A 115,343-nucleotide genomic window follows, 5' to 3' on the forward strand; every position below is an offset into this window, starting at 1 on the left:
CGCGTGATGGTGCGCGAAGTGCGTCCGGTGCAGCGTAAATGGACCGACGCCCTGAACGCGCTGGCAGCCCAGGAAGAAAAACAGAACGCCCAGACCAAGGCCGATGCCGAAGCGGCGTTCGACAATGCCCGTAACTTCATGCTGGTCCTGCTGGCCCTGGCCGTGGTGATGGGCGTGGCCGCCGCCGTCGTGATCACCCGCAGCCTGCTCAAGCAGCTCGGCGGCGAACCTGGCTACACCGCCAAGATCGCCGGCAGCATCGCCCACGGCGATCTGTCGATCGCGATCGACACCAAGGAATCGGACCGCGGCAGCCTGCTCGTCGAAATGAAGGAAATGCGCAACAGCCTGGTCGACATCGTGGCCCAAGTGCGCCGCGGCACCGAGACCATCGGCACCGCCTCGCGTGAAATCGCCGCCGGCAATATCGACCTGTCCTCGCGTACCGAACTGCAGGCCAGCTCGCTGGAAAAAACCGCCTCGGCCATGGAACAGCTGACCTCGACCGTCAAGCAGAACGCCGACAATGCCCGTGAAGCCAACGCCCTGGCCGCCGCCGCGTCGGACGTGGCCCGCAAGGGTGGCGACGTGGTGTCGCAAGTGGTCGGCACCATGGGTGAGATCAATGGTTCCGCCAGCAAGATCGCCGACATCATCGGCGTGATCGACGGCATCGCCTTCCAGACCAATATCCTGGCCCTCAACGCGGCCGTCGAAGCGGCCCGTGCCGGTGAACAGGGCCGCGGCTTCGCGGTCGTGGCCTCCGAAGTGCGCAACCTGGCCCAGCGCTCGGCTGCGGCGGCAAAAGAAATCAAGACCCTGATCGACGACTCGGTCGCCAAGGTCGAGCGCGGCAGCAAACTGGTCGGCCAGGCCGGCGTGACGATGGACGAAGTGGTGTCCAGCGTCAAGCGCGTGACCGACATCATGAGCGAGATCGCCAACGCCAGCGCCGAACAGAGCGCCGGCATCGCCCAGGTCAATACCTCGATCATCGAAATGGATGGCATGACCCAGCAAAACGCCGCACTGGTCGAAGAGGCCGCCGCGGCCGCCCAGAGCCTGCAAGACCAGGCCGGCGAACTGGCCCGCGTGGTCAGCATCTTCAAGCTGGAAGAGAGCGAACAGTTCCAGTTCGAGGCGCATGCGCCAGTCGCGACCACCACCGCGGTGGTGGTCCGTCCGGCCGCGAAGCGTTCCGTACCGCCGGCGCCGAAACGCCCGGCCGCCGCCGGCGCCGCGGTGAATCCGGAGGCGGCGGAAGTTGCGCCGAAGCCGAAAAAGGCAGCCGCCACCGTCGGCAACGACGAGTGGGAAGAATTCTAAGCACGCATTATCAGCAATCCTGCGCCGGCTGGCATAGCGGCGTCTAGCGAAGCATTACGACATCAACTTTAAAAACCTTATCTGGGGAAATCATGAAAAACCTGTCCGCCAAGCTGTTCGTTGCACTGACCCTCACCGGCGCCGCCTGCGCCAGCTTCGCTGCCGAAACCTCGGCATCGTTCGATCCGAAGAAGTGCACCATCGAATATCCGAAATCGTCGCTGATGAACGAAGAGCAGGGCACGACCTCGGCCTCGTTCCTGGTGAACGCGGACGGCACCGTGGCGGAATCGAAGATCGACAAGTCGAGCGGCTTCAAGAACCTGGACCGCGCGCTGGTCAAGGGCCTGACCTCGTGCAAGTTCAAGCCGGGCACCAAGGACGGCGCACCGGCCCAGACCTGGACCAAGGTCGACTACGCCTTCAAGCTGGACTGATCGCCCCCCCTTTGCACAGCCGGCTTCCATCGCCGGCTGTGTTTTTGCAGCGCCCGCGTTTTCTCCCATCCTTCCGCATTTCCGCTCCGCTGTTACAAGTTTGTAGCAGCATGTATCGGCTGTAAAGACTTCCTTCAGTTCATCTTTTTGGCGCCCCGGCTCGCTATAGTGGTCTCACACCAACCGAAACGGAGAGCACCATGAAAACCATCCTTGCCACCGCCGCCGCCATCCTGATCGGCAGCGCAGCATTCGCGCCAGTGCAGGCCCAGGCCGCTCATCCGCGCGCCGAGGTCATCATCATCAAGAAGGCGCCGCCGGCGCCACGCCGCGAAGCCGTGCCGGCCGCGCGCCGCGGCTACGAATGGGTGTCGGGCTACTGGGACTGGAATGGCCGCCGCCACGACTGGGTCGCCGGTCACTGGGAGAAAGTGCGTCCGGGCTATGCCTACCAGCGTGCGCAATGGCGCCAGGACCGTAACGGCTGGCACCTGGACCGCGGCGGCTGGCAGCAGTCGCGCCAGGTCGCCCACCGTAATCGCGACCGCGACCGCGACCGCGACGGTGTCCCGAACCGCCACGACGACCGCCCGAACAACCCTTATCGTTATTGATGATCGCGGGCCGGCCGCGGCGCGGGCGGCGGCTCAGGATACGGCGAGATCGCCGCCGCACACCTGGTTGCGGCCCGACTGCTTGGCTTGATAGAGCAGGGCGTCGGCCCGCTGCACCAGCGCGGTGGGACTGCCGGCCGCCATGCCCGCCTCCGCACTGCTGGTGTACACGCCGGCGCTGATCGTCACGACCCCGGCGCCGTTGCCGGCATGCGGGATCGCGAGCGCCATTACCGCCTGGCGGATGCGCTCGGCCACCATTCGGGCGCCGGCCGGATCGGTATCCGGCAGCAGCGCCACGAATTCCTCGCCACCATAGCGCGCCGCCAGGTCGGCTGGACGCACAAGCGTGTCCTGCAGGGTTTGCGCCACCTGGCGCAGGCAGGCATCACCCGCCACGTGGCCATAGGTGTCGTTGTAGCGCTTGAAGTAATCGACATCGAACATCAGCAGCGACAGTGGCGCGCCGCTCCTGGCCGTGCGCGCGAATTCGTTGCCCAGGGCTTCCTCGAAGCGGCGCCGGTTGGCGATGCCGGTCAGGCTGTCGTGGTCGGCAAGGGCGGCCAGCGCGCGGTTATGTTCCTGCAGCTTTTGGCGCGCCAGCACCAGCTCGCCCTCGAGCTGGTCGCGGATCTCGATCTGGCGCACCAGGCGCCGGCCGAAATACAGCAGCAAGCCGATGGCGGCCACCGTGATCGCGGCCTGGCCCATCATCGACTTCAGCCATTTTTCCAGGATCTCCTGCTTCGACTGCGCGGTCGCAACGATCAGCGGATACGTCTCGAGGTGGCGGTAGCTGTACAGGCGCTCGACACCGTCGATCCTCGAGCGCAGCATGGCCGTGCCCGCCGGTCCCGAACTGCGGTACATCTGGTGCACCGGGCCACTGCCGGTATCGGCGCCGATCATTTTTTCATCGTGCGGCAGACGGTAGATCAGGGTGCCGTCGTCGAGCGCCAGCATGATCACGCCGGCACTGCCGACGTTGAACGTTTCGTACAGCGTCGAGAAATACGCAATGCGGATCGTGCCGAGCGCGACGCCGCCGAACGTTCCGTCCGGATTATTGAGGCGGCGCGAAATGGGCAGCACCCATTCGCCATTGGAGCGGCTGCGCACCGGCTTGCCCAGGTGGACGAAGCGATCGGGATTTTTCAGGTGATATTGAAAGTATTCCCGATCTTCAACCGTGTACAGGGGAAGGCGGTCCTGCGAGGTCATCAGCCAATGGCCATCGGGACCAAATACGAACAGGCCATGCAGTTCGTCGACCTCGGTCGCCATATTCTTCAGGTGCAGCTGCAGGCGCTGACGGCCGGGGCCGGTCATGCCATCGTTCTCGATGCGTTCGATCACGCCGGCCAGCACCGTATCGACTACCCGCACTGCGCTCTCGGCCTGCGCCGCCAGCGCGTGCGACATATTGGTGGTGGTTACGGCCACTTCCGCCAGGCGCTCCCGGCGGGCGCGCCAGACGTCCGACACCTGGATGGTGAACAGCAGCAGGCACAAGGCGACGACGAACAGTACGGCATTGCGTACTGCCGGGCGCTTTTCTGCGGTCAGGCGTGATATCTCGGGAGCGGTACTCTTGTCTGGCATAAATCAAGGAGTCGCCATTACACGCTGTCCGCGGGGGGCAGCGACATAGTGACTGGACTTTCTTCTGGAAAACTCACCGATTGTCGCATATCGCGTGTTGCCCAGACGCCAAGCTATTGTTTTTTCTACCTCTGTCCCGCGATTGACGCGGAATATAATGCAATTAGGCAACCCGCAGACCGAGTTCGCTCACCAGTTCGGCGGCTTGGCGCGGCGTGATCCATGCGCCCGGGAACAGCTTGACGTCGGCCAGCGTGAGACCGCCAAGGTCGGCCTCGCGCAGGTCGGCATTGTCGAAGCGGGCCTGTTTCAGGTTGGCGCCGCGCAGGCTTCCGCCGTCGAATACGGCATCGCGAAAGTCGCAGGCGGCCAGGTCGGCATCGCCGAAGTCGAGCTGGACGAGTGTCGCCTTCCTGAACGACATGCGGCGCAGGTCGGCGCCGATGAGCAGGCATTCCTCGAACTGCAGGCCGAGATGGGCCACTTCCTCGAAGCTGGCCCCGGTCAGCTTGCAGCTCTTGAAGGAAAGCGAGGCCAGGTGTGCGCGGCGCCAGCTGCTGTTGTTCAGGTCGCAGCTCTGGAAGTGGGCGTCGGTCAGGTCGGCCGCTTCGAAATCGGCTTGCCGGCCGCGGCAGCGTTGCCAGGTGGTTTGGCCCAGCTTGGCGGCGTAGAACGAGGTTTCGGCGAGGCTGCAGCCCGTGAACGTGCAATTGCGCAGGTCGAGGCGCGACAGGTCGGCGCCGTCGAATTCGCAGTCCTGGAAGGCGAGCGGGGCGTGGGCAAGCAGGGCTTGCACGTCGGATCGGGAAAGGGTTTGTGCAACGATCTGCATATCAGGTGGTGTTGTCGGGCGGACTGCCCGAGCCGAATTCAGTCTGGCGGATGATAACAGTTGAGGAACATCTTGCCTTGCGATAGCGGGCGACAGGCCGTCAGCGGTGATGCCTACACCCCAGCGCACGCTCAGTGAAGCTCTCGCGTCCCGGCGATCGAACCTGCGGCGCCGCGCATAAACCGCAGCAGCAATTTTGATAAAAATCGCCGCAGCAGTTTAATAAAGAACCCGCGAAGTTCAAGGTCAGATATGTCAATCACATATTACCCGGAATGCATAGAAAATCCGCTGTGCATAACCCGATTAATCCACCTTGCATAATATTCGGACGTGATTGTGGAATATGCCGGTGATTTTTTTACATTCTCTGCGAAAGGCGAAATTGGAGCGACATATCGAGCCATGTCAACGCACAAAATAATACGGTTTCCAGGTGTTGCGCCTTTGTCGGTATCAGTAAACCGACATTTCCTGTTGGACAAAAAGCAGGTAATATATATATGCCCCTTTGTTTTTTGATAAGAACTTCTTTATGAATAAGCTTATCAAACAAAGTTGAAGGGTAATTGACCTGAAGAGTTTGGAACAACAAGATGGATCATACGAAATCGGCTGACTGGCCCCTCGCTTCCGGCAGTTGGACGGTTATAGCCGATAAGGGCGAGGTTCGCCTGGATCGCACCGCCACGGGTAATCCCATCGCGTCGTCGCTTGATTCCGCCGATATTGCCCAGGTAATGAAGATGCGCCGCGCACCCGGATCGCCGACGCTGTTTCCACCAGAATTCAATTATTCACCGTTCGACGGCGTCGAATTAACGCCCAACGGCGCCGCCGGTGCGGCCTGGGTGGCGCCGAGCGGCGCACGCCCGATCAACGCTGGCGGGATGCCCGAAGCGGTCGGGCTCAAGCGCACACATCGCGCCTTGCCAGCCGAGCGCTTGCGCAGGCATGCAGCCGACAGCGACGCCGACGTCGACATGAAGCTGCCGCCGCCAGGCCACTACGAATTTTTCTCGGGTACCTTCGGCACGGTTGAATCGGTGCTGCTGGCACTCGATACCGGCAAAGGTGCGCTATTCGGCTGGCTGCCGGCATCGAAAGAGTGGCAACCGCTGAACGGCCTGGGGAGCCGTTTGCTCTCCGAATCGACCTTGCCCGTCCACGCGTGGCGCGCCGAAATGGCGGCGGCCTTCCAAAGCCGCATCTTCATCCCCACCGATCACGGCCTGGCCATGCTGGTGCCCGAACTGCCGTCGCTGCAATTCAGGATCGATTACCTGGGCAATGCGCCCGTGGTCGGGGCGCCGATCGCCTTCGATGGGCAGGTGTGGGCGCCGATCCGCCACGAGGATGGCGTGGTGCAGTTTGTATTTGCCAACGCCGACGGCGTGGCCGGCCCGCCGCTGCGCGTCGATGGCCGCTGGGACCTGGGCGAGGTGGGTTCACCCAGCGCCTATGGCAGGATGGCGGTATGGCCTTGCGCCAAGGGGCAATTGCGCCTGCAGAAAACAATGGATGGCAGCGTCAGCGCCTCTTTCCTGCCATGGCCAGCCGGCCTGGCGCCGCATTTCGAGTTCGGCTGCACCCACCGCTCGCGTTCGGGCGCCTTGTGGCAGCTCTGCTTCGACAGCAACCTCGACAGTTATGTCTATGCGCGCCTGGGCGTGGACGTGCACGAACAGGTGCCGGCGCTCAGCCCGCGCATCTGCTCGGGCACGATCAACTACCGCTTCGCCGTCAAGCACAAGTCCGATCCCTGGGTCGAGCCGGAACATGGCGACGATGGCGCGGCCAATACGGTGGTGGTGCCGCTGCTCGAGGTCGGGGAGCGCAGCGCCGTGGTGGCACTACGCATCGACAGCAAGTCTGGCCTGAGCAACCTGCTCAATTCATCCGAGCGCCTGCGCGCGCTGCTGGTGTTCGATGACGAGAACAGTGAAATCGTGTTTCACACGATCGTCGTGCACAAGCCCTGGGAGTTGCGCCTCTTCCTGCACAACGGTTTCTTGTGGGCTTACCACCCGGAGATGTCGCGTATCCTCGGCTGGGATGTGCAGGCATGAGGCCGGCATCGTGGTGCGCGACGTTCGCGAGCGTCGTCCTGTTGCTGTGCGCGGCGCCCGCCAAGGCCGTGCAACATGCCTTCCTGGTACAGAACTCGGGCTGGATGGAGCCTTTCTACGCCGATCCAGCCTCGCAGTTCAAGCCGCTGGTCGCTGCGGTCGCGAGCGCCGCGGCGAAGCCGGGCGACCAGGTCCACGTGCTTGCCTTCAGCCAGACCAGCGGCGCCAATGTGTCGCCGCGCCTGCTGGGCACGAGCACCGGTCCCCAGGCGGTGGCGGGCGCGCTGCAGTCGCTGGCGCTGGCCCGCAAGGCGGGCAATGTTTTGGCCGATACCGATTTCCGCGAGGCGGTGACCAAGGTGATCGGCGAGACGTTCCAGTCGCGGCCGGGCATCATCTGGATCTTCACCAATAACAAGAACAGTCCCGGAAACGATCCCGCGACCGCGGCGCGCAACCGCGACTTCTACCAGCTGCTGCACCTGGAACCATCGATCACCCGGACGGTCGTGTTCCCGCTACGCATGCCCGTGCAGGGAAAACTGTTCGCCGCCAAGGGCTTGATGGTGTATGGCCTGGCCTATGGCAAGGAAGCGGGCGATGCGCTGAACCGCATGGTGGCCGAGGGCCGCCTGTCGAGCATCCTGACCCGGCCACCGGCCCGCCTGAAGCCGGTCGACCAGGAGGGCGTCCGGATCGTGCCCGAAGCCGTGCTGAACACGCCGAACGTGGCCGCTTCGCTGGGCAGCGACAAGCGCACCCTGGTGCTCGACGTGGCGGCCGACAAGCTGGTGCCGGAAGTGCGGCTCAAGGCCTCGCTGCAAAACCTGTTCTATCCCTACCTGATCGCCAACGCCGAGGTCGAGGGCCAGTTGCGCACCACGGCCGGCACGACCGCGCTGACGGTAACCCCGGCGACGGTCGCCGACCTGGCGCCCGGCGCCAGCCAGGCGATCGAAGTACGTTTCATGCTGCCGCTGGCCGAGGTGCCTTCCGCATGGTCGAGCCAGGCGATCGCGGCGATGGGCAAGCAAGTCCTCATGCCCATGTCGGTCAGCCTGGGGCTGCGCGACCAGCGCCTGGCGCTGCCGGACAGCTTCAAGGCCGAGATGGACGAACTGTTCCCCGGCGACCCGCTGTCGGAAGTGTTCGTGCCGCCTGCCAGCGTCCGTTCGTCGAGCGCCAATGTGCCGCTGCTCGTACGCGTGCAATATCCATTGACGCCGGTGCTGGTGATCGTCGGCGCGGTGCTGGCCCTGCTGGCTGCGCTGGTGGCCTTCGGCCTGCTGGCGGCAAAGAGCACGCGCTACCCGATCATGGTCAATGGCGTGCGGCGTCATGTCGTGCTCAAACCGTTCAAGTCGCTCTCGATCCAGGCTGACGACGGCGAGGCGGTCGGCGAAATCAGGCGCGGTATCGGCCGTCCACAGGTGGCCAGCGTCCAGCCGGGCCATACCTTGTCGGTCACCCAGTAACCATTTTTTGACATTCACTAAAAAGCTCAGGAGAACGCGGCATGACGCAACAAGCACAAGACAACGCAGGATTCACCTTGCCGCCACCGGTCGAAGGGGCGCAGGCGCAGGCAGCGTCCCCGGCCGCGACGAGCGCCAGTCTCGGCGCTCCGGAAACGCTGGAGTCGCTGACTGTCGCGCCGGGTAATGGCGTCGATACCTCATCGCGCGATACCCTGATCGGGGGCGGCATCCTGCTGGTGCTGTTCATCGCCTTCTTCTTTGCCAAGAATGCCTACGCCAACACGCTCGTCGGCAAGCGCGTGCAGCCAGGCAAGGCCAACGCCGCCGGCTGGTGGCTGTTCATCTTCCTTGGCAGCCTGTCGACCGGGGTCGTCCTGGCCGCGGTCAATTCCGCCAAGTTCATGGCGCCGCTGATCATCGGACCGCTGGCGCTGGTGGGCCTGATCGCACTGGTCTTGATGCTGCTCTCCGGCCGCAAATAATCCCGCGCGCGACATCACTGAGGACGAAGCACTATGGCAGATAATCTGAACCAGGTCATTGGCGCGGGCGAACGCAAGGTCGAGCAGAGCATCGACCTGCGCCCGACGCTGTTCATCGGCATCGGCGGCACCGGCATGGAAGTGCTGATGCGCGTGCGCCGGCGCATCATGAACACGCTGTGGGCCGGCAACGGCACGCGGACCCGCGTCGACAGCCTGGCCGACTTTCCGGTCGCCCAGTTCATCCAGTTCGACCTGGACACGGGCGCCGTCATCGACAGCGGCCGCGCCCAGGCGGAAGACCTGCAGTACGACCTGGTCAAGTTTACCGACGACGAAAAAATCGTCGAGTCGTTCGACATGGACAAGTACAGCCGTGACGATGACGCACTTGAGAAATATCCTCACATCAAGGAATGGCTGGCGCTGACGCCCAAGAAAATCCGCGAACTGGGCATCGATCCGTCCAAGGGCGCGGGCCAGATCCGCTCGGTGTCGCGCCTGTACCTGTTCGACAAGTACACCAAGGTGCGCGACAAGATCCGCCTCAAGCTCAAGACGCTCAAGGCCGGCCTGTCGCACGAACAGCAACTGCAGCGCCTCGGCCTGCGCATGGAAACCAGCAAGTTCCGCATCGTCGTGGTCGGCTCGGTCGCCGGCGGTACCGGCTCCGGGGCTTTCCTCGACATGGGGCTGCTGGCGCGCTGGCTGGCCAAGGCCGAGGTCGGCGCTGCCGACGTCGAGTTGATGCTGTTCCTGCCGACCGGCTACGCCGGCGCCAACAAGGAACGCACCGAGGCAAACGGCTACGCTGCCCTGATGGAACTCGAATCGGCCATGCTGGGCAACAAGGGCTACGTGGGCCGCTGGGATTCCTACGACCAGCCCGAGTTGCCGCGCGAGCCGTACAGCGAGGTCTACCTGATCGACTCAGGCAACCTGGCGCAGCAGCACACCAACGACGTCAAGGATGTCTACCACATGGTGGCGGACGCGCTGTTCGAAGATTTCGCCTCGGGCGACTTCGCCCGCCGCAAGCGCTCGGTGGCGGTGAACCAGGCGCAGCACAAGAACTTCCTGCACGACGCGCTCGTGCCCAAGAACCGCTTCGCCGACATGCGGCTGTCTTACTCGAAGCGCTTCTCGTCGTTCGGCCAGGCCGTGCTCGACACGCGCCAGGAAGCGCGGCGCGACGAGCGTGCGCACCGCTGGGCGGCCGAGATGCTCAAGGCGTTCTTTGGCGTGGGCGGCAGTGATGCCGGCGCCAACCGCGCCACCGACAAGCAGCGCGACGAATTCATGGCGGCCCAGATGGCGCTGCGCCCGGTGCCTTTCAGCGACTTCCCGACCTTCTCCGACCGCAACGTCGAACTCAAGCGATCGAGCGGCGAGTTCTTCGATTACGCCGTCGTGGAAGACCTGCTGCAGGACAAGCAGGGCCTGTTGCTGGCCGGCGTGGAACAGCGCGTCAACCTGCGCATCGACGGCATTCGCAGCGGCTTTGACCGCGCCGAATGGCCGACCCAGGTGCGCGAGGCGGTCCTGCAGCTCGAACGCGATTCGGTGCGCGACCAGGATTCGACCGCCGACACCACCGAGGACCGGGTCTCGAAACGCCGCCGCGAAGTGCTGGAGCGGATCAAGCAAGCGATCCGCGACCAGCTGTACGCCTACCTCGACAACAAGGACTTCGGCGGCCTCGAATACGTGCTGTCGCTGGTCGAGCAGATCAAGGACCGGCTCGAGGCGCAAGGCCCCGGCCTGATCAGTGCGTTGCGCCTGAATGGCGAACGCTACCGCGAAATCAAGGAGGCCGTGCGCACCCGCGAATACGAGCGCCTGCTGGCCAACCTCGAACAGGCGCGGGGCGGTTTCTTCAGCGGAAATAGCGAAAAGCAGGCGGTCATCGTCATGGACCACCTGCGCACCGAAATTGCCAATGCGCTCAAGTTCCACCTGCGCGCCAAGGCCGCCGACGAAGCCGCGATCCTGATGACCGACCTGTCGGCCTGGCTCGGCAAGAAAACCGGCGTCGATGCGCAGGGGCGCGCCGTCTGGAACGGCCTGGTGGGCGAATTCCAGGCTGGCCGCGAGGCCGTGCTGGCGATGCTGGGCCAGCTGCAGCACGCGAATGCCATCCTCCAGCAGGATTTGCGCAAGGACCATGCGACCCTGATCACCGTGCCGGTGCCCGAACGCAATGTGCCGCTGCCGAGCAACCTGCAACTGCGCGACTGGGCCGACGAAGCCTTCAAGGACCTGGGCGGTTCCAAGGTGCTGTTCGCGATGCTCGCCGAAAACGGCCAGCGCGGCGAGATCCTGGGCAAGGTCAAGCGCATGGCCGAGCGCCAGCTGGCGCTGGCCGGCGCGGTCGACGCCGACGCCGTGGAAAACGATCCCCTGGTCGAGGCGCTGGAGCAGATGACGCCGTCCGAGCGCATGGACCGGTTCCGCAAGCTGCTGGCCTGCGCCATGCCGTGGATCGACGGCAATCTGTCGGGCGACTTCACGGTCAAGGCCGATCAGTTCAAATGCTTCGTCGGTGTCGCCGGCGCGGACCGCTTCACGCGCCTGTTCGGCGCCGAACTCAATGCCAGTATTCCTACCCACGCCAGTATCACCGCGGCCCAGTTGTCAGTGGTCGAGACCGGCGTGGCGGGGCGCATGGTGTGCTATTGCGAACTGTCCGGCATTCCGATGACCATGCTGCGCGGCATGGATGGCTGGCGTACCAGCTATCGCAAGGAAGCCGAGAAGAACCCGACCCATACGCATATCGATTCGACCCAGTTCAGTCACCCGATGGCGCCCAGCACCGATGAAATCAACCGCCTGGCCGAGGACTTCAAGCAGTACCTGCTGGCGATCATGCTGGGTCTGCTGACGCGCTCGACGCTGCGGGTGATTCCGCGCGGGCAGTACCAGTTCGCGGTTGCGCGTGGCGACGTGCGCCGCATCGGCAACGAACGGGCCGTGCGCCAGAACGGCTTGCCATCCACCTACCGCGACGCGATCGTGGAGCGGGTGCAGGAGCGCCTGGCCGAACTCGACGCCAGCCAGACCGCCGCACTGATGGCGCTGGCCAGCTACTACGAGACGGCCGTGTACACCCCCAAGCTGATCGAAGATGCTACCGGGGCGCAAGAAGAGCGCAAGGGCTTCGCCAGCGCGATCGCGGGTGAAGCCAGGCGCGACCTGGCCGACAGGGCGCGGCGCAAGGGCATGACCCAGCGCGACCTCGACCGGGCGGAAGAAAAGCTGCTCGCGCAGCTCGCCGAATGGACCAGCGTCGTGCCCGATTCCGACGAGGACGCCTACGACTGGGAAGTGCGCGAACCGGGCGAAGACGGTCACCTGCGCCTGAAATACGTCATCAAGCCCGACGCCTTCCAGGCCGAGAAACTCGACGCCATCCTGGCGCCGGCGGCCAGTGCCGGCGCCGCTGTCAACGCGGGCGCGATTCCCGCACCGGGCATCATGCCATCGGCGCCCGGCGCCACGCCGCCGCCCCTTGGCGCGATGCCTCCGCCGCTGGTCGAGCACCAGTATCACCTGGGGATCGGTGGGCAGCAATTCGGTCCGTACACGGCGCAGCAGATCGTGCAGATGGTGCAAGTCGGGCAAGTCGTCGTCGCGGGCACCAAAGCGTGGCGCGCGGGACTTGCGGGCTGGAGCGAACTGAACCAGCTTCCCGAATTCGCGCTACTGCTGGCGGCGCCGTCAGCGCCGCCGGCGCTGACCAGTCCACCGTCTTTGCTTTGAGGACTAAGTCTTGAATCAGTGTTCTAAATGCAGCTCCGTCCTCCATGGGAAGGTCAGCTTCTGTCCTTTCTGCGGAGAGGGCACGGGCGCCGGGGGCGGCCGCGCACGGCCGCCCGCCGCCGCCGCGGCGATCCCGCCCGAGCCTGCCGTAGTGCCGGCCGCGGCGCCGGCGCCAGCGCCGACGCCGGTACCTGCCGCACCGGTCGCTGCGCCTGCGCCTGCTTCTGCTTCTGCGCAGGCAGCGCCGGCGGGCACGCAGGACCAGGCCAAGGCAGTGAAGGCGACGGAGGCGGCGTCGCCGGTCCGGCAGGCCACGACCGGAACGCCAGCCTCCCGTGGGGCCGCGGCGGAACCTGCGGCGACGCCTGTCGTCCCTGTGAAGAAAGGCGGGAAGGGCAAGTGGATCCTGGCCGGGATCGTGCTGGCCCTGGTCGTCCTGTACAACATCGGCAAGAACGAGGAGCAGGTCGGCGCACAGGTGGATTGCGACACGGCGTTCGACCTGGGTTCCAAAGCCGTGGCCGCAGGCGAGCTGCCAGAAGCGCGTACTCACGCGCTGCGCGCCGTGGCGGCGTGCGTTGACGGCCAACGTGGCAAGGCCGATGCGCTGCAAGGCGCGATCGCGGCGGCGGAAAAGACCAACGACGCCTGCCTGCGCAGTTTCCGCACGATCGAAGGCCAGGTGCAGGACGGACGCCTCGGTCGCGCACGTACCGGCCTCGACGGGTTGACGGCAACCTGCGCGGCAAAGCCGGCCGCAGCAGACTTGCGCAAGCAGTTGAGCGTGGCGCAGGCGGCCGGGCGCACGGCGCAGGCCGAAGTACGTACTGCGCTCGACGCGCGCGATGCGGCGCAGGCCAAGGCCGCGCTGGCGAAACTGACGGGCGTGAACCGCGAGGACGTCGACCTCGCGCGGCTGAAAGGCGAAGTCGAAGCGCTGTCGGCAGCGATCGCGGCCGAACAGGCGGCCAGTGCGGCGGCGGCCGCGGCAACGGCGGCGGCGAGCGCGCCACCTGTCGAGACCCGGCAGACGGTCGCGCCGCGCCCGCCCGATCGGCCTGTCTCGCCGGCGTCTTCGCGCAATGCGGACGCGGCCGACTCGAGGACATCGATGGTGTCGATCTTCCTGCGCGATGCAGAGCAGGCTTTGACGCAGCGCAAGTTCGATGCGGCGAGAACCTATGTCGACAGTGCGCGCAGGATCGATCCAAACGATCCAAGGCTCGACAGTTTGATGCAGCAGATTCGCGACCGGGAACGGCAGATGCTACAACAAGAAACCACGATCAGATAATTACCGTTCGCTAGGGAGAAAACATGAAAGAACACATGAACAAGGTGGTCGCAGTGACGCTGGTGGCAGCGTTGGCGTCGGGCTGCGTCACGACCGGCACCAGCGGCACCTCGCAAGGCGTTGGTCAGTATGGCAATCAAGCGTCGGCGCAGGCGGAAGACCCATGCGGCGTCGGTAGCTCGGCGTTGGCGGGCGCCGCTGCCGGTGCATTGCTGGGACTGCTGGTCGACGGGCGCCGCGGGGCCCTGCGTGGCGCCGCGGCCGGCGGCCTGGTCGGTGCGATCGGCTGCGTGGTCGTCAATTCGCAGTCGCGCCAGACCCGCACCGCGGCCCAGGTGGACGGCGACTTCGTGCGCAGCCGCGGGCGCCTGCCGGCCGAACCGCAAGTGGTGTCCTACCACCCGCGCCTGAACGAAACCACCGTACAGCGCGGCAAGCCGGTGAAGGTAACCTCGGTCGTCGAGCTGGTCAACGGTTCGACGACGCCGGTGCGGGAAGTGCGCGAAGAGCTGGTCGTGTTCGCCCAGGATGGGAAGCAGTTCGCGAATGGATCGAAACCGCTGGTGAACAACTCGGGTGGCCGCTTCGAGAATACCTTCGAACTGAACATGCCGAAAGACGCGTCGCAAGGCAGGTACACGATGAAAACCAATCTGTACGTTAACGGCCAGCTGTCGGCATCGCGCGACCTGAGCACCCAGCTGGTGTGGGACGGGATGTCTGGCGTAATGGTGGCGGCGCGCTGAGCACCGTTCGGCGGTAGCGGCGCGTTGGCTGTCCAGGCCGATTGCAGGTCTTCATGAAGACCCGCAATCGGCCTGTTGCTTTTGACGTTCAGTGCATCTTCTGGAAGGACAGGTAGAACGCGACCTGCGCCGCATCGCGTGCATGCACCAGTTGCGTGTTTTCGACGAAGCGCAAGGTGTAGCGGCACTCAGGTTTCAACCGGCTCAATGGCCGGAAGGTCGCCGCGAATTGCGCCAGCGTCAGCTCCGCGACCGACTCGGACGTGCGGCCAAGCAGCTTGAGGACGTGGTCGAATTCGGGTTCGGCGCTCTCGATCCGGATCGTGGTATCGCTGGCAGTGACGGTCGCCACCGGCCTGGCGCGCTTGCGTGTTCCCTGCATCGTGAACAGGCATGGCGCGGCGCCTTGTCCTTCTTCCAGCTTCCTGAGTTTTTCCAGGCGCTGCTGGATGTCGCCGAGAGTATGCGAACCCTGGGCCACCGTCGCGGCCAGCTTCCTGCCCGCTTCCAATTCGGCGATCAGGGCCGCCGCGCCGCCGGCCTGCTGGCTCATGTCGGCAATTTTCTGTGCATTCTCGACCGAGCCGAGCTTTTGCAGGTAGTCGGATGTGCCCTTCAATTCGCTGATCGGGGCAAGCTTGGTCAGCTCATCGGTCAACTCGGTGAGGTTGGACACGCCGGCGGCCTTGACCAACTGCCTGATCCGTTCGTCGTCCGAGGCTTTCTCGCTTTTCTGCTTGTGCGCCAGCGCACTCATCAGGGCGAAGATCACCAGGCCAAAAAACAGCACTTGCAGCAGGAAGTCGATCAGTGTGAGGAAGAACACATCGTTGTTCTTCTTCACGGCAGCGTCTCTTCGGGCCGGCCGAGTTGCAGGCTTGTGCTACGCGGCAGCACGCTTGCCGACGAGATCGGGTGTTGCTGCCTGTAGTGCACGGCATACGAGCGCAACTCATCCGATGTTTCCTGGATCGCGCCATTGACCGAGCCAATCGCATCGAGCAGGCCGGACAGGCGCTGCAGGATCGCGGCGACCGTATCGTCCAGGCGCGCCGCGCCGGATTGCAATGCATCGGCGCCGTTGGCGGCGGCGCCGTTCTCACGTGCCTGGCTTGCATGGTGCGTGGCATTCCTGAGGTCTTCCGTCACCTGGTCGAATACTGCCGTCATGCTTTGCTGGAGGGCGCGCACGGCCTCGAGCCCATGCGGCAGCGCCGCGATTTTTTCGCCGAAACCTAGCGTGCTGTGTCCGGCCGTATCGAATGCCGAACCCAGCTTCTGGCCGCTGGCGCTGAGTGCCGGCAAGATGTCGCGCATCCGGGACAGCTCGCCATTCAGGGCCGCGCTCGCATCCGATGCGAACGCGACGTTTTCGCCTGCTGTGCGCAAGTGGTCGGTCGCCTCGGCGAGCGATTCGAGCTGCTCGGTCGCTTTCCTGGTGAGCGTTCGCATCTTGACGAAGGTCGGGCCGGTGTCTTGCACCAGGCGGCCGACTTCCTTCAGATCGGCCAGCGCTTCGATCACGGTCCTTGACGACGACACCAGGCCGCCGCTGACATCACCGAGCGCCTGTGCCGATGCCGCGATGGGGCCATCGGTGGCGCCAAGCGCCTGCACCTTGCGTGAAAAATCCTGCAAGTGGAGCGCGAGATTCCTGGTCGCGACCAGCGTATCGGCACGTTGCTGCGATTCCTCGGCCGTCCGTTTGGCCAGTTCGCCCATCGACGCATTGAGTTGCGAGCTGGCCTGGTAGGTCTCGCGTAGTTCGGTATTGAAGCGCGCCCGCGCTGCCTGGGTCGAGGGGTCGGTGACGAGCTGCTGGATGTCATTCATCGCCGCATGTACGTCGTCGAGGATATCGGCGATATCACGCGTAAAGCTCTCGCTGGTACGGCGCATGTTTTGTTCCACCGTCTGCTGGATGGTCTCTGCGGTCGCCGCCGTGCGCGCGATAACCTCGGTGGCAAAGGTGGACAGCTTGGCAGTGGACGTCTCGATATGCTCGATCAGTTGCGCGGATCGCTGCACATACCTGTCCATGACTTGTTCTTCGGTGAATACGCCCGTGGATGGCGCCAGGCTGTTGAGGTGCATGCGGGCGAAAACCGCGTAACCGGTGGCCACCAAGCCGATCCCGAAATGGACCACGACAGTCATGATGTTGGTGTCACCAGCGCTGAAACCAATATGAAATGCAGTGATTGCCAGCGCCAGTACCGTAATCAGGAACCCGAAATAATAGACGCTGTCGATCTCCGTGGAGCTCAGGCCCATCTTTGCCGCAGGGCGGAGTTCAAAGAAGTGATAGTAGATAAGCGGAACAATTCCGATGCCGCTGAACCAGACCGGCATCGCCGGCGCAAGACTCGCCAGCAGGATAACCAAGGACGCTCCGAGGAGCATCATCATTTTACGGAAATACTGCTCACTCATTGCTGCTCCTGGTTGAGGAAGGTAGATATTCGATCGACAGGCCGGCGCCGTTCCCGCTCGTGTCCGCGAGGAGCCATCGCCAGTATTTATCGCGGCAATTCAAGGATCGTGCGGCGATGTCCTGGCGCGGGATCAGATGCAGATACACGTGCGTATTCGGGAATGCCGCCTGCTCCAATCCACCTCGTCGCGAGAGGCGAAAATTTTCCGCTGCGCGCACCGCTGGTTCGCACAGGGTTTCGAAGAAGGCAGGATTGCCTTCGAGTAGATCGGAGACCAGGTGCAAGCTGTTCGCGCTCGCACGCAAATAGGTCGTCAGTGACAGATCCGTGATCTTCCGGGATATCTTTTGACGGGGTGATTGGGCTAGATCCGGCAGCGATTCCGACCGCGGCCATGCGTGCGTCGTGACTGCATGGAGAATGGTCGCGGTCAGCTGGTCGCGTACCCGGGCGCGTGTCGACAGGGTCGATGGCGAACTGCAGGCCTCGAAGATCGGCGTATCGGCGCGTGTGTCGAAGAGCGCGAATCGTTCGCCGTTCCGGGTTTTGTCGAACAGCGCCTGGATGCGATTGACGATCTCGCCAGTGGTGAGGGAAGGCTGGCCAGAAAAATCCAGGACGACCAGGACGTTGCGTGAAGGGGTGTCGCACTGTGCCGCGGCGCCGGATGTGTGGAATGCGGCAGCGGATGCGATTGCGATTGCCGCAAGGATGGCGATCCCGGCCGCCCACCAGGGGATCGACTTTCGTGGCGTCGCCGTCGTCGCGACCGGGTTCGCGTTCGACACCGGTGCAGGCGTGGCGGTATCTGCCTGAACTGCTGCAGTGCGAATATCCGGGATGCCCTCGGCGACCGCCTCGCATGGGAGATCGGCTTCAGGCGCGCTATCGATCGTGGCAGGTGACGCGTCTTTCTGCTGGCGGCTGCCACAGAAAGGACAATAGGTTACGCGCGCAAATAGCGGTAATTCACAGCTCGATGCAATACAGTGTCGCGTCTTGGTCATAAGGAAAGTTCTTACGTACTTAACTTATGATAATAACCATCACTAAAGATTAACGGCAGAAATATTGGATGCCATGTTGTTAATATTGGACAGTAAATTTTGAAAGGAAAAATGCACGGTCCAGCGATGGAGGAGGGCAAGAGGGCTCGCCGCGAGTGACGCATGGAAAACAAAAAAGCCACCCGAGGGGTGGCTTTTCGTCGGGTCCTTTGCGACAGGATCCAAAAATTCTTTGGGGTGGCTGATGGGACTCGAACCCACGACAACAGGAATCACAATCCTGGACTCTACCAACTGAGCTACAGCCACCACTGACTTTCTATCTATCTCTGCATTGCCGAGACAGAACGAGATTATAAGGGCTCCATCTCAAACTGGCAAATTTAAATGCGCGGTAATGGCGCTCAGCACGGCGGCCAACCCGTTGGCAGCGGCAGCGCCACCTCGTGGACGGGCGGGTCGATGCCGAGCAGGCTGCGAAACGCCGCCGTCAAGGCGGTCGCGCTGGCGCTGGTGTAGCCGGTCAGGCTGGCGGGAAGGGCGCCGGACGCGCCGCGCAAGCCGGATGTACGCAGCAGGCCCGCCCCGGCCAGCAACCGGGCGAGCTGGCGCGCCACGGCGTCGCCCGTGTCGACCAGGGCGACATCTGGCCGCCCGGCATCGTTCAATAATCGCTCGATCGAAGCGCGCACCAGCGGATAGTGGGTGCAGCCCAGCACCAGGGTGTCGGCTCCCTGGGCCAGCAGGGGCATGATGAAGCGTTGTAGCATGGCACTTGTTGCGCTCGAATCGAGTTCGCCGGACTCGATCTGGTCGGCCAGGCCGACGCAGGGCTGGAGCAGGAAATCAGCCCCCGAGTCGAGATGGATCTGGTCGCGCAATTGCAGGAACTTGGCGCCGCGCAGGGTGCGTTCGGTGGCCAGTACGCCCACTTTGCCGGTGCGGGTGAGGCTTGCCGCCGGTTTCAGGCCGGGCTCGACGCCGACGATGGGCAGGCGGGGATGAGCCGCGCGCAGCTCGCGCACGGCGGCCACGGTGGCCGTATTGCAGGCCACCACCAGCGCTTTCGCGCCTTGCGCGAGCAGGAAGTCGCCGATCGCCAGCACACGCTCGACCACGATCGATTCGGGTTTGTCGCCGTAGGGGGCGAAGCCGGTGTCGGCCAGGTAGATCAGGTGTTCGTGCGGAAGCTGCGCCTGGATGTGGCGCAGCACCGAGAGACCGCCGACGCCCGAGTCGAAGATGCCAACCGGAGCGTCGGGGAGGGTCATGATGCTGCCGGGATCAAGCGATGGTGACCGGCACGCCTTTCAGCGATTCGATCTTGGCCGACCATTCTTTCGGGCCGGTGTTGTGGACCGAGGTGCCGGTCGAATCGACAGCGACGGTGACCGGCATGTCGGTCACGTCGAACTCGTAGATCGCTTCCATGCCCAGGTCGGCGAAGCCAACGACGGTGGCCGACTTGATCGCTTTCGACACCAGGTAGGCCGAGCCGCCGACCGCCATCAGGTAGGCCGACTTGTGCTTCTGGATCGACTCGATCGCCGCCGGGCCGCGCTCGGCCTTGCCGATCATCGAGATCAGGCCGGTCTTTTCGAGCATCATGTCGGTGAACTTGTCCATGCGGGTCGCGGTCGTCGGACCTGCCGGGCCAACCACCTCGGCGCCGACCGGATCGACCGGGCCGACGTAGTAGATCACGCGGTTGGTGAAGTCGACCGGCAGCGATTCGCCCTTGGCCAGCATGTCCTGGATGCGCTTGTGCGCGGCGTCGCGGCCGGTCAGCATCTTGCCGTTCAGGAGCAGGGTCTGGCCCGGCTTCCAGGACGCGACTTCTTCCTTGGTCAGGGTATTGAGGTCGACGCGCTTCGATTTCTCGGTGTCCGGCGTCCAGTTCACGTCAGGCCAGGTCGACAGCGCAGGCGGTTCGATATAGGCCGGGCCGGAACCGTCCAGCACGAAGTGGGCGTGGCGCGTGGCGGCGCAGTTCGGGATCATCGCCACCGGCTTCGAGGCCGCGTGGGTCGGATACATATTGATCTTCACGTCCAGCACGGTGGTCAGGCCGCCCAGGCCCTGGGCGCCGATGCCCAGCGCGTTGATCTTGTCGCACAGCTCGATACGCAGCTCTTCGAGTTTGTTGTTCGGGCCGCGCTGGCGCAGCTCGTACATGTCGATGTCTTCCATCAGCGATTCTTTGGCCATCAGCATCGCCTTCTCGGCGGTGCCGCCGATGCCGATGCCGAGCATGCCCGGCGGGCACCAGCCGGCGCCCATCAGCGGCACGGTCTTGAGCACCCAGTCGACCAGCGAGTCGGACGGGTTGAGCATGACGAACTTGGTCTTGTTCTCGGAGCCGCCGCCCTTGGCAGCCACTTTCACGTCGACGGTGTCGCCCTCGACCAGTTCCATGTGGACCACGGCCGGGGTGTTGTCCTTGGTGTTCTTGCGCTCGAAGTGCGGGTCGGCCACGATCGAGGCGCGCAGCTTGTTGTCGGCGAAGTTGTACGCGCGGCGCACGCCTTCGTTGACCGCGTCGGTCACCGAGCCGGTGAAGCCTTCGAAGCGCACGCCCATGCCCACCTTGAGGAACACGTTGACGATGCCGGTGTCCTGGCAGATCGGGCGCTTGCCTTCGGCGCACATGCGCGAGTTGGTCAGGATCTGGGCGATCGCATCCTTCGCGGCCGGGCTTTGCTCGGTCTCGTAGGCGCGTGCCAGATGCTGGATATAGTCGGCCGGGTGGTAGTAGCTGATGTACTGCAGCGCGGCCGCGACGGATTCGATCAGGTCTTCCTGGGTAATGACGGTTGCCATGGTGGGAAATCTCTCGTGATGGAGTGTCGGGGTATCGTTATCGTTGTGGGTGCTTCTGGTGCTTCAGTGCTTGTCCTGGTGCGTCATGGTGGTGATGCGGTCGGTCCACGAAATCGCCAGCGCCGACACCAGGAAGGCGACGTGGATCAGGGTCTGCCACATCAGGGTCTTCTCTTCGTAATTGGCGGCGTTGATGAAGGTCTTGAGCAGGTGGATCGACGAGATGCCGATGATCGCCATCGCCAGCTTGGTCTTCAGTACCGACGCGTTCACGTGCGACAGCCATTCCGGCTGGTCCGGGTGGCCATCGAGGTGCATGCGCGAGACAAAGGTCTCATAGCCGCCGACAATCACCATGATCAGCAGGTTCGAGATCATGACCACGTCGATCAGGCCCAGCACGACCAGCATGATGACGGTTTCGGTCAGGCGCTGCGGACGGTTGCCGGACAGGCCGACGGCGTCGATGATGTGGTTGAGCGAATCGACGTTGCCCATGGCGGCGCCGATCAGGTCGACCAGTTCGACCCAGAAATGGAATACATAGACGCATTGCGCCAGGATCAGGCCCAGATACAGCGGCAGCTGCAGCCAGCGGCTGGCGAAGATCAGGTTGTTCAGCGGAGACAGCTTGCGGACTTGCTTGCTCGGTTCGAGGGCGGACATCGGAATGAAACTCCAGGGGAATGCGAAAAAATTCAGCTCAGCATTTTACACCGGAGCTAGGCGCCGGGGTTGGACACGCGCAGCCATGGCCCGTCACTTGCACGCTTTACAACGGCTGGCGTTAGAATAAGGAGAACGTCCGGGACGAACGTCAAGGACGACTATCACGAGAGAGCGGGCACGCGCAGTCAAGCCGCCGCAGGGGTTTCCATTGTAAGGGCTCAGTAAGCGAGCCCCCCTATGGTATCTGGCATAACCTACTACATTAATATGGAGACTAGTATGGCCGAGAACGAGACCACCCAAGAGCAATCCCAGGGCCTGCAGGAGCACCGCGTGTTCGAGCCGCCTCAGGCGTTTGCCGACAAGGCCACCATCAGCGGCATGGCCGCCTACGAAAAGCTGTGCGCCGAAGCTGACAGCGACTACGAAGGATTCTGGGCGCGCCTGGCGCGCGAGAACCTCGAGTGGCACAAGCCGTTCACCTCGACCCTGGACGAATCGAATGCGCCGTTCTACCAATGGTTCGCCGACGGCCAGCTGAACGCCTCGTACAACTGTCTCGACCGCAACCTCGAAAATGGCAACGCCGACAAGACCGCCATCATCTTCGAGGCGGACGACGGCGCCGTGACCAAAGTCACCTACCGCGAGCTGCACGAGCGCGTCTGCAAATTCGCCAACGCCCTCAAGTCGCGCGGCATCAAGAAGGGCGACCGCGTCGTCATCTACATGTCGATGTCGGTCGAAGGCGTGACCGCGATGCAGGCCTGCGCCCGCATCGGCGCCACCCACTCGGTGGTGTTCGGCGGCTTCTCGGCCAAATCGCTGCAGGAGCGCATCATCGACGCCGGCGCCGTGGCCGTCATCACTGCCGACGAACAGCAGCGCGGCGGCAAGGCGCTGCCGCTCAAAGCCATCGTCGACGAGGCGCTTGGCCTGGGCGGCTGCGATACCGTCAAGGACGTGATCGTCTACAGGCGTACCGGCGGCAACATCAACTTCAAGGAAGGCCGCGACCTGTGGCTGCACGAGCTGGTGCAGGACCAGAGCGCCGATTGCCCGCCTGAATGGGTCGGTGCCGAACACCCGCTGTTCATCCTCTACACCTCGGGTTCGACCGGCACCCCGAAAGGCGTGCAGCACTCGACCGGCGGCTACCTGCTGTGGGCCGCGCTGACCATGAAGTGGACCTTCGACCTGAAACCCGACGACGTCTACTGGTGCACCGCCGACATCGGCTGGATCACCGGCCACACCTATATCGCCTACGGTCCGCTGGCCGTCGGCGGCACGCAGGTCGTGTTCGAAGGCGTGCCGACCTTCCCGAACGCCGGCCGCTTCTGGCAGACCGTCGAGAAGCACAAGGTCAGCATCTTCTATACGGCGCCGACCGCGATCCGCTCGCTGATCAAGGCATCGGACCTGGACGAGAAGGTCCATCCGAAGAACTTCGACCTGTCCAGCCTGCGCCTGCTCGGCTCGGTCGGTGAGCCGATCAATCCGGAAGCCTGGATGTGGTACTACCGCAACGTCGGCCAGGAGCGCTGCCCGATCGTCGATACCTTCTGGCAAACCGAGACCGGCGGCCACATGATCACCCCGCTGCCCGGCGCGACGCCGATGGTACCGGGTTCGTGCACCCTGCCGCTGCCGGGTATCATGGCCGCGATCGTGGACGAGGCCGGCGTCGACGTGCCGAACGGGCAGGGCGGCATCCTGGTCGTCAAGCGTCCATGGCCGTCGATGATCCGCACGATCTGGAATAACCCGGACCGTTTCCGCACCAGCTACTTCCCGGACGAACTGGGCGGTAAATACTACCTGGCCGGCGACGGCGCGATCCGTAACAAGGACACCGCCAACTTCACGATCACGGGCCGCATCGACGACGTGCTGAACGTGTCGGGTCACCGCATGGGCACCATGGAAATCGAATCGGCGCTGGTGGCCAATCCGATCGTGGCCGAAGCCGCGGTGGTGGGGCGTCCGGATGAAACCACGGGCGAGTCGATCTGCGCCTTCGTCGTGCTCAAGCAGGCGCGTCCGACCGGCGAGGAGGCCAAGAAGCTGGCCAACGAGCTGCGCGCCTGGGTCGGCAAGGAGATCGGCCCGATCGCCAAGCCGAAAGAGATCCGCTTCGGCGACAACCTGCCGAAGACCCGTTCCGGCAAAATCATGCGCCGCCTGCTGCGCGTGCTGGCCAAGGGCGAGAATATCACGCAAGACGTGTCGACGCTCGAGAATCCGGCCATCCTGGAGCAGTTGAAGGAATCGGCTTGAGCGGCACATCCTGAGCAACCTGCCTGCACCGGCCCACGAGGCTGAAGCAAGGCTTGCCCGCCTGCTCGAAAGAGGGGCGGGCATTTTTTTGTTGCGTGATCATGCTGATCGGCATCGTGGCCCGAGTCGCGATACCATCCAGGCGGTGGCCCCATCTGTGGGATCGATACTTGCTGGCCTTGTACTGCTGGGAATACTTGCTATAATAGGCGGCTTCGTGGCACTCCCACGTAGAACCATCAGGAGAGATGGATGAGTGGTTTAAGTCGCACGCCTGGAAAGCGTGTTTAGGTTCATAGCCTAACGGGGGTTCGAATCCCCCTCTCTCCGCCAAGAACATGTACCAAGCGATCCAAGATCGTCCACCGAACCCGCGTTACTCCCTGTGAGCACGCGGGTTTTTTGTTCGTCAAGTGCTTTTAGCGTCCATTGAAATCCGTCATCTCTAGCGGTACTGTTGACGGTATCGACGGATACCGCCAAAACGGATACCGTCATCATGCCCAAGCGACCCGCCATCGGCAAATGACCGGTATGTTGATCACACGGCAGGTAGCGGCAAAACAGCTTGAAAAAGTCAGGTTTGTGCTGCGAGCAAGAGGGATGACTTTTTAAGTTGAAAGCGAGGTGACTACGTGGCTACGTATGCATTTTGGGAAAACGTAGTTTCCCCATTGTCTGAACCGCCCCGGGTTTTGTGGAGGCTCCATTCTTTGAGAAAATGGAGCTATGAAGAAGCAACCCAAGTATTCCCCTGAAGTCATCGAGCGCGCTGTGCGCATGGTCAGCGAGGCTGGCAGCGAGTATGAGTCGCAGTGGGCAGCGATCACGCCGATCGCGGCCAAGTCCCAGCCGCCAACCGTGCTGCCCCGGGTGCCCCCGCCGACTCCCTGCTGGGTGTAGGCCCATTTGATTTTCGAGTATTTCAAGCTGACGTGCTCGCTCAATATAATCCCAGCCACCAGCGATGGCGCGACCCCGCTAATCAACACGTTCTCGAGCTGGATCTCGCAGTATTTGACAGGCTTGCCGTCACCGTCAGCGCGCATGAATTCGAACTTCGCTTTAGGGATCGTCTTGCCCATGGCACATGTTTGCAGGATTGGCGATGACATGTCGGCGATTTTCCCGAATACCACATCCTTCAGTTCTGCCCGCTCCGCAGTGTGACCACCGCCGGTCGATGCGGTCGCGCTACGTGGCTGTACGACTGACCAGTGCACTTCCGTACACTCAATCCGGCCCTGGTGCGCCGAATCGTGCGACTCGCCCTTGATTCCTTCAATTTGCAGGTAGACATCGATGGCCATGTACATTCCTCTTCGGTGAGTTTCGGATCCGCGTCCGTCGACCGCCTTTATTCGGGCTTCTTTGATGGGTCTGATTGGTGCGGCGCAACGAACTGCTGATGGGCTCAGTTTAGATTGACGGTTTTGACTCACCGACCGGAGACGCCGATGACCAAACATGCACATGCAGCCGCGACGCCGTCTGTAAATGCTGGAATGACGATGAGTGCTGAAGCACGCGCCCGGATGCGTCGGCGCGAGAGGGACGTATTCGCTTACTACGACGATATGGGACCGGGCAAGGGAAACTGCACCTGGGGGCCCGGTATTCTCGCCCACAAGGGCTCTTGCACTAAAGATGAGTTGGCAACCCCCGTCAGCGCAGCTGCGGTAGAGGCTGAGTTCGCGCGCAGAGTGGCTGAAGCGGAAGCCGGCGTTATACGCAAGGTGCCAATGCAGAAGCTGCAGCAAGACCAGTTCGACGCGCTGGTCAGCCTGACCTATAACGCCGGAGTACACGGCTCGCGCAACGTATTCACGCTCGTTGACACTGGCCGTTCAGCTGAAGCCGCCGCTCAAATTCGCACGATGACATCAACGCGCGTAAACGGCAAAAGCGTGGTGGCGCGAGGTCTGATTTCGCGCCGAGCAGAAGAAGGCGCGCCGTTTGAAGCAGCGGCAAAATCTGCCGCGATGGTTAAAAAATAAGCGAAGGAGCCGAACATGTCTTTTTTACATACCTCTGGACGTTTGCTTGCCGTGACCGCCCTGTTTGCGCTGGCTGCCCATACAGCACAGGCGAAGAAGCAAGAACATGACGCTGACATTCTCGGTACGTGGAAGCTAACCAAAGTCCTGGACTCAGCTGACGTCACCTCGCTGACTGACCAGCAAGCTGCGGCGTTGGTCGGCAAGGTCATGGTTGTGCGGCGTGACAGCGTCATGTTCAACGGAGAGCCCTGCCGTGCGCCGGAATTGACACGCCGCCGCGAGGACGCAGCGAAATACATGCGAGAGGGCTATCACGCTCGGGTTGGCTATCTCGGGCTACCTGACACCGTCACGGTAGTAGACCTTGACTGCACCGAAGCCTTCATAAAGGGGAAGGAAAAGATTGTGGTGTTTTGGCAAGGATACTTCTTTGACGCAATGAAGCAGCGGGCGGTTAAGCGCTGAGTTTGACAGGTTGCATAACCCGCAGATGGTACAAAATGACGGCCTAGCTCAGGTACAAAGGGGGCTGGACTTGTTGATAAGTCATTGTCTCAAAAGGATTTTATGTTTTGGGCAGACTCGCCCTCTCTCCGCGAGATATTCTCGAAAGCCCTCGTTTGCCGAGGGCGTTTTTACGTCGCGATTTTTACCCACGTTACTACCTACGCCAGCGACTAAGACAGCATCTCACCACTTACTTGCGCTGACAGTAATAACCCCGTACTGAACCATTTCGATCGTCTGACTAGAGGCCACGCGTCGGGCACACACTGCCAGGTTATCGTCCGACCGTGGTCAGCGTCACCGAGGTATTGCCTGAGCAAGCGTCAGCCGAAGCGGGGCGCTTGCGCCCGCCTAACGGCGGCGCTGACGAACGCCGAAGTGGGAGGGTCCTTGCCGTTTAAGGACAAGATTATATTCCCTTAAAACAATTGTTAAACATTCTTTAAAGTAATTTTCAATGTTCATTTGAAACTCAGCAATCATGCTAATGTAGTGAGCATCAACTAACCTCACTAATTTATTTGCGGATACTCCATCAACATGTGAGCCATTCGCGCCCGTATAGATATGGATCTGTTCGCGAGAAAGAATAAACCTATATTCGGCGATAATTCATTCTCCGCAGCGCATTTGCCTGTTGCCGCAGCTAACCAGTCGACCAAGCTGTTACTTGTGGATGACGAACCCAGAATGCTCACGTCGCTGCAGGCATTGCTCCAGCATCGCCATTTCGAGATCGATACGGCAGCCTCGGGCGCCGAAGCTATGGCAGCCCTGTCCAATACCCGCTACGACCTGGTCTTGCTCGACCTAAGCTTGGAGGATATGGATGGCCAGCATGTCATGGACTTCATCAATCGCCACTGCATCGAAACCGACGTCATCGTCGTCAGCGGCAACGTGCGCATCGATGCTGCGATCGGGGCATTGCGGGGCGGCGCACGGGATTTCCTGCGCAAGCCTTTCAGCCAGCAAGATTTGTTCAAGACGATCGACAACGTCCTGACCCAGCGCCGGCTCCGCCAGACCAACCGGGACATCGCCTATCAGCTCGAGCTGTCCGAGCGCACTTATCGGTATATGGTCGATGCATCCCCCGACCTCATCTACATGGTCGAACCCGAGGGACGATTTACTTTCGTGAATGACCGGGCATGCCAGATGCTGGGCTACGATCGCCGCGAATTGATCGGCCAGCATTACTCGATCCTCGTCCATAAGGAAGATTTCGCCAGGGCGCGTTATGCGTTCAACGAAAGGCGTTCCGGTGACCGCGCGTCGCGCGATGTCGAGCTGCGCATGACGTGCCGACCGAAGGCGCCCTACGCAGATGAAGACAGCGACGCCGACACATCGATGATCGTGTCGCTCAATGCGGTCGGCATGCATCTGGACCGTGTAGAGCAGGGCGGACCGCGCTATATCGGCACTTATGGCATTGCCCGCGATATCACGGCGCGCAAGCAGGCGGAAGCCGTTATCCTGCACCAGGCTTATCACGATGTGCTGACCAACCTGCCGAACCGCTTGCTGTTCAAGGATCGGCTTGGCCAGGCGATCCTGCAGTCCAGGCGTAACCAGACGGAACTGGCGGCGATGTTCATCGATCTCGACCGCTTCAAGCATGTCAACGACACGCTCGGCCACGACAAGGGCGATGAACTGCTGCTGCAGGTGACGGCGCGCCTGAAAAGCTGCCTGCGCAAGGGCGATACGCTGGGACGGCAGGGCGGCGACGAATTCACCGTGGTGCTTCCGGACCTGCATACCCGGGATGACGCACGCCTGGTTGCCGCCAAATTCCTGGAATGCCTGAATCTGCCGTTCGACCTGGATGGGAATGAAGTCGTCATCTCCGCATCGATCGGCATCGCGGTCTTTCCCCACGACGGCCAGACGATCGATGAGCTGATGCGCCATGCGGATGTCGCCATGTATTACGTCAAGGGGCAGGGCAAGAACGGCCAGGCCTTCTTCTCCGATACGATGAAACAGGTCTTCGGCCCCGATCACACCTGATCAGGGATCCATGCCACCAGATCGGTCACGCCGATATCCACGCCCGACTGCGATAGCAGCGTACTCACCTGGCCGCGGTGATGCGTCTGGTGGTTGAAGAAATGCAGCAGCAGGCTCCCGAAATTCTTCTGGCATTCTCCACGCGAAGTCTTGTAGCGGACGGCTTGCGCCAGGCCCTCGTCCGTCATTTCCGCCGCCAGCGCCTCGATGATCGCGTCGAGCCGCACGCGATGTTCGCGCAGCATGCCGAGATCGTCGCTGTATCGATGCGCGAGTCCGCCAGGCGCCGCAATCTCTTGCATCGGCTCGAGCGCGAGGAAGTGTGCGGGATGGCCTTGGAATCGCTGCAACCAAATGGTATCGCCCGCAACGATATGATTCAGGGTACCGAGGATCGAGCCGAAAAAGGCGCCCCGGTCCGCGCCGAGTGCGCTCAACGATAATGTCGCGGCCGCGGCATATATCGCGGTATTCATGATGCTGTTATACGACGCTAAGAGGACGATATCTTCCCGGCCCGGCATGCTTGACGCTCCTGTATCGACGGTTATTGTGATGCGCACGCTTGTGACGGCATGCGCCGATTGCTGCGCGCTAAATGCCCAGTGTAGGGGCATGGTGCTCGGGCGGCAATCGATCGGACACTTCCACTCCTGCGAGCCTGTCGTCTCCATGCGAAGCAACTACCTGTTGTTTTTCGGTGCTGTGCAATCGGTCCATGGGCGCTTGCAGATCGTCTCCGGAACGCTTTGAACCAACCACACGGCGGTAGTAAATTCACCTTTCGCAACCATGAATGTCAAACAGTCCCGTCAAGAAACGCGATTTCCCCGGGGGCGTTACCAACACTGCCCCGGGACAGCGCTGAAAACCCATCCCGGCAATTGTAAATAAGTTGCTTTATGGAAAATAACCGAATGGTGGAAGTATTGCTTTTCCAGCAGGATTAGTTTGGTAGAATGTCTCTGTGCAATAAATATTGACCATAGTTAATTTCTTTCTAGTTAACTGGATAGCGTCGACGGCTTGCCGCGCCTGGCATGACGTCCATTCATGCAATTGCCACCGCCGATCCACCCTCATCGTATTTTTGGAGCTTGCGTCATGCGCCTCAAGTCAGCTTTGCTGTTCGTCTCTGCCGTTCTTGCGTTGCACGCCAACTTCGCGCATGCGAACCTGATCAAGAATGGCGGTTTCGAATCCAACGTCATCGATACGAGCAAGTTCGTCAACGGCACGACGCCCGTGGCAAACGGCGTCACGATCGATAACTGGATCAGTAGCAAGAACGGCGGCGATAGCGGCGGCTACAACTTCCTGATGAACGGCACCAACGCCCACCAGAATGGCGGCGCAATGCAGTTGCATGGCGCCGGCCAGAACTTCTTCATGTCGCCCTCGGGCGGTAACTTCTTCGCCTCGGATCCGGACTACGGCCCGGGTACGCTCAAGCAGTATGTCGGGGGCCTCGAAGTCGGCACCAAGTACCAGCTGACGTTCGAATTCGCGCTGGCCCAGCAAGTCAACTGGACGGGCGCTAACAAGGACGTGTATTGGGAAGTCGGGTTCGGCAATACCAGGCAGAACAGCGCGAAGCTGAGCATCCCCGAAAAAGGTTTCAGCGGCTGGCAAACCGCCAGCATGGTGTTTACCGCCACCAGCACCAGCGAGTGGCTGTCCTTCCTGTCCCAGCGGACGGCATCGGGCGGGCCACCGTTCATGTTGCTCGACAACGTGCAACTCCATGCCGACGTGCCCGAGCCGGCGACCTGGATGCTGATGCTGGCCGGCCTCGGCATGCTCGGCTTCCTCGCTCGCCGCCGTCGTCAAGGCCAGGTGTAACACGACCTCGCACGGTCTGCACTTCCACGTGCAGCCGCCCGAGCCGCACCATCTTCCATGAACGTATCCCTTGCCGAGTTCGCCATCGACGTCGTGCGCACCTGCGTCTGGCTGGTACTGCTGACGGCCCTGTTCGTCCCGCTCGAGCGCTGGTTCGGCGTGCGCCATGCCCAGCCCAATCCCGAGCTGCGCCACAACCTGGCGTACTACTTCATCAGCAGCCTGGTACCGATCCTGGTGTTGACGGTGCCGATGGCGCTGCTGGCCGCCGCCGCCCATCACCTGGCGCCGGGCGCGTTGACGACGGCTGTCGCGGAACTGCCGCTGGCGGCGCGCGTCGCACTGGCTTTCGTGGTCGCCGAGACCGGTTTTTATTGGGGGCACCGCCTGAGCCACGAGATCCCCTGGCTATGGCGCTTCCATGCGCTGCACCACAGCGCCGAGCGCATGCATTACCTGGCCAATACCCGCAATCACCCGGTCGACATGGTCATTACCCGGCTGTTCGGCCTGGCGCCGCTGTATATGCTGGGCCTGGCGGGCCCCGGCCTGTCCGGCAGCGCCACGCCGGCGGCCCTGCTGGTGCTCGGCAATGTATGGGGTTTCTTCATCCACGCCAACCTGCGCTGGCGCCTGGGTCCACTGGAATGGCTGGTGACGACGCCGGCCTTCCACCACTGGCACCATAGCCGCCACGACCATATCAACCGCAATTACGCGTCCACCTTGCCGTTCCTGGACCGGCTGTTCGGCAGCCACTACCTGCCGCGGCACTGGCCGGCCGAGGTCGGGACCGACACGCCGTGCGCGCCGACGCTGGGCGGCCAGTTGCTCGAACCGATGCTGCCGGCGCGTAAAGCCGCACCGGTGGCCGATTGAGGCTTACGCCCGCGGCTGGCGCGCGCGGTCCGCGACCAGCTTGACCAGCAACGCCAGCGTCGCCACGACGCCGGCCAGCGCCACCACCCCGAAGATCCCTTCGATGCCGAAGCGCAGCCGCGCCAGTTCCGCCACCAGGAGCGAGCCGGCGATGCCGCCCAGCCGCCCGACGCCCATCATCCACGCCACACCCGTGGCGCGCCCCTGGGTCGGGTAGTAAGCGGCCGCCAGCGCCGGCAGCGACGACTGCGCGGTGTTCATCACTACACCGGCCACGAACACCACCGCCATCAACAGCGCCAGGTCGTGGGCGCTGTGGCCGACGGCGAAGATGCTCGCCGCCGTCAGCGCGAAGCCGATCGCGATCACGGCATTCGGGTTGTAGCGGTCCATCAGCCACCCGGACAGCACGGCGCCCACGCCGCCCAGCGGGAACAGGGCCGATACCAGGGTGGCGTCCTGCGCCGACAGACCGGCGTCGCGCAGCAGCAGCGGCATCCAGTTGACCAGCGCATAGAAGATCACCAGCCCCATGAAATAGGTCAGCCACAGCATCAGGGTGCCGACCACGTAGGCGCGCGACAGGATCACCTCCACGCCGCTGCCGGGGCTATTGTCCGTGGCCGACTCGCGCGTGATAAATGCGCGCGCACTGTCGGCGCTGGCCGAGATATTGCGCAGGATGGCCCGGATGCCTTCCTGGCTGGCGCCGCGCGCGACCAGGAAGCGGGCCGATTCCGGTAACAGCAGCAGGATCAGTAGTCCCGCCAGCAGCGGCGCCAGGCCGCCCAGCAGCAGCACGCTGCGCCAGCCCCACAGCGGGATCATCCAGGCCGCGAGAAAGCCGCCCAGGGCGGCGCCCAGCGGGAAGCCGCAGAACATTGCGTTGGTGAGCATGGCGCGCTTGCGGTCGGGGCAGTACTCGCTCATCAGCGTTACCGCGTTGGGCATCGCCGCCCCCAGTCCCAGGCCGGTGATGAAGCGCAGGATGGCCAGTTCGGTCACGCTGCTTGCGAAGGCCGACCAGGCGCAAGCGGCGCCGAACAGCAGCACCGACAGCGCCAGCACCTGCTTGCGGCCGATGCGGTCCGACAGCGGCCCGGCCCCGATGGCGCCGGCGGCCAGGCCGAACAGCGCCGCGCTCAGTATCGGCGCCAGGGCGGGGCGGCTCACGCCCCAGTCGTGTACCAGCGAAGGCGCGATGAAGCCGATCGCCGCCGTGTCGAAGCCGTCGAGCAGAACGATCAGGAAGCACAGGCCGAAGATCAGCCATTGATAGGCCGAGAAGCGGTGCTCGTTCAGGAAGTCCTGGATGTTGACGACGCCGTCCGCGCGGCCGTGCTCCTGCATGGTTTGTCTCCGTTATTGCTGCGGTTATCGCTGGCTGCTCATCCTACACGAGGCAAGCCATCGTCATCCCCGCAGCCCGCGGCAGACCATCCCCGCAGACATACCATCGCCAGCAGACATACCATCGCCCGCACACACCGTCGCCCCCGCGATGGCGGGGCCCAACCTCGGCGCGCCGCGGCATGCTGCGAACGCCGGCGATCCACATGCGAGCCTGCGCGGGGCGCAGGCTGACATGCAGGGTCGATCACGCGTCCCGGCCCGCCAGGCCCTGGATGAAGACGTGCACCAGACTGTTGAAACGCGCCGGCTGCTCGATCGCGCTCAGGTGCGTCGCATCGGGAATGACCGCCAGCCGCGCTCCTGGCACGCCTTGCGCGATGGTCGCCGACATGGCCGGCGGCGTGCCGGCGTCGCGTTCGCCGGCGATCACCAGGGTCGGCACGGCGATCTCCGCGAGCCGCCCGGTGGTGTCCATCCCGGCCACCGCCGCGCAGCAGCCCGCGTAGCCTCCCGCATCGGTGCCCGCCACGCGGCGCCGGAAGCGCGCGACCGTCGCCGGATTGGCGCTGCAAAAGGCGTCGTCGAAATAGCGCCCCATCACGGCGTCGGCGATCGCTTCCACGCCCTCCGCCTCGACCTTGGCGATGCGCTCGCGCCACATGGTGCGCGCCGCTTCCGGATAGCCGGACGTCGAATTGGCCACCACCAGCGCCTTCACCAGCCGCGGATGGCGCAGCGCCAGCTCCTGGCCTACCATGCCGCCCATCGACAGGCCGACCCAGACGATCGGGCCGGCGTCGAGTTCATCGAGCAGGCGCGCCGCGTCGTCGGCCAGGTCGGCCATCGTGTAAGGGCCGGGCGGTGCATCCGAGCCGCCATGGCCGCGGTGGTCGTAGCAGATCACCCGGCACTCGCGCGCCAGGTGGTCGGCCAGGCTGTCCCACATGTCCATGTCGCAGCCGAGGGCGTGGCTCAGCACGACCGTGTGGCGAGGCGCGCCGCCATGCCGCGCCTCGCGCACGCTGTAGCGCAGCCGGGGGCTAGCCTGGGTCGTGGCCATGCGGCCCACGCCTGGGTGGGCGACGTCGCCCGGCACGCCCGGCGCCAGCGGGAAGTCGAGCTCGCGCAGGATGTGCTGGGCCAGCGAAAAGCCCGTGTTCGCGGCCGGCACGCCGGCATAGATCGCGGCCTGCATCAGCACCTCTTTCAATTCCTCGCGCGTGAGGCCGTTGTCGCTCTCGTCCTGCAGCGCGGCGCGCACGTGCAGCTCGAATTCTTCCCAGCGCGCCAGCGCCATGGTGGTGGCCAGCACGATCACGCGCCGCATGCGCGCCTCCAGGCCCGGCCGGCCCCAGATCTCGTGCCAGGCGAAGCGCGTGATCAGGTTCTGGAAGTCGGCATTGAAATCGTTGGCGTTGTGCAGCGAGCGCTCGACCCAGGCGTCGCCCAGGATGGCGCGCCGGTTGCGCAGGCCGCGCTCATAGTCGTGGTCGATCGGGTCGTGGCTCATCGGGCATCCTCTTCTTGTGTTTGGCGCAGTTGCGCCAGCAGTGCGCGCGCCAGCTGGGCGCCGGGCCGCGCGGCATTGACCGGGTCGAACAGGGCGTCGACCCGGGCCCGATCTGCGCCCTCGAGCTCGCGCACCAGCGTTGCCAGGTGCACGTCCTCGGCCAGCGCCTTGCGGCTCAGGTCTTCGAGCAGGGCGTGGGCCCTGGTGCGCCCCATGGTCTCGGCCAGCAGGCCGGCCGCGCCTTCGGCGAACACCAGGCCCTGCAGGTTGTCGATATTGGCGCGCATGCGCGCCGCGTTCACTTCGAGCCCGTCGAAGGCGTCGGCCAGCGCCGCCAGCGCGCCGTGGGCCGACAGGAACAGCGAAGGCCATTCGGCCAGCTCGGCCTGCCAGTTGCCCAGGCCGCGCTCGTGCTGCTGGCCCATGCTGCCCAGCAGGGCGGCGGCCACGTGCGGGGTGCGGCTGCTGGCTGCCAAGGCCGTCATCGCCGCCACCGGGTTGCGCTTGTGCGGCATGGCGGATGAGCCGCCGCGCCCCGCGCCGCCTGGCTCGGCCAGCTCGCCGACCTCGCCCTGGGCCATCAGGGCCAGGTCGGTCGCGATCTTGCCCAGGCTGGCGGTGAGCAGCGCCACCTCGAGCCCCAGGCGCACCCACTCGTCGCGCTGGGTGTGCCAGCTGGCGACCGGACAGCCCAGGCCCAATGCGGTCGCCATGCTGCGCGCCACCACGGCGCCATGTTCGCCGAGCGCCGAGCGGGTGCCGACCGCGCCGCCCAGCTGCAACTGGAGGGCGTCGCGGGCGGCGGCGCGCAGGCGCTTGCGCGCGCGCGCCAGGGGCGCGGCCCATTGCGCGGCCTTCAGGCCGAAGCTGCTGACCTGGGCCGGCTGCATCAGGGTACGCGCCAGCACCGGGGTATCCAGGTGCTTGTCGGCCAAGGCCAGCAGGGCATCGACGAGGCGCGCCAGGTCGCGCTCGACCAGGGCCAGCGCCTGGCGCGTGACCAGCACCATGGCGCTGTCGATCACGTCCTGGCTGGTGCTGCCGCGATGCACGAAGGTAGAGGCTTCCTCGTCGTACAACGCCACCGCCGCCGTCAATTCCTTCACCAGCGGGATAGCCAGGCTGCCGGCGCGCCGGCCCGCGCGCACCAGCGCCGGGATGTCGTACAGCGGCGCCTTGCACACGCCGGCGATGGCGCGCGCCGCGCTGTCGGGGATGACGCCGTGCGCGGCCTGGGCCTGGGCCAGCGCCCCTTCGAAGTCGAACATGGCCTGCACCATGACGCCGTCGTCGAACACGGCGATCATCTCGGACGACGACAGGAAACCGTCGAACAGCGCCACGCTCATGGCGCGCCGCCGTAGTCGAAGAACACGGTCTCGCGCTCGCCCTGCATGCGGATGTCCCAGGCGTAGCTGGCCGGGCCGGTGTTGCGCGCGACCAGGGTGGCGCGGCGCTCGGCCGGCACCTGGCGCAGCAGCTCGGCGCGATCGAGGTCGTCGTCTTCCAGGAACACGGCGCTGAACTGGTGCACCAGCAGGCCGCGCATGAACACCGTGACCAGGGCGGCCGGCTCGCACGACGCTTCCTTGACGCGGCTCAGCACCAGCGTGAAGCGGCCCTGGTCGTCGGTCGGCGCCCGGCGAAAGCCGGCCAGCTGGTGCGCGCGTTCGTGCTCGATGGTGGCGGCGCCCGGGGTCCAGGCCTCGATCATGCCGTCACTGACCGGCGCGCCGTCGCCGTCGCGCAGCACGCCGCTGATGGTGATCGTATCCGCGCCGTCGGCGCCGGCAGGCGCGCAGGCGGCGCAGGCCCACTGCCAGGCTTCGTGCGAGAAGGGGCCGATGGTCTGGGATGGGGTAATGGCTTGCGAAACGGATTGCGTCATGGCTGCTCCTGTCAAAGGCCGAAGGGCGTGGCGTCGCGGCCGCGCAGGACGATGTCGAATTCATAGCCCAGCATCTGGTCGCCGACCGTCTCGGGAAGGCTGAAGCGCGACACCAGGCGCTCGCGCGCGGCCAGGTCGGGGATGCTCTGGTAGATCGGGTCGAACGCGAACAGCGGGTCGCCCGGGAAGTACATCTGGGTCACCAGGCGCTGCGCATACGCGTTCCCGAACAGCGAGAAGTGGATGTGGGCCGGACGCCAGGCCTTGTCGTGGTTGCCCCAGGGGTAGGCGCCCGGCTTGATGGTGACGAAGCGATAGCGGCCGTCGTCGTCGGTCAGCATCTTGCCCCAGCCATTGAAGTTGGGGTCGAGCGGCGCATTGTGCTGGTCGCGCGTGTGGCGGTAGCGGCCCGAGGCATTGGCCTGCCACACCTCGAGCAGCGAGTTGCGCACCGGCTTGCCGTCCTGGTCCAGCACGCGGCCGGTGACCACGATCTTCTCGCCCAGTGGAGCGCCGGCGCCCTGGGCGGTCAGGTCGGCGTCGAACGGCAGCAGCAGCGAGCGGGGCGCCGCCAGGTTGGTCTTGAGCGACGCCGGCGCGTGGATCGCGACCGGGGGCAGGGTGGGACCGCGTTTCACGGTCGATTTATAGGCGGGGTAGATGAGGCCGGGGTGGCTGCCCGGCGCGAGCGCATCGAATTGCACGGTGATCTCCTGTGGACGTCGACGGCGCGGCCGCCTGCTTGGGGTCAGTCCATGGTAGGCAGCAGCGCTGCGCTTGAGAAGCTGGCAAATGCACGCCGGTTGCGCAGAGCGCCCAAAGTGTGCGTTAATCGCACAAATCGGGGGTTATTTATGGAGCAAGACGATTTACTGGAGGCCGCAGCGCCGCAGGCGCGCGACCTGATCGCGGGACTGGAGAAGGGCTTGCAGGTGATCGAGGCCTTCGACCAGGAGCGCTCGCGCCTGAGCATCAGCGAGGTGGCGGCGCGCACCGGCCTGACGCGGGCGGCGGCGCGCCGCTACCTGATCACCCTGGTCCACCTGGGCTATGCGCGCCAGCACGACAAGGTGTTCTGGCTCACGCCCAAGGTGCTGCGCCTGGGCCAGAGCTACCTGCATTCGGCGCGCCTGCCGCGCATCGTCCAGCCGCTGCTGTACCGGCTCGCCTATTCGCTGGGCGAGGCGGCGTCGTGCGGGGTGCTGGAAGGGGACGACCTGGTGTGCGTGGCGGCGGTCAGCGCCGGCAAGCTGGTGTCGAGCACCCTGCAACCAGGAACCCGCGTGCCGGCCTGGTGCACCGCCAACGGCCGTGCGCTGCTGTCTGGCCTCGCGCCCGAGCAGGCAGCCGCCTGCCTGGCGCGCGCCGCCCCCGAAGCGTTCACCGAGTATACGATCGTCGACCACGAGCGCCTGCTGCACGAGGTCGCGCGCACCCGCGCCCAGGGTTACGCTGTGGTGGACCAGGAGCTGGAACTGGGTTTGCGCACGCTGGCGGTCCCGATCCGCAATTTCAGGGGAGAGACCGTGGCGGCGATGAACGTCAGCCTGCACGCGGCCCGCATTCCGGCCGGCGAGATCGTCGAGCGCTGCCTGCCGGCCCTGCTCAAGGCGCAGGTCGAGCTGGCGGCGCTGCTGTAGACGGCCAGGACTCTACCCGGCCATTACTCGGCCATTAGTCGACCAGGTAAGCCGCCAGTTCTTCCGCCGTCCCCAGCGGGAAGGCCTCCTTCAGGTAGGCGAGGAAGGCCGACACGCGCGCGCTGAGCAGGCGGCGCGACGGATACAGCGCCCATAGCGCGGTTTCCGGTCCGTCGATGTCGCCCCAGCCGACCAGCGTCCCGGCGGCCAGGTCGCGGCTTACCAGCGAATAGGGCAGCTGGGCGGCGCCGACGCCGAGCCGCACCGCATCGCGCACCATGAACAGCGATGCCAGGGCCAGCACCGGCTCGACATCGATGGTCGCCGCGCCGGCCGGCGTGACGAGATGCCAGGCGAGGCGTTCGCGGCGCGCGCCGCGTACGAAGCCGGGAACGATATCGTCGGCGCCGGGCCGCGCGAGGCCAGGCGGCGCGACGACCACCAGCCGGTCGCGCAAGAAGATGCGCCCGACGAGGCTCGCGTCCGGCGCCGGATTGACGCGGATGACCAGGTCATAGCCTTCCTCGACCATGTCGACCGGCCGGTCCTCGGTCGTCACCTCGAGCCTGACCTCGGGATACTTCAGCGCAAAGCCCGCGGCCAGCTTCCCCATCGCGGCCTGCGAGAACAGCAGCGGCGCGCTGATGCGCAGCCGGCCCCGGGGCCGGGCGCCGCCCTGGGCGATCGCCCCGGCGGTCTCGTCGATCTCGTTCAGCAGGACGCTGGTGCGCTCGTGCAGCGCAGGCGGAACAAGCGTGGATGGACAGCGACAATGGCTACAAGACGGCCTTGCTGTCGACCCTGGAGCGCACCCGGGATCTGGTCGCGCAAGGCAAGCTGTAACGTCAAGCACGCGTGGACCTGGCCGCCGCCGATAGCGGCCGCTGGCCGCGATCACGCGCCCGCGTAAGGATATTTTCGCCGCAGCATCAGCAACCGCCGGCGCGCGGCACGGGTAGGGGCCGACGTCGCGTCGGTTTCGAGCTTGCCGACGGTCGGCTCGGCCTGGCCGGCCAGGCGCTCGCCGGCCGGCGCGCACTGCGATAGACTGGCGGCTGTCACCTTTTACACAAGGGCAGCCATGGAACACGACGCCGGCAAGCCGCCGGGCCCACTCGAGGGCGTGACCGTCCTCGACCTCACCACGATGCTGGCCGGGCCTTATGCGACGCTGCTGCTGGCAGGGCTCGGCGCGCGGGTCATCAAGATCGAGAACCCGAACAATCCCGACGCGGCGCGCGGCAACTCGCTGTTCCTGGGGCGCGACGGCGTCAAGGCCGCGCCGCAGCACGACGACGACCTGTCGCTCGCCAGCCTCGATCGCGGGCGCAACAAGCAAGCCGTCACCCTCAACCTGAAGCACCCGGATGCCCACGCCATCTTCATGGACCTGGTGCGCCGCGCCGACGTGGTCGTCGAGAACTTCAGCCCGGGCGTGACCGGGCGCCTGGGCATCGACTACGCCAGTTGCCGCGCGGTCAACCCGGCCATCGTCTACACCTCGATCAGCGGCTTCGGCCCCGATGCCGATCCGGCCCGCAACAAGGCGGTGGACATCGTGATCCAGGCGATGAGTGGCCTGATGCTGGCGTCCGGCGCCGATGGCGAGCCGCCGGTACGGGTAGGCATTCCCATCGGCGACCAGGCCGCGCCGCTGTTCGCCACCATCGGCACCCTGGCCGCCGTGCTGCGCGCCCGCGCCACGGGGCAGGGCCAGCAGGTCGACGTGTCGCTGCTGGGGGCGATGAGCGCGCTGGTGGCGGCCGAGCCGTTCGAGATGGAGCGCAGACTGGGACATGCCACCCGCTCCGGCAATGTGCTGGCGCGCCTGGCGCCATCCGGCGTGTTCCCGACCGCCGACGGCCATATCGCGATCAGCGCGCCGAAGGATGCCTTTGCCGCGGGCCTGTTTCGCGCCATGGGCAGGCCGGAACTGATCGAGGATGCGCGCTTCGGCAGCCGCGCGGCACGGGTGCGCAACCACGCCGTCCTGCACGAGATGGTGGCCGCGTGGACCCGCGGCATGGACGCGGAAGCGGCGGCCGCCTTGCTGAACGGCTGCGGGGTGCCCAACGGCCCGGTGCGCGATCCGGCCGAGGCGGTGCGCGATCCCGGCCTGCTGGCGCGCGGCGAGACCGCGCGCCTCGAACATCCGGTATATGGCGCGGTCGAAGACGTCGTGGCCGGCGGCCTGCCGATCCGCATGTCGGACGCGTTCACCGGCTTCGACAAGCCGGGTCTCGCGCTCGGGGCCAGCAATGGCGACGTCTATCGCGGGCTGCTCGGCTTCAGCCAGGAGGAACTCGACCGGCTCGTACGCAGCGGGGTTATCTGAGTCGTTGGCCTGGCTTCCTGAAACAGAGGCATCCGCCGCCGCGCCGCTAGGCAAACCGGCAGGCCACCAGCGCGGCACGAGAAGTCGCCGCACAGGCCTGCCACCTGGAAGACGCCAGGTGCGCGGCGCGCGACGGCGTCGCGACTTGACGTCGCTTCGGCCCTGGTTCTGCCTGGATGCCGGCACGATCGCGTACAATGCCCCTTCCTTCACTACAAAACTCTCCAATGGAATGGCTACTTGACCCGAATATATGGGTCGGCTTGCTCACTCTTGTCGTGCTCGAAATCGTCCTGGGCATCGATAACCTGATTTTCATCGCCATCCTGGCGGACAAACTCCCCCCGCACCAGCGCGACAAGGCACGACTCCTTGGCCTGTCCCTCGCCATGATCATGCGCCTTGGCCTGCTCACGATGATCTCGTGGCTGGTCACGCTCACCGCGCCGCTGTTTTCCATTGGTACGCTGGACTTCTCTGGCCGCGACCTGATCCTTCTGCTCGGCGGTATCTTCCTGCTTGCCAAGGCGACCATGGAACTGCACGAGCGCGTCGAAGGCAAGTCGCACGTCCAGACCGGGAAGCGCGAGTACGCGAGCTTCGCCGCCGTGGTGGCGCAGATCATCGTGCTCGACGCCGTGTTCTCGCTCGACGCCGTGATCACGGCGGTCGGCATGGTCGAGCAGCTGGGCGTCATGATGGCCGCCGTCATCATCTCGATGGGTGTCATGCTGTTCGCATCGAAGCCGCTGACGCGCTTCGTCAATGCCCATCCGACCGTCGTCGTGCTGTGCCTGTCCTTCCTCCTGATGATCGGCCTGTCGCTGATCGCCGAAGGACTGGGCTTCCACATTCCGAAGGGTTACCTGTACGCCGCGATCGGCTTCTCGGTCGTGATCGAGTTCTTCAACCAGCTGGCGCGCCGCAACTTCGTGAAGCAGGAAGCGCACATCCCGCTGCGCGACCGCACCGCCGATGCCGTGCTGCGCCTGCTGGGCAGCAAGCGCGGCGCCGACCACCACGACGAACCGGAAACCGTGGCGCAGGCCGCCGAGGAACCGGCCTTCGAGGCCGAGGAACGCAATATGGTCAGCGGCGTATTGAGCCTGTCGCAGCGCTCGGTGCGCTCGATCATGACCAACCGCTCGGAAATCTCGTGGATCAATATCGAAGATGACGCCGACACGATCCGCGCCCAGCTGCTGGCCACGCCGCACGGCTTCTTCCCAGTGTGCCGCGGCCAGCTCGACGAAGTGATCGGCGTGGCGCGCGCCAAGGACCTGATCGCCGACCTGACCCAGTCCGGCGCGATCGACGCGGCCCATATCCGCACGCCGATCATCATGCCCGACGCCAGCGGCGTGCTGAAGGTGATGGACCGCCTCAAGCGCTCGCACGGCCAGCTGGTGATCATCGCCGACGAATACGGCACCCTGCAGGGCCTGGTGACGCCGATCGACATCCTGGAAGCAATCGCCGGCGAATTCCCCGACGAGGACGAGCAGCCGGTGGTGCAGGCACTGGCCCCCGGCCGCTGGCGCGTCGACGGCACCGCCGACCTGCACTATCTGGAGCAGGTGCTCGAGGTCGACGCCCTGGTGGGCGACACCGACGACTACACCTCGCTGGCCGGCCTGATGCTCGAACGCTTCGGCAACCTGCCGAAAGTGGGCGACGCGGTCGAGATCGAAGGTTTCAGGTTCGAGGTGGCGCAGGTGCTGGAGCGCCGCATCGCGACCGTGATCGCCACCCGCATCGACGACGAATTCGCGCGGCCGCCCGAGAAAGGCTGATCCGAGCGAGCCCTTGACTGGAGAATGACATGCAGCAGCTGGAACGTGGCGCGCGCCTGGCCCTGGCGCAGATGGCTCCCGACGGCGTCCTGCAGGCCGGCCTGTCGGCCCGCGGACTGGCGCTGGACTTTGCCTGCTTCGCCCTCGACGCCGGCGGCAAGCTGGCCGACGAGCGCTACATGACCTTCTTCAACCAGCCGTCCACGCCTTGTGGCGGCGTGGCGCTGGGCAGCGTAGGGCCGGACGCCGAAGGCTTCCAATTCCGGCTCGCCAGCCTGCCGGCCTGGGTCGATCGCGTCAGCATCGTGGCCAGCACCGACGGCAATGCGCTCATGTCGCAGTTGCAGGCCGGCAGCCTGCGCCTCGTCGGTCCACAGGGCGAATTCGCGCGCGTCGACTTCAGCGGCCGCGATTTCGCCGGCGAGAAGGCGCTCATGCTGGGCGAACTGTATCGCAGGGATGGCGGGTGGCGCTTCATGGCGGTCGGCCAGGGATTCAACGGCGGCCTGGACGCGCTGGTGCGGCACTTCGGCGGCGCGGTCGCCGATGCGCCGCCGCCGTCACCTTCGTCACCTTCGTCAGCTGCACAGGCAGTCGCGCCGCGCGCCGCCGCGGTCGACCTGGAAAAGCGCGTCGCCCAGGCCGCCCCGCAGCTGGTCAGCCTGGTCAAGTCGGCGGCGGTGTCGCTGGAAAAAGCCGGCCTGGGGCAGCATCGCGCCAAGGTCTGCCTGGTGCTGGACATCTCGGGCTCGATGAGCACCTTGTACCGCAAGGGCCTGGTGCAGCAGTTCGCCGAGCGCATCCTGGCGCTGGGTTGCCGCTTCGACGACGACGGCGAGATCGACGTCTTCCTGTTCGGCCGCAATGTGCACCGGGGCGACCCGATGGGGCTCACCAACTGGTCGAACTACATCAGGCAGATCATCGACAAGCATCCGCTCGAAGGCGACACCCGCTACGGCGCCGCGATCGAGGCGGTGCGCCGGCATTACTTCCCGGACGGCTTGGGCGGCGAGCGCAAGGCCGCGGTCAAGGCCCCGGTACCGGTGTATGTGATGTTCGTGACCGACGGCTCGACCTCGGACAAGCCACTGACCGAGCGCCAGTTGCGCTGGGCCAGCCGCGAACCGATCTTCTGGCAGTTCATGGGCATCGGCAAGGGCCGCAAGTCCGGATCGAAGGCACTGGCCAACTTCGCCGATTCGGATTTCCCGTTCCTGGAAAAGCTGGACGCACTCGATGGCCGCATGATCGACAATGCCGACTTCTTCTCGGTGGCTTCGCCCGACGAGCATGCCGATGGCGCGCTGTACGACCTGCTGATGAACGAATACCCGCAATGGGTAAAGGAAGCCCACCGGCGCGGCATGATCGGCTGACACCGACGGCGATCATGGTGTTAATAGAAGGGTAAAAGCCTTTCTATTCCTGCATTGGCCGTCGGCCGGCCCACGTTATTCTTTCCGTATCGTCAAGACGTCAAGACGTCCGTATCGTCGCATACACCAGGAGAAACACCGTGTTCGAAGGCTTCATCCAGCTCAGCCCAACAGGCATCGCACTGACCATGGCAGGGTCGTACATCATGACCGTCTTCGCCAGCGAACTGTATCTGCACCGTTCGCGCAGCCATCGCGCCGTGACCTTCCATCCGATCCTGTGCCAGTTATTCCGCATGTGGATCTGGCTCACCACCTATGGCGTCACCGCCAAGACCTGGGTCGCGGTGCACCGCAAGCACCACGCGAAATGCGATACCGAGGACGATCCGCACAGCCCGCGCATCCATGGCCTGTGGACCATCCTGGGCAAGGGTACGCTCCTGTACCGCAAGGCGGCGCGCGACGCCGACCTGGTGAAGGCCTATGGGGTCGGCATCAAGGAAGACTGGATGGACGAGCACCTGTACACCAGGCACCGGTTCCGCGGCGCCTTGTTCTTCCTGGCCGTCGAACTGCTGGTGTTCGGCCCGGCCGCAGGCTTCATGATCTGGCTGTTCCAGCTGTCGATCCTGCCGTTCTGGGCGTCGGGCTTCATCAACGGCATCTTCCACGTGGTCGGCTACCGCAACTTCCAGACCAAGGAAGACTCGCGCAACTTCTTCCCGATCGGGATCATCTTCGGCGGCGCCGAGTTGCACAACAATCACCACGCCAACCCGGCCTCGGCCAAGCTGTCGATGAAATGGTGGGAATTCGATTCGGGCTACCTGGTGCTGCGCGTGCTGTCCGTCCTGCGCCTGGCCAAGATCAACCGCGTCGACCGCCTGCCGAGCGGCGAGCAGCCGCAGCCCGGCCGCCACGTGGCGGGCGCCGCCGGCCAATAAGCGTCCGTGAGGCCGGCGTCATGACACGCCGGCCACTTCCGTGCGCGGCGCGCCCACGGTCGAATCGTGGCGCGCCGTGCGCAGTTTGCGTCCCAGCCGGCGCCAGCCGATCACCACTCCGGTCACGCTGAGCAGGGTGCCGCCCAGGCTCAACGCGATCAGCACCAGGTCCCATAGCGGACGCCGTTCGATGAGCGGCAGCCAATCCCACGAATGCAGCATGGCGAACAGCCAGCGGCTGGTGCGCTTGCCGCTGTCCAGGCGGCCGAGCACTGCGCCGGTGTGCGGGTCGAGATGGATCCAGGTCGCATGCGGATCGTCGAACACGATGCGCAGGATCGGCAGCGGCTTCGCGCCGCCACCCGTCATCGTGTGGGCGTCGCGCGCGTAGTAATACAGGTCGTAGCCGGTCAGCTGCTCGACCCGGGCGACCGGCGCCGGCAGCAGCCGCGCGGCCGCCGTGCGCAGCGCCGCCGCATCGAGATCGACCTGGCTGCCGTCGCGGCTGGCCAGCACCCGGGGCGAACCGCCGGCCGCCTGGGCCAGCACCCGGTTTTCTCCCAGCACGCGGGTCCAGCGCAGCTCGCGCACGCCGCCGCCAGCCGCCGCCAGCAGGGCCTGCGGCGCGGCGTCGCCGGCGCCAAGCACCAGCGGCCCGCCCTGCAGGGCTTGCATGTCCAGCTTCGGCGCGCCGGTGTCGAAGATGCGCCAGGGGTTCATCGACATCAGGCCGCTGAAGATCCAGGTGATCGTCACCAGCGCGAACAGCATGCCGGTGATGTGGTGCCAGCGCATCATGGCGCCGGGATAGGGAGTGCGCGCGCCGCTGCGATAGGGCCTGCGAAAGCGCCAGCGCAGGATGCCGGCCACGGTTCCGGTGAGCGCCATCGCGATGCCGAGGATCGACAGCCAATTGACGATGTCGGTCCAGTAGGGCTCGAAGGCATTGCCGCGCAACGGATACAGCCAGTGGATCCAGGCGCCCGCATAATTCCACAGCTGCTCGCTGCGCGTGGCGTCGCGCACCACTTCGCCGCTGCGGCCCGAGATATAGAGCAGGGTGCGTTCGGCGTCGCCCAGCCCGACCTTGTGCAGCGGACGGTGCGGGTCGAGCGCGCGCGAGTGGGTGAACGCGTCCTCGTCGATCGTGCCAAGGTAGTCGAGTTTCGTGCCCGGCCCGGCATAGGCCGCCGCGCTGGCCAGCGCATGGACTTCGTCCACCGCCTGCAGGCGCTGTCCGCTCACGGCGTCGATCACCACCGCGCCGCTGCCCTTGGGGGGCGGCTTGCGGCCAGCCGGAACGTCGCCGCGCGCCGGCGTCGCCACATACACCACCTGGCCGCCGCTGGACGCGGCCAGGCGCAACTCGTCGAGCGGGCCGGCGATGCCGGCCGCCGCCAGCGCCTGGGCCGGGGCCAGTAGTTGTCCCGAAATCGGCGCGCCCGCATCCAGGCGCGGCAGGTGCTGCAGCCGCTCTTGTTCGGTCAGCTTCGGATAGCCGACGTACATCATGACCATGCCCGAGACGAACCACATCGCGAACAGCAGGCAGACGCCGATGCCGAGCCAGCGGTGGACCAGGAACAGCCAGCGTTTCAGTCGTGCTCCCATCGTCTGCTCCCGTCAGAAGGCCATGCGCAGCGCCACGTCCGCCGTGCGCGGCGCGCCGAGATAGGCCATCGTGTTGGTGACATTGGCCGCGTACAGCCGGTCGGTAAGGTTGCGCACGCGCGCTTCCAGCGTCATCGTCCGGCTGACCTGCCAGCTCAGGCCCAGGTCGACGAAGGTATACGCCGGCCAGTACAGGGTGTTGGCGGCGTCGGCGTACACCTTGCCGACGCGCCGTGCGCCGACGTGGGCGTGCACGGACGGGGTGACGGCATACGACGCCCACACATTGGCCACCGTCGACGGCGTGTTGGCCGGCGTCTTCCCGGCCAGCGAGACGCCGCCCTGGCGGTAGTTCTCGTACTGGGCATCGACATAGGTGAAGTTGCCCTGCACGGACAGGCGCCTCGTCGGTTGCAGGCCCAGCGCCAGTTCGACGCCCTGCGACGACTGTTCGCCGACCAGGATGGTCAGCAGGCTGTTATCCGGATCCTGGGTCGCGATGTTCTTGCGCGTGATGTGGTAGGCGGCCACGGTTGCCGAACCCTTGCCCTGCCAGAAGTCGACCTTGGCGCCGACCTCGGCCTGGCGGCCGGTGGTCAGTTCGCTGTTATTGCTCACGTCGGCGAACGAGGCGGTGGACAGCACGCCCGATGGCGGGTCGGCGGCGGTCGCGTACTGGGCGTAGAGGTTCATGCCGGGCGCGACGTCCCACACCAGGCCCAGGCGTCCGGTAGTGGGGTTGTAGCTGCGCGAGAAGGTCGCGGGCGCGGCGGGGGTGATGTCGCGCCGGTTGACCAGGTCGAGTTCGATCCGCTCGTGGCGCAGGGCGGTAACCAGGTTCAGCGCCGGCAGCAGCGCGGTGCGGTTCTCGACGTAGAGCGCCGTGGTCTTGACCTCGTTGTCGCGGTCGGGACGGTAGAGCGGCGTGATGCCGGGCACGTCGAAGAAGCGCTCGGTGACGAACCGGTAGGGGTCAACGCTGCCCACCACGGCCGACTGGCTGTTCGGGTAGCGGGTCTGGCGGTTGATGCTGAAGTCCAGCCCGAACGCCCAATCGCTGCGCAGCGTGCCGATCCGGCCCCGGTAGGTGCCGTCGATGCGGTCGCCCACCAGCGTCTGGTCGTGGCGCTGGAGCAGGGCGCTCGAACGGATGACTTGCGTGTTGGATGGATTGAAGCGGTAGCTCTCGACGTTGCGATAGTCGCGCAGCGCGTCGTAGACATAGAAGGTGTTGGTCAGCTGCAGGGCGTCGCTCACCTTCCACGCGCCGATCGAGCGCAGCCACTGCACGCGCTGGTCGTAGACGCCGTCGGCGCTATTGTAGTTCTTGAAGCGGGTGGCTTCGTCGATGCGCAGCTTGCCCATGGTCGGGCTCGAGAGCGGATTCAGGAGCGGCGTGCCCCAGTAGGGCCGGTCGACGTCTTCCTGCTGGAACTCATAGGCCAGCGTATGCGTGAAGCCGCGTCCGAAGTCGGACCGCAGCGACGCCGCCAACTGGGTCGAGCGGCTGTCGACGCCGTCGACCCAGCTGCCCGTGTCGCGGTGGTTGACGTCGATGCGCGCGTAGTGGCCGTCGCCCACGCGGCGGTTCAGGCCGACCGACGCTTCCTTCAGGTCGTCGGCGCCCAGGCGCAGCCGGCCTTCGGAAAAGTCGCGCGTGGTGGCCAGCTTGGTGAGGTAGTTGATCGAGCCGCCGACGGCGCCGGAGCCGAACAGGAAGCTCGACGGGCCGCCGATCGCTTCGACGCGGTCGATGATCCAGCTGTCGACCGGCCGCGCGGCGATCGAATACTGCACATTGATGCCGTTGAACAGCTGGCTCACCGAGCCGCTGCCGAAGCCGCGGTAGCTGACGCCGATATTGCCGGGGGCGTTATGGGCGGTGACGCCAGGGATGCCGCGCAGGATCTCCTGCGTGTCCTGGGCCCCGCGCACCTCGATCAGGCCGCGGTCGACCACGGTAATGCTGGCCGGCGTTTCGCGGGCGGTGAGGCCGAGGCGGCTGCCGGTGTCAGTCGGCGTATCGAGCTTGAGCAGGCCGTTGGCGTGCGGCGCGGCGGCCGTGACTTCGACGGTGGGAATGGCCTGCGACAGGTTGTCGGCCTTGGCCGGGGCCTGCCAGGCAGCCACGGCGCAACCGATGGCGAGTGCCAGCTTGCGCGGCTCTACGTGTAAGCGTGTCTTCATTGCGAATCCTGTTTGCGCGACGCTGATGCTGCGTCGCGGCGCGTATCAATGCGGGTCTACCTGCGACGCACGGGATGCATCACAGGACATCGTATTTTTTAGGGACGAATCAGGAAAGCGAAGATGGTGGCCCGCGCGACTGCGTGGGCGTCCAGGCGTGCTGCGGGCGCGGAGCGCGGTAGAACAGGAGAGGGTAGCGATCGCGCTCGTGATCGAGCGCCAGCACCAGCGTTGCCTGCACTGGCGGCGCCAATGGCGCGTGGTGGTGCGAGCAGCACAGCTCGCAGTGCGACATGTCGGGCACCGCCGGCGTATCGCTGTGCGGGGCGGCGTCGATCACCATCACATGGCGGGTGCCGCTGGCGCTGCAGATCTCGGTGATCCAGGCGGACGCCGGCTGTTGGCTGGCGTGGGCCACCGCATGGGAGATCGCAGGCGCGAACAGGCCGAACAGGAACGCCAGGAGGACGGTCCAGCCATACAGCGTTCGGGTTGTGCGGAGCCTGTGCATGTCAAAATTATAGTCTTGCTGGCGCGGCGGCGCGCACGGGTGGTCAATATGTCCAGGTGAAAGGCGGCGGGCCAGACGCTTGTGGTGGCGGACGGGCGCTGTTACCATTGCCGGCCAACCCCTCGGGAGCCGCGCGTGTAATACCTCATCGATGCCATTTCTTTGGTCTTCCCAGCCAGGCTGTGGAAGCGTTCAGGCATCCCTGGAGTCTTGCATATGACGAATCCTATTCTAGCGCTCGACGGCGTTTCGCTGTATCTGCCCGACGGCAGAGCCCTGTTTTCACACCTGCACCATCAATTCGACGGGCGCCGCACCGGGCTGGTGGGACGCAATGGCGTCGGCAAGTCGATGCTGGCGCGCCTGCTGGCCGGCGAGCTGGCGCCGAGCACGGGCCGCTGCCTGCGCAGCGGCCGCGTCGCGTATCTCGCGCAGCAGCCGGGCGGCGGCGAGGCGGCCTCGGTGGCCGAACTGGCCGGCGTCGAGGCGATCACGGACGCGCTGGCGTGCATCGGGGCCGGCAGCGTCGATCCGCGTGACTTCGATGCGGTGGGCGAGCACTGGGACATCGCCGCGCGCCTGCGCCAGGCGTGCCAGGCGCAGGGGCTGCCGCATATGTCGATCGATACGCCCGTGGCCGCGCTCAGCGGCGGCGAGGCGATGCGCGTGGCGCTGCTGGGCGCCACGCTGTTCGACCCCGATTTCCTGATCCTCGACGAGCCGAGCAACCACCTCGATGCCGCCGGCCGCGCGGCGCTGCTGCGCCAGTTGCAGGCCTGGCCCAAAGGCTTGCTGGTGATCAGCCACGACCGCGAACTGCTGGACGCCATGGAGCGTATCGTCGAGCTCTCCGGCGATGGCCTGCGCAGCTACGGCGGCAACTACACGTTCTACGAGGAAGCGCGGCGCCAGGAGCAGGAGGCGGCGCAGGGCGCGCTCGAGCATGCGCGCCAGGATCTGAAGCGCGATGAAGCAGCGCGGCGCGCCCAGCGCGAACGCCAGGACCGGCGCGAGGCGCGCGGCAACCGCAACGCGAAACAGGCCAACCAGGCCGCCATCCTGCTCGGCCGCGGCAAGGAGCGCAGCGAAGGCAGCGCCGGGCGCCTGCGCCGGCAGCACGAGGCCGCGCGCAGCGGGCAGGTCGAACGCGTGCGTGACGCCGTCCAAGGCCTCGCCGGCGATGCGGCCGTGCGCATCCATGCGGCGGCGGTCGAGGGCGCCGCCGGGCGCCGGGTGGCGCAACTGGAGGCGGTCGTGCTGCCGTGGGTGCCGCCGCCGCTGGGCCGCATCGACCTGATCCTGACGGGGCGCCAGCGCGTGGCCGTGGTCGGCCCGAACGGCAGCGGCAAGTCGACCCTGCTCAAGGTGCTGGCGGGGCGGCTCGACCCAGTCGCGGGCGAGCGCAGCCTGCCGTCGCAGGTCGCCTGGCTCGACCAGCAGCTGGGCAGCCTCGATCCGCGGCGCTCGACCCTCGCGCAGCTGCTGGAGGTGAACCGCAGCGCGGGACAGGACAGGCTGCGCACCTGGCTGGTCCAGCTGGGATTGGACGCGGGCACGGTCAACCAGCCAATCAGCACGCTGAGCGGCGGCGAGCGCCTGAAGGCGGCCCTGGCCTGCGCGCTGTACGCCGACACGCCGCCGGCGCTGCTGTTGCTGGACGAGCCGACCAACCACCTCGACCTGGCATCGCTGGCGGCACTGGAGGCGATGTTGAACGCCTATCACGGCGCGCTGGTGGTGGTGTCGCACGACCGCGTGTTCCTGGAGCGCATTGGGCTGACCCATCGCCTGTCTGCGCTGGACAGCGGCTGGCGCCTGGAAGCGTGCTGATTCGGCCGCGATTGTTATAATCCCGGGCTCGAACAGCACCTGAAGAACACCATGTCGCGCACCCTTGTGATTTCCCCGAACTGGATCGGCGACGCCGTGATGGCCCAGCCGCTGCTGCGCCGGCTCAAGGAGCGCGCGCCGGAGCGGCCGATCGACGTGCTGGCGCCGACCTGGGTGGCGCCGGTATGGCGCGCGATGGCGGAAGTCGACACCGTCGTCGAGTCGCCGTTCAAGCACGGTTCGCTGCAGTGGAAGGAGCGCAAGGCCTTCGCGAAGATACTCAAGGCGCGCGGCTATGCCGATTCCTATGTGCTGCCGAATACCCTGAAGTTCGCGCTGATCCCCTGGCTGGCCGGGATCCCGAAGCGGGTCGGCTACAAGGGCGAGATGCGCTATGGCCTGGTCAACGTGATGCACCACGACGACAAGGCCGCGCCGCGCCCGATGGCCCAGTTCTACCAGGCGCTGGCCGATGCGCCGGTGCGGCATTTGCCGCGTCCCAAGCGCCTGCCCGAGCCGGTGATGACGGTCGCCGCGGGCGAAGCCGAGGCCGCGATCGCGCGCTTGCAGCTGCCGCCGGGCGTCTTCGTGGCCTTCGCGCCCGGCGCCGAATTCGGCCCGGCCAAGCGCTGGCCGTCGACCTATTTCGCCGAACTGGCGCAGACCATCCTGGCCAATCGCCCGGACGCGCAAATCCTGCTACTGGGCTCTCCCAAGGACCGCGCGGTGTGCGACGAGATCACGGCCATCGTGCCGCAGGCGCACAACCTCGCCGGCGCGACTTCGCTCAGCGAAGCGATCGCGCTGATCGCGCGCGCCGCCGCCGTGGTCACCAACGACTCGGGCCTGATGCACATCGGCGCGGCGCTGGGGCGGCCGGTGGTGGCGATCTATGGTCCCACCGACCCGCGCCACACGCCGCCCCTGTCGCAACTGGCGCAAATCCTGTGGCTGCACATCGAATGCTCGCCCTGCCAGCAGCGCGAATGCCCGCTGGGGCACCAGAACTGCATGAAGCAGATTCTCCCGGACGCCGTGTGGCAGCCATTGCAACCCATGCTTGCCGGCGCCCGGGCGCCCGCATAACGATATTGAAGAGGACCCCATCATGATTCTGGTAACCGGCGCAGCAGGCTTCATCGGCGCGAACCTCGTGCACGCGCTGTCGCAGCGCGAGCCGTTCAGCGTCTTCGCCGTCGACAACATGTCGCGTCCCGAGAAGTTCCACAACATCGTCGACGCCGAGATCGCCGACTACGCGGACAAGGAAGACTTCCTGGTGCGCCTGAAGGCGGGAGAATTCGACAACAAGTTCACCGCCGTGCTGCACCAGGGCGCCTGCTCCAACACGATGGAGACGGACGGCCGCTACATGATGAAGAATAACTACGACTACACGGTCGCCCTGTTCGAATTCTGCCAGCGCCAGGGCATCCCCTTCATCTACGCCTCGTCGGCCGCCGTGTACGGCGCGGGCACCGTGTTCCGCGAGGAGCGTCCGCTCGAGCGTCCGCTGAATGTCTACGGCTATTCGAAATTCCTGTTCGACCAGTACCTGCGCCGCTACTGGCAGGCCAAGGGCCAGGACGCCGGCAGCCAGGTGGTCGGCCTGCGCTACTTCAATGTCTATGGTCCGCTCGAAGGGCACAAGGGCACGATGGCGTCGGTGCCGTTCCACCAGTACAACCAGTTCCTCAAGGACGGCAAGGTGCGGCTGTTCGGCGCCAACGAAGGCTACGAGGCCGGCACCCAGATGCGCGACTTCATCTATGTCGAAGACGTGGTCAAGGTCAACCTGTTCTTCCTGGACCATCCCGATAAACGCGGCATCTTCAACCTCGGCACCGGCCGCGCCCAGCCGTTCAACGACCTGGCGGTGGCCACGGTCAACGCCCTGGCCAACGAAGGCAAGCCGGCGCTGTCGCTGCAGCAGATCATCGACGCAGGGCTGCTGGAATACCTGCCCTTCCCCGACAAACTGAAGGGCAAGTACCAGAGCTTCACCCAGGCCGATATCGGGGCGCTGCGCGCGGTCGGCTACGACGCGCCGTTCACGGATGTCGCAACCGGCGTGGCGAAGTACATGGACTGGCTGCGCGCCCAGCCGGCGCGCTGACCCGCCGTCGGCGCCGATCCGGGATCGGCGCGCGGCGCCCCATCCGCTACTGGCGGGTGTAGGCGATGCCGAGGTCGGTCTCGGCCGCCACCTGCTGTTTGTTTTCTGGGCTCTCGCTGAACGCGACCAGCACTTGCGCCAGCGGCATGCCGTTGGCCAGGTGCTGCAGCCAGAAGGCGGCGCCGCCCTCGTCCGGAGCGCGGTGCAGCACGTTGCGATACAAGGCCGTGATGACCTGGCCGTGGGTCGGCGCGGCGCCGTACAGGCTGGCGAATTCAGGCGAGCCCGCGAACGCATTCGCCATGCCTTCCGGGCTCAAGCCGCCATCCAGCCCGCGGATCCAGAACCCCAGTCCCCCGGCGTCCGGCTGGCGGTTGAAGGCGGCTCGGTACAGGCGGTAGGCCTTGCCGGCGTTGCCGTCGACATCGAACGCCAGCGTCAGGTCGGTGAACTCGAGGCGGAACGGGTTGCGCACGGTCTGGGCGCCGTCGTGGCCCGCGTTGTCGACAATGGTGAGCACGCCATCGCGGCGGCTGAGCGTGTACGACGAGCGTGGACCGCTCAGCATGACGCCATCGGCCGTGACCGGCACGGCGGCGCCGGGGTCGGTGTCGACCAGGCCATGCAGTTCGGCGCGCGGCAGCAGCAGGTAGTTGCCCGGGCGGGCCGGGGTCAGGGTGAATTCGCCGCCGGCGTTACGCTGTTCGCGGCCCTGGGTCAGCTCTTCGACGCCCTCGAAGGCGACGTCGGTGACGCTCCAGCCGGTGTCCGTGCCGATGTAGGCGCTGTCGGTCATGTCCGAGGCGATGCGCAGCCTGAGGATCTTGCCGGCATAGCTGTCCAGCGCCACCCGCAGCACGCCGCTGTGCGGCGCCTGCGCCGCGCGTCCGGCTTCGCTGTAGGCGTCGCGCCAACTGCCGCCATCGTCGATCGAGACCTGCACCCGGAAATGCTGCGTCGTCGTGGCCAGCCCCATCGACCGGGTGACCAGGACCCGCGCAGCGCCGGGCAACACGTACAGTATCTTGTTGAGCGTGGCGGTCTGGGCGCCCCATTCGTTGTTGTCCACGTAGAAGCGCAGCGCGTTCTTGTCGAGGATGGGGTGGCCGCCGCCATTCGCGGTCGTCCAGGTGGCGGCGTCGAACGGGGCCGGGCGCTTGTCCGCCAGCGGCGTGCGCAGGTAGTCGAGCAGGCTGTAGGCGGTGGTGCCGGGCAGCGCGGCGATGCGCGCGGCATATGGCTGGCCGCTCGGCACCAGGGCTGGCGCGGAAGCCACCGGCAGCGTCCTGCCGGGCGTGGCGACGGTGGGGTCGAACACCGTCACCTCGTAGTCGAAGCTGCGGGCGCGCTGGGCCACCAACACATTGGCAATGCTGACCCGGTAGCGAACGTCGGCCTTCGGCCGGGCGTGCGTGCGCGTGGCGTCGATGTCCGGCATTTTCCAGACGAGCGTATTGTCGCCGTATCCGACCGTCACCGGCTCGACGGCAAGGCCGACCGGGACGCCGTCGCGCGTGACCGATACCTGCGCGCGGCTGAAATCGGCACTCGGGTAGGACAGCGACCAGCGTTCGTAGACCGTGGAATAAGGCACGTAGCCGCGCGCCGGCCAGGCGACGAAGTCGTCGCGCGCGGCCGGGCGGGGCGCCGCGTAATCGACGTCGGCGACCCACAGCGCGTTCGCCGCGTAGAGGTATTGGCCGGCGCTCGCAGTCGACGGTACGTCGCCGGTGCCGACGGTACGCGCCTGCGGGTGGAAGATCCAGCGCCGATGGCCGACCGGGGCGTTGTTGTCGCCGTCGTCCCTGATGTACTGGTCGATCGCGTCCGGACCGATGCCGCCGAGGGCCAGGTTGGAACTGGCCGCGGCTTCGGCACCGATCGGCGTATAGAATTTCCAGTCGGACGTCGGGAAGTGCGACAGCTGGCCGGCCGCACTCATCATGAGCGCCGCCTGCTGCGCCTTGGCGCTGCTGGCTTCCGATAGCCTGACCGCGGCCGGCAGCCCGGCCATCGCGCGGTACCAGTTCAGGCGCTGGATGGTCGCGGTCCTGAAGGCGAGGGTGGTCGTGCCCGGCACCCCGGTGAGGTGGCTGCCGGACCAGCCGGGCGGCGGCGTGGGTTCGCTGTAGATGCGGTTGAAGTACAGGCGCACCTGTTCACGGTCGCCGGTGTCAATGGCGAACGGGACGCCGTCGCCGACGATCCGGGCCGATTCCTTGCCGTCATGGCCGACGCCGGGAGCGTGGCGCTGCGCCGCCCGTGCCTGGTCGTTGGTGATCGGGACACCCAGCAGCTCGCCGGGGCGCGCGACCGACCTGGCCTCGCCGGACATGGCTTGCGGCGTGGGCGCATCGGCTTGCCCTCCGCAGCCGGACAGCAGCAACATGGCCAGCACGATGGGAGCCGCTTGGGATCGTCGCATGATTCTCGCCTTATGGAAAAGGATGAAGTATGCGTCAAGCAAGATAAATTGTGCGGTGCATATGAGATGCCTGGTTGCGCCGTTTACACGGCGTTTACATGGCATCTCGACGTTTATACCCGGTTTTTACGCCTGGATCGCTACCCTGCTTGTATTCCATGTGGCTGCCCCACGCGGCCCATGGTGTCGACAACCACCACGAGCAGAAAACATGAAAGCACCGATTCAAGCGCGCCTGGCCACCCTGGCCGCGGCAGCCTGCACCCTCGCGCTGGCAGGCGCCGCCCACGCACAGACCACCGCCGGCGCGGCTGTCGCGCAGCCGGCGTCCGCGCCGGCGTCCGCATCTTCCCCTTCCTTTACCTGGAACCTCGCCGTCACTTCCGACTACCGCTACCGCGCCATTTCGCAGACCCGCCTGCGCCCCGCCCTGCAGGGCGGCGTCGATTATGCCCATGCGGACGGCTGGTACGCGGGCGCCTGGGCCTCGACCATCAAATGGGTCGAGGATGCCGGCGGCGATGGCAAAGTCGAGATCGACGTCTATGGCGGCAAACGCGGCGCGCTGCTGCCCGACCTGGCGCCTGGCGCAAGCTATGACGTCGGCGTGCTGCGCTACTTCTATCCGGACAACCGCCTGGGCCGGCTCCCGGGCTGGGTCGATGCCCATACCACCGAAGTCTATGCGCAGCTGGCCTATGGCCCGGCCTACGTCAAGTATTCGCACGCCACCACCAACCTGTTCGGCTTCGTCGACAGCGAGAACAGCGGCTACCTGGACATCGGCGCCAACCTCGACATCGGCAACGGCTTGACCCTGCAGCTGCACGCCGGCCGGCAGGAAGTGAAGAACAACCCCGCGTCCGACTACACCGACTGGAAGGTCGGCGTGAGCCGCTCGTTCGCGCTGGCCACGGTGAGCCTCGCCTACCTGGGCACCAATGCGAACGAGTCGGCCTATACCTCGCCGGTCAACGGCAAGTTCACCGGCCGCGACGCCCTGCAACTGACCGTCAGCCGCACTTTCTGACCAGCCGCTCCCCATAACAACAACGCTGAAAGCGAACGTCCATGGATCTCATCTATCTCGGCGCACTCCTGATCTTCGTCCGCCTGACCTGCCTGCTGGTGGCCGGTTGCGCACAAGCTGGGGGCAAGCCATGAACCTTTCTTACGTGATCGGCGGCCTGGCCGCCGGCGCACTGCTGGTCTACCTGCTGGTGGCCCTGTTCAAGCCGGAGCAATTGTGATGACGACCGAATTCATCGTCCTCCTCGCCGCCTTCCTGCTGGTGCTGCTGCTGCTTGCCTGGCCGCTTGGCCGGTTCATCGCCCGCGTCGCGCTTGACGGCGCGGTACCCGGCCTGGGTTGGGCCGCCGGCATCGAGCGTGCGCTGTACCGCCTGGCCGGCCCCGCCGCCAGCGCGGCCCAGGACTGGAAAGCGTACGCACTGGCGCTCATCGCCTTCAATGCGGTCGGCGCAATCTTTGTCTACGCGCTGCAGCGGGTGCAGGCCTGGCTGCCGCTCAATCCCGAGCGCATGGCCAACGTGAGCCCCGACTCGAGCTTCAACACCGCCATCAGCTTCGTCGCCAACACCAACTGGCAGGGCTATAGCGGCGAGCAGACCATGAGCATCCTGACCCAGATGGTGGGCCTGGCCGGCCAGAACTTCTTTTCGGCCGCTACCGGCATCGCCGTCGTGTTCGCGCTGGTGCGCGGCTTCGCCGCGAGGTCAAGCAGCGCGATCGGCAACTTCTGGGTCGACCTGACCCGCTCGACCTTGTACCTGCTGCTGCCCTTGTCCGTGATCCTGGCCGTGTTCCTGGCCGGGCAGGGCGTGGTGCAGAGCCTGGGGGGCCACATCGATGCGCGCCTGCTGGAACCGGTGGCCTATAGCGTGCCGGCCGCTGACGGCGGCGCCGCGACCGAGGCGCGCGCCGAGACCCAGGTGATACCAATGGGCGCCGTCGCGTCGCAGGAGGCCATCAAGATGCTGGGCACGAATGGCGGCGGCTACTTCAACGCCAATTCGGCGCACCCGTTCGAGAACCCGAATGCGCTGACCAATTTCGCGCAGATGGTCGCCATCTTCCTGATCCCGGCCGCGCTGTGCTTCGCCTTCGGCCACCTGGTGGGCGACATCCGCCAGGGGTGGGCGGTGCTGGGCACGATGACACTGCTGTTTTCGATCGCGGCGGTCGCCGCCTTCGCCGCCGAGCAGCAGGCCAATCCGCTCCTGACCCCTCTGGGCGTCGACCAGGTCGCGAGCAGCCTGCAGGCGGGAGGCAATATGGAAGGCAAGGAGACCCGCTTCGGCATCGCCGCATCGAGCCTGTTCGCCGTGATCACCACGGCCGCATCCTGCGGCGCGGTCAATGCCATGCACGACTCCTTCATGCCGCTGGGCGGCATGGTGCCGATGGTGATGATGCAGTTCGGCGAAGTGGTCTTCGGCGGCGTCGGCTCGGGTCTTTACGGCATGCTGGTGTTCGCGATCCTGTCGGTGTTCATCGCCGGCCTGATGATCGGCCGCACGCCGGAATACCTGGGCAAGAAGATCCAGGCCTACGAGATGAAGATGGCCGCGCTGGTCATCCTGGTCACGCCCTGCCTGGTCTTGCTGGGCACCGCGCTGGCGGTGACGTCGGCGCTTGGGACCGTCGGGGTGGCCAATCCGGGTGCGCATGGCTTCTCGGAGATCCTGTACGGGCTCACATCCGCGGCCAACAACAACGGCAGCGCGTTCGCCGGCCTGTCCGCCAACACGCCGTTCTACAACTCCTTGCTGGGCGTGGCGATGTGGTTCGGCCGCTTCGCGGTGATCGTGCCGGTGCTGGCGATCGCCGGCTCGCTGGCTGGCCACCAGCGCCTGCCCGCCACCCCCGGCACCTTGCCTACCCATGGCCTGATGTTCGTCGGCATGCTCGCCGTCGTCGTCGTGCTGGTCGGTGTCCTCAACTACGTCCCGGCCCTGGCGCTGGGTCCGGTGGTCGAACACCTCCAGCTGTTCGGAGAATGATATGGAAAATTCGATGGAACATACGATTCCCCACAATCCGGCCCAGGCGCCACGGCGCGCCCTGAGGCTGTTCGATGCGAAGCTGGTCTGGCCGGCGCTGCTCGACGCGCTGCGCAAGCTCCACCCGCGCACCCAGTTGCGCAGCCCGGTGATGTTCGTCGTCTACATCGGCAGCATCCTCACGACGCTGCTATGGTGCCAGGCGCTGGCCGGGCGGGGCGAGGCGCCGGCCGGCTTCATCCTGGCCACCGCCGTCTGGCTGTGGTTCACCGTGCTGTTCGCGAACTTCGCCGAGGCCCTGGCCGAGGGCCGCAGCAAGGCGCAAGCCGCGTCGCTGCGCAGCCTGCGCCAGACCGTCACCGCCAAGAAGCTGGACGATCCGGTGCATGGCGCGCCGTGGCAGGCCTGCGCCTCCAGCGAGCTGCGCAAGGAGATGTTCTTCCTGGTCGAAGCAGGCGACGTGATTCCCGTCGATGGCGAGGTGGTCGACGGCGTGGCCTCGGTCGACGAGAGCGCCATTACCGGCGAATCGGCGCCCGTGATCCGCGAATCGGGCGGCGACTTCTGCGCCGTCACCGGCGGCACGCGCGTGCTGTCCGACTGGCTGGTGGTGCGCGTCTCCGCCAATCCGGGAGAAACCTTCCTCGACCGCATGATCGGCATGGTCGAAGGCGCGGCGCGCAAGAAGACGCCGAACGAGATCGCGCTGACGATCCTGCTGGTCGCGCTCACCATCGTGTTCCTGGTCGTGACCGTGACGCTGCTGCCGTTCTCGCTGTTCGCGGTGAGCGTCTCCGGCGGTGGCCTGCCGGTGACCATCACCGCCCTGGTCGCGCTGCTGGTGTGCCTGATCCCGACCACCATCGGCGGCCTGCTGTCGGCCATCGGGGTCGCCGGCATGAGCCGCATGTTGCAGGCCAACGTGATCGCGACCTCGGGCCGCGCGGTGGAGGCGGCGGGCGATGTCGACGTGCTCCTGCTCGACAAGACCGGCACCATCACCTTCGGCAACCGCCAGGCCGCAGCCTTCCTGCCTGCCCCTGGCGTGAGCGAGGAAGAACTGGCCGATGTGGCGCAACTGGCGTCGCTGGCCGACGAGACGCCGGAAGGGCGCAGCATCGTCGTGCTGGCCAAGAACCGCTTCAGTATCCGCGAGCGGGTACTGGCGCCCATGGGAGCGGTGTTCGTGCCGTTCACTGCCCAGACGCGGATGAGCGGGGGCGACCTGGGGGATGCGGCCAGCCCGCGCCGGGTCCGCAAGGGCGCCGCCTCGGCGATCCGCCGCCATATGGAGTCCATTGGCGCCATCTGGCCGGGCGACGTCGAACGCAGCGTCGACGAGGCCGCCCGCCGCGGCAGCACGCCGCTGGTCGTGGCCGACGGCGCGCGCGTGATGGGCGTGGTCGAGCTGAAGGACGTCGTCAAAGGCGGCATACGCGAGCGCTTCGCCGAGCTGCGCGACATGGGCGTCAAGACCGTGATGGTCACCGGCGATAATAAACTGACGGCGGCGGCGATCGCCGCCGAAGCGGGCGTCGACGACTTCATCGCCGAAGCCACGCCGGAAGAAAAGCTGGCCCTGATCCGCCGCTACCAGGCCGAGGGCAAGCTGGTGGCGATGACCGGCGACGGCACCAACGACGCGCCGGCGCTGGCCCAGGCCGACGTCGCGGTGGCGATGAACTCGGGCACCCAGGCGGCCAAGGAGGCCGGCAATATGGTCGACCTGGATTCGAACCCGACCAAGCTGCTCGAAATCGTCGAGATCGGCAAGCAGATGCTGATGACGCGCGGCGCGCTGACCACGTTCTCGATCTCGAACGACATCGCCAAGTACTTCGCCATCGTGCCGGCCATGTTCGTGGGCACTTATCCGAGCCTGGACGCGCTGAACGTCATGGGCCTGGCCAGTCCGGCGTCCGCCATCATGTCGGCCGTGATCTTCAACGCCCTGATCATCGTGTTCCTGATCCCGCTGGCGCTGCGCGGCGTGCGCTATCGCGCGATCGGCGCCGCCGCGCTTTTGCGCCGGAACATGCTGGTGTATGGCCTGGGCGGCCTGCTGCTGCCATTCGCCGGCATCAAGCTGATCGACATGGCGCTGGTCGCCCTCAACCTGACGTAAGGAGTTCTCATGCAATCGATTCTTCGCCCCGCGCTGGTGCTGTTCGCGGTGCTTACCCTGGCCTGCGGCGTACTGTATCCGCTGCTGGTCACCGGCGTGGCCCAGGCCGCATTTCCGGCGCAAGCCAATGGCAGCCTGGTCGAACAGGATGGCCAGGTGGTCGGCTCCCGCCTGATCGGCCAGCCATTCAGCACGCCCGGCTATTTCTGGGGCCGTCCATCGGCCACTGCGCCGATGGCCAATAATGGCGGTGGATCTGGTGGCTCGAACCAGGGCCCGCTCAATCCGGCATTGCAAGAAGCCGTCAAGAGCCGCGTCGCCGCGTTGCGCGCTCTCGATCCGGGCAACACGGCGCCAGTGCCGGTCGACCTGGTCACGGCGTCCGCCAGCGGCCTCGATCCCGAGATCAGCGTGGCCGCCGCGCGCTACCAGGCGGCGCGGGTGGCGCGTGCGCGTGCGCTGCCGGCCGAGCAGGTCGAGGCCCTGGTCGAGCTGCATACCACGCGGCCTTTCCTGGGCCTGTTCGGCGAAGCGCGGGTGAACGTGCTGGCGCTGAACATGGCGCTCGAGGGTGAAAGCGGGCATACTCGCTGAACCATGCCGCACGACCAACAGCGACCCGATCCCGATGCCCTGCTTGCCCAGCTGCGCGAGGACGAGCGGCGCGCGGCGCGCGGCCGCTTGCGCATCTACTTCGGCGCCTCGGCCGGCGTCGGCAAGACCTACGCCATGCTGCAAGAGGCGAGAAAACTGCAGGCCGAGGGCAGGGCGCCGCTGGTCGGCGTAATCGAGACCCACGGCCGCGCAGAGACCGCGCGCCTGCTCGACGGCCTGGCACTGCTGCCGCGGCGCCGCATCGACCACCGCGGCCGGCAGCTCGATGAATTCGACCTCGACGCCGCGCTCGAATACGCGCCGGGCGTCATCGTGGTCGACGAGCTGGCGCACTCCAACGCGCCCGGTTCGCGCCATCCCAAGCGCTGGCAGGACGTCGAGGAACTGCTCGATGCCGGCATCGACGTGCTCACCACCGTCAATGTCCAGCACCTGGAAAGCCTGAACGACGTCGTCGGCGGCATTGCAGGCATTCGCGTGGCCGAGACGGTACCGGACCGCGTGTTCGACGCCGCCGACGAGGTGATCATGGTCGACCTCCCGGCCGACGCTCTGCTGGCGCGCCTGAAAGAGGGCAAGGTCTACCAGCCGCAGCAGGCAGAACGCGCGGCCGGCAATTTTTTCAGGAAGGGCAACCTGATCGCGTTGCGCGAGCTGGCGCTGCGCCGCACCGCCGACCGGATCGAGGGCGACGTGCGCGCCTGGCGCGAACAGCAGTCGATCGACGCGATCTGGAAGACCGGCGCCGGCCTGCTGGTATGCGTCGGGCCTGGCGCGCTGGCTGAACACGTGGTGCGCAGCAGCGCGCGCATGGCGTCCCAGCTCGGCGCCGGCTGGCATGCGGTGTACGTCGCGACGCCGCGCCTGGCGCGGCTGCCCGATGCGGCGCGCCAGCGCATCATGGACACGCTGGCGCTGGCCCAGGACCTGGGCGCCACCACGGCCGTGCTGTCCGGCGACGACGTCGCCGCCGCCACGCTCGAGTACGCGCGCGACCACAACCTCTCGCGCATCGCATTGGGGCGCGCCGGCTCGCGCTGGCCCTGGCGCCGGCGCAGCGCGCGCCGCCTGGCGCGCCTCGCCCCCGGCGTCGACCTGATCGAGATAGGCCAGCCGGCGGTGGCGCCTCCAGCGGCCGCGGCTGCGCGCTCGGCGCCGCCGCAGCGGCAGCCGCTGTCCTCGCATGCCTGGGCAGCCGGCGCCAGCCTGCTGGCGGCCGCCCTGGCCGCGCCGCTAAGCGATCGCTTCGACCTGGTCAACATCGCCATGCTGTTCCTGCTGGTGGTGCTGCTGGTGGCGGTGCGCCTCGGCCGGGCGCCATCGGTCACCGCCACCTGCGTCGGCGTGGCCTGCTTCGATTTCTTCTACGTGCCGCCACGCTTCACCTTTGCGGTATCCGACTTCCAATACGTGGTCACCTTCGGCGTGATGCTCGCGGTCGGCCTGATCACGGGGCACCTGACAGCGGGCCTGCGGTTCCAGGCGCGCGCCGCCAGCGAACGCGAGCGGCGGGTGCGCGCCCTGTACGAGTTCGCGCGCGAACTGTCCGGCGTGCTGGCTGCCTCGCAGGTGTTCGAATCGAGCCGCGCCGTGATCCAGAACGCCTTCGGCGCCCGCGCCACCTTGCTGGTGCCGGATGCCGAAGGGCGGCTCGGCATGCCGCCGGCCGACGATGGCGGACCAGGCGCGCCGCGGCCGGCCAACGTGGATCCGGGCGTGGCGCAATGGGCCTTCGACCATGCCCAGCCGGCCGGTCTCGGCACCGACACGCTGCCGGCCAGTTCCTTGTTCTACCTGCCGCTGGTGGCGCCGATGCGCACCCGCGGCGTGTTGGCGATCGAGCCGGAAGGCGGGCGCTGGGTGCTGGTCCCCGAGCAACGCCGCCAGCTCGACGCGCTGGCGGCGTTGGCCGCGATCGCGCTCGAGCGGGTGCACTACGTGGAGGTGGCGCAGGCGGCGCTGGTGGACATGGCGTCCGAACGCCTGCGCAATTCGCTGCTGGCGGCGCTGTCGCACGACCTGCGCACGCCGCTGACGGCCCTGGTCGGGCTGTCCGAATCGCTGCTGCGCGGCGAGCCACTGCCTGACGCGCCAAGGGCGCTGGCGCAGTCGCTGCACGACGAGGCGGTGCGCATGGGCGCCCTGGTCGCCAACCTGCTCGACATGGCGCGCATCGAGAGCGGCGAAGTGCGCTTCAACCTGGAGTGGCAGGCGCTGGAAGAAGTCGTCGGCAGCGCATTGCGCGCCTGCGGCGCCGTCCTGCGCCGGCACACGGTCACCGTGCGCCTGCAGCCGGATCTGCCCCTGGTGCGCTTCGATGCGGTGCTGATCGAGCGGGTGCTGTGCAACCTGGTCGAGAACGCCGCAAAATACACGCCAGACGGCGCGCGCATCGAGATCGCGGCCAGCCGCCGCGGCGCCTGGATCGACGTCACCGTGGTCGACGACGGCCCCGGTCTGCGTCCCGGCAGCGAGGAGGCGATCTTCGAGAAATTCACGCGCGGCGAACGCGAGTCGGCCCTGCCCGGCGTGGGCCTGGGCCTGGCGATCTGCCGCGCGATCGTCGAGGCGCATGGCGGCGTGATCCGGGCCTGCGCGTCGCCACTCGGCGGCGCGGGCTTCGTGTTCTCGCTGCCGGCCGGCACGCCGCCCGCACTCGACATGCTTTCGATGGAAAAAGACAATGACTGACGCTCCCTGCGCCTTGCTGGTCGAGGACGAACCGCATATCCGCCGCTTCGTGCGCGCCGCCCTGGAGCAGGAGGGCTGGCAGGTGCACGAATCGGTGAGCATGGGACGCGGCCTGATCGACGCCGGCACCCGCCGGCCCGACCTGGTGGTGCTCGACCTGGGCCTGCCGGACGGCGACGGCATCGACTTCATCCAGGACGTGCGCAAATGGTCGACGGTGCCGATCATCGTGCTGTCGGCGCGCGTGGCCGAGGGCGAGAAGATCCGTGCACTCGACGCCGGCGCCGACGACTACCTGACCAAGCCGTTCGGCACCGGCGAACTGCTGGCGCGCGTGCGCGCCACACTGCGCCGCCAGCGCCAGTCCGGCGCGAACGGCGACGGCATCATCCACTTCGGCGAGATTACGCTCGACCCGCAGGCACGCGCAGTGACCCGCAACGGCGAACACGTGCACCTGACCCCGACCGAATACCGCCTGCTGTCAGTGCTGGCCGCAAACGCAGGCAGGGTAATGACCAATCCCCAGCTACTGCGCGCGGTATGGGGCCCGGGCCACGTGGAAAGCGGCCACTACCTGCGCATCTACATGGGCCACCTGCGCCACAAGCTCGAACCCGACCCAGCCCAGCCGCGCCACCTGCTGACCGAGACCGGCGTCGGCTACCGCCTCTGGCTCGGCTGATTCCCAAACTACTTTTCCCGGCAATGCGGGTCAGGGGTTGAGTTCTTCGACAATATTCGAATGTTTCATTGAATCCGGCGCTGACCCTCATTGGAATTCGCCGAAAACATTGGGATGGCAATCAGGATCGGCCCTGATTGAGCGCAACGGCGGGTGGTGCAGTTGCGCCGTTTGCTGATTGGCGCTGCATCGGGCAGGGCTACGTCGCAGCTGGCAGACTGGATGCGCGAGCGGGGTGGGTGGCGTATTCAAAAACACCATGCCCAGCCATACGGCGATTCGATTTTACCCATCCGCCCCGCATGCTCCATCATGCGTGGCGCGCAAGAGTGCCGCCAGCGCCGGACGCTAGACCGGAATCTTTCCCCCGATACCTCACATGAAAAAAATCCTGATCGCCTGCCTGCTGGCAGGCCTGGGCCTGGGCCTGGCCAATGCCGGCGCCGCCGAACCATCTGCGCAACCGCATCCCGCCAAGGACGCCGCGCGCGCCGGCGTGCGCATGATTCCGATCCATACGCCGAAAGGCGACTTCAAGGTATGGACCCGGCGGGTGGGCGACAATCCCGCCATCAAGGTGCTGCTGCTGCACGGCGGACCCGGGGCGACACATGAATACCTGGAGACCTTCGATCGCTACTTTCCCGGCGCGTCGATCGAGTACTACTACTATGACCAGCTGGGATCGGCGTTCAGCGACCAGCCCGATGATCCTTCTCTCTACACCGTGCAGCGCTTTACCGATGAAGTGGAGCAGGTGCGCAAGGCGCTCGGCCTGGAGAAGGACAACTTCTATTTGCTGGGACACTCCTGGGGCGGACTGTTGGCCATCGAGTACGCGCTGGCCCACCCCGGCAAGCTGAAGGGTCTCGTGATCTCCAATATGATGGCAAGCGCTCCCGCGCACAACGACTACGTCGAACGCGTGCTCGCGCCGCGGATCGACCCGGCCGCGCTGGCCGAGGTGCGCACGCTCGAGGCCAAGGGGAAGACCGACGATCCGCGCTACATGGAACTCCTGATCCCGCGATTCTACGAACGGCACATCCTCCGCATGCCGTTCGCGAGCTGGCCCGAGCCGCTGCTGCGCGCGTTCCAGCATCTGAATCCGAAGGTCTACAAGCCGCTGCAGGGCCCCAGCGAAATGGGCATCCATGGCCGGCTCGCGCGCTGGGACCGGTTCGAGGACCTGGGCCGGATCGACGTGCCCACGCTGGTCATCGGCGCGCGCCATGACACCATGGATCCGGCGTATCTCAGGAAGATGTCGCAGCGCCTCAAGCAGGGGCAGTTCCTGTATTGCGAGAACGGCAGCCACATGGCCATGTACGACGACCCGGCCTGCTACTTCGATGGCCTGCTGAAGTTCCTGCGCGGCGCGCCCGCGCCCAAGCCGATGAAACCGCGTTCGCTGCGCAGTTATTGAGGCAGGCGCTGGTCCAGGGGGGACGTATCCTGGCGCGCCAGGCCATGACCGCCCACCGGTTCGGTCTCGAAGCGCTCGCCGAAGCCGGCGATCAGCGGCCGGCCCTTGGCGATGGCCGCCTGCACCGATGGCAGCGACAGCGAGGCCTTGTGGCTGGCCTGGTCTTGCCAGGTCTCGGTGATCCAGATGGCGTCCGTATCCTGCGTGTCTTTCGCGATCACATAGGCCAGGCAGCCGGGCATTGCGCCGGTGCCTTCCAGCAGGATGGCGATGAGTGCGTCGCGCTGGCCCGGATGGGCGCGCATCTTTCCGATCAAACCGTACATCCTGGGCTTCTCCATGGTGGTCGTGGTGGTCATGGTGGTGATGGGGGCGGCGTGGGCGCCGGCCAAGGGCAGGGCGGACAGAAAACCGATCGCGGTGCGGCGTGTCACTGGCATGCTTGCTTTCTTCCGGCGCCATTCCTGGGTGACCGACAGTATAAGGCCTTGTTGGTTTAAGATGGCCTTTTCACCACACTGTCACGGAACATCGATGCGACTTCATCCTCTTGCCCTGGCCGCCAGTGCCGCCGTCCTCACCCTGTCCCAGGCCGCGCACGCCCAGCAGCCGTCCGCCATCTCGGAAACTGCGCTGCGCGCGCACCTGTCGTTCCTGGCCGACGACCTGCTCGAGGGCCGCGGCACCGGACAGCGCGGCGGCGACCTGACGGTGCGCTACCTCGAAACCCAGGCCGCGCTGGTCGGCCTGAAGCCGATCCCCGGCGGCGGCTATCGCCAGAAGGTCGAGATCGAGGGCAGCAAGCTGCTCGAGGGCAGTGCGACCTTCAGCGCCGGCGGCAAGACCTTCAAGCCCGAACTGGGCAAGGGCATCGTGATGGGCACCAGGAGCGGCAAGGAGAACATCGCCTTCGACGCGCCGCTGGTCTTCGTCGGCTACGGCGCCAGCGCGCCCGAAGAAAACTGGGACGACTACAAGGGCCTGGACGCCAAGGGCAAGATCCTGGTCATGATGGTCGACGATCCGCAACCCACCGCCGAAGAGCCTAACCGCTTCGCCGGCAAGGCGTATACCTGGTATGGCCGCTGGATCTACAAATTCGAGGAGGCCGCGCGCCGCGGAGCCGCCGGCGTGCTGCTGATTCATACCACGCCGTCCGCGTCCTACCCGTGGAGCGTGCCGGCCAACGGCTTCGGCAACGAGCGCTTCGGCCTGAAAGGCAACGGCAATCCGATGGAAGGCTGGATTCACGAAGACACCGCGCGCGAGCTGTTCTCCGCCGGCGGCCATGACCTGGACCAGCTGCGCGCCCAGGCCGAACGCCGCGATTTCCGTCCGATCGACCTGAAGGTGGCCGGCAAGATCGCCTTGCGTTCTGCGGTCCGCCCGGTCGAGCAATTCAATGTGATCGGCATCGTGCCCGGGAGCGATCCGACACTCAAGCAGCAGGCCGTCATCTATTCGTCGCACTGGGACCACATGGGCATGCTTGACGCGAAACCGGGCGCCGACCCCAAGGCCGACCGCATCTACAACGGCGCGATCGATAACGCCTCGGGTACCGCCGCGCTGCTGGCGATGGCGGCCGAAGCGGTCAAGAAGCCGGCCAAGCGCACCCAGATCTTCCTGTGGCCGGCGGCCGAGGAGCAGGGCCTGCTGGGCGCCGCCGCCTACGTCGCCAAGCCGGTATGGCCGCTGGCGCAGACCGCCGCCGACCTGAACCTGGACAGCCTGAACTTCGTCGGCCGCACCAAGGACATCGGCGTGGCCGGCGCCGAGCGCAGCTCGCTGTACGAGACTTCGCAGCAGGTCGCCAAGCGCATGGGCCTGAAGATCGCGCCGGCCGTTCCCGACCTGTCGGGCGCCTACTTTCGCGCCGACCACTTCGCCTTCGCCAAGGCGGGCGTGCCCGCCTTCAACGTCGGCTCGGCCGTGTTCTCGGGTGACGGCCACTTCGAGTTCGAACACCACCAGCACGAGGCGAGCGCCAATATGAAGGGTTTCAAGGACCACTACCACCAGGTCAGCGACGAGTACAAGCCGGAGTGGGACCTCTCGGGCATGGTGCAGCAGGCCCAGTTCACGCTCAACCTCGGCTATGCGGTCGCGAATGCGCCGGCCATGCCGACCTGGAAGAAGGGCGAAGCGTTCGGCAGCGTCAAGCGCTGAGCGGGCGCAGATCCGGCGCTGAACTGGCGCCGGTCTAGGCGGCCGCCGTGTCGCCGCCAGCGGCGCTGGCCGCCGCCAGGATCTTCTCCAGTTCGCTCATGTCGACCGGCTTCACCAGGTGATGGTCGAAGCCGGCGTGGCTGCTGGCCTCGCGGTCCTGGGCCTGGCCGTAGCCGGTGATCGCCACCAGCATCGCCTGCGCGGTGGCGGGCAGCGCGCGCAGGCGGCGCGCCAGCTCGTGTCCGTCCATCCCGGGCAGGCCGATATCGAGCAGGCAGGCGTCGGGCGCGAAGACCCTGGCCCTCGCCAGCGCCGCGAACGGATCGTGTTCGACCGTCACCACGTGCCCGGCCGCGCCGACATACATCGCCAGGACCTGGGCCGCGTCGACGTTGTCGTCCACCACCATCACCTTCAGTGCCCGCGTGGATGCAGATGGCGCCGCATCGAGCCCGGCGCCCGGCGTGGCCGCGCTTGGCGCCAGGCAGCGCGGCAGGGTCACCGTGAAGGTGCTGCCCTGGCCCTGGCCGGGACTCTCCACCGCCACGCTGCCGCCATGCAGCTGGACCAGGCTGCGCACCAGCGCCAGCCCGATGCCCAGGCCGCCCTGGGTGCGGTCCGGCGTGCGCTCGCCCTGCACGAACATCTCGAAAGCGCGTTCCAGTTCGTGCGCCAGCATGCCGATGCCGTTGTCCTTCACCACGATACGCACCAGATTTTCGTCGAGCTCGAGAGCGAGCGCGATCCGGCCTTCGGCGGCGGTGAACTTGACGGCGTTGTGCAGCAGGTTGCCGATCACCTGCACCAGGCGCTTGCGGTCGCCCATCACCCACGCCGGCGCCGGCAGCAGCGCCGTCTGCAGGTGGTGGCGTTTCTGGCGCAGCGGCTCGCCCACCTGTTCCAGCGCTTCCAGTACCACTTCGTTGATATCGATGCGGGCCTTCGACAGCGCCACCAGGCCGCGCGTGACGCGCGACACATCCAGCAGGTCGTCGACCAGGCCGGCCATATGGCGCGCCTGGCGCGCGATGATGCCGCTGATGTGGCGCGTGCGCGCCGGATCCAGGCCGTCCTGGCCCAGGAGCTGGGCGCCGGAGGCGATCGGCGCCAGCGGGTTTCTCAGTTCGTGCGCCAGCATGGCCAGGAACTCGTTCTTGCGGCGGTCGGCCTCGCGCAATCCCTCTTCGGCGTTGACGCGGTCGGTGACGTCCTGGATGGTGCCGCGTACCGCCGTTACCCGGCCGTCGGCGTCGTGCACCGCCTCGCAGTGCAGGTCGATCCAGATGCGGTGGCCGTCGCCGTGCAGCACCTGCAGCTGCAGGCGCCCGCTGCCGCCATCGCGTTCCAGCGTCTGCAGCAGCGCATCGAGGCGGGCCCACGATTCCTCGGGCAGCAAGGTGCCGCGCTGCTGCGCATAAGGCGGCAGTTCGCGCCCATAGATATAGGTCACCGATTCGGAGGTCTCGACCGCGCCGGTCGCCAGGGTCAGGTGCCAGGTGCCGAAGCGCGCCATGCGGTGGGCGTCGCGCAGCTCGGCTTCCTTGACCGCCAGCGCCTGGGCGCGTTCGCCCAGCAGGCGCGATGCGGCGCCGATGGCTTCGGCTACCTCGGCCGTCTCCCTGACATAGGTCTGCGTGAAGCGCGGTGGGTGGTCGCCCTTGCCGAGCGCCACCGCCGGCGCCGTCAGGCCCTGGACCGAGCTGGCCAGCCGGCCGCCGATCTGCCAGGCGAGCCACAGGCCGATCCCGAACAGCAGGGTGATGCCCGTCACGAGCGCGGCCAGCGGCTGGAACAGCGCCTGGTTCAGGCTCGCGCGCGGCACGCCGACACCCACATACCAGCCGCTCATCTCCGAACGTGAATAGAATGTCCTGAGCGCCGCGCCTTCCTGCGAGATGGACCTGGTCGCGCCTTCGCGCGATCGTTTCATCGCGAGATACAAGGGGTCGGTGACGCGTCGGCCGACAAACAACTCGGGATTGAGGTTGCGCATGAAGATCACGCCACTGCGGTCGATGACCGAGGCGCGCGCGCCATCGGGCGCGGATTTGGGCGTCAGCATGTCGTTGAAGTAATCCGGGCGGATGCGTACACTCAGTACATAGGCAACGCGCCCATCCACCAGTACGGGCACGTCGATGCTGGCGGCGGGCCGCTGCGTCACATGGCTGATGAACAGGTTGGAAATGGCCGGGCGGCCGCTCGCGAACACTTCTGCCAGTTGTCGCGACGGCTCGATCGGCAGTCGGGTGCCATAGGGTACGGCGGTGTTAAGCAGCTGCTTGCCTTGATTGTCGCGCAAGACCGCTGCCATCCCGGTGCCGGCCAGGCCGAGCGCTTCGCGCGCCTGGCGATGGACGCGCGCGAAGTCTCCTGTTGCCAGCACATCGAGAGTGGACAGCGTCTGGGCGATCGCCTGGGCACGCAGCATCTTGCTGTCGAGGGTCGACACCAGCGCGCGCACGGTATGCATGGTATTGCGCTCGTACTGCGAACGACTCTTCTCGTACTGATGGATGAACAATAGCGACGCGCCGACTACGCCCGGCAACAGGGTCGCCAGGACGAGCCAGAGCAGGTAGGCCCGCAGCGGCCTGCGGGTCATGGTGGAGGAGGCGCCAGTCACATTGCTTTCCAGAACGTTCGAGAGGGCGATTCTACGCGGATTCGGGTGAGCGCACACTCAGGTTCGTGATGGCGTGTGCAGCCTGCCATGCCGGCCGGCGCCAGCGGCGCGCATCAAGCGCGGCTGCGGTGGAACAGCGTCTTGTAATAGATTGCCGTTGCGTGCCAGCGGCCGTTCGGGGTGCAGGCGTATTCGGGCAGTTCGCCGACCCGCTGGTAGCCGCTTTTCAGGTACAGCGCCTCGGCGTCGGAGCCGACCGCCGTGTCCAGGTACAGCAGTCCGCGGCGCAGCGCCAGTGCTTCGATCTCCAGCGCCTGCATCAGCGCGGTGCCGATGCCCTGGCGCCGCTCGGTGCAGTGCACCAGCACCTTCTGCACTTCGGCACGGTTGTGTCCGTTCGGTTTCAGGCACAGGTCGAGCTGGGCGCTGCCAACCAGCGCGCCGTCGCGTTCGGCCGCCAGCAGCACGCGTCGCCCCGCGCCGACCTCGTTGGCAACATCCTGCCAGTAGGCGTCGAGCTGATCCTGGTCGAGCCCGTTGAGAAAGCCGAGCGAATGGCCATCGGCGATGGCGTCGAGCAGCAGCGTCGCCAATTGTTGCTTGCGTTCGGCAATGGCGCGCGGGTCGAGTCGGCGGATGATCATGAGAGCTCCTGGTCGGTGGATGGCGCGCCGGATCGCGGCGCCATGGTGATTATTGCCTAAGCACAATGCGTGCCAGGTCATCTGGTCTACTTGACACGCGGGTCGAACCCGTTGCATGTACGCCATAGTGAACTCGAAAATCGCCGAAATTTCACAGTTATTGACACTTGGCCATCGACAGCGATGACTAGCACTTGTAGAGTTTCTATAAGGAAATTCAGTAAAACCGGTTAGCGCAGATCACGGGGAATAATATGGCAACGAGCAACGACAATACAGCACACGCTTTCCGTCGCGGGAAAGAAGGGCAGGCAGCATGACACTGGCAAACCTGAACATCGGCAAACGCCTGGCCCTGGGCTACGGCCTGATCTGCGCCATGCTGGTCGTGATGATCGTGATGAGCAACGCAATGCTGGGCCGGATCAATGCCGGCACCGACGAGATCGTCCATGGCCGCATGCCGTGCATCGCGCTGACCAACCAGATGCAGGCCGAGATCAACGATATCGCGATCGCCCTGCGCAATCTGCTGCTGACCGACGGCCAGGCCGACCACGAACGCCAGGTGCGCGACATCATGGCGTCGCGCAAGGCGATGGAGGGCATCCTGGCAAAGCTGGACGAGGCGCTGCACAACCCGAAGGCGCTCGAGCTGCTCGAGCAGATGCACAAGGACACCGCGCTGTACAAGGCCGGCCAGGACGCCATCATCAAGCACGTCGCCGCCGGCGAGCCGGAAGCGGCGCGCACGCTGCTGGCCGACGAGCTGCGTCCGCTGCTGGTGCGCCTGAAAGGGGCGACCGCCGAGCAGACCGCGTTGCAGAACGAGATCGCCGACGCGGCGGCGCGCGAGGCCGAAACCACCTACCGCACGACCAGCGCGATGATGTGGGGCTTTGGCGCCACGGCCCTGGCGCTGGCGGCGCTGGTGGCCTGGTGGATCACCCGTTCCATCACCCGTCCCCTGGTGCGTGCGCTGGAGGTGGCCAATACCGTCGCCGCGGGCGACCTGACCAGCCGCATCGAGGTCACCACGCGCGACGAGACCGGTCAATTGCTGCAGGCCCTCAGGACAATGAACGCCAGCCTGGCACGCACCGTCGGCACCGTGCGCGTCGGCACCGACACCATCGCGGTGGCCGCCGGCCAGGTGGCGGTGGGCAGCCAGGACTTGTCGAGCCGCACCGAACAGCAGGCCTCGGCGCTGGAAGAAGCGGCATCGTCAATGGAAGAATTGACGTCGACCGTGCGCCAGAACGCCGACAACGCGCGCCAGGCCAACGGGTTGGCCGCGGCGGCGTCCAGCGTGGCCGTCCGCGGCGGCGCCGTGATCGAACAGGTGGTGGGCACCATGGACGCGATCAACGCGTCGTCGGCCAGGATCAACGACATCATCGGCGTCATCGACGGCATCGCCTTCCAGACCAATATCCTGGCGCTGAACGCGGCGGTCGAAGCGGCGCGCGCCGGCGAGCAGGGCCGCGGCTTTGCCGTGGTGGCGAGCGAGGTGCGCAACCTGGCGCAGCGCTCGGCGGCGGCGGCCAGGGAAATCAAGACGCTCATCGGCGACTCGAGCGGCAAGGTAGCCGATGGCAGCCGGCTGGTGGCCGAAGCCGGCGCCACGATGGCGGAGATCGTCGACAGCGTGCGCCGCGTGACCGACATCATGGGCGAGATCAGCGCGGCCAGCCTGGAGCAGACCGAGGGCATCGAGCAGATTAACCAGGCAGTGGCGCAGATGGACGAGGGCACGCAGCAGAACGCGGCCCTGGTCGAGGAAACGGCGGCCGCCGCCGCGGCCATGCGCGAGCAGTCGACCAGGCTGGCGCAGGCGGTGTCGGTGTTCCGGATCGATGGCGAGCAGTTGCTGGCGGTGTCGAGCGCCGCGGTCGCAGCGCCCTCGGCCGTGCCTGCCGCTTCGGTGGGGGCGCCGGCGCCGGCCCCGGTCCGTCCCGCGCTGGCGGCGCACAAACCGGTATCACGACCCGTCGCGGCGCGGCCGAAGGCTGCCGTCGACGCGGGCGACTGGGAAGAGTTCTGACTCTCTGTTGGGTTGACCTCGAGGCAGGCCGCGGCCTGCCTTTTTTGATTGCCAGTTTCAATCGTATCCCCGGCATCGAATTCACGGCCCATCTCGAGGCGAAGAACAACAATATTGCGATCGCCCTGCGCAATATGATGCTCAACGCGGACGCCGCCGACCGCCAGAAGCAGCGCGAACAGATCATGGCGTCGCGTGGCGCCATGGCCGAGGCGCTGGCCAAGCTGGACAAGATCATTGCCACACCACAGGGACGCGAGATCCTGGACCGGATGACCAGCGCCAGCGACCGCCAGGTGACCGGCCAGGACACATTGCTCAAGCTGGTCGCCGCCGGCGACGAGGAAGGCGCGGACCTACCTGACGCGCGAACTGCGCGCGGTGCCGGCGCAACTCAAGGTCGCCAATGCCGAGCAGGTCAGGCTGCAGAAGGGACGCAGCGAGCAGGCAGGCATCGATGCCGAAAACACCTGTCGCAGCACAATCTGGCGGATGTCGATCGTGGGCGTGCTGGTGCTGCCCGGCGCGCTGTACGAAACGGCATCGTCGATGGAAGAACTGACCTCGACCGTCAAGCAGGATGCCGACAATGCGCGCCAGGCCAACATGCTGGCCGAATCGGCGTCGAACGTGGCCGCGGGCGGCGGTCACGTCATCCAGCAAGTGGTAAACACCGTGGACCAGGTCGACGCTTGCTCGCACAAGATCACCGACATCATCGGTGTCATCGACGGCATCGCCTTCCAACGAATATCCCGGCGCTGCACGCGGCGGTCGAAGCGGCGCGCGCCGGCGAGCAGGGCCGCGGCTTTGCCGTGGTGGCCAGCGAAGTGCGCAACCTGGCCCAGCGCTCGGCGGCCGCGGCCAGGAAAGCAGGGGAATGATCGGCGAACCGAGTTCCGCATCGATGCCGCCCAGGCCAATGCGACGGCGCAGCCAGCCGCTCATGCGCGCAAGGGCGTGCGCGTGGCGGTTGCAGGTCCCGCCGTGGCTGCCTTCCAGGCGACGTGCAGGGGCGCGAAGCAAAGATCAGCGGCATGCAAACAAAAAAACCGGCAAGCCGAAAGGCTTGCCGGTTTTTTCATGCGGTTCGCACCGGGTGGCGGGCACCCGGCTTGAGGCAGCGTCGATTAGAACGAGTGACGCAGGCCGACGTTGTAGGCCTGAGGATCCGAACCGAAGGCGGTTGCCGGCAGGCCGATGGTGCCTGCCGACGAGGTCAGCGAGAACACGCCGGTGCCGTTGTTGCGCAGCTTGGCGTACGAAGCATACACGTTGGTGCGCTTCGACAGGGTGTAGGTGTAGGCCAGGGTGATTGCCTTGCCTTCAGCATCGCCCAGTTCCTGCTCTTGCTGCTGGTAGTTCAGGTAGACGCGGCTGGCGCCGAAGCCGTACGACACGCCGGCGTTCATCTGCTCGTACTTGTTCTCGATGCGGTTGGCGAACTCCGGCTCGGCAGCCAGGTAGCCGGCGCGCACTTCGAAGCTGCCGAACTTGTAGCCTGCGCCCACGGCGTATTCCTTGGTGTCGCCCGATGGCAGGTCTTCCTTGTTCTGGTAGCCGGCGCCGATGTAGAAGCCCGCGTTCGCGTATTCCAGCGCCACGCCGGTGACGTCGCCGGTGTCCTGGGTGGCGGTTTCGTTACGCTCGCCCGCGCCGTAGGCCGCACGCAGGGTGAAGCCGTTCAGGGCGTTGCTCTGGTAGTTGACCGAGTTGTCCAGGCGACGGGTCAGGCGGTTGGTGCCGAAGGCTGCCAGGTTGGTGCCGTAGAAGCCCTGGCCCAGGATGTCCGATGCGCCGGCGACGGCAGCGATCGGGCCGTATTCACGGCCGACGGTCACGGTACCGAAGGCGCCTTGCAGGCCGACCACGGCGCGGCGGTCGAACAGGCGCGAGTTGGTCGCGCCGGTATCGGCGCTGATGGCGGCTTCGATGTTGAACAGCGCCTTCAGGCCGTTGCCCAGGTCTTCGGTACCGCGGAAGCCGAGACGGCTTGCCGACTGGGTGCCCGACGACACGACGGTGCGGCTGCTTTCGCCTGGCGCGTCGTTGTTTTCGACGCCGATCGAGGCGTCGATCATGCCATACATGGTAACGCTGGTTTGTGCCTGGGCGACCAGCGGCAGAGCCGACACGAGGGCGATGGCAAGAATTTTGTGCTTCATGGATGTCTCTCCAGTGTTTGTTTGTGAAATAGCCTATTCATGATGACATGCCAGACGGACATTTGTCATCGGTCGACATCCAATCGGAACGGGGTCGAAACCCCCAATTGACAAGTGCGAACAAGAGTTTTTTGACACCGGTTTCATAGGAGAAGCCTGTCGTGGCGGGGCATGTTCGGAGGGCGTAGGGTCAGAAGCACAGCTTGCGAACATTGCCAATAATAAACTTATTGCGTTGCAATAACGCCACATTTTCACCATTGACATCTGCTGCAATGCGCAATAACAGTGCGCGCCGACGCCTGGTATGGCTGGAATGCCGTGCTGTTGCTGCGTGCATATATAAGGCTGGAAGGCATTGCTCGAGTGGAACTCGCCTCCTCAACTATGCGCTCTTGCACTATGCTTATGCGCTTTTTGCACCGCAGTAGTGCAGTGCCTCCGGAGAGACTTCAAGTGTTGATGCAAAACGCTTGACAGTAACGTCGATACATAAATCGGTATCGGAACGCCGGAAAAATTGATTGGAACGTTCTCAATGCAAAGCCTACCATTACCGTCAAGCATGTAAAAAATACAGCCGGATAACGGCATATAACGACAAAAAGGAGACATATGAAACGGTATGCACCGGGCTTTGCTGCGCCTGCACTTTCCCGCACTTCCCGTCAACGCTTCGCCCTGCGCGCCACCGTCGCCGCCCTTGCCGGCGCGGGACTGCTGAGCGCCACCACCGTCGGTGCGCAGGAAGTCGTCCCGTCCGACACCGCCGCGGCGAGCGCGCCGTCGAACGCCGAAAACAACGCCTCCCGCGCCCAGGCCGACAGCAGCGCGTCGGTGGTGACCGTCACCGGCACCCGCCAGGCGGCCCAGAGCGCCCAGAACATCAAGCGCAACGCCGAGCAGGTGCTCGACTCGATCGTCGCCGATGATATCGGCAAGTTCCCCGATAAAAACGTGGCCGAGATCCTGGGCCGGGTGCCGGGCGTGCAGGTGATCCGCCAGAACGGCGAAGCCGGCAACGTCGTGATCCGCGGCCTGGGCGGCATCAAGACCCTGTACAACGGCCGCGAGATGTTCACCGCGGCCGGCCGCAGCCTGTTCCTGGCCGACGTGCCGGTGGCGATGCTGCAGCGCGTGGACGTCTACAAATCGCAGGGCGCCGACATGGTCGAAGGCGGCACCTCGGGAGTGATCGACGTGCGCACCAACCGTCCGTTCGACTTCAAGGGTGCGCAGGCGGCCATCAATGTGCGCGGCGAACACCGCGACAAGGCCGACAAGATCGACCCGAACATCTCGGGCCTGCTGTCGAACCGCTGGAAGAGCGGGATCGGCGAGATCGGCGTGCTGGGCGGCCTGTCCTACCAGCGTGGCCGCTACCACGACGAAACCGCCTTCGTCGGCGAACCGCGCACGCTGGATAATGGCGTGATCGGCGCCCCGTCGATGGGCCGCGTGATGTCCAACGGCGACCGCGAGCGCCTGGCCGGCAACCTGTCGCTCCAGTGGCGCGTGTCGAAGGACCTCGAGGTGTATGCCGAGACCTTCTCGACCCGCATCGAGCACGACTCGCAGAGCAACTTCTTCGTGGGCGACCTGCCGATCAACAATCCGGGATCGACGGTGACGACGATGCCGGGTACGAACTACCTGGGTTCGATCAGCAATCCGAACGTGAATACCTTCACCCTGAGCTCGACCCAGGCGCGGCGCGAAATTTCCGAGTCGCACCAGGCGGCGGTCGGGGCGATCTGGAAGGCGGCGCCCGGCGTGCGCGTGAGCACCGAACTGGTTCGCACGATCAGCAAGCACAATATGAAGAACCCGATCCTGGACACCGTCATGGACCGCTCCAAGGCGATCAACGCCGAGGTGCGCGACGGCGGCGGCTACCTGGAATACCCGGGTACCGACATGACCGATCCGGCCAACTGGACCATGTTCGCCCTGTTCGACAACCACAACCGCTCGCGCGGCGCCGCCAACGACTGGCGCGGCGACGTCGCCTGGACCCCGGAAGCCGACGGCTTCTTCAAGGAAGTCAGCGCCGGCGTGCGTTACGCCGAGCGCGACGCGAACTTCGTTCACGAGCTCAACGGCCACTCGCCGGCGCCGAACCTGTGGTCGCCCGACGCGATCAGGGTGACCGACTTCCCCGGCCTGAACTGCACCAGCGCCAAGACCGGCGGCAACTACGGCATGAACCAGTTCTATGCGCCGTGCATGGACTACCTGCTCGACAACACCGGCGATATCCGCCAGGCGATCCGCGGCGACCGTGATCCGCGGCCGGACAATCCGCAATCGTTCTTCTCCGACCAGGAGAAGACCAGCGCGGTCTACCTCAAGACCAACTTCGGATTCGACGCCTGGTCGCTGCCGATCGACGGCACCGCCGGCGTGCGCTATGTGAAGACGAAGCAGCGCATCAGCGGTTACTCGGCGCGCGACGGCGTCCTCTCGCCGATCACCGTGTCGTCCACCACCAACGACGTGCTCCCGAGCCTGTCGATGCGCGCCCACTTCAGGCAAGACCTGATCGGCCGCCTGTCGGCCAGCAAGGCGATCGAGCGCGCGCCGTTCGCCGACTACAACCCGGGCCTGGCGCTGTTCCCCTCGACCACCACCACCCTGGCGACCGGCACCGCGGGCAACCCGGACCTCAAGCCACAAGAGTCGCGCAACGTCGACGTCGCCCTGGAATGGTACTTCGCGCCGGCCGGCTCGATTACCGGCACGCTGTTCCAGCATGACTATGACAACTATCTGCGCCGCAGCGCGCGGCCCGAAGTGCACGATGGCGACACCTATAACGTCAGCCGTCCGTACAACGCGGTCGAGGGCAAGCTGAAGGGCGCCGAGCTGGCCTACCAGCAGTTCTACACCCAGCTTCCGGGCTGGCTGGGCGGGCTGGGCATGCAGGCCAACGTGACCTGGATGGACGGTGGCCTGGCGGAAGCCGACGGCACCATCAATACCTTCGCCGGCATGTCCAAGCTGTCGGCCAATCTGGTGGGCCTGTATGAATACGGCAAGTGGTCGGCGCGCCTGGCCTACAGCTGGCGCGACAGGTTCACCGCCGAGTACAACTACCGCGCGCTGCCGTACAACATCGTGGTCGATCCGCTCAAGACACTGGACGCCTCGGTCTCGTACAAGCTGACCGACAACCTGACGCTGACGCTCGACGGCAGCAACCTGCTCGACCAGTCGTACCACGATTACCACAGCGTGCCGCAGCTGCCGCGCGACGTGCGCCGCTACGACCGGGTGGTGGGCCTGGCCCTCAGGTGGCGTAACTGAGTGGCGCAACCGGTTGTTCTTGACATGTAGTTGAAGTGCCAAGGGGCGCTGCGCGGATTTTCCGCCAGTGCCCCGGCTTGTCTGGATTGGATGGTGAAACGTGCAAACTCAAAAACTCTCGACCCTCGAAAAAGTCGGTTTCGGCGCCGGCGACATGGCGCTCAATGTGGTGATCTCGTCGATGATGTTGATCATCACGTTCTTCTACACCGATATCTACGGCCTGCGCACGGTCGACCTGGCGGCCCTGTTCGTCGCGGTCAAGGTGGTCGGCGCGATCGCCGACCTGGCGATGGGGCAGGTCACCGACTCGGTGCTGACGCGCTGGGGGCGCTATCGTCCCTGGCTGCTGCTGCTCGCGGTGCCGTACGGCCTGTCCGTTTTCCTGGTGTTCTCGACCCCCGACTGGAGCTATGACGCCAAGCTGGTCTGGGCTTACTCGACCTACATCCTGATGACGCTGATGACGGCGGGCGTGGGCATCCCGTACATCTCGCTGATCAGCGGCCTGACCTCGGACCCGAAGCAGCGCCTGTCGGCCAACGGCTACCGTTTGTTCTTCGCCAAGGTCGGCGCCTTCATGGTGACCATCGTGGTGCCGATCCTGGCCAGCGAGTGGGGCGGCGCCAATCCGGCGGCCGGCTACCAGGCCGCGATGGCCGTGATGGCGGCGGTGGGCGTGGCCTTGTTCGTGTTCTGCTTTTTCACCACCACCGAGCGCGTGGTGCACAAGGTCGAGAAGCAGCCACTGATGGACCAGGTGCGCGTTCTGATGAAGAATGACCAGTGGCTGATCCTGTGCGCGGTCTGCGTGACCGGCACCATTGGCTACGTGATCCGCGGTTCGGTGGCGATCTACTATGCCAAGTACTACCTGGGCGGCGACACCGCGACCGTGTCGGCGTTCCTGTCGACCGGCGTGGCGGCGGCGATCCTGGCGATGGTGGTGTCCACCTGGACCACCAAGTTCTATTGCAAGGTCAAGCTGTTTCGCAATTCGCAGATCATGGTCGCGGTGCTCAGCCTGATGATCTATTTCCTGGTGCAGCCGGGCGACATGGTGCTGGCCTTCGTGCTGTACTTCATGCTGTCGCTGGTGGTCGACCTGCATGCACCGGTGTTCTGGTCGGCGATCGCCGAGACCATCGACTACGGCCAGGTCAAGACCGGCAAGCGCGTCTCGGGCTTCGCCTTCGGCGGCATCTCGGTGTGCCAGAAGGCCGGCATGGCCGTCGCCGGCGGCATGGTAGGGGTGCTGCTTGACTACTTCAATTACCAGCCCAATCAGGAGCAATCGGCGCTGGCGCTGCAGGGCATCGCCCTGATGCTGTCGGTGATTCCCGGCTTCTTCCACTTCCTGATGGGCGTCCTGATGTTCAAGTACCGGATCAGCGACGATTATTACAGCACCGTCAAGGAAGACATGCGCGCCCAGGGGTATGCGACGACGTGATGCGTGCACAGACTGAACGCGTGGACGGCGAAGCCGTCCACCCCACGGCGGTGAGCGGGGAGCCGTCCACCCCGCGGCAGTGAGTGGAGGCGGCCATCCCACGGCGGTGAGCGGGGAGCCGGCCATTCCACGTAGGGTGAGCGGGGGAGCCGGCCATTCCACGTAGGGTGAGCGGGGGAGCCGGCCATTCCACGTAGGGTGAGCGGGGGAGCCGGCCATTCCACGTAGGGTGGGCGGGGGAGCCGGCCATTCCACGTAGGGTGGGCGGGGGAGCCGGCCATTCCACGTAGGGTGGGCGGGGGAGCCGGCCATTCCACGTAGGGTGGACGGGTTCCCCGTCCACGCGGTGATAAGCAAATTTTGAATAGAGAATAACGATGCAAGAAACCATCATCAAACCCCTGATCGAACAACGCGCCGATCCATATATCTACAAGCACAGCGACGGTTATTACTACTTCACCGCCTCGGTCCCGCTCTACGACCGCATCGAACTGCGCCGCGCCACCAGCATCGAAGGCCTGGCCAGCGCGCCGACTGTCGACGCCTGGCACAAGCCGGAAACCGGACCGTATTCCGAGCTGGTATGGGCGCCCGAGCTGCACTTCAACCAGGGCGCCTGGTATGTGTACTTCGCCGCCGCCCCGAGCCGCGACATCAAGCACAAGCTGTTCCAGCACCGCATGTACGCGATCCGCAACACCAACGCCAATCCGCTCGAAGGCGAGTGGGAGTTCATGGGCCAGGTCGACACCGGCATCGACAGCTTCTGCCTCGACGCCACCACCTTCACCCACAAGGACCAGCTGTACTACCTGTGGGCCCAGAAGGACTACGAGATCGAAGGCAACTCGAACCTGTATATCGCGCCGATGAAGACGCCGTGGCAGATCGAGGGCGAGCCGATCCTGCTCAGCAAGCCGGAACACGACTGGGAAACCATCGGCTTCTGGGTCAACGAGGGCCCGTCGGTATTGCGCCGCAACGGCAAGATCTTCATCAGCTATTCGGCCAGCGCCACCGACCATAACTACGCCATGGGCCTGCTGTGGGCCGACGAGGACGCGGATCTGCTCGACCCGGCCTCGTGGACCAAGTCGGCGCAGCCTGTCCTGCGTACGTGCTACGATCACGGCATCTACGGCCCGGGCCACAACAGCTTCACCTACGCCGAGGACAACGATACCGTCATGCTGGTCTACCACGCGCGCACCTATACCGAGATCGTCGGCGATCCGCTCTGGAATCCGGACCGCCACACCTTCGTCAAACCGCTGCGCTGGGACGATCAGGGCATGCCGGTGTTCGGCCGTCCGTCCACCTATTGATGACATCCTGAAGGAGTCGAGCACGTGCAAACCGGTATCACGCAAGCGCCGTTCGGCCAGCTGCCCGACGGCAGGGCCATCACCCAGTTCACGCTGACCAATGCCAGGGGCATGGTGGCGAAGATCATCGACTACGGCGGCGTCATCACCGAGCTGCATGCGCCCGACCGCGACGGCAACTTCGCCGACGTGGTGCTGGGCTTCGATACGCTCGAACCCTACACCACCGACAGCCCGTATTTCGGCGCGCTGATCGGCCGCTACGGCAACCGTATCGCGCAGGGGCGCTTCACGCTCGACGGCCAGCAGATCCAGCTGCCGGTCAACAACGGCAACAACCACCTGCACGGCGGGCCGGATGGTTTCGACCGGGTCAAGTGGGACGCCACGGTCGATGGCGCCAGCCTGCGCCTGACCTATCGCAGCGTGGACGGCGAGATGGGCTATCCGGGCAACCTCGATGCGACCGTCGTGTACACGCTGACCGACGACAACGAGCTGGTGGTGTCCTTCCACGCCGTCACCGACAAGGCGACGCCGGTCAACCTGACCCAGCACAGCTACTTCAACCTGGCCGGCGATGGCGACATCCTCGGTCATATCCTGACCATCGAGGCCGATGCCTTCGTGGCGATCGACGCCGAAGCGATCCCGACCGGGGAACTGACGCCGGTGACGGGTACGCCGTTCGACTTCCGCAAGCCGCGCCCGATCGGCGAGCGCATCGGCCAGCCGGACAAGCAACTGCGCCACGGCGGCGGCTACGACCACAATTTCGTGCTCAACAAGCCCGATGCCACAACCAGGGACAAGACGCCAAGCCTCGCCGCGCGCGTGTGCGAACCCGCATCGGGCCGCGTGCTCGAACTGTGGACCCAGGAGCCGGGCGTGCAGTTCTACAGCGGGAACTTCCTCGACGGTTCGCTCGCCGGCAAAGGCAGGGCTTACCAGCACCGCAGCGGCTTTTGCCTGGAACCGCAGCACTTCCCGGATTCGCCGAACCAGCCGCATTTCCCGGATGCGATCCTGCGTCCGGGCGAGGTGTACCAGACCGAGTCGCGCTTTCGATTCCTGGTGGAGCACGACGCGTGATGGACGTGCTGATCGACGCCGGGCACGAGCTCGGCGAATGCGTGCTGTGGTGCGAGCGCACGGGCCGGCTGCTGTGGACCGACATTCCGGCCGCCACCCTGTGGTCGTACTCGCCGGCGAGCGGCCGCACCGTCAGCTGGACGATGCCCGAGCGCCTGTGCTGCTTCGCCCTGACCGGCAGCGACGACCGCCTGCTGCTGGGGCTTGCGTCTGGCCTGGCCTTCTTCACTTTCTCGACCGGCAAGGTCACGCGGATCTGCGACGTCGAAGCCGATAACCCGTCGACGCGCCTGAACGATGGACGCTGCGACCGCCAGGGGCGCTTCGTGTTCGGCATGTTCAACCAGGACCAGAATCCGAAACGGGCGGTGGGCGGCTTCTATCGCCTGAATCTCGACCTGTCGCTCGAATCGCTGCCGCTGCCGAAGGCGGCGATCGCCAACAGCATCTGCTTCAGTCCCGACGGGCGACGCATGTATTTCGCCGACTCGCAAGAGAAAGCCATCCAGTACGCCGACTACAACCCGTGCAGCGCCGAGGTGGGGCGGGTGCATGCCTTCGTCGCGGCCGATGCCGCGCCGGGCGAGCCGGACGGGTCGACGGTCGACGCCGACGGTTATTTGTGGAGCACGCGCTGGGGAGCAGGGCAGGTGGTGCGCTTCGCACCGGATGGGCGGCTCGACCGGGTGGTGGAGCTGGCTGCGCCGCAGCCGAGTTGTCCCGCCTTCGGTGGCCCCGACCTGTCAACCTTGTTCGTCGCCAGCGCCCACCTGGGCATGACCGGCAAGGACCGCGAAGCGGCGCCGCTTTCCGGCGCGGTGTTCGCCACATCCCTCGACGTGCGCGGCTTGCCGGAAGCGCGCTTCCTGCACCGCTGATCAATTCGGTCTGATGTGGGTGTGGACGGCACCGTCCACGCCCTATGCCCGCGTCCATACCCCGCGACTCCGATATATAAAACGGTATCAATCCTGCCTAAAAATTGATTGGAAAGTTATCTGGCCGATCTTTACTATTACTTCCAGTAATCAGGAGACATGGGCAGAAGCAAAATGCTTCGCCCAGCTAAGAATAGACAGGGAGAAATACATGTCCGAGGAAAAGAAGAAAACGCCGTTGCGTTCTGCGGCGTGGTTTGGCACGCAAGACAAGAACGGGTTCATGTACCGTAGCTGGATGAAAAACCAGGGCATTCCCGATCACGAATTCCAGGGCAAGCCGATCATCGGCATCTGCAATACCTGGTCCGAGCTTACCCCCTGCAACGCCCACTTCCGCAAGCTGGCCGAACACGTCAAGCGCGGCATCCTGGAGGCCGGCGGTTTCCCGGTCGAGTTCCCGGTGTTCTCGAACGGCGAATCGAACCTGCGTCCGACCGCCATGCTGACCCGTAACCTGGCGTCGATGGACGTCGAAGAGTCCATCCGCGGCAATCCGATGGACGCCGTCGTGCTGCTGGTCGGCTGCGACAAGACCACGCCGGCCCTCCTGATGGGCGCGGCCAGCGTCGACCTGCCGACCATCGTCGTCACCGGCGGCCCGATGCTCAACGGTAAGCTGAACGGCAAGGACATCGGTTCCGGCACCGCCGTCTGGCAGTTGCACGAGCAGGCCAAGGCCGGCGCCATCACGATGCACGAATTCCTGTCGGCCGAGGCGGGGCACTCGCGTTCGGCGGGCACCTGCAACACGATGGGCACCGCCTCCACCATGGCCTGCATGGCCGAGGCGCTGGGCACTTCGCTGCCGCACAACGCGGCGATTCCCGCAGTGGATGCGCGGCGCTACGTGCTGGCCCATATGTCGGGCATCCGCATCGTCGAGATGGTGCACGAAGACCTGCGCCTGTCGAAGATCCTCAAGCGCGAGAACTTCGAGAACGCGATCCGCGTGAACGCGGCGATCGGCGGCTCGACCAACGCCGTGATCCACCTGAAGGCGATCGCCGGCCGCGTCGGCGTGCCGCTCGAACTCGAAGACTGGACCCGCATCGGCAAGGGTACGCCGACCGTGGTCGACCTGCTACCGTCGGGCCGCTTCCTGATGGAAGAGTTCTATTATGCCGGCGGCCTGCCTGCCGTCATCCGCCGCCTGGGGGAGGGCGACCTGATTCCAAACAAGGACGCGCTGACCGTCAACGGCAAGTCGCTGTGGGAAAACTGCGTCGATGCGCCGATCTACAACGACGAAGTCGTGCGCCAGCTGGACAACCCGCTGATCGCCGATGGCGGCATCTGCATCCTGCGCGGCAACCTGGCGCCGCGTGGCGCCGTGCTGAAACCGTCGGCTGCGTCGCCGCACCTGATGAAGCACCGCGGCCGCGCGGTGGTGTTCGAGGACTTCGATCACTACAAGGAGCGCATCCTCGATCCGGACCTGGACGTGGACGAGCACTGTGTGCTGCTGATGAAGAACTGCGGTCCGAAGGGCTATCCGGGCATGGCCGAAGTGGGCAATATGGGCTTGCCGCCGAAGCTGCTGGCCAAGGGCATCACCGACATGGTGCGCATCTCGGATGCGCGCATGAGCGGCACGGCGTATGGCACCGTGGTGCTGCACGTGGCGCCAGAGGCAATGGCCGGCGGCCCGCTGGGCATCGTGCAGGATGGCGACATGATCCAGCTCGATTGCCATGCCGGCTCGCTGAACGTCGAGCTGACCGATGAACAGATCCAGGCGCGCCTGGCGGATCGGGCCGAGAGAACCAAGCCGGTGCAGCATAGCGGTTACCAGCGCCTGTACCTCGATCACGTGCTGCAGGCCGATGACGGTTGCGATTTCGACTTCCTCGTCGGTTGCCGCGGGTCGGCGGTGCCCAAGCATTCTCATTGATGTGATCTGGACGCGTGGACGGTGAGCCGTCCACCCTACCCGACGCATCGTGGGTGGGCAGGTTTGCCGCCCAACGTGACACATCGCGGGGTGGGCGGGTTCCGCCCAACGTGATACATCGTGGGGGGGCGGGTTCCGCCCAGCGTGACACATCGCGGGGTGGGCGGGTTCTGCCCAGCGTGACACATCGTGGGGTGGGCGGGTTCCGCCCAGCGTGACACATCGCGGGGTGGGCGGATCCCGCCCAACGTGACACATCGTGGGGTGGACGGGTTCCGCCCAACGTGAAACATCGTGGGGTGGGCGGATCCCGCCCAGCGTGACACATCGCGGGGTGGACGGGTTCCGCCCAACGTGACACATCGTGGGGTGGGCGGGTTCCGCCCAACGTGACACATCGTGGGGTGGACGGGTTCCGCCCAGCGTGAAACATCGTGGGGTGGGCGGGTTCCCCGCCCACGCGTTCAAGCAACACTCGCCCGGCCGCACTGCACGCCGGCGCCACCAATACAAATACAGGAGACCAGAACCATGCTGCTCGTCCAATTCCAGACCGAATCGCAAGAACGCCGCGTCGGCATCCTGCAACAGTCCACCATCCGCGTCATCGACGGCTACACCACCACGATCGAGCTGGCGCGCGCCGCTATCGCCCAGGGCAAGAGCCTGGCGCAGCTGGCCGACGCCGCCGCCGGCGCCGACCAGGTCGAGTACGACGACCTTGCTGGCGCGGGCCGCATCCTGGCCCCGATCGACCACCCGGACGCGGCCCACTGCTACGTCACCGGCACCGGCCTGACCCACCTGGGCAGCGCCGACGCGCGCGACGCCATGCACAAGAAGATCGGCGGCGATATCGCCGCACTGAGCGACAGCATGAAGATGTTCCGCATGGGCGTCGAAGGCGGCAAACCGCAAACCGGTACCCCTGGCGTGCAGCCGGAATGGTTCTACAAGGGCGACGGCTCGATCGTGCGCGCCACCGGCCAGGACCTCGACATGCCGGCCTTCTCGCTCGACGGTGGCGAAGAGCCGGAGATCGCGGGCCTGTACCTGATTGGTGACGACGGCCAGCCATACCGCCTGGGCTACGCGATCGGCAACGAATTCTCGGACCACGTCACCGAACGCCAGAATTACCTGTACCTCGCCCACTCCAAGCTGCGTAGCTGCGGCCTGGGCCCGGCGCTGCTGGTCGGCGAACTCCCGAGCCACGTGGCCGGTGTGTCGCGCATCGTCGGCGCCGACGGCCAGGTGCGCTGGGAGAAGAGCTTCGTCAGCGGCGAGCAGAATATGTCGCACACGCTGGAAAACCTCGAATACCACCACTTCAAGTACGGTCTGTTCAAGCGCGCCGGCGATGTGCACATCCACTTCTTCGGCACCGCCACCTTGAGTTTTGCCGATGGTGTCCAGGTCCAGGCCGGCGAGACCTTCGAGGTCGAGTCGCCCGCCTTCGGCCCGGCCCTGCGCAACCGCCTCGCCGTCCTCGATACCCCTTACGTGAAAGTGAAGACCTTATGACCATCACCGGCGAAGCCATCATCGACGGCGTCCAGGAACGCGGCGCTGCGGGATCGTTCCAGGCCTGGGACCCGACCCGGCGCGCCTACCTGGAACCCAGCTTCCACATGGTCACGCCGGAGCAGATCGACCGTGCCTGCGCCTCGGCCGGCGCGGCGTTCGACACTTTCCGTGCGACCACCGACGAGCAGCGCGCGCAGTTCCTCGACACCGTGGCCGAACAGATCCTGGCCATCGGCGACGAACTGATCGAACGCGCGATGCTGGAAACCGGCCTGCCGCGCGTGCGTCTCGAAGGCGAGCGCGGACGCACCGTGGGCCAGCTGCGCCTGTTCGCCACCCTGCTGCGTGAAGGTTCGTGGAACGATGCGCGCCTGGATACGGCGCTGCCCGAGCGTAGCCCGCCGCGTCCCGACCTGCGCATGCGCCTGATCGGCGTCGGCCCGGTTGCTGTCTTCGCGGCCAGCAACTTCCCGCTCGCGTTCTCGGTCGCCGGCGGCGACACCGCGTCCGCTTTCGCCGCCGGTTGTCCGGTGGTGCTCAAGGCCCACTCGGCGCATCCAGGCACCTCGGAACTGGTCGGCCGCGCGGTCACCAAGGCGGTGGCGCAGTGCGGCCTGCCGGCCGGCGTGTTCGCGCTGTTGACCGGCACGGGCAACGGCATCGGCCAGCGCCTGGTCGCGCATCCTGCGATCCAGGCCGTGGGCTTCACCGGTTCACGTTCGGGCGGCACCGCGCTGATGGCGGTCGCCGCTGCGCGCAAGCAGCCGATCCCGGTGTACGCCGAAATGAGCAGCATCAATCCGGTCTTCATCCTGGCGCAGGCGCTGGCCGCGCGCGGCGAAGAGATCGGCAAGGGCTTCGCCGCGTCGCTGACGCTGGGCGTCGGCCAGTTTTGCACCAATCCCGGCCTGGTGCTGGCGATCGACGGCGCTGGCCTGGACACCTTCGCCAAGGCGGCCAGCGAGGCGCTGTCCGCCTCGCAGAGCGCGGTCATGCTCAACCAGGGCATCGCCGACAGCTACCGCAAGGGCGTCGACGCGCTGGCAGGCAACGAGGCCGTGACGACGCTGGCACGTCTCGACCACCAGGAGGGCAAGGGCGGAGCCGCGTTCTTCCGCACGACGGCCGACGAATTCCTGAAGCGTCACGAATTGCACGATGAAGTGTTCGGCCCAGCCTCGGTGCTGGTGGTGTGCAAGGACGCCACCCAGATGCGCGACGTGGCCGAGGTGCTGGAAGGCCAGCTGACCGCGACCCTGCAGATCGACGGCGGCGACATCGACGCGGCCAAGGCATTGCTGCCGGCGCTGGAACGCAAGGTTGGCCGCATCCTCGCCAACGGTTATCCTACCGGCGTCGAGGTGTCGACGGCGATGGTGCACGGCGGGCCGTTCCCGTCGACGGCCGATGGCCGCAGCACCTCGGTCGGCACCGGGGCCATTCAGCGCTTCCTGCGCCCGGTGTGCTACCAGAACCTGCCGGCCGAACTGCTGCCGGAGGTCCTGCGCGACGGCAATCCGCTGGGCGTCTGGCGCCGGCGCGATGGTGCGCTGACCAAAGAATAAGACGCGAACAGGACGTAGGCACAAGAATAAAGATGGAGACAAGCATGGAACAGATGGCGAACTACCCCAGCCTGCGGGGCAAGCGGGTATTCGTGACGGGCGGCGGCACCGGGATCGGCGAAGCGATCGTGCAGGCCTTCGTGGAGCAGGGCGCCGCGGTGGCTTTCGTGGATATCGCGCAGCAGGCCAGCGAGGCGCTGTGCGCGCGGCTGGCGGCGGCGGGCCACCAGGCGCCGCTGTTTCGTCATTGCGACATCACCGACATCGCGGCGCTGCAGCGCACGATGGCCGAGCTGGCGTCGCAGCTGGGCGACTTCGATGTGCTGGTCAACAATGCGGCGAACGACCAGCGCCACGACATCCAGGACGTCTCGCTCGACTACTGGAACGAGCGCATCGCCATCAACCAGCGTCCGATGTTCTTCACTTGCCAGGCGGTGCTGCCCGGCATGAAGAAAAAGGGCGGCGGCTCGATCATCAATTTCAGCTCGATGTCCTGGCATGCCAAGGGCGCCGGCTATCCGGTGTACGCCACCACCAAGGCGGCCGTGATCGGCCTGACGCGCAGCCTGGCGCGCGACCTGGGCCCGTTCGGCGTGCGCGTCAATACGGTGACGCCCGGCTGGGTCATGACGCAGCGGCAGATCGAGCTGTGGGTCGATGACGCGGCCGAAGTCGAGATCAAGAAGGCGCAGTGCCTGCCGGGTAAATTGATGCCGGACGATGTCGCGCGCATGGTGCTGTTCCTCGGCGCCGATGACAGCAAGATGTGCACGGCGCAGGATTTCGTCGTGGATGCCGGCTGGACCTGATCGCTCACGCTCGGGTATCGCGTCACCCAGCGTTCCCGCCCACTCGAAACAACGTCATTCCCGCGCAGGCCTGCGCGGTCGCGCGGCGATCCAGGTTTCTCGGCATATCGAGCAAAACTGGGTACCCACGGGGCCGCCGAGGCCTGCGCGGGTACGACGGTCCTGGAGTTTGCCATGACTGCATACAGCCGCATCGCACTGCTCGTTCTTGGAACCATCTGCGCGCAGGCGCACGCCGTACCCCTTGCCAGCCCTGACCGCCACGTCGCGGTCGATATCGCCGTCTCGCCCGCAGGAGTGCTGACCTATTCCGTCAGCCGCGACGGCAAGCCCGTCATCCTGGAATCGCGCCTCGGCATCGCAGTCGGCAGTGGCGACCTGACCAAGGGTCTGAAGCTGACCAACAGCTCCCCGGTCAAGCCGATCGAAGACCGCTACGAACTGGCCACCGCCAAGAAACGCCATATCACCTACCGCGCCAACGAGCAGACCCACACGCTGCGCAATGCCCAGGGCCAGACGATGGACGTGACCTTCCGGGTCTCGAACGACGGCGTCGCCTTCCGCTACCGGGTCGCCGGCCAGAACCTGAAGTTTGTCCGCGAATCGACCAGCTTCGCCTTCGACAAGTCGACCAGGGCCTGGCTGCAGCCGATGTCGGTCGCCCAGACCGGCTACGCCAGCACCAACCCGTCCTACGAAGAGCACTACCAGCGCGAAATCCCGGTCGGCACGCCGTCCACGCTGGGCGCCGGCTGGGTGTTCCCGGCGCTGTTTCGCAGCGGCGACACCTGGATCGCGCTGACCGAAGCGAACCTGGACGGCAGCTTCCACGCTTCGCGCCTGCACACCGGCTCGCCCGGCGGTGTCTACCACCTGGACATCCCGGCCAAGCCCGAGGTATTCACGAACGGCGCGCTGCTGGCCGAGTCCACCGGCGACATGCTGACCCCGTGGCGCATCATCGCGCTCGGCAGCCTTGCCACGCTGGTCGAATCGACCCTCGGCACCGATCTTGCCGCGCCCGCCATCGCCTTCGACAAGGCGAAGATCCAGCCCGGCCACGCAGCCTGGAGCTGGGCCCTGCTGAAAGACGACGGCACCTACTTCGACATCCAGAAGCAGTTCGTCGACTTCGCCGCCGACATGGGCTGGGACTATGCGCTGGTCGACGCCGGCTGGGACCGCAAGATCGGCGACGCGCGCATGCGCGAGCTGGTCAGGTACGGGCAGGCGAAGAAGGTCGGCATCCTGGTCTGGTACAACTCGTCCGGCGCCTGGAACGAGACCGAGTACAGCCCCAAAGGGGCCCTGCTCACCCGCGAGGCGAGGCGGCGCGAGTTCGCACGCCTGCGCGACATGGGCGTCAAGGGCGTCAAGGTCGACTTCTTTGCCGGTGACGGCAAGTCGATGATCGCCTATTACGTCGACATGCTCACCGACGCAGCAGACGCGGGCATGCTGGTGAACTTCCATGGCGCCACGCTGCCGCGCGGCTGGTCGCGCACCTTTCCCAACCTGATGACGGTGGAGGCGGTACGCGGCTTCGAGTTCACCACCTTCGCGCAGAAGGACCAGGACGCGATGCCGCCGCACGCCGCCATGCTGCCGTTCAGCCGCAACCTGTTCGACCCGATGGACTACACGCCGCTGGCCTTCGGCGACATCCCGAATATCAGGCGCGTCACGCGCAACGGCTTCGAGCTGGCCGAGTCGGTGCTGTTCCTGTCCGGGATCCAGCACTTCGCCGAGCGGCCCGAAGGCATGGCCGGCGTGCCCGATTATGTGAAGAACCTGCTGCGCGAGCTGCCGCGCAGCTGGGACGATGTGCGCTTCATCGACGGCTACCCGGGGCGCTACGCCGTCATCGCCAGAAAGAGCGGCGACAGCTGGTATGTCGCCGCATTCAATGCCGACGGCGCCGCGCGCACCGTCGAGCTCGACCTGTCCTTCCTGGACGGTCGCAGCGGAATGCTGGTCGCCGACGGCGACGGCGACCGTGACTTCAGCCAGGGCCCGATCAAGGCCGGCAAACAGAGCATCACCATCAAACCGCGCGGCGGCTTCGTCGCAGTGTTCAAGTAAAACGCAATAACACCAGGAGACAACAGTGAAAGTACTCAAGCCCATCATCCTCGCATGCAGCCTTGCCGCGCTGCCTGCATTCGCCCAGGTCAGCGTGTCGGTCGACACCACCAAGCCGGGCCCGGTCATCAACAAGAACGTGTACGGCCAGTTCGCCGAACACCTCGGCACGGGCATCTACGAGGGTATGTGGGTCGGTCCGAACTCGAAGATCCCGAACACCCGTGGCTGGCGCAACGACGTGGTCGGCGCGCTGAAGGAACTGAAGGTGCCGCTGGTGCGCTGGCCCGGCGGCTGCTTCGCCGACGAATACCACTGGCGCGACGGCATCGGCGCGCGCAACAAGCGTCCGGTCAAGGTCAACACCCACTGGGGCGGCGTGGCCGAGGACAATGCGGTCGGCACCCACGAATTCTTCGACCTGGTCGAGATCCTGGGCACCGAAGCCTACATCAACGGCAACCTCGGCTCGGGCACCCCGCAAGAGATGGCAGAGTGGCTCGAGTACATGACGTCGGACACCAAGTCGACCCTGGCCGAACTGCGCCGCAAGAACGGCCGCAAGGAGCCGTACAAGGTCGCCTATTTCGGCATCGGCAACGAAGCCTGGGGCTGTGGCGGCAATATGAAGCCGGAATACTACGCCCACCTGTACAACCACTACGCGACGTTCCTGAAGACGCCGCCGAACGCGCGGCCGAAGATGGTCGCCAGCGGCGGCAACGACAACGACACCAAGTGGACCGAGGTGCTGAGCCGCGAAGCCGCGCGCGGTACCGACGGCATCAGCTACCACTACTACACCCTGCCGACCGGTGTGTGGGAGAAAAAGGGCGCCGCCACCGGCTTCCCGGAATCGGAATGGTTCTCGACCATGCAGCAGACCCTGCGCATGGACGACCACATCAAGCAGAACATCGCCATCCTCGACAAGAACGATCCTGAGAAGAAGATCGGTTTCTATGTCGACGAATGGGGCACATGGTATGACGTGGAAGAGGGCACCAATCCAGGCTTCCTGTTCCAGCGTAATACCATCCGTGACGCGGTCGTGGCGGCGCTCAACTTCAACATCTTCCATGCACATGCCGAGCGCGTGCGCATGACGAATATCGCGCAGATGGTCAATGTGCTGCAGGCGATGATCATTACCGACAAGGACAAGATGCTGCTGACGCCGACCTACCACGCCTACAAGATGTACATCCCGTTCCAGGACGCGACCTCGCTGCCGGTGGCGGTCGACAATGACGTGGCTTATTCGAGCAAGGGCAAGTCGGTGCCGGGTATCAGCGCCACCGCGGCGCGCGGCAAGGATGGCAAGGTCTATGTCGCCCTGGTCAACACCCACCCGACCCGCGCCAGCGACGTCGCGGTCAACGTGGCCGGCCTGAACGTGGGCAGTGTGTCGGGCCAAGTGCTGACGGCCGAGAAGATGGATGCCCATAACACCTTCGAGCAACCGCAGGCGGTCAAGCCGGCGCCGTTCAGCGCGAAGGCGGCCGACGGCAAGCTGACGGTCAAGGTCCCGGCCAAGGGCGTGATGGTCTTCGCAGTCGAGGCGTAAATGAAGGCCGCACGCGCAATCGCAATCGCGATGGCCGTGTCGGCCGCGCTGACCGGTGCGGCATCCGCCGCCCAGGTCGGCGTGCACGACCCCGTCATGGCAAAGGAACAGGGCCGCTACTACCTGTACAGCACCGGTCCCGGCATCACCTTCTACAGCTCGCTGGACCTCAAGACCTGGAAGCCGGAAGGCCGCGTGTTCAAGGGCGAGCCGACCTGGGCCAGGAATGCCGCGCCGACCTTCAACGACCATATCTGGGCGCCGGACATCTATCACCATGACGGCAAGTACTACCTGTACTACTCGGTGTCGGGCTTTGGCAAGAATACCTCGGCCATCGGCGTCACCGTCAACAAGACGCTCGACCCACGCTCGCCCGACTACAAGTGGGAAGACCAGGGGCAGGTCGTGCAGTCGATCCCGGGCCGCGACCTGTGGAACGCAATCGACTCGCACGTGATCGACGACGAGCACGGCACGCCGTGGATGTCGTTCGGCTCGTTCTGGGGCGGCCTGAAACTGGTGAAGCTCGACGCCAGCCGCACCAGGCTGGCCGAGCCGCAGGAGTGGACCACCATCGCGCGCCGCGAGCGTCCGGCCTTTACCCCGGACGAAGAAGCCGCGCCGGCGCAGATCGAGGCGCCGTTCATCTTCCCCAAGAACGGCTGGTACTACCTGTTCGCGTCCTGGGACCTGTGCTGCAAGGGCAAGGACAGCACCTATAAAGTGGTCGTCGGCCGGTCGAAGTCGGTCAAGGGGCCTTACCTCGACCGCAACGGCGTCGACATGGCCAAGGGCGGCGGTTCGATCGTGATCCAGGGCAACAAGGACTGGGCGGGGGTGGGCCACAACAGCGCCTACACCTTCGACGGCAAGGACTACATGGTGCTGCACGCCTACGAGAGCGCCGACAAGTACAAGCAGAAGCTGAAGGTGCTCGAGATGAAGTGGGACAAGGATGGCTGGCCGGTAACGGACCAGAAGGACCTGAACCGCTACCAGAGCGTCGAGCAGAAATGAAGATACGCGTCGCGCTCCTCTCGCTGATGGTCGCCAGCGCCTGGGCGCAGGCGGCCGATGTCTTCCCGCTGGCCGACGTGCGCCTGGGCGCTGGTCCCTTCCTCGACGCCCAGACCACCAACCTCAACTACCTGATGGCGATGGAGCCCGATCGCCTCCTGGCGCCGTTCCTGCGCGAGGCCGGCCTGCAGCCGCGCCAGCCCAGCTACGGCAACTGGGAGTCGACCGGGCTGGATGGCCATATGGGCGGCCACTACCTGTCGGCGCTGGCATTGATGCATGCGTCGACCGGCGACGCCGAGACGCTGCGCCGCCTGAACTACTTCGTCGCGGAGCTCAAACGCGCCCAGCAGGCCAATGGCGACGGCTATATCGGCGGCATTCCCGGCGGCCGCCAGGCCTGGCGCGACGTCGCCGCCGGCAAGCTGGAAGCCGACAACTTCTCGGTCAACGGCAAGTGGGTGCCCTGGTATAACCTGCACAAGGTCTACGCCGGGCTGCGCGATGCCTATCGCTATGCCGGCAACCAGGATGCGAAGGTCATGCTGGTCCAGCTGTCCGACTGGGCCCTCGCCTTGACATCGAAGCTGTCGCCCGAGCAGATGCAGACGATGCTGCGCAGCGAACATGGCGGCATGAACGAGGTGTTCGTCGACGTTGCCGAGATGACGGGCGATCGCAAATACCTCGACCTGGCGCTGGCGTTCTCGCACCAGGCCATCCTGCAGCCGCTGGCGAAGAAGCAGGACCGGCTGACCGGCCTGCATGCGAATACCCAGATCCCGAAGGTGATCGGCTTCAAGCGCATTCACGATGCGACCGGGCGCCAGGACATGGGTGAGGCTGCAAGATTCTTCTGGCAGACCGTGGTCGACAAGCGCTCGGTGGCCATTGGCGGCAACAGCGTCAAGGAGCACTTCCACAGTCACGACGATTTCGACCCCATGGTCCACGAGGTCGAAGGGCCCGAGACCTGCAACACCTACAATATGCTGAAGCTGACCCAGATGCTGTTCCAGTCGGAGCAGAAGGGCAGTTATGGGGACTATTACGAACGCGCGCTGTACAACCACATCCTGTCGTCGCAGCGGCCGCAGGGCGGCTTCGTCTACTTCACGCCGATGCGGCCGAACCACTACCGCGTGTATTCGCAGGTGGACGATGGCATGTGGTGTTGCGTCGGTTCGGGCATCGAGAGCCACGCCAAGTACGGTGAGTTCATCTACGCGCACGAGAAGGACACGCTGTTCGTCAACCTGTTCGTCGCCTCCACGCTGGCCTGGAAGGACAAGGGCGTCACGATCACCCAGGCGACCACGTTCCCGGACACGGACACCACGCGCCTGACGGTCGACGGCGACGGCAGCTTCGCCATGAAGATCCGTTACCCGGCATGGGTAGCGCCGGGACGCATGGCGCTGAAGGTCAATGGACAAGCACTCGCCGTCGACGCCCAGCCGGGCGGCTACGCGACCATCGAGCGCGCGTGGAAGAAGGGCGACCGGGTCGACGTGCGGCTGCCGATGAGCACGCGCCTGGAACAGATGCCGGGCAAGTCGAACTACTACGCGGTGCTGCACGGGCCGGTGGTACTGGCGGCGAAGACGCGCATGCTCGGGGACGAAAAGCTGAACTACCTGGCCGACGACTCGCGCATGGGGCATATCGCCTCGGGACCGATGTGCCCACTGGAGTCGGCGCCGATGTTCGTCAGCGACTCGACCGATTTCATCGCGAAGTTCAAGCCGGTGGCAGGCAAGCCGCTGACCTTTACCGCGGCTGGCCTGGTACACGGCGCGGATGGGCCGCGCACCGAATTCATTCCATTCTTCCGCCTGCACGAATCGCGCTACACGATGTACTGGCAGCATTCGACGCCGGGCGGCCTGAAGGAGCTGCAGGCCGCGAACGCGGCGCGCGAGGCGGACCGGATCGCGCTGGACGCCCGCACCATCGACCAGGTGGCCCCGGGCGAGCAGCAGCCGGAGTCGGACCACTTCTTCAAGGGCGAGGGGGTTGATGCCGGTATCAACAATGGCCGGCACTGGCGCCATGCGACCGGGTGGTTCAGCTATGAGTTGAACGATCCGAAGGGTGAGGCCAGGGTGCTGCGGCTGGCGTTTTCCAGGGTGGATGCGGGACGGCGCTTCGATATCCTCGTCAACGGCAAGCTGCTGGTGGAAGTCACCCTCGAGGCGGACGCGAAGGAGGATATCTATACGGTCGACTATCCGATTCCCGACGCGGTGCGCAAGGCCGCGCAGGGCAAGCTGAGCGTGCGTTTCGTGGCGAAACCGGGATCGGTGGCCGGCGGCCTGTACGGCGTGCGGCTGCTGCGCTAGGACCGGTAGCAGCAAGGCCATGCCTTACATCACGCGCACCCAGTTGCCCTTGTAGAGGATCGGCCCGGTCGGACCATCCGGGCTCGGCGAACCGCCCGTCGGTTCGAGCGAGACGGCCAGCAAGGCGACGTCGTCGCCGAGCGCGGCCACGGTCAAGGGCAGCTCGATCACGCCCGCCCCGGACAATACACCGAGCGAGCGCGGAACGCCCTGCGTGGGCACCGCCCACAGCTGCAGCACCTTGTCGCCGGCAACCGGCGCGTTGTCGACCAGGCGCACCGTGAGCACCTGGCGGCTGCTGTCACCTGTCAGCAGCAGGGCGGTACGGGCCTTGTCATCGGTCAGGGCGGCGAGGTAATCGACTCGCGGACGCTCCAGCAGCGGCGAATTGATGACGCCAAGCAGCGCCAGCACCAGGGCCAGCGACGCCAGGCTCAGCCCGCGCCAGAGGCCAAGCGATTCGCTGCGCCAGAACTGCCAGGCCGCATGGCCGCGCGCCAGGCCGAGGCGACGCTCGATCGCCAGCCACACCTGGCGCCGCGGCGTGACCGAGGCGCTGAATTCGGCCATCGGCACGAGCCGGTCCTGCCATTCGGCCACCACGCGGCGCAGGGCCGCATCGTCGTGCAGCAAGCGCTCGAAGCGGCGCCGCGCGCCGCCCTTGAGCGTGCCCAGCACATATTCCGCAGCCAGCTTGTCGCACAGGGCGGGATTGTCACGGATATTCATGGGCGGTCGCCTCTGGCAAGGCAGGTTTTCAAACGTTCGAGGCTACGGCGTATCCAGGTCTTGACCGTGCCGATCGGGATTGCCATCTGCTGCGCCACCTCGCTGTGCGACAGGTCATGGAAGAACGCCAGTCCGACCACTTGCCGGTGCAATCCTTCCAGCGTCGACATGCAAAAAGCCAGGGCTTTCGCGTCGCGGCTCACCAGCAGGGCGTCGATCGGATTGGCGCGCGGATCCTGGAGCGCGTTCACGATGTCGCTATCGAACACCGGGCCGTCGATTTCCGCCTCGCCACCATGACGGCGGAGCATATCGAACGCTTTATTACGCACGATGGTCGTCATCCACGTCATCGGCGCCGCCAGATGGCTTTGATAGGTGGTAGCGCCATTCCAGATTGCGACGAAACCGTCCTGCAAGGCTTCTTCAGCCAATTCACGCTTGCCTAATATACGAAGCGCGAAGCCATACAGTTTCGGCGACGTGGCCTCGTACAGCGCGCGGAACGCAGTGGCATCGCGTTGCGCCGCGCTCTTTAGCCAGGCACGGAGCTGCTCGGGATCGAGGGTGGGGGTATCTGCCACTACCTGCCTTGTATAGGGGGAGAAACTAGTCTTATTGACAATATCACAAGCTATGCATCCGTCGAATTCGTTTGGATCCCGTGCGCAGGGCTGGCGTCGGCAATTGCCGGATGGAGGATTTATAAATAGTTGAAACCGTGCGCGACGAACGTGAGTACAACCCTTACGCGCTGCTCGTTCGGTATGACAGGTTCTTGATTGCAAAACACGAGCATGCGCCGGCCCGTTCCCCGATCGTTGTTCCAACCGGAGAAGCACCATGACCGACACGCATATAACCTTGGCACTACTCGAATCGCGCAAGCAGCAACGCGAAAAGCGGCGTTCCTTCTTCAAGAATGTCGGCGGAATCAGCGTCGGCATGGTGGGCGGCATCTTCCTGAGCGCTTGTGGCGGCTCGGTCAAGGACGCGATCGCCCAGGCCGCGCAGCCGACCGATATCGACATCCTTAACTTTGCATTGAACCTCGAATACCTGGAAGCGCAGTTCTATTCGTACGCGGCGCTCGGCATCGGCCTGCCGGCCAATCTGCTGACCGGGGCGGGCACGCAAGGCGCCGTCACTGGAGGCCGCCCGGTGCAGTTCAAGGATCCGCTGGTGGCGCAGTATGCGAAAGAGATCGCCCAGGACGAGATCGCCCACGTGGCTTTCCTGCGCGGCGCGCTGGGTTCGGCCGCGGTCGCGCAACCGGCGCTGGATATTGGCGGCACCGATCCGAATGGCGCATTCTCGAGCGCCGCGCGGGCGGCCGGCCTGGTCGGGCCTGGTGTCGCCTTCGATCCGTATGCCAGCGATGAAAACTTCCTGCTCGGCGCCTTCATTTTCGAAGACGTCGGCGTGACCGCCTATAAAGGCGCATCGCCGCTCATCCAGAACAAGACCTTCCTCGAAGCGGCGGCGGGCATCCTGGCGGCGGAGGCCTACCACGCGGGCCTGGTGCGCACGGTGCTGTATTCGAAAGGGCTGGGCACGCCATCGCTGCGCACCGCGGCCACCGCGATTTCCAATGCGCGCGACAGCCTCGATGGATCGGCCGATGTCGACCAGGGCATCGTCAATACGGTCGACAGCTCGGTATCGAATATCGTCCCGCTGGACAAGGATGGCATCGCCTACAGCCGCACGCCGGGGGACGTCCTCAATATCGTGTACCTGACCAGGGAATCGGTCACCATGGGCGGCTTCTTCCCGCGCGGGGCCAACGGCGTGCTGAATATGAGTTCGGCGTATTCCTGATGAGCGATACCGTGCGCCGGCCGGGGTGTCCCGGTTCTGCGCATTGGTGCGATATTCAAAAACATATCGCACTCAGCAAAAAATTGATTGGATCAGTATCCCACTTTGTCCTAGGATTGCATAACAACAATACCGGAGACAAGTGATGAGACTCACCCGCAGGAAACTCCTGGGCGCTTCAGTTGCCGCGACCGTGGCCGCCGCAATCGCGCCGACCACTGCCTTCGCCGCCAAGCCCTTGACGATCGGCTTCTCGCAAGTCGGCGCCGAAAGCGAATGGCGCACCGCGAACACCGCCTCCATCAAGGACGCCGCCAAGAAGGCTGGCATCAACCTCAAATTCGCCGACGCCCAGCAGCGCCAGGAAAACCAGGTCAAGGCGATCCGTTCCTTCATCGCCCAGCGCGTCGACATCATCGCTTTCTCGCCGGTCGTCGAATCGGGCTGGGACACCGTGCTGCGCGAAGCCAAGCGCGCCAATATCCCAGTCATCCTGACCGACCGCGCCGTCAAGGTCAGCGACCAGTCGCTGTACGTGACCCTGCTCGGGTCGGACTTCGTGGAAGAGGGCCGCCGCGCCGCGCGCTGGCTCGTCGAACACGCGAAGAAGAACCCGAACCGCGCCTATAACATCGTCGAGCTGCAGGGCACCGTGGGCTCGGCGCCGGCCATCGACCGCAAGGCCGGCTTCGCCGAAGTCATGAAGCTTGAACCGCGGCTCAAGATCATCCGCTCGCAAACCGGCGACTTCACCCGCGCCAAGGGCAAGGAAGTGATGGAAGCCTTCCTCAAATCCGAGGGCAAGAACATCACCGTGCTGTACGCGCACAACGACGACATGGCGATCGGCGCCATCCAGGCGATCGAGGAAGCCGGCTTGACCCCGGGCAAGGACATCCTGGTCGTGTCGATCGACGGCGTGCGCGGCGCCTTCGAGGCCATGCTGCAGGGTAAACTCAACGTGACCGTCGAGTGCAACCCGCTGCTCGGCCCACAGCTGATGGCAGCGGCCAAGGCGGTCAAGGCCGGTAAACCGGTCCCGAAACGTATCGTGGTGAACGAAGGTGTCTTCCCGGCCGAAGTCGCAGCCAAGGAATTCCCGAACCGTCGTTACTGAGGCGGCCATGCTCGCCTCGACGACAGAGGTGCCGGTCCTCGAAGTGACCGGCATCCATAAGCTATTCCCGGGCGTGAAAGCGCTGTCGGATGCGGGGCTGCGCCTGTATCCGGGCGAAGTCCATACCCTGATGGGCCAGAACGGCGCCGGCAAGTCCACCCTGATCAAGGTGCTGACCGGCGTCTACCAGCCCGAGCACGGCAGCATCATGCTGGGCGGCGAACGGATCGCGCCGCGCTCGACCCAGCACGCCCAGGACCTCGGCATCAGCACGGTGTACCAGGAAGTGAACCTGTGCCCGAACCTGTCGGTCGCCGAGAACATCTATATCGGCCGCTATCCGCGCCGCTTCGGCATGATCGATTGGCGCAGGATGCGCCGCGACGCCGCCGAGCTCCTGTCCCGCCTGCAGGTGAATATCGACGTCAGCCAGCCGCTGGCCAGCTACCCGCTGGCGATCCAGCAGATGGTGGCGATCGCCCGCGCCCTGAATATCTCGGCCAAGGTACTGATCCTCGACGAACCGACCTCCAGCCTCGACGAGGCCGAGGTGCAGCTGCTGTTCTCGGTGCTGCGCAAGCTGCGCGAGCAGGGCATGGCGATCCTGTTCGTCACCCACTTCCTCGACCAGACCTATGCGATCTCGGACCGCATCACGGTGATGCGCAATGGCGAGCGCGAAGGCGAGTACCTGTGCGGCGAGCTGTCGCGCCTGGCCCTGGTCAACAAGATGGTCGGCGTCGCCGCCGACACCCGGGAGCCGCCGCAGACCTGCATGGAAGAAGGCCACCAGGCCGGCCCGACCCTGCTGCACGCCAGGCAACTGACCCGGCGCGGCGTGCTGGCGCCGCTCGACCTGGAAATCAGGCAGGGCGAACTGCTGGGCCTTGCCGGCCTGCTCGGTTCCGGCCGCACCGAGACCGCGCGCCTGCTGTTCGGCGCCGACAAGGCGGACGATGGCGCGATCGAGATCGGCGGCCGTGCGCGCAGCTTCGCCACGCCGCGCGACGCGATCCGCGAAGGCATCGGTTTCTGCTCCGAAGACCGCAAGCACGAAGGCGCCATCCTCGACCTGTCGGTTCGGGAGAACCTGATCCTGGCCCTGCAGGCGCGCCGGGGAATGCTGCGCGCGATCCCGCTGCGCCGCCAGCAGGAGCTGGCCGACTATTACGTCAAACAACTGGGGATCAAGACGGCGAGCACCGAGACGCCGATCGGCACGCTCTCGGGCGGCAACCAGCAGAAAGTGCTGCTGGCGCGCTGGCTCGCCACCGAGCCGAAGCTGATGATCCTCGACGAACCCACGCGCGGCATCGACGTGCGCGCAAAGCAGGAAATCATGGATTACGTCACCACGCTGTGCCGCAAGGGCATGGCCATCCTGTTCATTTCGTCCGAACTGCCCGAGGTGCTGCGCGTGAGCGACCGCATCGTCGTCATGCGCGACCGCAAGGCCTGTGGAGAATACCGCCGCGGTGAGCTGGACGACAGCTCGGTGCTGCACGTGATCGCGGGGGAGGGCCGAGCATGATCGTCAAGGACAATCCGCCCGTGGCAACCGCCACCCCGGCCACGCCGGCCGCGAAGCCAGGCGCGCCGCTACGCCCGTCGCTGGCCGCGCGCGTGCTGGCGCACCACCTGTTGCGCCCCCTGGCCGCGCTGGCCGCGCTGCTGCTGATCGACTTGCTCTTGATCCCCGGCTTCTTCCACCTCGAGATCAAGGACGGCCACCTGTACGGTTCCCTGGTCGACATCGTCAACCGCGCCGCGCCGCTGATGCTGGCGGCGATCGGCATGACCCTGGTGATCGCCACGCGCGGCATCGACATCTCGGTCGGCGCCGTGGTGGCGCTGTCCGGCACCGTCGCCTCGATGCTCATCGGGGGCACGATGGTGATCCAGGACGGCGTGCCGGTCTACGTGGCCGAGACGCCGATGCTGGTCGCCATGGCGGCCGCCCTGGGCGCGGCGCTGCTGTGCGGCCTGTGGAACGGCGCGCTGGTGGCCGGCCTGGGCCTGCAACCGATTGTCGCGACCCTGATCCTGATGGTGGCGGGCCGCGGCCTGGCGCAGTTGCTGACCGACGGCCAGATCGTCACCGTCTACTACCAGCCGTTCTTCTTCCTCGGTAGCGGCTACCTGTTCGGCCTGCCGTTCGCGCTGTTCGTCGTGGCGGGGGTAGCCGGCGTGACCGCGCTGCTGCTGCGCCATACCGCGCTGGGCCTCTTCATCCAGGCGGTCGGCATCAATCCGGTGGCCGCGCGCCTGGCCGGCATCCGTACCGCGGCCCTGATCGTGTTCGTCTACGTGTTCGCCGCGGCCTGCGCCGGCATGGCGGGCCTGTTGATCAGCTCCAACGTCAAGAGCGCCGACGCCAACAACGCCGGCCTGATGCTGGAGCTCGACGCGATCCTGGCCGTGACCCTGGGCGGCACCTCGCTCGCCGGCGGCAAGTTCAGCCTGGCCGGTTCCATCATCGGTGCGCTGATCATCCAGACGCTCACCTACACCATCTATTCGCTGGGCGTGCCGCCCGAGGTCAATATGGTCGTCAAGTCGGTCGTCGTGTTCCTGGTCTGTATCTCGCAGTCGGACCAGCTCAGGCAGATGCGCAGGAATCCAGGGAAGCGGAGGGCGGCATGAGTGCACTCGTCGGTAACCTCAAGCAGCTGGCGAAGGCGCCATCCTTCACCTCGCTGGTCACGGTGGTCCTGCTGGGGACGATGCTGCTGATCGGCGGCGCGCTGTACGAAGGCTTCCTGTCGCTGCAGGTGATGCTCAACCTGCTGATCGACAATGCCTTCCTGCTGGTGATCGCGATCGGCATGGGCTTCGTGATCCTGTCCGGCGGGATCGACCTGTCGGTCGGCGCCGTGCTGGCGCTGTCGACCATGATCGCGGCCTGGCTGCTGCAGGTGGCGCACTGGCCGCCGCTGGCGGTGATCGCGAGCGTGCTGGCGCTGGGCTTCGCCTTCGGCGGCGGCATGGGCGCCGTCATCCATTATTTCCGCCTGCAGCCCTTCATCGTCACGCTGGCCGGCATGTTCCTGGCGCGCGGCCTGTGCTACCTGATCAGCATCGAATCGATCACGATCGAGGATCCGCTGTTCGTGGCGATGTCGCAGACGCAAATCCCGTTCTTCGGCGGCTTCATCTCGCCCGGCGCCCTGATCGCGCTCGGCATGCTCGCCTTCGCCGTCTGGCTCGCGCACTACAGCGGTTTCGGGCGCGCCGTGTACGCGGTCGGCGGCAACGAGCAGTCGGCCGCCATGATGGGCCTGGCGGTCGGCCGCACCAAGATCCTCGTGTATGCGTTCAGCGGCTTCTGCGCTTCGCTGGCGGGCCTGCTGTTCGCGTTCTACATGTTGTCCGGCTACGGCCTGCATGCCCAGGGCACGGAGCTCGATGCGATCGCCGCCGTCGTCATCGGCGGCACCCTGCTTACCGGCGGCTACGGCTATATCGCCGGGGCGCTGTCCGGCGTGCTGGTGCTGGGCACGATCCAGACCCTGATCGCCTTCGACGGCACCTTGAGCTCGTGGTGGACCAGGATCGTGATCGGCGGCCTGCTGTTCGTGTTCTGCGTCGTGCAGCGCGTGATGGCGTTCAAGACAAAATAAATCAACAGGAGACCCGATGTTCAAGCAAACCATCCTCGCCGCCGCGCTCGCGGCTACCCTGTGTGCGCCCACCTGCGCACAAGCGGGCAACCCGATCGTCAAGGACATCTTCACCGCCGATCCGGCGGCGCTGGTCGACAATGGCCGCGTCTACGTCTACGTCGGCAAGGACGAGGCCCCGGTCGGGGGCAAGGACTACGTGATGAACGAGTGGCGCGTCTACTCGAGCTGCGACATGAAGAAATGGACCGACCATGGTTCGCCGCTGCGCTACTCGACCTTCAAGTGGGCCGGGCGCGACGCCTGGGCCTCGGACATCGTCAAGCGCAACGGCAAGTATTATTTCTATTCGACCGTCGATCACGCCACCATCCCTGGCAAGGCGATCGGCGTCGCCGTCTCGGACAGCCCGACCGGCCCATTCGTGGATGCGCTGGGCAAGGCCCTGGTCTCGAACGACATGACGAAAGAGACGAAAATCCTGTGGGACGACATCGATCCGGCCGTGTTCATCGACGATGACGGCCAGGCCTATATGTACTGGGGCAACACGGTCATGAAGTACGTGAAACTCAAGCCCAATATGATCGAGTTCGATGGCCCGATCCATACCGTCGGGCTGGAGCACTTCGTCGAGGCAGCCTATATGCACAAGCACAAGGGCAGCTATTACCTCACCTATTCGCGCCACTTCCCGGAGGAGACGGTATACATGACCGGCCCGAGCGTCACCGGCCCGTGGACGGCGGGCGGCGTCATCATGGAGAAGAACACCAACGTCAAGACCATCCACCAGGCGATCGTCGAGTTCAACGACAAGTCCTACATCTTCTACCATAACGGCAAGCTGCCGACCGGCGGCGAATTCCGTCGCTCGGTCGCGGTGGAAGAACTGCGCTACGGCCCGGACGGCGCCATCCTGCCGATTGCACAGACCGCGGCAGGCCCGGCAGCCAATCCATCCCCGGGCTGCAAGTGATAACCGCACCCGCGATACCTCTGCCGGATCGATATCCAAACTGATATGATTTCCTAATGGATACGACGAACCCGAACTGGTTTTTGAAGGCACGCCTCAAGACGCGCCAGCTGCTGCTCTTGATCGCGCTGGACGACTACCGCAACATCCACCGCGCGGCCGAAGAGCTGCACATGACGCAGCCGGCGGCGTCCAAGCAGGTCAAGGATCTCGAAGAGATGCTGGACGTGCGCCTGTTCGACCGCCTGCCACGCGGGATGGAACCGACCATCTACGGCGAGACCATGATCCGCCACGCGCGCATGGCGCTCACCAGCCTGGCGCTGGCGCACGACGACATCGTGGCGCTCAAGGCCGGGCTGGCGGGGCAGGTGGAGGTGGGCGTGATCATGGCGCCGGCCATGGCGCTGCTGCCGCGCGCGATCGCCCGCATCAAGGAACAGGCGCCGCTGCTGCGCATCGGCGTGCAGCTCGAGTCGAGCAACGTCCTGATCGATAAACTCAAGCACGGCGCCCTCGATTTCATGATCGGCCGCATCCTCGAGAAGGAAAACGCGACGGGCCTGATCTATGAAGAGCTGACCGAGGAACCGGCGTGCGCCGTCGTGCGGCCCGGCCATCCGCTGCTGGAGCGGCGCGACCTGACCCTGCAGGACATCGCGGCCCGGCCCTGGATCCTGCCGTCGCCCGGCAGCATCCTGCGCCACCGCTTCGACATGATGTTCCTGCGCGCGGGCCTGCAGCCGCCCGTCAACGTGGTCGACACCACGGCGCTGCTGCTGGTGACGGCCCTCCTGCAGCAGACCGACGCCCTGCACGTGATGCCGCAAGAGGTGGCGCAATACTACGCGTCGCTGAACGTGATGCGCATCCTGCCGATCGAGCTGCCATGCAAGCTCGACGCCTTCGGCATCATCCGCCAGCAAGACCACCTGCTGTCGCCCGGCGCCGACCTGCTGCTGAAGGCCGTGCGCGCCGCCGCGGCCGAGATATATTGATTTGTGACATGGCTACAACCACCAAAAGTCACTGATGTGTAACGGGCGCAGCCCATCCCATTTGCTCGCTATAATCGCCCACAACAAGAAAATGTTGGCGGCAGGGCAATAAGAGCGCGAGGGGAAGCGTTTCAGTGTATCAAGCCCGGCCAGCTTCGCAAGAACCACACTGGGTATTCCTGATGAGCAACCTGAGCAGTTTCCCGCCGATCGCCGTCGGCGGTTTGGCGCTGGGAGAGCCGGACGCTTGGCCCGAGGGCCTGCGCGCCATCGGCGACCTGATCCTTGCATCGCGCTTCCCGATGTTCCTGGCCATCGGCCACGACCTGCGCCTGTTCTATAACGATGCCTATTCCGACCTGCTCGGCGACAAGCACCCGGCCGCGCGCGGCGCGCCGTACGCCAGCGTCCGGCCCGAGCTGTGGGAGCGGCTGCGCCCGTACTTCGAGCACGTGCTGGCCGGCGAAGCGACCCAGCTCCAGCACGCCCTGATGGAATTCGAGCGCAACGGCAAGCGCGAGCGGCGCTATTTCTGCGTCTCGCTGTCGCCGGTGCGCCATGCGGGGCAGGTGGCCGGCGTCTACTGCGTGCTCACCGAGACCACGTCCGATGTGCTGTCCGAGCACCGCCACGCTTTCCACCAGAAACTGGGCGAGACGCTCGATGGCCTGGACGATGCGGACCACATCATGAAGGCCACCAGCGCCATGACCGGCCAGACGCTGGGCGTGGCGCGCGTGGGCTATGGCGAGATCGACGCCGTCGGCCACACGGTGAGCATCGACCGCGACTGGACCGATGGCCGCATCGCCGGCCTGGCCGGCATGACGCATCCGCTGGCCGACTTCGGCGCCGACATCATGGGCATGCTGCGCCAGGGCCGCATCGTGCGCATCGACGACGTCGAGGCCGACCCGCGCTCGGCGCCGTGCGCCGCGGCCTACGCCGGCATCGGCGCGCGCGCGGTGGTGATCGTGCCGATCATCGAGGAAGGGCGCCTGTCCGCCGTGTTCTACCTGCACGAACCGGTCGCGCGCCACTGGACCGAGCAAGAAACCGCGATGGCCGAGGACGTGGCGCGCCACACGCGCGAGGTGGTGCGCCGCTCGCGCCTCGAAGAAACCCTGCGTGACGCGGCGCTCGAGCGCGACGCGCTGCTGCAGAGCGAGCGCGCGGCGCGGGTGCAGGCCGAGCGCCTCAGTCACACCAAGGACGAATTCCTGGCCATGCTGGCGCACGAATTGCGCAATCCCCTGGCGCCGATCAGCAGCTCTGCCAGCCTGTTGAGCATGCAGTTCGCGAACGAGCCGCGGATCTGCCAGACCAGCACCATCATCAGCCGCCAGGTCAAGCACATGAGCCGCCTGATCGACGACCTGCTGGACGTCTCGCGCGTCACGCGCGGCCTGGTCAAGCTCAAGCTGGCCACGGTCGATTTCCGCGAGGTGGTCACGGGTGCGCTCGACCAGACCCGCCCGCTGGTGCTCGAGAAATCGCACCAGGTGCGGGTCGAGCTGCCGGACACGCCGGTCTATGTGCGCGGCGACCAGACGCGCCTGGTGCAGAGCGTGGCCAATATCGTCAACAACGCCGCCAAGTACACGCAGAAGGGCGGCCAGCTGGCCCTGGCGCTGCAGGTCAGGGATGGCCGCATGGTGCTGACGGTCCGTGACAACGGTTCCGGCATGCCGCCCGAGCTGCTGCCGAACGTGTTCGACCTGTTTACGCAAGGCGCGCGCACCCTGGCGCGCTCGCAGGGTGGGCTCGGCCTGGGGCTGACCCTGGTCAAGCGCCTGGTCGACATGCACGAAGGCGACGTCGCGGCCCACAGCGAGGGTGTCGGCTGCGGCAGCACCTTCACGCTCACCTTGCCGTGCGTGGCGGGGACGTGCGACGGTGATGACGCCCGGCTGGGCGACCCGGACGCCGTGCGCGCCATCCTGCAGCGCAAGCTGAAAGTGTTGATCGTCGATGACAACAGCGACGCCGCCGACAGCCTGGCGACGTTGCTGCAAGTGCAGGGTTACGCCACCTCGGTCGAGTACGATGCCCCGTCGGCCCTGCGCCGCGCGCGCGTCGAGCGGCCCGACGTGATGCTGATCGATATCGGCCTGCCCGACGTCGACGGCTACCAGCTGGCCCAGGAACTGCGCGCGCTGCCCGAGACCCTGGGCACGGTGCCGGTCGCGGTGACCGGCTACGGCCAGGCCAAGGACCGCGAACGGGCGCTGCAGGCGGGCTTTGCCCACCACCTGGTCAAGCCGGTGGACATGACGGCGCTGGTGAGGATCCTCGAGTCGAGCGCGGCGCTAGCGGCGGTGGCCGAGGCGCAAGCTGCTGCGCCGCGGCCATCGTCGGCATCCGCGTCCGGGGAAGCGCTGGCGCCGGTGTAGATGGGCGGCCCGACCACGGCCATCCTTGGCGCAGGTATCATCATGCCTCCATCAATGAAAGGATGAGCATGACCGAATTCGTCTTCACCGCTCCCGCCACGCCTTCGGTGGCCGTCAGTGGTTCGAGCAGCCGTTTCCCGGTGCGCCGCGTGTTTTGCGTCGGCCGCAACTACGCCTCGCATGCGCGCGAGATGGGCAGTGACCCGAACCGCGAACCGCCGTTCTTCTTCACCAAGCCGGCCGACGCCGTGGTGCCCGCCAGCGGCGCGGTGCCATACCCGCCGTCGACCGACGACCTGCACCACGAGATCGAACTGGTGGTGGCGCTGGGCGCCGGCGGCGCGAATGTCGACGCGGCCAACGCGCTCGACCTGGTATGGGGCTATGGCGTCGGCCTTGACCTGACCCGGCGCGACCTGCAGGCGGCGGCCAAGGACACCGGCCGGCCGTGGGACATGGCCAAGGGTTTCGATGCCTCGGCGCCATGCAGCGCCCTGCATCCGGTGAGCGAAGTAGGCCATCCGATTGACGCGCGCATCTGGCTCGAAGTAAACGGCGAGCTGCGCCAGGAAGGCAACCTCAATGAACTGATCTGGCCGATCGCCGACGTGCTCGCCTACCTGTCGCGCTTCGTGACGCTGGCGCCGGGTGACCTGATCTATTCGGGCACGCCGTCGGGCGTGGCGGCATTGAAGCCGGGCGACCGCGTGCGCGGGGGCGTCGACGGCGTCGATACCTTCGAACTGGAGATCGGCGCACGCTGATCAGGTCATCAGGGCCGCCATCTGCGCCAGCAGCGCCTCGCGCGCCGCGTCGAGCTGCGCGCCATTGGTCTTGCTCGACAGCGCAGAGCGCTCCTTCCTTCGCAGAAAATACGCAACCCGCTCGGCGTTGGCGCCGGATGGATGCGGCAGGCCGTGCAGGATGCGCTCCGGGCGCAGCACGCCCTGGCCGGCCAGCCAGTCCAGCCCTTCGCTGACGCTCGCTCCCATCGGGATATACAGCGCATCGGGCAGCAGGGCGGCTTCATGCGCGAAGTAGCGCAGCGCCTGTGCGCGCAGGAACGCGTGGCGCGGCATCGCCGGCGTGCCGCTGTAGTTCTTGCCGTCGACAAAGACCGGATGGCGCAGGATGGCGCCGATGTGCACCAGGCCGGCATCCACATCGAACAGGGTGGCGCAGCTGGCGATGCCGAGCCAGTGGTGCACCCCGATCGCATCGAGCAGGGCCACGAAGTTGGGCCGGATCGCGCCGCTGAAGGCGCCGCATTGCCGCGCCGCGCGCAGCACCTGCGCGCGGTCGGCGCCGGCGGACATCTGGCGCTGCGCCTCGCGCATCGCATTCTTCCACTGCACGAAGCCGGGCGAGATCCCGACCACGACCACGCGCGCGTCCCGGTTCACCGCTTCGAAGGGAATGTAGTGGCTGCTGTAGCGGCCTTCCCGCGCCAGCAGGAACTGCGCGGGAATGTCGGCGGACGTGGCGACGCCGTCCAGGTCGAGGCGGCGGATGGCGTCGGCGTAACGGTCGAAAAGAATGTCCATGGAGCAGCTTGTGCGAATGCGACGAGCCGGGCATTGTGCCAGCCTTTTGCGAGGGGCCGTCGCGCCCGAAGTAGGATACGCTGGGATGGTCGCGTACAAGGAGGTCATCATGGCGCCATACCGATTCCTCAGTGTAGCCGCCGCGCTCTCCGTGGCGCTGGCCGCCCAGGCCGCCGCCCCGGGCATGCCGCCGCAGTTCAAGACCAGCAGCGTGCAGACGGCGGACGGCGCCACCATCCACGTGCGCACCGGCGGCAAGGGGCCGGCGGTCGTGCTGATCCACGGCTTCGGCGACACCGGCGACATGTGGGGGCCGCTCGCCGCGCGCCTGGCCCGGCAGCACACCGTGATCGTGCCCGACCTGCGCGGCATGGGCCTGTCGTCGAAGGCGCCGGGCGGCTACGACAAGCAGTCGCAGGCCGCCGATATCCGCGCCGTCGTCGAGCAATCCGGCCAGGACCGCGCCGACGTGGTGGGCCACGATATCGGGACCATGGTGGCGTATGCGTATGCGACGCGCTATCCGGACAAGGTCGGCCGCCTGGTGGTAATGGATGCGCCGGTGCCGGGCGTGGCGCCGTGGGACGAGATCGTGCTCGATCCGCGCCTGTGGCATTTCAACTTCGGCGGCAAGGAAGCCGAGCAGCTGGTGCAGGGCCGCGAGCGGATCTTCATGGACCGGCTGTGGAACCAGTTCGCCGCCGACCCGGCGAAGATCGACGAGGCCACCCGCGCCCATTACGCGCGGCTGTACGCCCAGCCCGGCGCGATGCGGGCCTCGTTTGCCCAGTTCAATACCATTGCCTCGAAGGACGTCGCCGACAACCGCGTCGCCTCCAGGGTGAAACTCACCATGCCGGTGCTGGCGATCGGCGGCAAGAGTTCCTTCGGTCCCATGATGGCGACCGTCATGCGCAACGCCGCGGTGAATGTGCGCGAAGCCGTGGTGCCCGATGCCGGCCACTGGATGATGGAAGAAAACCCGGAAGCCACCGTCAAGCTGATCGATGAATTCCTGGCGCCTGCCGCGCGCTGACGCCGCCAGAGCCGGTCATATACCCGTTTGCCCGGCTCAATGCCCTGAGCTGCGCCAGTGCGCGTGAACTGATACGCTAGCGATATCGCTGCATTTCGCGGTATCTCGAGCGAGGTAGTCATGACACAAGTCGCACTGATCGCCATCCATGGCATGGGAGAGACCCTGCCCGACTATGCGGATGGCTTGATGGCCCGCTTGCGCACCCGCCTGGGCCGCCTGGCCCCGCAGGTCGTGATGCGTGCAGTCTATTACCAGGGCATCTTGCACGACAACCAGCGCCTGGTCTGGGACCGCACCGCCGCCACCGGCAAGGTGCGCTATGCGTCCTTGCGCAAATTCGTCCTGTACGGCCTGGGCGACGCTGCGGGGCTGGAAACTCGCAAGGAGGTCGCCGGTTCGGTCTACGAACTGGCGCAGGCAGAAATCGCGCAGGCATTGCTGTCGGCCCACGCCACCCAGCCCGCCATGCCGGTCGTGTTCATTGCCCAGTCGCTCGGCGGCCAGGTACTCTCGAGCTACCTATACGATGCGCAGAAGGCGGCGGCGGGGCAGGCGGTCGGGGCCGGCATCTGGCGCAATATCGACGCCTGGGCATCCACCGCGCTGGGCCGGCCGCTGACGGCAAGCGAGCGTGTGTTCCTGGGAGGCGGCACCTGCGCCGGACTGGTTACCACCGGTTGCAATATTCCGATCTTCGTCGCCGCGCACAAGGAAATGCACATCATTCCGATCGCACCGCCCACCTCGCGGTTCAAGTGGATCAATTTCTATGACCCGGACGACGTGCTGGGCTGGCCGCTGCAACCGTTATCGCCGGGTTACCGGAACCTGGTCGAGGACCGCACGCTCAACGCCGCCGGCGGCGTAGGGAGCCTGCTGGCGCGCAGCTGGAATCCGTTGTCGCACGACAGTTACTGGGCAGACGGCGCCGTGCTCGATGCGCTCGCCGGCATGCTGCGCCGCTTGGCCGCCTAACGCCCGCGCTGGTCGCGCTCGCGCGCCGCGTCTTCGTGGCGCATGCGCTCACGCACGCCGCCATCGATGCCGGTCGTGCCCTGCAGCGGGCGATGCACCGCGCCACTGGTCGGCGCGGCCGGCGGCGACTCCTCGAACTGCGCCTTGTGCGCGATATCGGCGGCCATGCGCTCGGCCACGTCGGGTGCGATACGGTGGCTCCAGTAGGCGCCGCGCGCCTTCCAGCCGGTCGGCACTTCCTCGCGCGGATACACGGTGGCGTGCACGATGATGTCGACCACCTTGCCCGGGTCGTCCATCAGCGGCATGCGCGGGCGGTGGCCGCTGTAGTTGGCGGCCTGGTTGAAGAACTCGGTGTCGGTGGCCCAGGGCAGGATGGTGGCCACATGCACCCGGTAAAGCCGCGCCAGCCGCAACTCTTCGTTCAGGGCCCGGCCCAGGCCCAGGATCGCCGCCTTGGTCGACGCGTACGAGGCGTGGTAGGCCAGCGGAATCACGCTTTCGACCGAGCCGAGATTGACCAGCGTGCCACTGCCCTGGCTGCGGAACTGGCGCAGCGCGACGTGGCTGCCGTAGATCACGCCCTTCAGGTTGACGTCGACGATGCGCGCATGGTCTGCCAAAGGCACGTCTTCGAAGCGGCCGATGGCGCCCACGCCCGCGTTGTTGATCCAGACGTCGATGCGGCCGAAGCGCGCCAGCGCCGCCTGGCCCAGCTGCTCGACCTGGGCCGCGTCGGCGACGTCGGTCGGCACCACCAGCGCCGCGCCGCCGGCGGCGTTGATCGTGGCTGCCACCTGTTCCAGCGCGTCGGCGCGGCGCGCGGCCAGCACCACGTTGGCGCCCATGCCGCCCAGGCGCTCGGCCACCCCGCGTCCGAGGCCGCTCGAGGCACCGGTGACGACATAGGTCTTGCCCGCGATCGTGGCCCCGTCGCGATCCGACAGCGTGGTGGCGCAGCCGCCCAGCAGCAGCGCGCACAAGAGCAGCAGGCAAGGCGCCAGCAGGCGCAGCGGATGCGTGGACGACAGCGTCATGCGCGCCGCTCCAGCGTGAACAGCGGCCGGATGTCGCCCGCCACCGCGCCCCGCGCATTCTTGATGGCGGGCTGGCGGTAGCGTTCGAGCGCGGTCCTGCGCGCTTCGTCGAGCAGGCCGAGCTGGTCGAGCACCGCATACACGGCCGGATGCAGCGCCCGGCTGTTGCCGTCGGCAATCTTGATCGCAATGCCGATCCCGGAAGAGCGAATGCCGATCGCCTGCACCGCGTCGGCACCGATCTTGGCCACCCAGTCGCCGCCGCCGGCCGTCATCCAGTGCAGGTCGGTGCGCTCCTGGCCCGAGACCATGTCGGGCCGCGCCGACATGGCTTCGCCCAGGATGCCCATCGCACCGCCCAGCTGCGGGTCGCCGCTGCCGTGCGCCAGGCGCGCATACAGATGCGCCAGCGACGACAGCGGCAGCGCGTAGTTCGGCGCCGAGCAGCCGTCGATCCCGGTCGGCATGCTGCTGGCCGGCAGGCCGACCGTGTCGGCCAGGGCGGCGCGGATCGCCTGCTGCAGCGGGTGGCCGCGATCGACGTAGTTGGCGGTCGGGACGTCGTGCAGGCGGCACCAGGCCAGAAAGCCGCTGTGCTTGCCGGAGCAGTTGTGGTGCAGCGGCGTCCATTCGGCGTCCCGTGGCGGTTTCTGGCCAGTGAACTCGTAGTGCAGCGGCACCGCGCAGCCGCATTCGAGGTGGCCCGGCTCGAGCCCGATCTTGTCGAGGATGGCGCGCACGCCGTCGAGGTGGATGGATTCGCCCGAGTGGCTGGCGCACAGCAGCGCCACCTCGTCCTGCGTGAGGCCGAAGCGCGCCGGGCCGTCGGCCAGGATGAAGGGCAGGGCCTGGAACGGCTTCAGGGCCGAGCGGGTAAAAGTGGGATAGTCGGGGTCGCCCGCCGACCACAGCAATCGTCCGCGGGTGTCGACCACGGCCACCGAACCCCAGTGGACGTTCTCGATCACATTGCCGGAATCTGGGTAGCCGCGCGTGGTCGCGACGAGGGGAATCGCATGCATGAGGTGGGCCCGCTTCGTTATCGATGACGCTACTGTAAGGCATCTGCAGACATGCAGACACACTGTTGAAACAAGGCTTGCCTTGAAATCGCGTAGTTCACGGAAAGCATGGAATGACGCATGCAGACGGCGTGCAGACATGCTGTTTCGGCGCGCATATGCACCTCCCGTTCACCTCGTGTTTTCCGCATTTCGTCGCGCGTTTTGGCGCTTCATACCAATGCAGCTTGAGTGTTCGCGGCGGATGGCTAGACTGTGTTCATCGCCAGACAAAAAAGCAACCCTGGCGAATAAGAAATACATGGACCGGGCGGCTTCCTCACAGGCGTTTGCATGCTTGATGCCGCAGGTCCTTCCTTCGAATTCGACCTGAAAGGAACATCATCATGCGCATCAAACACATCGCCCTGTTCGCCGCCGCCGCCACCCTGTCGCTGTCGAGCGTCGCGGCTCCGCAAGGCATCGAGAAACCCGTCGTTGAAGTACGCAGCTCCCACCAGCAGGTGCCGATGCCGGCCTTCGCCTACGACCGCGTGCAGGGCGAATACGCGCTCGAAGACGGCCGCACCCTGCAGGTCGAAGGCAAGCGCGCCGACGGCAAGCGCACGCTGTATGCCGACCTGGGCGACGGTCCTGTCGAACTCATCCACGTCGGCAAAAAACGGTTCGTGGCGGTCGGCAAGGACCTGAGCCTGCGCTTCCAGGGCGACAGGATTCCCGACACGGTCTTCGTGCGCGATGGCGGCCGCCGCGAAGTGGCCGCGGCCCAGCGCTGATCGGGCGTCGTCCGGCCATCCGAGCAGAAACGCGGTGTTCGGCCGGATCGGCCAGGAGCGCCAGGCGGCGTCACGCCAGCGTTGATCCGAAGCGTCCGGCCTGGTAGTCGGTGATCGCCTGCACGATCTCGTCGCGGGTGTTCATGACGAAAGGGCCGTGCGCCACCACGGGTTCGCCGATCGGATCGGCATGGCCGAACAGCAGCAGCGTGTCGTCCCCGGCGTGCAGCAGCAACTCGTCGCCGTCCTCGCTCAGTTCCACCAGTTGGTAGGCGTTGACGAGATCGCCGTGGCGGCCCACCTCGATTCGTCCCCGCACCACATACAGCAGCACGTTGCGTCGTCGCAGGCCGGACACCGCCAGCCGTCCGCCGGCCCGCATCGCCACGGTGCTCATGAAGACGCCGGTCAGCGACTGCACCGGCCCCGTCGTTCCCTCCCACTCGCCCGCGACCAGGTGCAGCGTCACCTTGCCGCCGTCGAGGGGCAGGGCGGGGATCTGCTCGCGCTGCAATCCGGTGTAGGCCGGTGTGCTCATTTTCAGGCGTGACGGCAGGTTCACCCACAGCTGCAGGATCTCGAGCGGCCCGCCTTGTTCGAGGAACTGGCGTGGCGAGACTTCGGCGTGCACGATGCCGCTGCCGGCCGTCATCCACTGGATGCCGCCGGCGTGGATCACGCTCTCGTGGCCGGCGCTGTCGCGGTGCGCCAGCATGCCCTCGACGATGAAGGTCACGGTCTCGAAGCCGCGGTGCGGGTGCGGTCCGAACGGCAGGCCGCGGTTGTGCGGCCCGTAGGCCTGCGGACCATGGTGGTTCAGGAACAGGAAGGGATCGATCTGCTCGAGCCGGTTCGAGGGCACGGGACGCCGGGTGAGCAGGTCACCGATATCGTCGCGCAGGGCTGGGTGCAGGTGCAGGATGGTCTTGTCGGTCATGGGTGTTTTCTCGTGGTGCGCATTGCGTAACGATACGCGCAAACCGGCGTTCGCGTGCACCCGTGCCTGTGCTAGACTCCGTGCGCTTTTGCAATCCTGGAGACCGGCCCCTATGTACAAGAAAGCCCTGATTGCCAGCCTGGTGCTGGCCTGGACCACCGCCGTATTCGATGCGGGCGCCGCGCCCCAGGCCGGTACGCCGAGCACCCCGAGCGAGACCGCCGTCGGCGCCGCCAAGTATGCGGTGCAGACCTACCGCAACGACCTGGTCGATACCCTGGCGAAGCTGGTCAGCTTCAACACGGTGGCCGACGCGCGCTACCCGTCCGACAAGAATCCGGTCCACATCGCCTTCAAGGCCGCCTTGAAGGAAGAAGCCGAGCGTCTCGGCCTGGACTACGCCGACCATGGCTGGACCGTGATCATCGGTCTCGGCAAGGGCAGCGAGCGGGTCGGCATCGTGACCCATGGCGACGTGCAGCCGGTCGATCCAGCCAAGTGGAAGAAATCGCCGTTCGTGCTGGACCGCACCAGCGCGCCGGGCAAGCTGATCGCGCGCGGTGCCGAGGACGACAAGGGGCCGATCGCGA

At 65.9% G+C, this 115,343-nt stretch carries 89 protein-coding genes, 2 tRNA genes and 3 pseudogenes (2 of these 94 cut by a window edge); 62 read left to right on the plus strand and 32 right to left on the minus strand.

Translation table 11 applies throughout. The annotated features are described in order from the left end of the window. The 3 genes from AC56KW_RS00455 to AC56KW_RS00465 all read left to right on the plus strand — a co-directional run. Positions 1–1,326, plus strand: partial view of a methyl-accepting chemotaxis protein gene (locus AC56KW_RS00455; RefSeq protein ID WP_497168769.1) — the 3' portion only. It extends 444 nt beyond the left edge of the window; the window shows 1,326 of its 1,770 coding nt (coding positions 445–1,770); the start codon falls outside the window, past its left edge; its stop codon occupies positions 1,324–1,326. Between the two features lie 92 nt (positions 1,327–1,418). Then, positions 1,419–1,763 carry an energy transducer TonB gene (locus AC56KW_RS00460; RefSeq protein ID WP_497168770.1) on the plus strand — a complete coding sequence of 115 codons (345 nt, stop codon included), beginning with the start codon at positions 1,419–1,421 and terminating at the stop codon, positions 1,761–1,763. Positions 1,764–1,963: 200 nt separating this feature from the next. Continuing rightward, positions 1,964–2,377 carry a YXWGXW repeat-containing protein gene (locus AC56KW_RS00465; protein WP_497168771.1) on the plus strand — a complete coding sequence of 138 codons (414 nt, stop codon included), beginning with the start codon at positions 1,964–1,966 and terminating at the stop codon, positions 2,375–2,377. 33 nt (positions 2,378–2,410) lie between these two features. On the opposite strand, the gene AC56KW_RS00470 is transcribed toward AC56KW_RS00465, so the two are convergent. Both AC56KW_RS00470 and AC56KW_RS00475 read right to left on the minus strand, forming a co-directional pair. Continuing rightward, positions 2,411–3,979: a sensor domain-containing diguanylate cyclase gene (locus tag AC56KW_RS00470; RefSeq protein WP_497168772.1), complete on the minus strand. Its 1,569-nt coding sequence runs from the start codon at positions 3,977–3,979 to the stop codon at positions 2,411–2,413. A 163-nt stretch (positions 3,980–4,142) separates the two neighbouring features. Next, positions 4,143–4,811: a pentapeptide repeat-containing protein gene (locus tag AC56KW_RS00475; protein WP_497168773.1), complete on the minus strand. Its 669-nt coding sequence runs from the start codon at positions 4,809–4,811 to the stop codon at positions 4,143–4,145. A gap of 746 nt (positions 4,812–5,557) precedes the next feature. Here AC56KW_RS00475 and AC56KW_RS00480 point away from each other — a divergent pair. From AC56KW_RS00480 to AC56KW_RS00505, 6 genes are all read left to right on the plus strand, one after another. Further along, positions 5,558–6,880 carry a hypothetical protein gene (locus tag AC56KW_RS00480; protein WP_497168774.1) on the plus strand — a complete coding sequence of 441 codons (1,323 nt, stop codon included), beginning with the start codon at positions 5,558–5,560 and terminating at the stop codon, positions 6,878–6,880. Next, on the plus strand, positions 6,877–8,355 hold the full coding sequence (locus AC56KW_RS00485) for a hypothetical protein (RefSeq protein WP_497168775.1): 1,479 nt from the start codon (positions 6,877–6,879) through the stop codon (positions 8,353–8,355). Before AC56KW_RS00480 ends, AC56KW_RS00485 begins: the two co-directional genes overlap by 4 nt. Positions 8,356–8,396: 41 nt before the next feature. Beyond that, complete coding sequence (locus AC56KW_RS00490) at positions 8,397–8,840, plus strand: hypothetical protein (RefSeq protein WP_497168776.1); 444 nt, start codon at positions 8,397–8,399, stop codon at positions 8,838–8,840. Between the two features lie 33 nt (positions 8,841–8,873). Further along, complete coding sequence (locus AC56KW_RS00495; RefSeq protein ID WP_497168777.1) at positions 8,874–12,602, plus strand: tubulin-like doman-containing protein; 3,729 nt, start codon at positions 8,874–8,876, stop codon at positions 12,600–12,602. 274 nt (positions 12,603–12,876) lie between these two features. Then, entirely contained in the window at positions 12,877–13,896 is a 1,020-nt protein-coding gene (locus AC56KW_RS00500; protein ID WP_497168778.1) for a hypothetical protein, read from the plus strand. 23 nt (positions 13,897–13,919) lie between these two features. Then, a complete protein-coding gene (locus AC56KW_RS00505; RefSeq protein ID WP_497168779.1) occupies positions 13,920–14,642 on the plus strand; it encodes a hypothetical protein in 723 nt (240 codons plus the stop codon). An 88-nt stretch (positions 14,643–14,730) separates the two neighbouring features. Here AC56KW_RS00505 and AC56KW_RS00510 read toward each other — a convergent pair whose 3' ends face one another. The 7 genes from AC56KW_RS00510 to AC56KW_RS00540 form a co-directional block, all read right to left on the minus strand. Beyond that, positions 14,731–15,486 (minus strand): hypothetical protein, encoded by a 756-nt coding sequence (locus tag AC56KW_RS00510; protein WP_497168780.1) that lies wholly within the window; start codon positions 15,484–15,486, stop codon positions 14,731–14,733. Continuing rightward, positions 15,483–17,075 carry a hypothetical protein gene (locus tag AC56KW_RS00515; protein WP_497168781.1) on the minus strand — a complete coding sequence of 531 codons (1,593 nt, stop codon included), beginning with the start codon at positions 17,073–17,075 and terminating at the stop codon, positions 15,483–15,485. The genes AC56KW_RS00510 and AC56KW_RS00515 overlap by 4 nt, the downstream gene beginning before the upstream one ends. After that, the gene (locus AC56KW_RS00520) at positions 17,068–18,084 is read right to left on the minus strand and encodes a hypothetical protein (protein WP_497168782.1); all 1,017 of its coding nucleotides are present in this window, start codon (positions 18,082–18,084) and stop codon (positions 17,068–17,070) included. Before AC56KW_RS00520 ends, AC56KW_RS00515 begins: the two co-directional genes overlap by 8 nt. 233 nt (positions 18,085–18,317) lie before the next feature. Then, positions 18,318–18,393: transfer RNA gene (locus AC56KW_RS00525), tRNA-His, on the minus strand. A gap of 95 nt (positions 18,394–18,488) precedes the next feature. Continuing rightward, positions 18,489–19,355, minus strand: coding sequence for a glutamate racemase (gene murI, locus AC56KW_RS00530; RefSeq protein WP_497168783.1), 867 nt, complete (start codon positions 19,353–19,355; stop codon positions 18,489–18,491). A gap of 13 nt (positions 19,356–19,368) precedes the next feature. After that, positions 19,369–20,904 carry a fumarate hydratase gene (locus AC56KW_RS00535; protein WP_497168784.1) on the minus strand — a complete coding sequence of 512 codons (1,536 nt, stop codon included), beginning with the start codon at positions 20,902–20,904 and terminating at the stop codon, positions 19,369–19,371. A 63-nt stretch (positions 20,905–20,967) separates the two neighbouring features. After that, positions 20,968–21,570 (minus strand): TIGR00645 family protein, encoded by a 603-nt coding sequence (locus AC56KW_RS00540; RefSeq protein WP_497168785.1) that lies wholly within the window; start codon positions 21,568–21,570, stop codon positions 20,968–20,970. Between the two features lie 282 nt (positions 21,571–21,852). On the opposite strand from AC56KW_RS00540, the gene acs reads away from it, so the two are divergent. Next, entirely contained in the window at positions 21,853–23,853 is a 2,001-nt protein-coding gene (gene acs / locus AC56KW_RS00545) for an acetate--CoA ligase (RefSeq protein ID WP_497168786.1), read from the plus strand. Positions 23,854–24,095: 242 nt separating this feature from the next. Beyond that, a tRNA-Ser gene (locus AC56KW_RS00550) sits at positions 24,096–24,186 on the plus strand. A gap of 503 nt (positions 24,187–24,689) precedes the next feature. Here AC56KW_RS00550 and AC56KW_RS00555 read toward each other — a convergent pair. After that, positions 24,690–25,163 (minus strand): annotated as a pseudogene (locus AC56KW_RS00555) (Hcp family type VI secretion system effector); the annotation flags it as partial. Between the two features lie 147 nt (positions 25,164–25,310). On the opposite strand from AC56KW_RS00555, the gene AC56KW_RS00560 reads away from it, so the two are divergent. The 3 genes from AC56KW_RS00560 (at position 25,311) to AC56KW_RS00570 (ending at position 28,379) form a co-directional block, all read left to right on the plus strand. Beyond that, entirely contained in the window at positions 25,311–25,850 is a 540-nt protein-coding gene (locus AC56KW_RS00560; protein ID WP_497168787.1) for a glycoside hydrolase family protein, read from the plus strand. A gap of 15 nt (positions 25,851–25,865) precedes the next feature. Further along, entirely contained in the window at positions 25,866–26,318 is a 453-nt protein-coding gene (locus AC56KW_RS00565; RefSeq protein ID WP_497168788.1) for a hypothetical protein, read from the plus strand. Positions 26,319–26,927: 609 nt separating this feature from the next. After that, on the plus strand, positions 26,928–28,379 hold the full coding sequence (locus AC56KW_RS00570) for a diguanylate cyclase domain-containing protein (RefSeq protein WP_497168789.1): 1,452 nt from the start codon (positions 26,928–26,930) through the stop codon (positions 28,377–28,379). On the opposite strand, the gene AC56KW_RS00575 is transcribed toward AC56KW_RS00570, so the two are convergent. After that, positions 28,370–28,903, minus strand: a complete 534-nt coding sequence (locus tag AC56KW_RS00575; RefSeq protein WP_497168790.1) for a DinB family protein — start codon at positions 28,901–28,903, stop codon at positions 28,370–28,372. The genes AC56KW_RS00570 and AC56KW_RS00575 overlap by 10 nt on opposite strands. A 580-nt stretch (positions 28,904–29,483) precedes the next feature. Here AC56KW_RS00575 and AC56KW_RS00580 point away from each other — a divergent pair. Both AC56KW_RS00580 and AC56KW_RS00585 read left to right on the plus strand, forming a co-directional pair. Next, on the plus strand, positions 29,484–30,221 hold the full coding sequence (locus AC56KW_RS00580) for a PEPxxWA-CTERM sorting domain-containing protein (protein WP_497168791.1): 738 nt from the start codon (positions 29,484–29,486) through the stop codon (positions 30,219–30,221). A 57-nt stretch (positions 30,222–30,278) separates the two neighbouring features. After that, positions 30,279–31,100, plus strand: a complete 822-nt coding sequence (locus AC56KW_RS00585; RefSeq protein ID WP_497168792.1) for a sterol desaturase family protein — start codon at positions 30,279–30,281, stop codon at positions 31,098–31,100. Positions 31,101–31,103: 3 nt separating this feature from the next. Here AC56KW_RS00585 and AC56KW_RS00590 read toward each other — a convergent pair whose 3' ends face one another. The 5 genes from AC56KW_RS00590 to pcaH form a co-directional block, all read right to left on the minus strand. After that, on the minus strand, positions 31,104–32,450 hold the full coding sequence (locus AC56KW_RS00590) for an MFS transporter (protein WP_497168793.1): 1,347 nt from the start codon (positions 32,448–32,450) through the stop codon (positions 31,104–31,106). A 247-nt stretch (positions 32,451–32,697) separates the two neighbouring features. Continuing rightward, complete coding sequence (pcaCD, locus tag AC56KW_RS00595) at positions 32,698–33,963, minus strand: bifunctional 4-carboxymuconolactone decarboxylase/3-oxoadipate enol-lactonase PcaCD (RefSeq protein ID WP_497168794.1); 1,266 nt, start codon at positions 33,961–33,963, stop codon at positions 32,698–32,700. Continuing rightward, complete coding sequence (gene pcaB, locus AC56KW_RS00600; protein WP_497168795.1) at positions 33,960–35,312, minus strand: 3-carboxy-cis,cis-muconate cycloisomerase; 1,353 nt, start codon at positions 35,310–35,312, stop codon at positions 33,960–33,962. The genes pcaCD and pcaB overlap by 4 nt, the downstream gene beginning before the upstream one ends. Then, positions 35,309–35,851 carry a peptidase associated/transthyretin-like domain-containing protein gene (locus AC56KW_RS00605; protein ID WP_497168796.1) on the minus strand — a complete coding sequence of 181 codons (543 nt, stop codon included), beginning with the start codon at positions 35,849–35,851 and terminating at the stop codon, positions 35,309–35,311. Before AC56KW_RS00605 ends, pcaB begins: the two co-directional genes overlap by 4 nt. A gap of 11 nt (positions 35,852–35,862) precedes the next feature. Beyond that, a complete protein-coding gene (gene pcaH, locus AC56KW_RS00610) occupies positions 35,863–36,555 on the minus strand; it encodes a protocatechuate 3,4-dioxygenase subunit beta (protein ID WP_497168797.1) in 693 nt (230 codons plus the stop codon). A 150-nt stretch (positions 36,556–36,705) separates the two neighbouring features. Here pcaH and AC56KW_RS00615 point away from each other — a divergent pair, with 150 nt between their 5' ends. Then, positions 36,706–37,491: an IclR family transcriptional regulator domain-containing protein gene (locus tag AC56KW_RS00615; protein ID WP_497168798.1), complete on the plus strand. Its 786-nt coding sequence runs from the start codon at positions 36,706–36,708 to the stop codon at positions 37,489–37,491. A gap of 34 nt (positions 37,492–37,525) precedes the next feature. Here AC56KW_RS00615 and AC56KW_RS00620 read toward each other — a convergent pair whose 3' ends face one another. Together AC56KW_RS00620 and AC56KW_RS00625 are read right to left on the minus strand one after the other, a co-directional pair. Continuing rightward, positions 37,526–38,344 carry a substrate binding domain-containing protein gene (locus tag AC56KW_RS00620; protein WP_497168799.1) on the minus strand — a complete coding sequence of 273 codons (819 nt, stop codon included), beginning with the start codon at positions 38,342–38,344 and terminating at the stop codon, positions 37,526–37,528. 41 nt (positions 38,345–38,385) lie between these two features. Then, positions 38,386–38,553, minus strand: coding sequence for a hypothetical protein (locus AC56KW_RS00625; protein WP_497168800.1), 168 nt, complete (start codon positions 38,551–38,553; stop codon positions 38,386–38,388). A gap of 19 nt (positions 38,554–38,572) precedes the next feature. On the opposite strand from AC56KW_RS00625, the gene AC56KW_RS00630 reads away from it, so the two are divergent. The 4 genes from AC56KW_RS00630 to AC56KW_RS00645 all read left to right on the plus strand — a co-directional run bounded on the left by AC56KW_RS00630 (position 38,573) and on the right by AC56KW_RS00645 (position 43,945). After that, positions 38,573–39,826, plus strand: coding sequence for a CaiB/BaiF CoA transferase family protein (locus tag AC56KW_RS00630; RefSeq protein ID WP_497168801.1), 1,254 nt, complete (start codon positions 38,573–38,575; stop codon positions 39,824–39,826). A 227-nt stretch (positions 39,827–40,053) separates the two neighbouring features. Then, the gene (locus AC56KW_RS00635; RefSeq protein WP_497168802.1) at positions 40,054–41,619 is read left to right on the plus strand and encodes a TerC family protein; all 1,566 of its coding nucleotides are present in this window, start codon (positions 40,054–40,056) and stop codon (positions 41,617–41,619) included. A gap of 29 nt (positions 41,620–41,648) precedes the next feature. Then, positions 41,649–42,998 (plus strand): VWA domain-containing protein, encoded by a 1,350-nt coding sequence (locus AC56KW_RS00640; protein ID WP_497168803.1) that lies wholly within the window; start codon positions 41,649–41,651, stop codon positions 42,996–42,998. 140 nt (positions 42,999–43,138) lie between these two features. After that, positions 43,139–43,945, plus strand: a complete 807-nt coding sequence (locus tag AC56KW_RS00645) for a fatty acid desaturase (RefSeq protein WP_497168804.1) — start codon at positions 43,139–43,141, stop codon at positions 43,943–43,945. Between the two features lie 18 nt (positions 43,946–43,963). On the opposite strand, the gene AC56KW_RS00650 is transcribed toward AC56KW_RS00645, so the two are convergent. The 3 genes from AC56KW_RS00650 to AC56KW_RS00660 all read right to left on the minus strand — a co-directional run bounded on the left by AC56KW_RS00650 (position 43,964) and on the right by AC56KW_RS00660 (position 48,254). Continuing rightward, positions 43,964–45,556: a PepSY domain-containing protein gene (locus tag AC56KW_RS00650; RefSeq protein ID WP_497168805.1), complete on the minus strand. Its 1,593-nt coding sequence runs from the start codon at positions 45,554–45,556 to the stop codon at positions 43,964–43,966. A 12-nt stretch (positions 45,557–45,568) separates the two neighbouring features. Beyond that, positions 45,569–47,743, minus strand: coding sequence for a TonB-dependent receptor (locus tag AC56KW_RS00655; RefSeq protein ID WP_497168806.1), 2,175 nt, complete (start codon positions 47,741–47,743; stop codon positions 45,569–45,571). Positions 47,744–47,852: 109 nt separating this feature from the next. Further along, complete coding sequence (locus AC56KW_RS00660) at positions 47,853–48,254, minus strand: DUF2946 domain-containing protein (RefSeq protein ID WP_497168807.1); 402 nt, start codon at positions 48,252–48,254, stop codon at positions 47,853–47,855. A gap of 216 nt (positions 48,255–48,470) precedes the next feature. On the opposite strand from AC56KW_RS00660, the gene AC56KW_RS00665 reads away from it, so the two are divergent. From AC56KW_RS00665 to rfaD, 3 genes are read left to right on the plus strand one after another with little or no spacing between them, the layout of a single operon-like run. After that, positions 48,471–50,084 (plus strand): ABC-F family ATP-binding cassette domain-containing protein, encoded by a 1,614-nt coding sequence (locus AC56KW_RS00665; RefSeq protein ID WP_497168808.1) that lies wholly within the window; start codon positions 48,471–48,473, stop codon positions 50,082–50,084. Between the two features lie 51 nt (positions 50,085–50,135). After that, entirely contained in the window at positions 50,136–51,170 is a 1,035-nt protein-coding gene (waaF, locus tag AC56KW_RS00670) for a lipopolysaccharide heptosyltransferase II (RefSeq protein WP_497168809.1), read from the plus strand. 19 nt (positions 51,171–51,189) lie between these two features. Continuing rightward, positions 51,190–52,200, plus strand: a complete 1,011-nt coding sequence (rfaD, locus tag AC56KW_RS00675; RefSeq protein ID WP_497169065.1) for an ADP-glyceromanno-heptose 6-epimerase — start codon at positions 51,190–51,192, stop codon at positions 52,198–52,200. Between the two features lie 46 nt (positions 52,201–52,246). Here rfaD and AC56KW_RS00680 read toward each other — a convergent pair whose 3' ends face one another. Then, positions 52,247–54,625 carry a DUF4214 domain-containing protein gene (locus AC56KW_RS00680; protein WP_497168810.1) on the minus strand — a complete coding sequence of 793 codons (2,379 nt, stop codon included), beginning with the start codon at positions 54,623–54,625 and terminating at the stop codon, positions 52,247–52,249. Positions 54,626–54,836: 211 nt separating this feature from the next. Between AC56KW_RS00680 and AC56KW_RS00685 the strand changes: the two genes are divergently transcribed. From AC56KW_RS00685 to AC56KW_RS00720, 8 genes are all read left to right on the plus strand, one after another. After that, the gene (locus tag AC56KW_RS00685; protein WP_497168811.1) at positions 54,837–55,655 is read left to right on the plus strand and encodes a TorF family putative porin; all 819 of its coding nucleotides are present in this window, start codon (positions 54,837–54,839) and stop codon (positions 55,653–55,655) included. Between the two features lie 130 nt (positions 55,656–55,785). Beyond that, positions 55,786–55,875: a potassium-transporting ATPase subunit F gene (locus AC56KW_RS00690; RefSeq protein WP_497168812.1), complete on the plus strand. Its 90-nt coding sequence runs from the start codon at positions 55,786–55,788 to the stop codon at positions 55,873–55,875. Further along, positions 55,875–57,647 (plus strand): potassium-transporting ATPase subunit KdpA, encoded by a 1,773-nt coding sequence (gene kdpA, locus AC56KW_RS00695; protein ID WP_497168813.1) that lies wholly within the window; start codon positions 55,875–55,877, stop codon positions 57,645–57,647. The genes AC56KW_RS00690 and kdpA overlap by 1 nt, the downstream gene beginning before the upstream one ends. A gap of 13 nt (positions 57,648–57,660) precedes the next feature. Continuing rightward, positions 57,661–59,772 carry a potassium-transporting ATPase subunit KdpB gene (gene kdpB / locus AC56KW_RS00700; RefSeq protein WP_497168814.1) on the plus strand — a complete coding sequence of 704 codons (2,112 nt, stop codon included), beginning with the start codon at positions 57,661–57,663 and terminating at the stop codon, positions 59,770–59,772. Between the two features lie 9 nt (positions 59,773–59,781). Then, positions 59,782–60,366: a potassium-transporting ATPase subunit KdpC gene (kdpC, locus tag AC56KW_RS00705; protein WP_497168815.1), complete on the plus strand. Its 585-nt coding sequence runs from the start codon at positions 59,782–59,784 to the stop codon at positions 60,364–60,366. A gap of 3 nt (positions 60,367–60,369) precedes the next feature. Next, on the plus strand, positions 60,370–63,078 hold the full coding sequence (locus tag AC56KW_RS00710; RefSeq protein ID WP_497168816.1) for a DUF4118 domain-containing protein: 2,709 nt from the start codon (positions 60,370–60,372) through the stop codon (positions 63,076–63,078). Beyond that, complete coding sequence (gene kdpE / locus AC56KW_RS00715) at positions 63,071–63,763, plus strand: two-component system response regulator KdpE (RefSeq protein ID WP_497168817.1); 693 nt, start codon at positions 63,071–63,073, stop codon at positions 63,761–63,763. Before AC56KW_RS00710 ends, kdpE begins: the two co-directional genes overlap by 8 nt. 379 nt (positions 63,764–64,142) lie before the next feature. Further along, on the plus strand, positions 64,143–65,189 hold the full coding sequence (locus AC56KW_RS00720; protein WP_497168818.1) for a proline iminopeptidase-family hydrolase: 1,047 nt from the start codon (positions 64,143–64,145) through the stop codon (positions 65,187–65,189). Here AC56KW_RS00720 and AC56KW_RS00725 read toward each other — a convergent pair. Next, positions 65,183–65,629: a putative quinol monooxygenase gene (locus tag AC56KW_RS00725; protein ID WP_497168819.1), complete on the minus strand. Its 447-nt coding sequence runs from the start codon at positions 65,627–65,629 to the stop codon at positions 65,183–65,185. The two genes, AC56KW_RS00720 and AC56KW_RS00725, sit on opposite strands and share 7 nt — an antisense overlap. Before the next feature lie 94 nt (positions 65,630–65,723). On the opposite strand from AC56KW_RS00725, the gene AC56KW_RS00730 reads away from it, so the two are divergent. Beyond that, positions 65,724–67,358, plus strand: coding sequence for a M28 family peptidase (locus AC56KW_RS00730; protein WP_497168820.1), 1,635 nt, complete (start codon positions 65,724–65,726; stop codon positions 67,356–67,358). 34 nt (positions 67,359–67,392) lie between these two features. Here the strand turns inward: AC56KW_RS00730 and AC56KW_RS00735 are convergent, their stop codons facing one another. Then, the gene (locus tag AC56KW_RS00735) at positions 67,393–69,984 is read right to left on the minus strand and encodes a hybrid sensor histidine kinase/response regulator (RefSeq protein ID WP_497168821.1); all 2,592 of its coding nucleotides are present in this window, start codon (positions 69,982–69,984) and stop codon (positions 67,393–67,395) included. 113 nt (positions 69,985–70,097) lie between these two features. Then, entirely contained in the window at positions 70,098–70,628 is a 531-nt protein-coding gene (locus AC56KW_RS00740) for a GNAT family N-acetyltransferase (protein WP_497168822.1), read from the minus strand. A 316-nt stretch (positions 70,629–70,944) separates the two neighbouring features. Between AC56KW_RS00740 and AC56KW_RS00745 the strand changes: the two genes are divergently transcribed. From AC56KW_RS00745 to AC56KW_RS00755, 3 genes and pseudogenes are all read left to right on the plus strand, one after another. Continuing rightward, positions 70,945–72,672 carry a methyl-accepting chemotaxis protein gene (locus AC56KW_RS00745; RefSeq protein ID WP_497168823.1) on the plus strand — a complete coding sequence of 576 codons (1,728 nt, stop codon included), beginning with the start codon at positions 70,945–70,947 and terminating at the stop codon, positions 72,670–72,672. Positions 72,673–72,716: 44 nt separating this feature from the next. Further along, a pseudogene (locus AC56KW_RS00750) lies at positions 72,717–72,965 on the plus strand (MCP four helix bundle domain-containing protein); the annotation flags it as partial. Positions 72,966–73,197: 232 nt separating this feature from the next. Continuing rightward, a pseudogene (locus AC56KW_RS00755) lies at positions 73,198–73,544 on the plus strand (methyl-accepting chemotaxis protein); the annotation flags it as partial. 258 nt (positions 73,545–73,802) lie between these two features. On the opposite strand, the gene AC56KW_RS00760 reads toward AC56KW_RS00755, so the two are convergent. Beyond that, the gene (locus tag AC56KW_RS00760; RefSeq protein WP_497168824.1) at positions 73,803–74,837 is read right to left on the minus strand and encodes a porin; all 1,035 of its coding nucleotides are present in this window, start codon (positions 74,835–74,837) and stop codon (positions 73,803–73,805) included. Positions 74,838–75,452: 615 nt separating this feature from the next. Between AC56KW_RS00760 and AC56KW_RS00765 the strand changes: the two genes are divergently transcribed. The 13 genes from AC56KW_RS00765 (at position 75,453) to AC56KW_RS00825 (ending at position 95,766) form a co-directional block, all read left to right on the plus strand. Then, a complete protein-coding gene (locus AC56KW_RS00765) occupies positions 75,453–78,143 on the plus strand; it encodes a TonB-dependent receptor (protein WP_497168825.1) in 2,691 nt (896 codons plus the stop codon). Positions 78,144–78,243: 100 nt separating this feature from the next. Further along, positions 78,244–79,596, plus strand: coding sequence for an MFS transporter (locus AC56KW_RS00770; protein ID WP_497168826.1), 1,353 nt, complete (start codon positions 78,244–78,246; stop codon positions 79,594–79,596). 377 nt (positions 79,597–79,973) lie between these two features. Next, positions 79,974–80,924: a glycoside hydrolase family 43 protein gene (locus tag AC56KW_RS00775; protein ID WP_497168827.1), complete on the plus strand. Its 951-nt coding sequence runs from the start codon at positions 79,974–79,976 to the stop codon at positions 80,922–80,924. Between the two features lie 24 nt (positions 80,925–80,948). After that, on the plus strand, positions 80,949–82,016 hold the full coding sequence (locus AC56KW_RS00780; protein WP_497168828.1) for an aldose epimerase family protein: 1,068 nt from the start codon (positions 80,949–80,951) through the stop codon (positions 82,014–82,016). After that, positions 82,016–82,894 carry an SMP-30/gluconolactonase/LRE family protein gene (locus tag AC56KW_RS00785; RefSeq protein ID WP_497169066.1) on the plus strand — a complete coding sequence of 293 codons (879 nt, stop codon included), beginning with the start codon at positions 82,016–82,018 and terminating at the stop codon, positions 82,892–82,894. Before AC56KW_RS00780 ends, AC56KW_RS00785 begins: the two co-directional genes overlap by 1 nt. Positions 82,895–83,105: 211 nt before the next feature. Continuing rightward, positions 83,106–84,848 carry an IlvD/Edd family dehydratase gene (locus tag AC56KW_RS00790; RefSeq protein WP_497168829.1) on the plus strand — a complete coding sequence of 581 codons (1,743 nt, stop codon included), beginning with the start codon at positions 83,106–83,108 and terminating at the stop codon, positions 84,846–84,848. 531 nt (positions 84,849–85,379) lie between these two features. After that, on the plus strand, positions 85,380–86,372 hold the full coding sequence (gene araD1 / locus AC56KW_RS00795; RefSeq protein ID WP_497168830.1) for an AraD1 family protein: 993 nt from the start codon (positions 85,380–85,382) through the stop codon (positions 86,370–86,372). Beyond that, positions 86,369–87,940, plus strand: a complete 1,572-nt coding sequence (locus AC56KW_RS00800; protein ID WP_497168831.1) for an aldehyde dehydrogenase (NADP(+)) — start codon at positions 86,369–86,371, stop codon at positions 87,938–87,940. Before araD1 ends, AC56KW_RS00800 begins: the two co-directional genes overlap by 4 nt. A gap of 44 nt (positions 87,941–87,984) precedes the next feature. Further along, positions 87,985–88,752, plus strand: a complete 768-nt coding sequence (locus AC56KW_RS00805) for an SDR family NAD(P)-dependent oxidoreductase (protein WP_497168832.1) — start codon at positions 87,985–87,987, stop codon at positions 88,750–88,752. Between the two features lie 174 nt (positions 88,753–88,926). Continuing rightward, positions 88,927–90,837, plus strand: coding sequence for a glycoside hydrolase family 97 protein (locus tag AC56KW_RS00810; RefSeq protein WP_497168833.1), 1,911 nt, complete (start codon positions 88,927–88,929; stop codon positions 90,835–90,837). A 25-nt stretch (positions 90,838–90,862) separates the two neighbouring features. Continuing rightward, positions 90,863–92,404, plus strand: a complete 1,542-nt coding sequence (locus tag AC56KW_RS00815) for an alpha-N-arabinofuranosidase (protein ID WP_497168834.1) — start codon at positions 90,863–90,865, stop codon at positions 92,402–92,404. Beyond that, positions 92,405–93,424 carry an arabinan endo-1,5-alpha-L-arabinosidase gene (locus AC56KW_RS00820; protein ID WP_497168835.1) on the plus strand — a complete coding sequence of 340 codons (1,020 nt, stop codon included), beginning with the start codon at positions 92,405–92,407 and terminating at the stop codon, positions 93,422–93,424. Further along, a complete protein-coding gene (locus tag AC56KW_RS00825) occupies positions 93,421–95,766 on the plus strand; it encodes a beta-L-arabinofuranosidase domain-containing protein (RefSeq protein ID WP_497168836.1) in 2,346 nt (781 codons plus the stop codon). The genes AC56KW_RS00820 and AC56KW_RS00825 overlap by 4 nt, the downstream gene beginning before the upstream one ends. Positions 95,767–95,790: 24 nt before the next feature. On the opposite strand, the gene AC56KW_RS00830 is transcribed toward AC56KW_RS00825, so the two are convergent. Continuing rightward, positions 95,791–96,495, minus strand: a complete 705-nt coding sequence (locus tag AC56KW_RS00830; protein WP_497168837.1) for an anti-sigma factor — start codon at positions 96,493–96,495, stop codon at positions 95,791–95,793. Beyond that, complete coding sequence (locus tag AC56KW_RS00835; protein ID WP_497168838.1) at positions 96,492–97,079, minus strand: sigma-70 family RNA polymerase sigma factor; 588 nt, start codon at positions 97,077–97,079, stop codon at positions 96,492–96,494. Before AC56KW_RS00835 ends, AC56KW_RS00830 begins: the two co-directional genes overlap by 4 nt. A gap of 259 nt (positions 97,080–97,338) precedes the next feature. On the opposite strand from AC56KW_RS00835, the gene AC56KW_RS00840 reads away from it, so the two are divergent. The 9 genes from AC56KW_RS00840 to AC56KW_RS00880 all read left to right on the plus strand — a co-directional run bounded on the left by AC56KW_RS00840 (position 97,339) and on the right by AC56KW_RS00880 (position 108,187). Further along, entirely contained in the window at positions 97,339–98,316 is a 978-nt protein-coding gene (locus tag AC56KW_RS00840) for a ferritin-like domain-containing protein (protein WP_497168839.1), read from the plus strand. Positions 98,317–98,461: 145 nt separating this feature from the next. Next, positions 98,462–99,433, plus strand: coding sequence for an ABC transporter substrate-binding protein (locus AC56KW_RS00845; protein ID WP_497168840.1), 972 nt, complete (start codon positions 98,462–98,464; stop codon positions 99,431–99,433). A gap of 7 nt (positions 99,434–99,440) precedes the next feature. Further along, positions 99,441–100,964, plus strand: a complete 1,524-nt coding sequence (locus AC56KW_RS00850) for a sugar ABC transporter ATP-binding protein (protein ID WP_497168841.1) — start codon at positions 99,441–99,443, stop codon at positions 100,962–100,964. After that, on the plus strand, positions 100,961–102,076 hold the full coding sequence (locus AC56KW_RS00855) for an ABC transporter permease (protein WP_497168842.1): 1,116 nt from the start codon (positions 100,961–100,963) through the stop codon (positions 102,074–102,076). The genes AC56KW_RS00850 and AC56KW_RS00855 overlap by 4 nt, the downstream gene beginning before the upstream one ends. After that, complete coding sequence (gene yjfF, locus AC56KW_RS00860; RefSeq protein ID WP_497168843.1) at positions 102,073–103,053, plus strand: galactofuranose ABC transporter, permease protein YjfF; 981 nt, start codon at positions 102,073–102,075, stop codon at positions 103,051–103,053. Before AC56KW_RS00855 ends, yjfF begins: the two co-directional genes overlap by 4 nt. 16 nt (positions 103,054–103,069) lie before the next feature. After that, a complete protein-coding gene (locus AC56KW_RS00865) occupies positions 103,070–104,032 on the plus strand; it encodes a glycoside hydrolase family 43 protein (protein ID WP_497168844.1) in 963 nt (320 codons plus the stop codon). Positions 104,033–104,088: 56 nt separating this feature from the next. Then, complete coding sequence (locus AC56KW_RS00870) at positions 104,089–105,030, plus strand: LysR family transcriptional regulator (RefSeq protein ID WP_497168845.1); 942 nt, start codon at positions 104,089–104,091, stop codon at positions 105,028–105,030. A 182-nt stretch (positions 105,031–105,212) separates the two neighbouring features. Further along, positions 105,213–107,423 (plus strand): hybrid sensor histidine kinase/response regulator, encoded by a 2,211-nt coding sequence (locus tag AC56KW_RS00875; protein WP_497168846.1) that lies wholly within the window; start codon positions 105,213–105,215, stop codon positions 107,421–107,423. A gap of 68 nt (positions 107,424–107,491) precedes the next feature. Then, on the plus strand, positions 107,492–108,187 hold the full coding sequence (locus AC56KW_RS00880; RefSeq protein WP_497168847.1) for a fumarylacetoacetate hydrolase family protein: 696 nt from the start codon (positions 107,492–107,494) through the stop codon (positions 108,185–108,187). Here the strand turns inward: AC56KW_RS00880 and AC56KW_RS00885 are convergent, their stop codons facing one another. Further along, complete coding sequence (locus AC56KW_RS00885) at positions 108,188–108,967, minus strand: hypothetical protein (RefSeq protein ID WP_497168848.1); 780 nt, start codon at positions 108,965–108,967, stop codon at positions 108,188–108,190. A 109-nt stretch (positions 108,968–109,076) separates the two neighbouring features. Here AC56KW_RS00885 and AC56KW_RS00890 point away from each other — a divergent pair, with 109 nt between their 5' ends. Then, positions 109,077–110,003, plus strand: a complete 927-nt coding sequence (locus tag AC56KW_RS00890) for an alpha/beta fold hydrolase (protein ID WP_497168849.1) — start codon at positions 109,077–109,079, stop codon at positions 110,001–110,003. A 120-nt stretch (positions 110,004–110,123) separates the two neighbouring features. Then, complete coding sequence (locus tag AC56KW_RS00895; RefSeq protein ID WP_497168850.1) at positions 110,124–110,981, plus strand: hypothetical protein; 858 nt, start codon at positions 110,124–110,126, stop codon at positions 110,979–110,981. Here AC56KW_RS00895 and AC56KW_RS00900 read toward each other — a convergent pair. Beyond that, complete coding sequence (locus tag AC56KW_RS00900) at positions 110,978–112,018, minus strand: SDR family NAD(P)-dependent oxidoreductase (protein ID WP_497168851.1); 1,041 nt, start codon at positions 112,016–112,018, stop codon at positions 110,978–110,980. The two genes, AC56KW_RS00895 and AC56KW_RS00900, sit on opposite strands and share 4 nt — an antisense overlap. Then, a complete protein-coding gene (locus AC56KW_RS00905; RefSeq protein WP_497168852.1) occupies positions 112,015–113,040 on the minus strand; it encodes an asparaginase in 1,026 nt (341 codons plus the stop codon). The genes AC56KW_RS00900 and AC56KW_RS00905 overlap by 4 nt, the downstream gene beginning before the upstream one ends. 386 nt (positions 113,041–113,426) lie before the next feature. Here AC56KW_RS00905 and AC56KW_RS00910 point away from each other — a divergent pair, with 386 nt between their 5' ends. Continuing rightward, positions 113,427–113,816, plus strand: coding sequence for a hypothetical protein (locus AC56KW_RS00910; RefSeq protein WP_497168853.1), 390 nt, complete (start codon positions 113,427–113,429; stop codon positions 113,814–113,816). Positions 113,817–113,886: 70 nt separating this feature from the next. Here AC56KW_RS00910 and AC56KW_RS00915 read toward each other — a convergent pair whose 3' ends face one another. Then, entirely contained in the window at positions 113,887–114,753 is an 867-nt protein-coding gene (locus tag AC56KW_RS00915) for a pirin family protein (RefSeq protein WP_497168854.1), read from the minus strand. Positions 114,754–114,865: 112 nt separating this feature from the next. Between AC56KW_RS00915 and AC56KW_RS00920 the strand changes: the two genes are divergently transcribed. Continuing rightward, on the plus strand, positions 114,866–115,343 hold the 5' end (the start) of the coding sequence (locus tag AC56KW_RS00920; RefSeq protein ID WP_497168855.1) for a dipeptidase. It continues 1,058 nt past the right edge of the window; the window shows 478 of its 1,536 coding nt (coding positions 1–478); its start codon is at positions 114,866–114,868; the stop codon falls past the right edge of the window.

The organism is Telluria sp. RT2P19 (assembly GCF_059685725.1).

Coding starts and splice junctions, on each gene's coding strand:
- AC56KW_RS00565 (WP_497168788.1), top strand. CDS start 25,866: ATGTCTTTTTTACATACCTCTGGACGTTTGCTTGCCGTGACCGCCCTG.
- AC56KW_RS00885 (WP_497168848.1), bottom strand. CDS start 108,967: ATGGACATTCTTTTCGACCGTTACGCCGACGCCATCCGCCGCCTCGAC.
- kdpC (WP_497168815.1), top strand. CDS start 59,782: ATGCAATCGATTCTTCGCCCCGCGCTGGTGCTGTTCGCGGTGCTTACC.
- AC56KW_RS00475 (WP_497168773.1), bottom strand. CDS start 4,811: ATGCAGATCGTTGCACAAACCCTTTCCCGATCCGACGTGCAAGCCCTG.
- AC56KW_RS00460 (WP_497168770.1), top strand. CDS start 1,419: ATGAAAAACCTGTCCGCCAAGCTGTTCGTTGCACTGACCCTCACCGGC.
- AC56KW_RS00765 (WP_497168825.1), top strand. CDS start 75,453: ATGAAACGGTATGCACCGGGCTTTGCTGCGCCTGCACTTTCCCGCACT.
- AC56KW_RS00505 (WP_497168779.1), top strand. CDS start 13,920: ATGAAAGAACACATGAACAAGGTGGTCGCAGTGACGCTGGTGGCAGCG.
- kdpE (WP_497168817.1), top strand. CDS start 63,071: ATGACTGACGCTCCCTGCGCCTTGCTGGTCGAGGACGAACCGCATATC.
- AC56KW_RS00915 (WP_497168854.1), bottom strand. CDS start 114,753: ATGACCGACAAGACCATCCTGCACCTGCACCCAGCCCTGCGCGACGAT.
- AC56KW_RS00865 (WP_497168844.1), top strand. CDS start 103,070: ATGTTCAAGCAAACCATCCTCGCCGCCGCGCTCGCGGCTACCCTGTGT.
- yjfF (WP_497168843.1), top strand. CDS start 102,073: ATGAGTGCACTCGTCGGTAACCTCAAGCAGCTGGCGAAGGCGCCATCC.
- AC56KW_RS00585 (WP_497168792.1), top strand. CDS start 30,279: ATGAACGTATCCCTTGCCGAGTTCGCCATCGACGTCGTGCGCACCTGC.
- AC56KW_RS00745 (WP_497168823.1), top strand. CDS start 70,945: ATGACACTGGCAAACCTGAACATCGGCAAACGCCTGGCCCTGGGCTAC.
- araD1 (WP_497168830.1), top strand. CDS start 85,380: ATGCTGCTCGTCCAATTCCAGACCGAATCGCAAGAACGCCGCGTCGGC.
- pcaB (WP_497168795.1), bottom strand. CDS start 35,312: ATGAGCGTGGCGCTGTTCGACGGTTTCCTGTCGTCGTCCGAGATGATC.
- AC56KW_RS00775 (WP_497168827.1), top strand. CDS start 79,974: ATGCAAGAAACCATCATCAAACCCCTGATCGAACAACGCGCCGATCCA.
- AC56KW_RS00520 (WP_497168782.1), bottom strand. CDS start 18,084: ATGACCAAGACGCGACACTGTATTGCATCGAGCTGTGAATTACCGCTA.
- AC56KW_RS00900 (WP_497168851.1), bottom strand. CDS start 112,018: ATGACGCTGTCGTCCACGCATCCGCTGCGCCTGCTGGCGCCTTGCCTG.
- AC56KW_RS00785 (WP_497169066.1), top strand. CDS start 82,016: ATGGACGTGCTGATCGACGCCGGGCACGAGCTCGGCGAATGCGTGCTG.
- AC56KW_RS00910 (WP_497168853.1), top strand. CDS start 113,427: ATGCGCATCAAACACATCGCCCTGTTCGCCGCCGCCGCCACCCTGTCG.
- AC56KW_RS00490 (WP_497168776.1), top strand. CDS start 8,397: ATGACGCAACAAGCACAAGACAACGCAGGATTCACCTTGCCGCCACCG.
- AC56KW_RS00850 (WP_497168841.1), top strand. CDS start 99,441: ATGCTCGCCTCGACGACAGAGGTGCCGGTCCTCGAAGTGACCGGCATC.
- AC56KW_RS00495 (WP_497168777.1), top strand. CDS start 8,874: ATGGCAGATAATCTGAACCAGGTCATTGGCGCGGGCGAACGCAAGGTC.
- murI (WP_497168783.1), bottom strand. CDS start 19,355: ATGACCCTCCCCGACGCTCCGGTTGGCATCTTCGACTCGGGCGTCGGC.
- AC56KW_RS00875 (WP_497168846.1), top strand. CDS start 105,213: ATGAGCAACCTGAGCAGTTTCCCGCCGATCGCCGTCGGCGGTTTGGCG.
- AC56KW_RS00845 (WP_497168840.1), top strand. CDS start 98,462: ATGAGACTCACCCGCAGGAAACTCCTGGGCGCTTCAGTTGCCGCGACC.
- AC56KW_RS00870 (WP_497168845.1), top strand. CDS start 104,089: ATGGATACGACGAACCCGAACTGGTTTTTGAAGGCACGCCTCAAGACG.
- AC56KW_RS00905 (WP_497168852.1), bottom strand. CDS start 113,040: ATGCATGCGATTCCCCTCGTCGCGACCACGCGCGGCTACCCAGATTCC.
- AC56KW_RS00515 (WP_497168781.1), bottom strand. CDS start 17,075: ATGAGTGAGCAGTATTTCCGTAAAATGATGATGCTCCTCGGAGCGTCC.
- AC56KW_RS00790 (WP_497168829.1), top strand. CDS start 83,106: ATGTCCGAGGAAAAGAAGAAAACGCCGTTGCGTTCTGCGGCGTGGTTT.
- kdpA (WP_497168813.1), top strand. CDS start 55,875: ATGACGACCGAATTCATCGTCCTCCTCGCCGCCTTCCTGCTGGTGCTG.
- AC56KW_RS00840 (WP_497168839.1), top strand. CDS start 97,339: ATGACCGACACGCATATAACCTTGGCACTACTCGAATCGCGCAAGCAG.
- AC56KW_RS00635 (WP_497168802.1), top strand. CDS start 40,054: ATGGAATGGCTACTTGACCCGAATATATGGGTCGGCTTGCTCACTCTT.
- AC56KW_RS00725 (WP_497168819.1), bottom strand. CDS start 65,629: ATGCCAGTGACACGCCGCACCGCGATCGGTTTTCTGTCCGCCCTGCCC.
- AC56KW_RS00890 (WP_497168849.1), top strand. CDS start 109,077: ATGGCGCCATACCGATTCCTCAGTGTAGCCGCCGCGCTCTCCGTGGCG.
- waaF (WP_497168809.1), top strand. CDS start 50,136: ATGTCGCGCACCCTTGTGATTTCCCCGAACTGGATCGGCGACGCCGTG.
- AC56KW_RS00800 (WP_497168831.1), top strand. CDS start 86,369: ATGACCATCACCGGCGAAGCCATCATCGACGGCGTCCAGGAACGCGGC.
- AC56KW_RS00830 (WP_497168837.1), bottom strand. CDS start 96,495: ATGAATATCCGTGACAATCCCGCCCTGTGCGACAAGCTGGCTGCGGAA.
- pcaCD (WP_497168794.1), bottom strand. CDS start 33,963: ATGAGCCACGACCCGATCGACCACGACTATGAGCGCGGCCTGCGCAAC.
- AC56KW_RS00680 (WP_497168810.1), bottom strand. CDS start 54,625: ATGCGACGATCCCAAGCGGCTCCCATCGTGCTGGCCATGTTGCTGCTG.
- AC56KW_RS00650 (WP_497168805.1), bottom strand. CDS start 45,556: ATGGGAGCACGACTGAAACGCTGGCTGTTCCTGGTCCACCGCTGGCTC.
- AC56KW_RS00820 (WP_497168835.1), top strand. CDS start 92,405: ATGAAGGCCGCACGCGCAATCGCAATCGCGATGGCCGTGTCGGCCGCG.
- AC56KW_RS00615 (WP_497168798.1), top strand. CDS start 36,706: ATGGAGCAAGACGATTTACTGGAGGCCGCAGCGCCGCAGGCGCGCGAC.
- AC56KW_RS00535 (WP_497168784.1), bottom strand. CDS start 20,904: ATGGCAACCGTCATTACCCAGGAAGACCTGATCGAATCCGTCGCGGCC.
- AC56KW_RS00665 (WP_497168808.1), top strand. CDS start 48,471: ATGACGAATCCTATTCTAGCGCTCGACGGCGTTTCGCTGTATCTGCCC.
- AC56KW_RS00740 (WP_497168822.1), bottom strand. CDS start 70,628: ATGATCATCCGCCGACTCGACCCGCGCGCCATTGCCGAACGCAAGCAA.
- AC56KW_RS00540 (WP_497168785.1), bottom strand. CDS start 21,570: ATGTCCGCCCTCGAACCGAGCAAGCAAGTCCGCAAGCTGTCTCCGCTG.
- AC56KW_RS00760 (WP_497168824.1), bottom strand. CDS start 74,837: ATGAAGCACAAAATTCTTGCCATCGCCCTCGTGTCGGCTCTGCCGCTG.
- AC56KW_RS00590 (WP_497168793.1), bottom strand. CDS start 32,450: ATGCAGGAGCACGGCCGCGCGGACGGCGTCGTCAACATCCAGGACTTC.
- AC56KW_RS00880 (WP_497168847.1), top strand. CDS start 107,492: ATGACCGAATTCGTCTTCACCGCTCCCGCCACGCCTTCGGTGGCCGTC.
- AC56KW_RS00480 (WP_497168774.1), top strand. CDS start 5,558: ATGCGCCGCGCACCCGGATCGCCGACGCTGTTTCCACCAGAATTCAAT.
- AC56KW_RS00485 (WP_497168775.1), top strand. CDS start 6,877: ATGAGGCCGGCATCGTGGTGCGCGACGTTCGCGAGCGTCGTCCTGTTG.
- AC56KW_RS00730 (WP_497168820.1), top strand. CDS start 65,724: ATGCGACTTCATCCTCTTGCCCTGGCCGCCAGTGCCGCCGTCCTCACC.
- AC56KW_RS00895 (WP_497168850.1), top strand. CDS start 110,124: ATGACACAAGTCGCACTGATCGCCATCCATGGCATGGGAGAGACCCTG.
- AC56KW_RS00470 (WP_497168772.1), bottom strand. CDS start 3,979: ATGCCAGACAAGAGTACCGCTCCCGAGATATCACGCCTGACCGCAGAA.
- AC56KW_RS00685 (WP_497168811.1), top strand. CDS start 54,837: ATGAAAGCACCGATTCAAGCGCGCCTGGCCACCCTGGCCGCGGCAGCC.
- AC56KW_RS00805 (WP_497168832.1), top strand. CDS start 87,985: ATGGAACAGATGGCGAACTACCCCAGCCTGCGGGGCAAGCGGGTATTC.
- AC56KW_RS00810 (WP_497168833.1), top strand. CDS start 88,927: ATGACTGCATACAGCCGCATCGCACTGCTCGTTCTTGGAACCATCTGC.
- AC56KW_RS00580 (WP_497168791.1), top strand. CDS start 29,484: ATGCGCCTCAAGTCAGCTTTGCTGTTCGTCTCTGCCGTTCTTGCGTTG.
- AC56KW_RS00630 (WP_497168801.1), top strand. CDS start 38,573: ATGGAACACGACGCCGGCAAGCCGCCGGGCCCACTCGAGGGCGTGACC.
- AC56KW_RS00660 (WP_497168807.1), bottom strand. CDS start 48,254: ATGCACAGGCTCCGCACAACCCGAACGCTGTATGGCTGGACCGTCCTC.
- AC56KW_RS00710 (WP_497168816.1), top strand. CDS start 60,370: ATGCCGCACGACCAACAGCGACCCGATCCCGATGCCCTGCTTGCCCAG.
- AC56KW_RS00560 (WP_497168787.1), top strand. CDS start 25,311: ATGACCAAACATGCACATGCAGCCGCGACGCCGTCTGTAAATGCTGGA.
- AC56KW_RS00640 (WP_497168803.1), top strand. CDS start 41,649: ATGCAGCAGCTGGAACGTGGCGCGCGCCTGGCCCTGGCGCAGATGGCT.
- AC56KW_RS00570 (WP_497168789.1), top strand. CDS start 26,928: ATGGATCTGTTCGCGAGAAAGAATAAACCTATATTCGGCGATAATTCA.
- AC56KW_RS00465 (WP_497168771.1), top strand. CDS start 1,964: ATGAAAACCATCCTTGCCACCGCCGCCGCCATCCTGATCGGCAGCGCA.
- AC56KW_RS00825 (WP_497168836.1), top strand. CDS start 93,421: ATGAAGATACGCGTCGCGCTCCTCTCGCTGATGGTCGCCAGCGCCTGG.
- AC56KW_RS00575 (WP_497168790.1), bottom strand. CDS start 28,903: ATGCCGGGCCGGGAAGATATCGTCCTCTTAGCGTCGTATAACAGCATC.
- AC56KW_RS00605 (WP_497168796.1), bottom strand. CDS start 35,851: ATGACGCAATCCGTTTCGCAAGCCATTACCCCATCCCAGACCATCGGC.
- AC56KW_RS00855 (WP_497168842.1), top strand. CDS start 100,961: ATGATCGTCAAGGACAATCCGCCCGTGGCAACCGCCACCCCGGCCACG.
- AC56KW_RS00720 (WP_497168818.1), top strand. CDS start 64,143: ATGAAAAAAATCCTGATCGCCTGCCTGCTGGCAGGCCTGGGCCTGGGC.
- AC56KW_RS00690 (WP_497168812.1), top strand. CDS start 55,786: ATGAACCTTTCTTACGTGATCGGCGGCCTGGCCGCCGGCGCACTGCTG.
- AC56KW_RS00655 (WP_497168806.1), bottom strand. CDS start 47,743: ATGAAGACACGCTTACACGTAGAGCCGCGCAAGCTGGCACTCGCCATC.
- acs (WP_497168786.1), top strand. CDS start 21,853: ATGGCCGAGAACGAGACCACCCAAGAGCAATCCCAGGGCCTGCAGGAG.
- kdpB (WP_497168814.1), top strand. CDS start 57,661: ATGGAACATACGATTCCCCACAATCCGGCCCAGGCGCCACGGCGCGCC.